We start from the raw sequence: 115,343 nt of genomic DNA, 5'->3' as shown, positions 1-115,343 counted from the left end.
GTTCAGGAACAGGTCGGGCCAGCCATCGGCCGCGCGCTCACCCATGGCGCCGCCCTGCAGGGCTTCGGGGCCATCGGAGGAGGACGCCGCCAGCGCAGCGAAGTCCTCGCCGCCACGCACGCGGGCGAGGAGGTCATCGGCCTTCTTGCGCAGGGCTGCCACCTGGTCGGGCGTGGAGCCTTCAGGCACACGCACGAGAATCTGGGCCAGGGCCAGCGACGTGGGCGCGCCGCCCACTGCCGTGGGAGCGGCGCCGCGCGGCGATCCCGCGCTGCCGCGGCGGGCTTCCTGTTCCTTCAGGAAGGCATCGATTTCGTTGTCGGTGATGACGATGGCGCCATCGACGGTGCGCTGGCGCACGCGGTCCAGCATGACGTCGCGGCGCAGCACGACACGGTAGTCGTCCCACGACGTGCCTTGCGACTCGATCTGCTTGCGCATGTCCTGCGGCGTGATGCGGTTGCGCTGGGCAATGGTGGCAATGGCCTGGTCGACCTGCTCATCCGTTACCCGGATGCCAAGGCGCGATGCCTCCTGGTCTTCCAGGCGTTCGCGGATCAGACGCTGCAGCACCTGGCGCTGCAGCACCACGGGATCGGGGCGCTGGATGTTCTGCTGTGCCAGCTCACGCTCGGCCTGGCGGGTGGCGGCCTGCAGTTCACTCCAGGTAATGACGCTCTTGTCCACCACGGCGGCGATGCCATCCACCACGGGCGAAGGAGCGGAAGCAGCGGGGGCAGGTTGCGCCACGGCGCCAGCGGACAACGCCAGCGCGGCCGACGCCAGCGCGAGACGGGACAGATGAAGCGCACTACGCATTATTCATACCTTTCAAATGATGTACTGGAACGAACCGGATCCGTGACCTCTTCATAGCCAGTAACGCTTCTGGACAGCAGATTCATGGGATTCGTTCCCAAGGAACCCAGGCCGCTCAGCTCCAGCTGGAAGAAAATACCGGTGTTGGCCTCGTTGACCGACACGGCATAGCGCTGGAACACGACGCGGGCAGCCCAGCAGCAATCGCTCTTGTATTCGAGGCCGGCGATGGACTGGGTGGAGCGGCTTTCCTGCAGGGAGTAATCCACGCGGCCCACGCCGAACCAATGGCGGCTGAACGGCCACTGCGCGGACACGCTGATCTGCTCACGCCCGGGCGGCACATAAGGCGTGTTCTCGGGCGGGATGCGTTGGTAACGATAGGAGGCGGCAATCGTCGCCAGGCGTTGCGGGCGCCAACGCGCCGAGATGACCGAACGCTCCCAGTTATCGGTATGGGGGTTGTACTGGGCCGTGACCTGGGTGCTCAGTGTATCCGTGATCGCGGCCTCGGCGCCCACGAGGAAGTCCGAGCGTACCCCAGTTCGAGGCACTTCACCCGGCAGGGTCACGCGCTGGTCCGTGAAGTAGAGTCGCTGGGCGCCAGACAGGCTCAAGCGTTCGAAACCGGTGTTGGCATCGAGCCACCGGGATGTCAGGCCCAACGTCACCTGGTTGGCGTTTGCGATGCGGTCCCAGCCCCCGGAATAGATATTCTCGTCAAAAGCCTGCGCGAAACTGAAGTTCGACAGCGCGGTATCGTAGATGGGCAGCGTCTCCTGGTCGCGATACGGCACATGCAGGTAGTACAGGCGCGGCTCGAGCGTCTGGATGGACGACTTGCCGAACAGCGTCGTGTCGCGCTCGAAGGTCATGCCGCTGTCCAGAGACAGGATCGGCAGCGTGCGGCTCTGCACGCGCGGATTGCCGCGCAGCGCACCGGGCCAGTCGGTGTGGTACTGGGTCATGTGCACGCCAGCCTTGGGCGTGATGTACCAGCCGGGCCGGACGATCGGGAAGGAGATCGTCGGATAGGACATCAGACGATCGCCGTTGGCCCAGCTCCGATCCGTGACATTCAGGTACAGCGGCCGGCTGAATCGCGTGGCCGTGGTCTCCCACTCGGCGTCCAGGCCGTTCCAGTTGTATCGCGCGCCCCTCAGGTAGAACGACGGCAAGCGGTCGTACTGGGGGGTCAACGGCGCGTCCGGATCCTGGAGCGTCTGGTACGAGGTTGCCTCGACATAGGCCTGCCAGTACGTGCTGCCCCAGCCAAACCGCCCCGAGCGAGTCAGGTAAGTGGTGTACGCCTCATTGAGACCGACGGTGGAAATGTCCCGGAAGTAATCGTCATCCGACACCCCGTTCAAGTCCCAGTCGAAATAAAACCCGCCACCCAGGGTCTGGCGATGCCTGGCCGAATACAACCAGCGTTTCTCGCCCGTGACGTTGTCACTGCCCAGGTAGGTTCCGGCGATTTCGCCCGAATATGTCGCCCCCAGATAACGGAACTCGCCACCCAGCATCGTCCCGCGCTTGCTCAGGAAGCGCGGGGTCAACGTCATGTCGTACTGGGGATGCAGGTTGAAGTAATACGGCAGCGAAAAATCGAAACCGCCACGGCTGGTCGTGCCGTACGTGGGCAGCAGGAAACCCGACTTTCGCTCCTGCTTGATCGGGAACGTGAGATAGGGCGAGGCCAGGATGGGCACGCCCTTGAAATACAGGACGGCGTTGCGCGCGACACCTTCGTTCTCGTCGAAATCGAGATCGACCTTGGAGGAGTCGATGTACCAGGCCGGCTTCTCGCAGGCGCAGCCCGTATAGACCACGTCGGTCAGGCGCATGCGCGAGCGGCTGAAGATGTCACCGTACTCGGCCCGGCCGCTGGCGCCGTTGGCGCCCAGCCAGAAATTCGGCTTCTCGACGTAGCCCGTCTGGTTATCGGCGTTATAGAGCAGGTTCGGCCCGGTCACCAGGCTGCCGTCGCGCATCAGGCGGGCATTGCCCTCGCTGACCATGTCGCCCGTGGCCTGGTTGTAGTTGATCCGGTCGCCCTTCAACACGGTGTCGATACGCCGCAACTGCGCATTGCCCGTGATCGTGATTTCCCCGGCAGGGTCGCCGTCGATACTGTCGCCATCCATGAACGCCGGGATATCGTCGTCGGCCATGTTCCGGTGCTGGCGCAGGCCGGGGGAGACCTTCAGGCCATTGAGCCGCACTTCGGAAGGTTTCCCACCGGACGCCTCTGGGCTGGCGGATTGCACCACGGCCCGGACGGGCGCGGGGGTTTCCTGGGCATAGGCTGCCGTGGCGCCAAGCGCGGCAAAGAGGATCAGGCTGCGGGCCATGCGCACGAGTCTCGGTCGATAGGTCGGGATAGCGGTGGACAGGAAACGGAGCCGGCTGGAAAGCCCGCGCCAGCCGTCCGGACGGGACAGGGCTGGGGGCGGCTTGCCGGCGCTGGCCGGTTGGCGACCCGGTATTATAGAGAAGCCGGGCGCATCGGTACGGGCGGGCTTTCCAGCCCCTGCCCGCCTGCCTCCGGCCCCGGTCCGGGCCGCCGCTGGCGGCCCTTTCCCGCCGCCTGCCTACGGAACCATCTTGACGCCCTCCCACCCCGATACCCGCCTTGCGCTCCTGCAGGACTGGCTGCGCGCGCAGCCCGCCGCCCTGGCCCTGGACATCGACTCCCTGCGCCCGGCCTCGGCCGACGCGAGCTTCCGCCGCTACTTCCGCCTGGACACCGGCGCGGGCACGGCCATCGTCATGGATGCCCCGCCGCCCAATGAAGACTGCCGGCCCTTCCTGCACGTGGCGGACCTGCTGCGCCAGGCAGGCGTGAACGTGCCGGAGATCCTGGCGCAGGACGTCGATGCCGGCCTGCTGCTGCTGTCCGACCTGGGCGACGCCACGTATTACCAGTGCATCCGCGCGGGCCTGACGGATACCGTCCTGCAGGCGATCTACCGCGACGCGCTGGCCGAGCTGGTCCGCCTGCAGGGCGCGGCCACCACCGGCCTGCCCGCCTATGACGCGCCGCGCCTGGCCGACGAACTCGCGCTTTTCCCCGAGTGGTATGCCGGGCGCCACTGCGGCGCCACGCTGGACGCCTCGGCGCGCGACACCCTGGGGGCGGCCTTCGAGACGCTGGTCGCCCACAACAGCGCCCAGCCCGTCGTCCTCGTGCACCGCGACTTCCACTCGCCCAACCTGATGCGCTGCACCGAGTCCCGCCACGGTCGCAATCCCGGCGTGCTGGACTTCCAGGACGCCGTGGCCGGCCCCATTTCCTATGACATCGCCTCGCTGGTGACCGACGCCCGTACCACCTGGGACGAGGCGCAGCAACTGGACTGGGCCATCCGTTACTGGGACATGGCCCGCCGGGCCGGCCTGCCCGTGCCCGCGGATTTCGCCGATTTCCACCGCGACTACGAGTGGATGGCCTTGCAACGCAACCTGCGCATCCTGGGCGTCTTCGCGCGGCTGTATTACCGCGATGGCAAGCCCGGCTACATCCGCGACCACATGCCGCGCGTGAACACCTACGTCCGCCAGGTCGCCTCGCGCTACCGTCCTTTCCTGCCGCTCATGCGCCTGCTGGACAAGCTGGACGCCCAAGGTCCCGCTCCCGGCGCCGTGCCTGGCGCCGCCGCGGCATGAAAGCCATGATCCTGGCCGCCGGCCGCGGCGAGCGCATGCGCCCGCTGACCGACAGCACACCCAAGCCCCTGCTGCCCGCGGGCGGCAAGCCGCTCATCGCCTGGCACCTCGAGCGCCTGGCCCGGGCCGGCATCCGCGACATCGTCGTGAACAATGCCTGGCTGGGCGCCCGGATCGAGGCCGCGCTGGGCGATGGCGCGCGCTGGGGCGTCAGCATTTCCCACTCGCCCGAGGGCGAGGCCCTGGAGACCGCGGGCGGCATCCGCCAGGCGCTGCCCTTGCTGGGCGACGCCCCTTTCCTGGTGATCAACGGCGACATCTGGTGCGACTGGGATCCCGCGCAAGCCCTGGCCGCCCTGCCGCAGGTGTCCACGGGCGCACGCCAGGCCTGGCTCGTGCTGGTGGACAACCCGGCCCACCATCCCCGAGGCGATTTCCGCCTGCTGGGCGACGGCGAAGTGCGCGACCGCGACTCAACCGGGGCGGGCGAGGCCCCCACGCTCACGTTCGCGGGCATCGGCGTCTACCACCCCTCGCTGTTTTCAGACCTGGCGGCGGGCGTGGCCGCCCCGCTCGCGCCGCGCCTGCGCGAGGCCATGGGCCGCGGCCGCGTCGCCGGCATGCGCCACGCCGGTCGCTGGATCGACGTGGGCACGCCGCAGCGTCTCGCCGATCTCGACGCAAGCCTGCGCCAGGCCCGATCTGTATAAGAGTGTGTCCCGATATCGCCGAGAGCAACCAAGCTTGTCGTCGCGCAAGGCTGGGCGGCATAACGCGGTATCCTTCCGGGTTTTGACCCGCCGCCATCCCGGCCGGGGGTCTCCGTACTGCAAGGAAGTGTTCGCTGATGTTTGGTTCGCAGAAAAGGCAAGTGTTCAAGCCTTCGGTCTATGAGACCAGCAAGCGCCGCGGTCGCATGCCGCGCTGGCTGGTGCTGCTCCTCCTGGGCGTCGTCCTGGGTGCGGGCGGCCTGCTGTTCCTGCAGACCAGCTATGGCCCGCAACGCCTGACCGTGCTGGAATCGCAGCAACTGACCAACGAGGTCAACAGCGGCAACATCGAACGCCAGCGCCTGCAGGTCCAGCTGGAGGAAAGCCAGCGCACGGTCGAGACACTCAAGACCGAGAACGAGAAGCTGGCCGTCACCGCCGCCCAGGCGGAAAAATCGGTGGCGCCGCTCAAGGAAGAACTGGCGCTCTTCGCCGACGCCATGCCCGAAGATCCGCGCGGCGGTCCGCTCGGCGTCAGCGCCGCCACGTTCCGCCGCGATGCCGGACAGCTGCGCTATCACGTGCTGCTGCTGCGCAATGCCGGCCAGGGCGCGCCGTTCAAGGGCCAACTGGCCATGGCCATCGAGGGCCGCTACCCGAACGGCCGCACCGCCACCGTCGAACTGGACCCGGTGGCCGTCAACCTGGACCGCTACGAACATCTGGCAGGCGTCGCCCCGCTGCCCGAGGGGTTCTCGGCTCGCCGCGCCACCGTGCGCGTGCTGGACGCGCAGACCCAGCGCCAGCACGCCATGCGCATCCTGATCGTGCGCGACTGAGTCCGTCCCGCGGGTTCGCCGCCGTCCTGGCGGCGAACCCTTTCCCCGCACAAGGGGGGAACTCCCGCCCCCGCGCGGCGTCCCATCACCTTCCCCTTGCTGCGAGGCCCTGCATGTTCCTCCCCCGTAAGAAAACCCTCATGGGCGTGGCGCTGTCCGCCGCCTTCATGGGACTGGCGCACGCCCAGCCCGCGCCGCTGCTGCCGCTGGAAGACTTCTTCGCCAACCCGCAGCGCGGCTACTTCAACATCTCGGACGACGGCAACATGCTGGGCTTCATGGAGCCCACCAGCCTCGACGGCCAGCCCGCCCGGATGAACATCCATGTCCAGTCCATCCAGGATGGCAAGCCCAGCGGCGAGCCGCGCCGGCTGACCAGCGAAACCGCGCGCGACATCGGCGGCTATTTCTGGAAAGGCAGCGGCACGGTGCTGTACGCCAAGGACTTCGGTGGTGACGAGAACTTCCACGTGCTGGCCGTGGACGTGAAGAGCCGCAAGGTCACCGACCTCACGCCCTTCGATGGCGCCCGCGCCATGATCACGGACGACCTCGAGGACGACCCCGACCACGTCCTCATCAGCCACAACCAACGCAACCCGCAGGCCTTCGACGTCTATCGCGTGAACGTCCACACGGGTGAGTCGACGCGCGTCGCCGAGAACCCCGGCAACATCATCGGCTGGCAGACCGACCATGCCGGCCGCGTGCGCGCCGCGCTGGCCTCCGACGGCCTGAACACCGTGCTGCTGTATCGCGACAGCGAAGACGAGGCCTTCCGCCCGCTCATCACCACCGACTACAAGACCCAGGTCACGCCGGCCCTCTTCACCTTCGACGACAAGCGGCTCTATGCCCTGAGCAACCGCGGCCGCGACCGCCTGGCGCTGGTCGAGATCGACCCGGCGAAACCCGACGCCGAGACCGTGCTCTTCGAGCCCGAGGAGGTCGACCTGGACGGCGTGGGCTATTCGCGCCTGCGCAAGGTGCTGACCGTGGCGGCCTACCAGACCGACCTGCCGCGCCGGAAGTTCTTCGACACGCAGACGGAAGCGCTGTACGCGGCCATCGCCAAGCAGTTGCCCGACTACGCGTTCACGCTGCAAAGCGGCACGCGCGCCGAGGACCGCTACATCGTGGCGGCCTATAACGATCGCACGCCGGGCGCCCGCTATCTGTACGACGTGAAGGCCAACACGCTGAGCAAGCTGGCCGATATCAACCCCAAGCTGCCCGAAGCCCGGATGGCGCGCATCCAGCCCGTGACGTACCAGAGCCGTGACGGCCTGACGCTGCACGGCTACCTGACGCTGCCCCCGGGCCGCGAAGCGAAGGACCTGGCGTGCGTCGTCAATCCGCATGGCGGCCCCTGGGCGCGTGACAGCTGGGGCTTCAACGCCGAGACGCAATTCCTGGCCAACCGCGGCTTCTGCGTGCTGCAGATCAACTTCCGCGGTTCCACCGGCTATGGCCGCAAGTTCTGGGAGGCCGGCTTCGGCCAATGGGGACTGGCCATGCAGGACGACATCACCGATGGCGTGCACTGGCTGGTCAAGCAGGGCATCGCCGATCCGAAGCGCATCGGCATCTATGGCGGCAGCTATGGCGGATATGCCACGCTGGCCGGCGTCACCTTCACGCCGGACCTCTATGCCGCGGCGGTGGACTACGTCGGCGTGTCGAACCTCTTCACGTTCATGAACACCATCCCGCCCTACTGGGCGCCCTTGATGCCCAAGTTCCACGAGATGGTGGGCCATCCCGAACGCGACAAGGAGCGCCTGGCCGCCACCTCCCCCGCCCTGCACGTCGACAAGATCAAGACCCCGCTCTTCATCGCCCAGGGCGCGCGCGACCCGCGCGTGAACAAGGCCGAGAGCGACCAGGTGGTCGAGGCCCTGAAGAAGCGCGGCGTCGAGGTGGAATACATGGTCAAGGACAACGAAGGCCACGGCTTTCACAACGACGAAAACAAGTTCGCGTTCTATCGCGCCATGGAAGCGTTCCTGAAGGAACACCTCAAGCCCTGAAGCGCCGCGCCCGGGCGTTGAACTCAGCTCGGCCATGAGGGTCCAATCCCCATGACCGAGACATCGACCTCCTCGCCGTCACCTGCCGCGGCCTTCGCCTTGCGCTGGCTGCGGCGCCTCGTCGTCCTTGGCCTTCTGGCCGCCAGCGCCTGGTGGGCGTGGCCGCGCCTGCCCGACCCATGGCGCGCGCCCTTCCACGCCGCGCGGCTGGCGATGCAACCCGTGCCCACCTCGCTGCCCGTGCCGGTGGCCGGCGTCGCGGCCAACCGCATCGCGGACACCTGGGGCGCGGCACGCGCCAATGGCCGCAGCCACCAAGGGGTGGATATCTTCGCGCGGCGTGGCACCGCGGTCATCGCCAGCACCGAAGGCGTCGTCACCCGCAAGGGCACGAACAACCTGGGCGGCCTGGTGGTGTGGGTCATGGGGCCGGGACGCCAGATGCACTATTACGCCCACCTGGACGGCCATGCGCCCGACATCGGGCCGGGCAGCCATGTCATGCCGGGCGATACGCTGGGCTATGTGGGCGACACCGGCAATGCGCGCGGCACGCCGCCGCACCTGCACTACGGCATCTACCAGTCCGGCGGCGCCATCAATCCGCATCCCTTGCTGCGGGCGGGCATGGGCACGGCGGCGAAAGCGGGCCCCTGAACACGCGCCTGGCATCCGGCTAGTGTGCTGTCCCGTAAAGTTGCCCAGCGAATCCGCAGTGCGCGTTCGGGACAGCACACTAGACGCACACCGGCAGCACCAGGATGGGCACGCCGGTCCAGAACATCGCAAGCGCCGCGGCGCCATGCAGCAACACCGTCAGGCGTTCCAGGAAGCGCTGGTCGCGACCGGCGCGACGCGCGCGCCGCCAGCGCCGGCCGGCGCGCCAGACCAATGCGCCCAGCGCGCCAAGCAATGCCAGCCACAGCCCGGCGAGCCACCAGGACAGTACGCCCACGCCCAGCCAGCCTGGCCGCGTGGCCCATGCCGATTCGCAACCCAGTGACAACAGCGCGTACAGGGCCGCGAACCCCGCGGCCCAGAGACCGAGCCCCGCCTGCGCCCTCAACAGGCGCCACGACCCGGTCTCCCGCGTAACGGGCGGCGTCCCGCGCCGCGTTTTGCGCGCCCTCATGCCGCGATGCCCCACACCGGCAGATACCACGCCAGCAGCACCACCAACCCGGCGCCAGCGCAATAGCCCTGCCACAGCGCGGCCACGCGCGGCTCCAGCCGCCGCGCGGCGGACACGAAACCCTTGCGTGCGCGCAGCGCGACGAAACCGGCGATGAGCGCGCCGGTCGACGCATGGATGACCACATAAAGCCCCAGCGCCGCGCACGCCGCGCCATAGGCATGGACGGTCGGGTCCGGCAGCCCCGTGCGGACATAGCCGAACAGCAGCGCGGCCGCCGCCAGTGACAGCAACGCCGACACGCACAGGCGCCACGAGGCCTGCAGTGGCGAGCCCGCGCAGGACGGCCGCGCCGCGCGCCATGCCAGCCAGGCAGACGCCACCAGGCAGGCCATCGCCAGCCAGGGCAAGGGATTGCCCACCGCGAGGAACTCGGGCGGGGGCCAGCCGGGGGCCACCGTCCACAGGAAGGCGTAGCCGAACAGGAGCGCCGCCAGCAGGGTCGCGTCGGCCACCAGTGCGAACACCGTGCCTCGCCAGCCCGGCGCCTGCAGGCTGGCATGGTGCGACACCAGCGACACGCCGCCGCCCACATCGCGGGGCTCGGGATCGCTGCGCGTTCCGCCCTGCCAGGCCCAGACGAGGAAGAGAACCAGCGCTGCCGCCACCCCCGCCGGCACCAGCCAGTACAGCTTGAACAGCACCGCCAGGAACGCCGCGCCGGTTGCCAGGGCGGCACAGAACGGCAACAGGCTGGGCCCGGGCAAATGCACCACGTGCGTGGGCTCGCCGCTCATCAGGCTCACTGCCAGCGTCTCGCGCAGGCGCCCGCGCGGCTCGGCCAGGTAGCCCCGGCCGCCTGCCAGGTCGGCCGGCAAGCCGGGCGCGTCCCACAGCGGTTCGCGGCCCTGCACGCGCGGCTGGCTGGCGATGTTGTAGGTGGGCGGCGGCGTGGCCATGGCCCACTCCAGCGTGCCCGCGCCCCAGGGGTTGCGTGGCGCCAGGCGGCCGGCGCGCGCATGCACGAAGAGATCGAGCAGCAGCAGCGCCACGCCCACCGCCATCACGAAGCTGCCGATGGAAGACAACAGGTTCAGGCCATTCCAGCCCACGTCGCCGGGATAGGTCTCGATGCGGCGCGGCATGCCCAGCAGGCCGGTCAGGTGCATCATCCAGAACGCCATGTTGAAGCCGATGAAGATCATCCAGAACGCCCACTTGCCCAACTGCTCGGAAGGCATGCGTCCCGTGGCATGCGGCATCCAGTAGTACACGGCGGCCAGCAAGGGGAAGACCATGCCGCCCACCAGCACATAGTGCAGGTGGGCCACCACGAAGTGCGTGTCGTGCGCCTGCCAGTTGAACGGGGCGAAGGCCAGCATCACGCCCGTCAGCCCGCCCGCCACGAAGACAAACAGGAAGCCGCCCAGGTACAGCATCGGCAGCCGCCACACAGGCCGCCCCGCCCACAGCGTGCCCAGCCAGGCGAAGAGTTGCACCGCCGTCGGCAAGGTCACCAGCATGCTGGCGGCCGAGAAGAAGGCCTGGGCCAGGTGCGGGATGCCGACCGTGAACATGTGGTGCACCCACAGTCCGAAGCTGAGAAAGCCCATGACCACGATGCTGCCCACGATCCACTCGTGCCCCACCAGCGGCCGCCTGGCCATCGTGGGCATCATCGTGGAGATCATGCCCGCGGCCGGCAGGAAGATGATGTAGACCTCGGGGTGGCCGAACATCCAGAACAGGTGCTGCCACAGCAGCGGATCGCCGCCGCGCGCCACGTCGAAGAAAGGCCAGTCGAAGGCGCGCTCGACCTCGAGCAGGATGCTGCCCAGGATCAGCGGCGGAAAGCCGATCAGGATCATGCTCGCCGTCACCAGCACATACCAGGCGAACAACGGCATGCGCGCCAGGCTCATGCCGGGCGTGCGCTGAGACAGGATGGTGGCCACCAGCTCCACGGCGCCGCAGATGGCGGAGATCTCGGCGAAGGTCACGCCGATCAGCCAGACATCGGCATTGATGCCGGGGCTGTAGGTGCTGCTGGCCAGCGGGGTGTACATGAACCAGCCGCCCGCCGGCGCCGCCCCCATGAACAGCGCGCCCAGCAGGATCAGCCCGCCGAACAGGTAGCACCAGTAGGCATACGCCCCCAGCCGCGGATACGCCAGGTCGCGCGCGCCCAGCATCTTCGGCAGCAGGTACAGCGCGAAGCCCTCCAGCATGGGAATGGCGAAGAGGAACATCATCACCGTGCCATGCATGGTGAAGACCTGCTGGTACTGCTCGGCGTCCAGGAATGCCGCGTCGGGCGAAGCCAGCTGCGCGCGGATCAGCATGGCCAGCACGCCGCCCACCAGGAAGAACACGAGCGAGGTGGCGATGAAGCGCAGGCCGATGGTGCTGTGGTTGACGGCGCCCAGCGCGCGCCAGCCGGGCGGATCGGCCCAGATGCGGGCAAAGCGGCGGTGACGGGCCAGGGGGGTCATGGCGCCTCCTGCGCGATGGCCAAGGTGCGCAGCCTGGCGGCCAGGGCCGCGTCATCGTGCGCGACCACCCGCATGCGCATGCCCGCGTGCCCCAGGCCGCAGAACTCGGCGCACAAGCCTTCGTACACACCCGGCGCGTCGGCGCGCAGGCGCACCGTGTTCTCGCGTCCCGGGATGGCGTCGATCTTGCCGCCCAGGCGCGGCACCCAGAAACTGTGGATCACATCGGCCGCGCTGACGTGGACGTCGATGGCGCGCCCCACCGGCACGTGGATCTCGTTCGAGGACTGCCGCGCGCCCCCGGGCGCATCGGGATAGCGCACCTCCCACTGCCACTGGCGCCCGGTGACCTCGACGCGATAGACGTCGTGTCCCGCGGCTTGCGGCAGCAAGGCGTCGCCCAGGCCCAGGCCGTAGGCGAGCAGGAGCGTCAGCACGGCCAGGGGAAACGCCACGCCCGCGCCCCACACCAAGCGGCGCGCGCCGCGCTCGGACAGGCGCGCGCGCCCGCGCCGCAACACCCAGGCAGCCAGGGCCAGCACGCCCAGCAGGATCAGCGCCGCGCCGCCCGCCATCCACCACCAGGCGGTGGCAATCGCCGCGGCGGCGGGTCCGGCGGGATGCAGCGCCGACAGCGGCGCATCGCCGCAGCCCGCCAGCACGGCCAGCACGGCCAGCAGCGGCAGGCCCGCGGCCGCTTGCATCCGGACACGCCTGGCGGGCGGGTCCGCGTGATAAGTTTGATCGCACCGCTCATGGTCAGGCATCCGTCCGCCCCAACCGACATGGAACACTTCCGCAAGCCCCAGCCCGTCGGCACGACCACCCAGGTCGCCATTGCCCGGCACCCCCTGCACCCGATGCTGGTGACCTTCCCCATCGCGTTCCTGACAGGCGCCTTGGCCACCGACATCGCCTTCCTGCTGCTGGCCGACCCCTTCTGGGCGCGGGTGTCGCTGTGGCTGCTGGGCATGGGCGCGCTCATGGGCATCGCCGCCGGCATCGCGGGCACCGTGGAATTGCTCTCCATCGCGGGCATCCGCCGCCGCGCCGTCGGCTGGAGCCACTTCGTCGCGGCGGTCATGCTGCTGTCGGTGGGCGGCATCAACTGGTATCTGCGCGCCGTGCCGGGCGGCGCCGAACACACGGTGCCGCTGATGGGCCTGTACCTGTCGGCGCTGGGCGCGGCGCTGGTCGGTATCGCCGGCTGGCTGGGCGGCAAGCTCGTCTTCGAACACCAGGTCGGCATCCACGACGAAGAGGAAGCGCCGCTGGAGCAGCCCTGAGGATGCCAGGTGCACCGGCCTCATGCCGCCAGCCCCAGCGTGGGCTTGGCCAGCACCAGCCAGAAGACCAGCGTCACCAGTACGCCCGGCACCACCAGCAGCAACAGCCGCAGGCGCAGCCCGCGCAGGCTGGGCGAGGTGTCGAGCCGCTCGACGATATGGCCGCAATACAGGTGGAAGAACACCATGCCAGCCACGGCGGTCAGCTTCAGGGGCAGCCAGGGCCCGGTGGGCGCATCGGTCATCGCCACCAGTCCCGTGCCCGTCACGATGGCCAGCACCGCCGCGGGCGAGGCGACCCACACGAAGACCATGCGCGCCATCACGTTCAGCCGCAGCATCGCGCTGCGGTCACGTGCGTGCCGGTGACAGGCGAACACCCCTGGCAGATAGAAAAGTCCGGCGCACCACGTCAGCAGGAACGCGATGTGCAGCGATTTGAGCCAAGCCACGGCGCTCCCCGGCTGTCGGGGCGCATGGCATCCAGCCCCCCACAGGCCGGTGCGTCGCCCTCGTTCATCATCGTCCGGTCACTATAAAAGCAGGGAGCGGCGTATGTGGCCGAGGCAGCCGCTCATTGTGTAACCTGACTTGTCCCGCGCTGGCGATGCCGCCCTGGCGCCTGTCACGCCAACACCTTCGACGGCGGCTTCGTGTGCGACGCATCGCGATACACATGCACGCGGCCTCGGCAAGAAAACCGGGGCATCCCTGCCCCGGCCCGCCTTCCTGGCGGCGACGCGCCTCAGCGCCGTGCCACGGACTCCCCTTGCGGGGCAGGCAGGGCATCCGGCCAGCCGCCGGCCAGCGTCTTGTAGACGGCCACCAGCGCCGTGGCGCGCCGCGTCGCGCTCTGTGCCAGCAGGTCCTCGGCTTCCAGGCGCGAACGTTCGGCGTCCAGCACGTCCAGCACGTTGATGGCCCCGCCCTCGAATTGCAGGCGTGCCGTGTTGGCCGCCCGCCGGCTGGCTTCGGCGGCCTGCGTCAGCGTGCCGTTCTCGGCCTGGGCCCGCGACAGGCGCACCAGCGCGTTCTCGGTTTCCTCCATCGCGCGCAGCACCGCACGCTCGTACAGGGCCACGTTCTCGGCCGCCGCCGAGTTGGCCGCGGCAATGCGCGCGCGCACCCGGCCGATGTCGAGGAAGTTGCCGCCCACGCCCAGCGAGATCACGCGGGTTTCACTGTCGCGTTCGAACAGCGAGCCGAAGCCCAGCGCCTGCGTGCCGATGAGCCCGCCCAGCGTGAAACGGGGAAACAGGTCGGCCGTGGCCACGCCGATGCGCGCCGTCGCGGCCGCCAGCCGGCGCTCCGCCGCCGCGACGTCGGGACGGCGGCGCAGCAGCTCGCCCGGGGCGCCTGCGTTGACCTGCGTGGGCAACACCGGCAAGGACACGGGTGCATCCAGCACGGCGGCCATTTCCGCCGGCGTGCGGCCGGTCAGCACCGCGATGCGGTGCGCGGCCACGGCGGCCTCGGCCTCCAGCGGCGGGATGCGGGCACGGGTCAGCGCCAGTTGCGTGCGGGAACGGTCCGCATCGAACGAGGTGCCGCGTCCGTTGTCCAGCAGCGCCTCGATGAGCCGCAAGGTGTCGCCCTGGTTGGTCTCGTTGTCGCGCGCCACCTGGATCTGCACCTGCAGGCCACGCAGGCGGAAATAGGCATCGGCCAGTTCCGCCACGATGGCGACCTGCACGCCGCCCAGGTCGGCAGCCGTGGCATCGGTCTCGGCCTGCTGGGCCTCGACGGCACGGCGCACGCGGCCAAAGAAATCCAGCTCCCAGACGGCGGAAAGGCTGGCGCCGTGCTGCTCGCCATCGCGTTCGGCGCGCGACATGCCGGGCGCCTGCGACGCGCTGGCGCGCCGGTCGCTGATCTCGCCCGACGCGCTCAGCGTCGGGAAGCGATCCTGGCGGCGCTCGCGCGACACGGCGGCCGCCTGTTCATAGCGGGCCAGCGCGATGCGGATGTCGTGGTTGGCGCGCAGCGCGTCTTCCACCAGCGACTGCAGCAGCGGATCACCCAGGCCCTGCCAGAACGGCGCGTCGGCCTCGGGCACCGGCAGCGTGGCGGCAGCGGCATCCTGGCGGGCGTATTGCTCGGCCACGGGCGCCTGCGGCGCCTGGTAGTCAGGGCCGACCGCGCAGGCGGCCAGCGTCAGCGCCACCAGGGGCGCCAGCAGGAAGCGCAGCGGCGGGAAGAAAGGCCCCCACGCCGCGCCTTCGGCTTGCTGCTCCCCGAGGGGGCTGCCTTTTGCCTTGGGGCGGCCCGGCGGCAAAAGGGAACGGGCGGAAGATTGCGTATGCGACATCATGGAATCAGACATGTGAGGTCTCCAGGGGCGCGGCGGCCTTGTCGCCGCGCGACTTGCGCATCGCCAGCTTGCGCAGCGCCACGTAGAAGACCGGGGTAAGGAAGAGACCGAAGAGCGTCACGCCCAGCATGCCGGCGAACACCGTCACGCCCATCACCTGGCGCACTTCGGCGCCGGCGCCCGTGCCCAGCATCAGCGGCACGACACCGGCAATGAAGGCGATCGAGGTCATGATGATGGGACGCAGGCGCAGACGGCAGGCTTCCAGCGCGGCGTCGATGGTGCTGCGGCCCTTGTCCTCCAGCTCGCGGGCGAACTCGACGATCAGGATGGCGTTCTTGCACGCCAGGCCGATCAGCACCACCAGCCCGATCTGCACGAAGATGTTGCTGTCGCCGCCCGAGAGCCACACGCCCGTCATGGCGGAGAGCAGGCACATCGGCACGATCAGGATCACGGCCAGCGGCAGGGTCCAGCTTTCATACAGCGCGGCCAGCACCAGGAAGACCAGCAGCACCGCCAGCGGGAACACGACCAGCGCGGCATTGCCCTGGGTGACCTGCTGGTAGCTCAGGTCAGTCCACTCCAGCTGCATGCCTTGCGGCAGCACCTTGTCGGCCGTGGCCTGCACCACCTGCAGCGCCTGCGAGGACGACACCAGGCGCGGATCGGACTCCCCGATCAGGTCGGCCGAGGGATAGCCGTTGAAGCGGATGACGGGGTCCGGGCCGAAGGTCTCGCGCACGTCGACCATGCTGCCGATGGGCACCATGTCGCCATTGGCGTTGCGGGTGCGCAGGTTCGCCACGTCCTCGACCGTGCTGCGGAACGGCGCGTCGGCCTGGGCCATCACGCGGAAGGTGCGGCCGAAACGCGTGAAGTCGTTCACATAGGACGAGCCCAGGTAGACCTGCAGCGTCTCGAACAGGTCGGTGACCGCCACGCCTTGCGCCTTGGCCTTGGTGCGGTCCACCTCGGCGTCCAGCTGCGGCACGTTGGCCTGGTAGGAACTGATCGGGTACTGGAAGCCCGGCACCTGCGAGATCGCGCCCGCCAGCGTGTTCGTGGCGGTCTGCAGTTCGCCATAGCCCGCGCGGTTGCGGTCCTGCACGTACAGTGAATAACCCGAACCCGTGCCCAGGCCCATGATGGGCGGCGGCATGATGGCGAAGACCAGCCCTTCCTGTTCCTGCGAGAACCTGGCGTTCAACTGCGCGGCGATCTCGGCGGCGGTGTGCTTGCGGTCAGCCGCGGGCGCCAGGCCGAAGAACACCACCCCGCTGTTGGGCGTGTTGGTCAGTTGCAGGGCGTTCAGGCCCGGGAAGGCGACCGCGTTCTTCACGCCATCGGTCTTCAGCGCGATATCGCTCACGCGGCGCACCAGGGCTTCCGTGCGTTCCAGCGACGCGCCTTCCGGCAGCTTCATGGCGCCGATCAGGTACAGCTTGTCCTGCGTGGGAATGAAGCCGCCCGGCACGGCCTTGAAGACCACGCCCGTCACCACCAGCAGCACGACATAGACCAGGAACACCGCGCCGCGGCGGCCCAGGATGCGCGACACGCTGTTGCCGTAGCCGTCGGCGCTGCGCTGGAAAAAGCGGTTGAACGGACGGAACAGCCAGCCCATGCCGCGGTCCAGGATGCGCGTGGGCAGGTCGGGCGGCGCGCCATGCGGACGCAGCAGGCGTGCGGCCAGCGCGGGCGACAAGGTCAGCGAATTGATGGCCGAGATCACGGTGGAAATGGCGATGGTCACCGCGAACTGCTTGTAGAACTGGCCCGTGACGCCCGACAGGAAGGCCATGGGCACGAACACCGAGCACAGCACCAGCGCGATGGCGATGATGGGTCCGCTGACCTCCTTCATGGCCTGATGGGCGGCAGCCAGGGGCGCCAGCCCCTCGGCGATGTTGCGCTCGACGTTCTCCACCACCACGATGGCGTCGTCCACCACGATCCCGATGGCCAGCACCAGCCCGAACAGGGTCAGCGTGTTGACGGAGAACCCGAGCATCAGCAGCACGGCGAAGGTGCCCACCACCGACACCGGCACGGCCAGCAGCGGGATGATGGACGCGCGCCAGGTCTGCAGGAAGAGGATCACCACCAGCACGACCAGCAGCACGGCCTCCAGCAGCGTGGTAATGACCGATTTGATCGATTCGCGCACGAACACGGTCGGGTCGTATTCCACCGACCACTCCACGCCGTCCGGGAAGCGCTGCGACAGTTCGGCCATCTTGGCGCGCACCTTGTCCGACACGTCGATGGCGTTGGCGCCCGGCGCCTCGAACACCGGGATGGCCACGGCCTGTTCATTGTTCAGCAATGCCATCAGCGAATAGTCGGACGCGCCCAGTTCCACGCGCGCCACGTCGCGCAAGCGCGTGACCTGGCCCTGCGCGCCGGTCTTGATGATGACGTCGCCGAATTCCTCTTCCGTCACCAGGCGGCCCTGCGCATTGATGGACAGCAGGAAATCGCTGCCGGCGGGGTTGGGCGGCGCGCCCAGCTGGCCGGCGGACACCTGCACGTTCTGCTCGCGCACGGCGGCGACCACGTCGCCCGCCGTCATGCCCAGCGCGGCGATCTTGTCCGGATCCAGCCACAGGCGCATGGAGTAGTCGCCCGAGCCGAACAGCTGGGCATCGCCCACGCCTTCGATGCGGGCCAGTTCGTCCCGCACGTGCAGCACCGCATAGTTGCGCAGGTACAGCGCGTCATAGCGGCCATCGGGCGAACGCAGCTGCACCACCAGCGTGATGTTGGGCGACTGCTTGGCCGTCACCACGCCCTGGCGGCGCACCGCCTCGGGCAGGCGCGCCTCGGCCTGGGCCACGCGATTCTGCACCTTCACCTGCGCGTCATCGGGATCGGTGCCCGGACGGAAGGTGACGGTCAGCACCAGCACGCCATCGCTGCCGGCGATGGACTTCATGTAGAGCATGTCCTCGACGCCGGTGATGGCCTCTTCCAGCGGCGCGGCCACGGTGTCGGCGATCTCGCGCGGGTTGGCGCCCGGATAGGTGGCGCGCACCTGCACGCTGGGCGGCACCACTTCGGGATACTCGCTGACCGGCAGGAGGGGAATCGCGATCAGGCCGACCACGAAGATGATGATGGACAACACGGCCGCGAAGATCGGCCGGTCCACGAAGAAACGTGCAAAGTTCATGGCGATTGCTCTGTGGCGTGGCTCACTGGGTGGAGGTCGGTGAGCGGGGCATTACTGCGCGGCCGGCGTGGCGGCGGTTTGGGCAAGACGCGCGGCCTGGCCGCCCGCGGGCGACATCTCGACGGCCTGGGCGGTGACGGGCATGCCGGGGAAGAAGACTTTCTGGATGCCGTTGACGATCACGCGATCACCCGGCTTCAGGCCCTCCTCCACGATGCGCAGGCCTTCGGCCTTGCGGCCCAGCTTCACGTCGCGGCGCTGGGCGGTGCTGTTCTCGTCGACCACGTAAACGTATTTGCGGCTCTGGTCGGTCAGGATGGCCTTCTCGTCGATCAGCATGGCGTCGAAGCTGCCGCTGCCCTGCAGGCGCACGCGGGCATAGAGCCCCGGCGTCAGCAGGCCATCGGGATTGGCCAGCGTGGCCCGGGCGCGGATCGTGCCGGTGGCGGGATCGACGCGGTTGTCGACGAAGTCCACGCGGCCGGCGTGCGGATAGCCGTCTTCTCCCACCAGGCCCACGTTCACCGGCACGCCTTCGCGGCGCTCGTCGGGGCGCTCGCCCTTGCGGGCCATGTGCGCGTAGCGCAGGTAGGTGCGCTCGTCGCTGTCGAAGTGCACGTGCACCGGGTCCAGCGACACCAGCGTGGTCAGGATGCTGGCCTGGCCGTCGGCCGTCACCAGGTTGCCGGTCGTCACCAGCGCGCGGCCGGCGCGGCCCGTGATGGGCGAACGCACCTGCGTGAAGGACAGGTCCAGCTTGGCGGTGTCGACCGCGGCCTGGGCGAACTGCACATTGGCCTGGGCCTGGTCGGCGGCGGCGCGGCGCTGCTCCAGCTCTTCGGTGGACACGGCCTGCAGCGAGGCGAGCTTCTGCGCGCGGGCCGCTTCGCTGCGCGCCAGCGCCGCCTGGGTGCGGGCGCGGGCCAGGTCGGCCTGGGCGCGCGCCAGCGCGGCGCGGTAGCTGCGGGCGTCGATCTCGAAGAGCACCTCGCCGCGCTTCACGGTCTGCCCTTCCTCGTAGTTCACCTTTTCGATGTAGCCGCTCACGCGTGGCCGCAGCGCAACACTTTCGACGGCTTCGACGCGGCCATTGAAGTCATCCCACTGGATGATCGGGCGGGCCGACACGGCGGCCACGCTGACGGTGGGCGGCGGCGGCGCGGCGGCGCTGTCGGCGGCCTCGCTCTTGCAGCCGGCGAGGGCCAGCGCCAGGAGGCCGGCCGCGGCCAGCGGGAGGGCACGGCGCAGCGGGGCCGGGACGGAGGAATGGAACAGTGTGCTCATGCTTGCAAACTCGGGCGCGGGTGGGAACAAGCCCTCCGGACGGCGCGCCCGCGCGGCGTGGGCCGGCTGCGGGGGACCTGGGGAGGCGCGTAGATGCTTCTGACTTAATTTCATAACGAACGCTATGAATTAGGTCGCACTCTAAACGCCATTGCAAGCACTGGTCAAGGAATTTAATATTGTCCATTATGAAAACAACGGAAGGCAAGCCCCCGCGTCCCCGCGGACGTCCGCTGTCATTCGACCGGGAGACGGTCCTGGAGCGCGCCATGCTGGTTTTCTGGCGCCAGGGCTACGAAACGACGACCGTTCATGACCTGACCGAGGCCATGGGCATCACCGCGCCCAGTCTCTACAGCGCGTTCGGCGACAAGGAGTCGCTCTACCTCGAAGCCGTCGGCCATTACCGCAAGCGCTACGGCGCGGGCGAGCACTCGCGCGCGTTGCTGGCGGGCGCCCCCACCGCGCGCGAAGGCGTGCGCAACCTGCTGTTCGAGGCCGTCCACGTCATGGGCGATCCGGAAACGCCGGCAGGCTGCATGGTGGTGAACTCGGCCATCAACTGCTCCTCGTCCTCGTCGCGCGTCCAGGCCATCGTGGCCGACTGCCGCGCCGAGGCCGAGGCCGATCTGCGCGCGCGCATCGAGCGCGGCGTGCGCGACGGCGACGTGCCGGCCACGGTCGATGCCGCCGCGCTGGCCAAGTTCTATGCCACCATCATCGTCGGCATGTCCATCCAGGCCCGCGACGGCATGACCTGCGCCAGCCTGCAGGCCATCATCGACGCAGCCATGCTGGCCTGGCCCCAGGCCTGAGCGCCGGACGGCAGTAACGCGGCGCCCGCCCGGGCGCCCCGCGTCACTGCCCCCCTCCCCGTCCGCTCAGTCCAGACCCAGCTTGCCGCGCAGTTGCGACAGGTCCTCGGCCAGGGTGTTGACCGGCCCCACCAGTGCGCGGCGGTCGGCCTCGCTTACCTTGTCATAGGTCTGGTAGCCATCGCCCTGGCGGTATTTCGCCAGGATGTCCTCGACCGTCTTGAAGTTGTCGTCCACCTTGGCGATGAAGGCAGGGTCCTCCTTGGCCACCAGCGGGCCGAACAGCGCGACGATCTTGCGCGCGCCGTCCACGTTGCCCTTGAAGTCCCACAGGTCGGTGTGGCTGTAGCGGTCTTCCTCGCCGGACACCTTGGTGGCGGCCACTTCTTCCATCAGCACCGCCGCGCCGCCCACGACCTTCTCGGGCGAGAAGGTCAGGTCCGCCACGCGCTTCTGCAGGGCCAGCACATCCGCCATCAGCTTGTCGGCCACCGGCGCCAGGCCCTCGGTGCTGTTCTGCGCGAACAGGCCGTACTCCAGGCGATGGAAGCCCGTGAAGTTGGGGTCCTTTTCCGCCAGCTCGTGGTCGTCGGCGCGCGCGTCGATGGCGCTGTCCAGGTCGCTGAACAACTCGGCCACCGGTTCGGAGGTTTCATACGGCACGCGGGTCGGCGCATAGAGCGCGCGGGCACGGGCCAGGTCGCCGGCCTTGATGGCGTCCGTGAAGGCGCGCGTGCCGTCCACCAGTTGCTGCAGCTCGCCCGACACATAGAGCTTGTAGTCGGTCAACGGGCCGACCAGCGCCAGCGGCGTGACGGCGGCATGGGCGGGCGCGGCCAGCCAGGCGCCCAGCAGGGCGGCGATCAAGGATTTGCGCAAGGTCATTGGGGTCCTCTCTCCAGAAAAAACAGTCTCGTCAGGGGGGGCGGGCGCTTGCCTGTCAGGCCTGCGCCGACGCTTCGAGCAGCGTGCGGCCCAGGTAATCCCCCGCGACGCGCACGCCCGGCAGCACGAAGAAATAGCCGCCGCCGATGGGCTTGATGTATTCCTCCAGCGGCTCGCCATCCAGGCGGCGCTGCACGGCAATGAAGCCTTGCTCCAGGTCCGCCTGGTAGCAGATGAAGAGCAGGCCCATCTCCAGTTGGCCCGACTTGGTCACGCCGTTCGAGTAGTTGAAGGGACGGCGCAGGATCAGGTTGCGCTGCGACGCGTGGTCGCGGGCATTCGCCAGCCGGATGTGCGAATCCAGCCGCGTCGTCTTGCCCTCGGGATCGCGGCCGTAGTCCGGCACGTCGGCCTCGTGCCTGCCATCCATCGGCGCGCCGGTGTCCTTGCGGCGGCCGAAGATGGCCTCCTGCTCGCGCAGCGGGGTGCGGTCCCAGCGTTCGACGAAATTGCGGATGAGGCGCACCGCCTGGTATGACCCGCCTGCGGCCCAGGCCGGCTCGTCGCCGCCGGCCTGCACCCACACCACGCGATCCATCAGGGCGGCGTCTTCGGCGTCCGGATTGGCCGAGCCGTCGCGAAACCCCAGCAGGTTGCGCGCGCTCTCGGGCGGGCCGGGCCGCAACGGCACGGCAGGCACCGTGCCCTCCTGCTTCCAGCGCAAGACCAGCAGGTCCGGCAGGGTCTTGATGATGTCGCGCAAGGCGTGGATGTTGGTGTCCTGCGCGTGCGCGCAGCATTGCAGCAGCAGGTCGCCATGGCATAGCGTGGCGTCCAGCGCGTCATTCGGGAAACGCGTCATGCGCGACAGGCGTTTGGGCTTCACGCTCGCCAGGCCGTAACGCGCATCGAACAGCGAGTCGCCCACCGAGATCGTCATCGTCAGCCCGCCAGGCGCGATGTCAGGCCCCAGGATCCCGGAATCCGGCGGCGGAAAGCGCGGGTCCGCGGTCGGCGCGGGGCCGCCCTGCGTCAGGAAGGCGATGCGTTCGGTCAGCGTGCGAAAGAGCCGCTCCAACCCGGCGCGGTCACGCGCCAGCACGTCGAAGGACGCCACCAGGCCTGCCTCGGGACGCGGCGTCAGGATGCCCTGCTGGTGCAGGCCCAGATAAGGATGGCGATCCTGCCGGCGGTCGTCGGCCCGTGGCGCCTCGGCCACCTGGTGTCCTTTCGCCTTGGCGCTCGGCTGGCCCTGCGCCAGGCCGGCGGCCAGCAAGCCACCCACGGCGCCCGCCCCCGCCAGCAGCCGCCGCCGTCCCGTGTCGGCGGGCGTATCGGAACAGGTCTGGGGGGCAAGCGGCGAGGTGTCTTTCATGGCGAATCCAGCAAGGCGCGGAAGGATGGGAATCGATGCGGCGGAACAGGCGCCACGCAACGCCTGCCCTGCCGATGGCCTGCGTCAATCCGCGCCGATCAGCCCCAGCGACTGGCCCGCGCTGGCAAGGTCCGTCGCCAGCATCGCGAAGCGTTCCGCCAGGACGCGCCGCGCGGGCGCATCCAGCGAGTCGAAACCGGCATGGCCGTCGCCGCCTTGCGCGCGATGCGCCTCCAGCGCGGCCTGGGCGGCGGCGACATCGCCATCCAGTGTCTCGGCCAACGCGGCATTGCCGCGGGCCACGAACGGCCGCAGCAGGTCCACGATCTTGCGCAGGCCATCCAGGTTGCCCTGCAGGCCCGACAGGTCGGTGTGCGCGTAGCGGTCTTCCTCGCCGGTGACCTTCAGCGTGGCCATGTCCTGCGCCAGGCGGGCAGCGCCGCCGGCCATGCGTTCCGGCGTGACGGGCAGTTCGCGCAGGCGCTGCTGCAGGGCGGCGATGTCCGTCATCAGTGCCTGCGCGGCACCGGGCAGGCCCGCCAGCGATTGCCGCGCATACAGGCCGTGCTCGATGCGATGGAAGCCCATGAAGTCCGGATCTTCCTCGCGCCGCGCGAAATAGTCGGCGCGTGCGTCCAGCCGCGTATCCAGGTCGGCGAACATGTCGGCCACGGGTTCGATGCGCTTGTAGGCCAGGCGCGCGGCGGGGTACAGCCCGCGGGCCCGGGCCAGGTCGTTGGCCTCGATGGCATCGGCAAGCGCCTGGGCGTCGCGCTGCAAGGTTGCGGCCTGCATCACCAGATAAACCCGGTATTCGGCCAAGGCGCCGATGAAGGCTGTCAAGGAAGGACGGGCTGCCCGCGCGGCGTCCGACGCCGCGGTCGGCGTCACGTGCAGCTTGCCGCGCGGATTGCTCAAGAGGCCGCAGGTGATATCGTAGTCGCCGGGCTCCAGCCTGGCATTCAAGGTCTGCGTGAAACCCGGCGCGATGTTCTCGCGCTCTTCCACCACCATGACGCCGTCCAGGATTTCCCACTCCACCGCCCGCTCCGAACGGTTGACGATGCGGAAGGTGACGCGCCCTGCCGGCACGCTCAGGCTGTCGGGCTCGCAGCGCCCGGCATGGATTTCCACCTGGACCACGTCATCGGTGGGCGCCGCGTCCTGGCTCGCCAGGCGGGAGGCGTAATGGAAAGCGGCCAGCGCGGCCAGGGCCAGCAGGATGGAAACCGCCAATGCGATGCGCATCAGCGCACGGGAAGGCGCGGCGCCACGCGGCGCCGGAGAGGGAGCAGTCATCGCACAGGTTGCGCGGCCGGGGCCGGACGCAGGAACAGGTAAAGGGAAATGACCAGGAAGCCGGCATAGGCCACGACCTCGCTGACCGTGGGCGTGTCCTGGTAGCCGAGGATGCCGCCGAAGACCGTGCCGAGGGGACTGTCGGCGGGCAGGACGCCGCTCAGGTCCACCACCACCGTCTGCCACAGGTTCCAGACGCCGGCCTCATGCAAGGCCCGGACGGAGCCTGCCAGGATGCCGGCGGCCACGACCAGGATGAAGACGCCGGTCCAACGGAAGAAGCGCCGCAGGTCCAGCCGCACGCCGCCCACATAGATGCCGTAGCCCAGCAAGGCGGCCACCGCCACGCCCGACAAGGCGCCCAGCGGCGCCGCCGCGCCTTGCGACTGCTGGAACGCGGCCAGCAGGAAGAACACCGACTCCAGGCCTTCGCGTGCCACGGCGAAAAAGACCATGCCCACCAGCGCCAGCCCCTGGCGCTGCGACCCGGCCAGCGCCGCATCCACCGACGCGCGCAGACCGGCGCCAATGGAGCGCGCCACCTTGCGCATCCAGAACACCATCGAGGCCAGCACCGCCACGGCGGCCAGGCCCACCAGCGCCTCGAAAAGCTCCTGCGCCTTCTGCGGGAACTCCGCGCGCAAGAGCTGCAGGCCCGCCCCCGCGAAGAGGGAGACGGCGACAGCGAGGAAGATTCCCACCCACACCGCCGGCATCCATGCGCCACGGCCGGTCTGCTTGAGGTACGAGGCGATGATGCCCACGATCAGGGCCGCTTCCAGGCCCTCGCGCAGCATGATCAGGAAAGGGATCAGCATGAAGAAAACAGCGCCGGCGCGTCCTTCGGGGGAAGGTACGCGCCGGGCCAGTCAAAAGAGATTGGTTCTTATTATTCTTTCACGGCCCCGCTTACAGGCCGCTGTCTGACAAGAACCTGTCAGTGACGGCGATCAAGCCGCCGCGCATTGCACGCGGCGGCATCCTTCGATCAACGGTACAGCACGGTCGGCAGCCACATGCCGATGCCGGGGAACATATAGAGCAGGAAGATCGCCACGATCTGGATGCCCATGAACGGCAGCATGCCCAGGAAGATCTGGTTCAGCGTGACGTGTGGCGGCGACACCCCCTTCAGGTAGAAGGCCGACATGGCCACGGGCGGCGACAGGAAGGCCGTCTGCAGGTTCAGCGCGACCAGCAGGCCGAAGAACAGCGGGTCGATGCCGAAGTTGGCGAGCAGCGGGATGAAGATGGGCATGAAGATCACGATGATCTCGGTCCACTCCAGCGGCCAGCCCAGCAGGAAGATGATGATCTGCGCCAGCAGCATGAACTCCACGGGCGTGAGGCCCATGCCCAGCACCCAGGCCTCGATGATCTGCTGTCCGCCCAGCAGCGCGAAGGCCGCGGAGAAAATCGACGACCCGACGAACAGCCAGCACACCATGGCGCTGGTCTTGGCCGCCAGGAACACCGACTCCTTCAGCACCGGCATGTTCAAGCGCCGATATGCCGCGGCCAGCAGAGCGCCCCCCAGTGCGCCCATTGCCGCGGCCTCGCTGGGCGTGGCAAGTCCGAACACGATGGACCCCAGCACCGCCAGGATCATCACCGACAGCGGGAAGAACGAGGCCATGAGCATCTTGAAGATTTCAAGGCGCTGCCAGGTAAGGAAAACGTAGAACGCCAACAATCCCGCGCCGATCACCCCGAACACGATCCAGAAGTTCATGGGTGCGGAGAGGCCGGCGCCAGCATCGCCATCCGCGGCCAATGCCGCCGCGACCGCCGCGGCAGGCTCGGTGACGCCGGGCTCCGCCGCGGGCGTCGGCGTGCCGGGCGGTTCCGCGACGCCTCCCGCGCCAGGAGGCTCGGACAATCCGCCCTCGAGCGGCGGTTCGCTGAGACCGCCCTCCATCGGGGGCTCGGCCAAGCCGCCACTGCCCGACGGCGCGACATATCCCAGGCGCAGCTCGTCCGGGATGTCGTACTCGACGGCAGGTGTGGTCAGGATACGGTGCGTCGTTCCCATGAGCAGCAGGAAGATGGCCAGCGGCACCAACACCACGGCCATGTTGCGCACCAGGAAGCTCATCGGCACGTCACGGTTGCGGCGCCCTTTGAACATCGCGCCGACGAGCCCCACCATGGCGCGCGTCTGGCCGCCGCTGGCCAATGACTGCGCTGGCGCGGGCAGGGGCAGATGGCGCTCCGACTCGGGCAGGGGCGGCGCGAGATGGGGCCAGAACTTGCCCACGAGGATCACGTAGAGAATGTACAGGCCCGCCAGCATCAATCCGGGAAACAGCGCGCCCGCATAGAGCTGCACCACCGAGACGCCAGCCGTCGCGCCATATACGATCAGCATCACCGAAGGCGGCAGCAGGATGCCCAGGCAACCGCCCGCCGTGATCGCGCCCGCCGTCAGCTTCACGCCGTAGCCCGACTTCAGCATGGTCGGCATGGCGAGCAGGCCCATCAGCGTCACCACCGCGCCCACGATACCCGTGGCCGTGGCGAAGATGGCGCAGGTGGCCAGCGTGGCCACGGCCAGCGAGCCCGGCACGCGCGCCAGCGCCAGGTGCATGGCCTTGAAGAGCTTCTCGATCAGGTTGGCGCGCTCGACCAGGTAGCCCATGAACACGAAGAGCGGAATCGAGATCAGCGCGTCGTTGGTCATGGTGGCGTAGGTCCGCTGCACCATCAGGCTCAGCGTCTGCTCGATGGCCCGCATCGACTCGCCGGACTGCATGTAATACGCAAGGAAGGAAAAGATCACCCCCATGCCCATGAGCGTGAAGGCAGTGGGGAAGCCGAGCATGATGGTCACGACCACCAGCGCCAGCATGATGAGCCCGATGTGCGGGGTGGTGAGCGCCGTCCAGGGCGTCAGCACGATCACCGCGATGACCACCATCGCCATGATCGAGAGCCCGAACCAGATGGCTTTGTTCTGCTTCATCAGTGCTTCTCCGGGGCAACGTAGCGGTCCAGTTTCTCGATGTCCTCGTCCTTGACGTGGACCATCTCCTTCAGCTTCTCGACGTCGACTTCCTCCACGTCGTCCTCGCGACGCGGCCAGGCGCCGTCGCGCAGGCACAGGATGCTGCGGCCGATCTCGGCGATGCCTTGCAACAGCAGGAAGGCGCCCGCCACCGGAATGATCGCCTTGAAGGGATAGATGGGTGGCCCGTTCGCCATGAGGGAAGAGTGCTCGCGGATGGCGATGGACTCGGCTGCGTAATACCAGCCCGCCCACACCAGCGCGACCACGCCGGGGATGAAGAACAGGATGTAGAGAATCAAATCCAGGCAGGCCTGCGTACGCGGGCTGAAGAACCCGTACAGGATGTCGCCGCGCACGTGGCCGCTCTTGGCCAGTGTGTAGGCGCCGGCCATCATGAACAGCGTGCCGTAGAGCATCAACTGCATGTCGAAGGCCCAGGCGCTGGGATTGCTGAAGAAATAGCGGGCAAACACTTCCCAGACGATCATCAGCGTCAGGATGACGATGAGCCAGGCGAAGGCCTTGCCCACCCATGTGGAGAGCCGATCAACGGCGAACAGGAATTTCAGCATGGAACCACCCGATGGAACGCGCGACGGCATGCGCCAACCCGCGTCGATGGAACAGCCAGGAGCGCGCCTGGCGCCGCGTCGTGCGCGGGCCCGCAACCACTCTTGACGGGGAAGACGGCCCCCAGGCAAGCCCCGCGCGGCGCACGGGGCCCCTCCCCGGTCACCGTGCCCGCGCGGGGCCTTCCGGCGGCCAGCCGGCGCGCGTCGTCACGCGACACGCAACCGGCGCCGCACGGGAATCAAGCCTTGGGCTTGCTCTGCGCGAAGTAGTGGTTGTAGGCCATCCGGTAGTCGATGGTCGTGTCGTTCTGCCACCGGCCACTGCGTTGCGCGAAGGCCTTCTGCGAGTCCAGCACCTTCTTGAAGAGCGGATTCTCGGCCGAACGCTTGGCGATCATCTCGTCCCAGATCTTCAGCTGGTCGCGCAGGATGGCGTCAGGCGTCTTGTAGAACTTGACGCCAGCCTTCTGCTGCTCGATGTAGTCCTTGGAATAACGGTCGATCGCCTTCCACGACATGTCGGCACTGGCTGCCTGGGTGGCATAGCGGATGACGGCCTTCAGGTCGTTCGGCAGGGCTTCGTACTTGCCCGTGTTGAACATGACCTCGAACTGCTCGGCGCTCTGGTGGAAGCTCTGCAGCATGCAGATCTTGGACACGTCCTGGAAGCCCAGCGAACGGTCGGACGAGGCGTTGTTGAACTCGGCGCCATCCAGCAGGCCGCGGTCCAGCGCGGGGACGATTTCACCGCCCGGCAGCGCGTTCACCGCCGCCCCCATCGCCGAGAACATGTCGATGGCCAGGCCCACGGTGCGGAACTTCAGGCCCTTGAAGTCCTCGGCGCGCGTGACCGGCTTCTTGAACCAGCCCAGCGGCTGGGTGGGCATGGGTCCGTACATGAACGAGGTCACGTTCACGCCCATGGCTTTCTGGATTTCCTTCAGCAGCTCCTTGCCGCCGCCGTATTCGTGCCAGGCGAGCAGCATGTTCGGGTCCATGCCGAACGAGGGGCCCGATCCCCACAGGGCGACCGCGGTGTTCTTGCCGTACCAGTAGGCCACCACGCCGTGGCCGCCGTCCAGCGTGCCCGACGACACGGCGTCCAGCAGGTCGAAGGCGCGCACGACGGCGCCGGCGGGCAGCACCTCGATGCGCAGCCGGCCTTCGGACATCTCGTTGACCTTCTTCGCGAAGTCCTGCGCGTACTCGTGGAAGATATCGTTGGCGGGCCAGGTGCTCTGGAAGCGCAGGGACGTGACCTGCTGTGCCTTGACGACGGCGGGCGCCGCGAGCGCGGCACTGGCGGCCGCGCCGGCCATGAATGTACGGCGAGTGGGTTTCATCGCGTGTGTCTCCTCAGACAGGGAAAGTCTCGTTCTGTTTTGTGTTCGAACTTGTTCTACTTCCACAGCCCCGCATGCTGCCAGTCCTACCCTTTCCGGTGACTGCGGCATGGGTAACATAGCGCCCGCCCTACGCCCGCAACATCGGCGTAAACCCGTAAAAAGATGTATACAAAGCGGGCACAAGACCCAAAGCAAGGGTATGTCCGCACCCCGGAAGCCACGATCCCGGCAACAAAACGCCCCCCCACGCCGCCCCTTCGGCTTGCTGCCCCCCAAGGGGGCCGTCTTTTGCCTTGGGACGGCCCGGCAACAAAAGGGTCCCTATCGCTTAATGCGGGATTAATGGAGGGCTTTCTAGAATTCGCCAACCGCGCCGTCCGGCGCCGGTCCCCTCCCCCGCATCCAGGACAATCATGCTGCCTCGCCTCCTTCCCGCGCAGTCCCTTCTTGCGTTCGCCCTGCTCTCTTGCGTGGGCGCCGCCTCCGCCCAGAACGTCATCGGCGCAGGTGTCGGCATCGTTCCCGAATATGACGGCGCGCGCGACTACAAGGCGCGCGCCATGCCCCTCATCCAGTACAACCACGACATGTTCTTCATCGCCCCGCGCGCCGGCGCGCCCGCCGCCGGCATCCGTGCCACGCTGGCGCCCGACTGGGCCGCCGGCCTGTACGTGGGCCTGGGCTTCAAGCGCAAGGCCGAGGACGACCTGGCCGGACTGGACGAGATCAAGACGCACGGTTTGGCCGGCGCCTTCCTGGAATGGTCGCCCGGCCGGTACACCGTGTCGGCGGACCTCCAGCAGGCCATGAAGTCCGGCTACGGCGCCACGCTGCAGCTGGGCGCGTCGTACGCCCTGCTGCAGACCCAGAAGAACCAGGTCCGCCTGGGCGCGAACACGGTCTGGGGCAACGACGACAACATGGACACCTGGTTCGGCATCAGCCGCGCCGAAGCCGCGCGCAGCACCCGCTATGACAGCTACTCGGCCTCGGCCGGCTTCCGCTCGGCCGGCCTGTCGCTGACCTGGACGCACAGCCTGAACGACAGCTGGTCGGTCATGACCGGCGTGGGCGTGAAGACGCTGCTGGGCGACGCCAAGGACTCGCCGATTTCCGAGCGCGACACCAGCGTGAACGGCAGCGTGGGCGTGCTCTACCGCTTCTGATTCCTGCCCGCCGTCACGCGAAGGGGCGTCGCGTCACGCGGATCGCCTACACTGGCGGGCTTTGCCCTTAGCCGCCTTTTTCCGCGCCCAAGCGCCGCTCCGCGGCGCGCGCCCCTTCCCATGATCCGTTTCCAGAACGTCTCGCTCGCTCGCGGGGTCAAGCCCCTGCTCGAGCGTGTCGACCTCCTCCTCAATCCCGGCGACAAGATCGGCCTGATCGGCGCCAACGGCGCCGGCAAGTCCAGCCTGTTCGCCATGTTGCGCGGCGAGCTGCATCCCGACCAGGGCGACCTGAGCTATCCGCCCAACTGGCGCCTGGCCCACGTGGCCCAGGAAACGCCGCCGCTCGCGCGCTCGGCGATCGACTACGCCATCGACGGCGACACGACGCTGCGCGCGCTGGAGGCGCACCTGGCGGAACTGGAAAGCCAGCCAGAATCGCTGGAGAACGGCCTGGCCATCGGCGAGGCCTATGCGGCGCTGGCCGACGCCGACGCCTACACCGTGGAATCACGCGCCGAGCAGCTGCTTGCCGGCCTGGGCTTCTCGTCCGAACAGATGCGCATGCCGCTGACCAGTTTCTCGGGCGGCTGGCGCATGCGCCTGAACCTGGCGCAGGCGCTGATGTGCCCGTCCGACCTGCTGCTGCTCGACGAGCCCACCAACCACCTGGATCTCGACGCCATCATCTGGCTGGAAGACTGGCTCAAGCGCTATCCGGGCACGCTACTCATCATCTCGCACGACCGCGACTTCCTGGACGAAGTGGTCAACGTGATCGTGCACATCGACGCGCGCAAGCTGAAGCGCTATTCGGGGCATTACTCCTCGTTCGAGCGCCAGCGCGCCGCGCAGCTGGAACTGGCCGCCGGCCAGCAGGAAAAGCAGATGCGCCAGCGCGCGCACCTGGAATCGTTCATCAACCGCTTCAAGGCGCAGGCCAGCAAGGCCCGCCAGGCCCAGAGCCGCATCAAGGCCCTGGCCCGCATGGAGGAAGTGGCGCCGCTGCGCGCCGCGGCCGAGTTCTCCTTCCAGTTCCGCGAGCCCGCGCGCGCGCCCGATCCGCTGCTGGTGCTGGACGGCGTGGACGCCGGCTACCGCGGCGAGGACGGCCGCGCCGACAAGCGCATCATCCAGGGCATCAACTTCTCCTTGCAGGGCGGCCAGCGCATCGGCCTGCTGGGCGTGAACGGCGCGGGCAAGTCCACCTTCATCAAGACCATCGCCGACGAGATCGGCGCGCTGTCGGGCACGGTCACCCTCGGCAAAGGGCTGTCGGTCGGCTATTTCGCGCAGCACCAGGTGGAAATGCTGCGCCATGACGAGTCGCCGCTGTGGCACATGAGCAAGCTCGCCCCCACGGTGCGCGAACAGGAGCTGCGCAACTTCCTGGGCGGCTTCAACTTCGCCGGCGAAATGGCGATGTCCTCGATCGCCCCCTTCTCGGGCGGCGAGAAGGCGCGGCTCGCGCTGGCGCTGATCGTGTGGCAGCGGCCCAACCTGCTGCTGCTCGACGAGCCCACCAACCACCTGGACCTGGAAACCCGCGAGGCGCTGACCGATGCGCTGGCCCAGTTCGAAGGCAGCCTCATTCTCGTCTCGCACGACCGGCACCTGCTGCGCGCCACCACCGACCAGTTCATCATCGTCGCCGACGGCAAGATGCTGCCCTACGACGGCGACCTGGACGACTACAAGACCTGGCTCATTGCCACCAAGCAGCAAGCGCGCAAAGCCTAAGCTGCAAACCCTTGCATATATATGTCGGGTCAGACATCTAAAACTTTGGTCTAAGTTCAGGGCCCGACACTGATCCCTCTCCAAGCACCCCGCGCGAATCTTCGATACACTCCGCCCGCGCGGCGGACGATCATCGTCCGCCGCAATCTTTTATATGTTCCTGTGTGCTTATAGGAGTGGGTGATGCAAGTCGGCAGAAGGCGGTTTTTCAAGCTCTGTAGCGCGGGGCTGGCCGGAGCCAGTGCCATTACCCTGGGCTTTGCCCCCTCGGTCGCCGAAGCCACCCAGCCGCGCCGCTACAAGCTGCTGCGCGCCAAGGAGACGCGCAACAATTGCACCTATTGCTCGGTGGGTTGCGGCATCCTCATGTACAGCCTGGGCGACGGCGCGAAGAACGCCAAGTCGCGCATCTTCCACATCGAAGGCGACCCCGACCACCCGGTCAGCCGCGGCTCGCTCTGTCCCAAGGGCGCCGGCCTGCTGGACTACATCCACAGCGAACAGCGCCTGCACTTTCCCGAATACCGCGCGCCGGGCTCCGACACCTGGCAGCGCATCAGCTGGGACGACGCCATCTCGCGCATCGCGCGCCTGATGAAGGACGACCGCGACGCCAACTTCATCGAGAAGAACGCCGCCGGCGTGACCGTCAACCGCTGGCTCTCCACCGGCATGCTGACCTCTTCGGCCGCCAGCAACGAAACCGGTGCGCTCGACCAGCGCTTCACCCGCGCGCTGGGCATCCTGGGCACCGACAGCCAGGCCCGCGTCTGCCACGCGCCCACCGTTGCCGCGCTGGCGCCCACCTTCGGGCGCGGCGCCATGACCAACAACTGGGTCGACATCAAGAACGCCAACGTCATCCTCATCATGGGCGGCAACCCCGCCGAGGCCCACCCCGTTGGCTTCAAGTGGGTGATCGAGGCCAAGGTGAAGAACGGCGCCAAGGTCATCGTGGTGGATCCGCGCTTCAACCGCAGCGCGGCCGTGGCCGACCTGTACTCGCCCATCCGCGCCGGCTCCGACGTGACCTTCCTGATGGGCGTGGTGAACTGGCTCATCACGCACGACAAGGTGCATCACGACTATGTGCGCGCCTACACCAACGCCAGCCTGATCGTGCGCGAAGACTACACCTTCGAGGACGGCATCTTCAGCGGCTTCGACGAGTCATCGGGCCAGTACGACCGCCGCTCGTGGACCTACGAGCTGGACGAGAACGGCCACGCGCGCCGCGACATGACCCTGTCGCACCCGCGTTGCGTCTGGAACCTGCTGAAGCAGCACGTCAGCCGCTACACGCCGGACATGGTCACGCGCGTCTGCGGCACGCCCCAGGACGATTTCCTGGAGATCTGCCGCCTGCTGGGCGAGACCTGTGTGTCGGACAAGACCGCCACCTTCCTGTACGCGCTGGGCTGGACCCACCACACCAACGGCGCCCAGATGATCCGCGGCTCGGGCATGATCCAGCTGCTGCTGGGCAACATCGGCATGGCCGGCGGCGGCGTGAACGCGCTGCGCGGCCATTCGAACATCCAGGGCTACACCGACCTGGGCCTGCTGTCGCTGCGCCTGCCGGGCTACATGAACCTGCCCTCGGACACGCAGACCACCCTGAAGGACTACCTGGCGCAGACCACGCCGCGCGCGCTGCTGCCCGGCCAGGTCAACTATTACCGCCACACGCCCAAGTTCTTCGTGAGCCTCATGAAGAGCCTGTGGGGCGACAAGGCCACGGCCGAGAACGACTGGGGCTTCGACTGGCTGCCCAAGTGGGACAAGAGCTACGACGTGCTGGCCTACTCGGAGATGATGGCCGAGGGCAAGGTCAACGGTTATATCGCCCAGGGCTTCAACCCCATCGCGGCCTTCCCCGACCGCAACAAGGTCGCCGTGGCGCTGGCCAAGCTGAAGTTCCTGGTCATCATCGACCCGCTGGTCACCGAGACCTCGAACTTCTGGCAGAACCATGGCGAGTTCAACGACGTCGACCCCGCCACCATCCAGACCGAGGTCTTCCGCCTGCCGTCCTCGTGCTTCGCCGAGGAGAACGGCTCCATCGTCAACTCCGGCCGCTGGCTGCAATGGCACTGGGCCGGCGCCGAGCCGCCCATGGAGGCCTGGCACGACGGCAAGATCCTGGGCCACCTCTTCATGAAGCTGCGCGAGCTCTATGAAAAGGAAGGCGGCGCCAACCCCGCGCCCATCCTCAACATGGCCTGGAACTACCAGAACCCGATGGACCCGGCGCCGGAGGAAGTGGCGCGCGAGGCCAACGGCCATGCGCTGGCGGACCTGACCGACGACCAGGGCCGCATCGTCGCGCGCAAGGGCGAACTGCTCAGCGACTTCTCGCAGCTGCGCGACGACGGCAGCACCGCGTCCTTCAACTGGATCTTCGCGGGTTCGTGGACCGAGCAGGGCAACCAGATGGCCCGCCGCGACAACACGCCCGACCCGCGCGGCCTGGGCTGTACGCCCGGCTGGGCCTGGGCCTGGCCGCAGAACCGCCGCATCCTCTACAACCGCGCCTCCGCCGATCCACAAGGCAAGCCCTGGGATCCCAAGCGCAAGATCATCGAGTGGAACGGCACGCGCTGGACTGGCATCGACAACCCGGATTTCGCCGCCACCGTGCCGCCCGGCAGCAAGGCCAACCCCTTCATCATGCTGCCCGAGGGCCTGGGCCGGCTCTTCAGCGTGGACGCGATGGTGGACGGCCCCTTCCCCGAGCACTACGAGCCGCTGGAGTCGCCGCTGGCGGAAAACCCGCTGCACCCGCGCGTGACCTACGCCCCCACGGCGCGGCTGTATGCCAGCGACCGCGCCCGCCTGGGCAAGCGCGAGGACTTCCCCTACGTGGCCACCACCTACTCCATCACGGAGCTGTTCCGCCACTGGACCAAGCACTCGCGCCTGAACGCGATCATCCAGCCCGAGCAGTTCATCGAGGTGGGCGAGAAGCTGGCGGCGCGCAAGGGCATCGTGCAGGGCGACCTGGTCAAGGTATCCAGCCAGCGCGGCTACATCAAGGCGCGCGCCGTGGTCACCAAGCGCATCCGCACGCTGAAGATCGATGGCCAGGACATCGACTCCATCGGCATTCCCTGCCACTGGGGCTATGAAGGCGCCACCCGCAAGGGCTTCCTGACCAACACGCTGACCCCGCACGTGGGCGACGCCAACACGCAGACGCCGGAATACAAGGCGTTCCTCGTGAATATCGAAAAAGCTTGAGGGAAACATGTCCATGCAATCCCAGGATATCGTCCGCCGTTCCGGCACCAACACGCTGACCCCCGCGCCGCACGTGCGCGACCACCAGGCCAAGGTCGCCAAGCTGATCGACGTCACCACCTGTATCGGCTGCAAGGCCTGCCAGGTGGCGTGCAACGAGTGGAACGACCTGCGCGACGAGGTCGGCCACAACGTCGGCGTCTACGACAACCCCGCCGACCTCGGCGCCAAGACCTGGACGCTGATGCGCTTCGACGAGATCGAGCACGAGGAAACCGGCAAGCTGGAGTGGCTGATCCGCAAGGACGGCTGCATGCACTGCGAAGACCCCGGCTGCCTGAAGGCCTGTCCGGTGCCCGGCGCCATCATCCAGTACGCCAACGGCATCGTCGACTTCCAGTCCGAGCACTGCATCGGCTGCGGCTACTGCATCGCCGGCTGCCCCTTCGACGTGCCGCGCATCGACAAGTCCGACAACAAGGCCTACAAGTGCACGCTGTGCTCGGACCGCGTGGGCGTGGGCCAGGAGCCCGCCTGCGTGAAGACCTGTCCGACCGGCGCCATCACCTTCGGCAGCAAGGACGACATGAAGCAGCTGGCGCACGAGCGCGTCGAGGAACTGAAGACGCGCGGCTACGACGAGGCCGGCCTGTATGACCCGCAAGGCGTGGGCGGCACCCACGTCATGTACGTGCTGCATCACGCCGACCGCCCCGAGCTTTATCACAAGCTGCCGTCAGAACCCACCATCAGCCCGGTGGTGGAAAGCTGGAAGGGCGCGCTGAAACCCGTGGCCAGCGTGGCCTTCGCCGCCGCGCTGGTGGGCGCCGCCGCGCACTACATCGCGGCCGGTCCCAACGAGGTGCCGGACGATGACGAGACCGGCGACGCCGGCGCTGCCCGCTCGGATGCCAGGCAGGACGAGGAGCCCCGCGCATGAAACGCGACAGCACGCTGCACCGCATCGGCTACGCCGAGCGCCTGTGCCACTGGATGATGGTGGCCTGCTTCTTCCTTGTCGCGCTGTCCGGCCTGTCCTGGCTCTTCCCCTCGCTCAGCTGGCTGAATGCCGTGCTGGGTACGCCCCAGCTGGCGCGCATCCTGCACCCCTTCCTGGGCGTGGTGGTGTTCCTGGCCCTGATGTTCCTGTTCTTGCGGCTGGTGAAATACAACCTGCCGGAACGCGAGGACAGGATCTGGTTCGCCAACGTCAAGGACGTGGTGCGCGGCGCCCACGACAAGCCCCTGCGCATCGGCAAGTACAACGCCGGCCAGAAGGTCCTCTTCTGGAGCATCATGGTCCTCATCACCGCGCTGCTGGTCAGCGGCGTCATCATCTGGCGCCCCTGGTTCGCGCACTACTTCCCCATCCCCGTCATCCGCCTCAGTCTCATCGCGCACTCGCTGGCGGGCATCGGCCTGATGCTGCTCATCATCGGCCACATCTACCTGGCCTTCTGGGTCAAGGGGTCCATTCGCGGCATGATCACCGGCCGCGTCACGCGCGCCTGGGCGCGGGCGCACCACGACCGCTGGCATGAACAGATGCTGGCCAAGGAAGCCACGCAAGCCGCTGCCGCCAAGGAGCCGCGCGCATGACGTCCCCGGCAGGCGGCATCGGCCTGGACACGCAGGGCATCGGCGTGCCCACCGGCGGCATCGGCGACGCACCGCCCGTGCTGGCGCCCAGGCTGGACAAGCACTACGCCCGCCGCGCGGCGCGGCTGGCGCAACTGGCCGACGGCCATCCCATGGCGGACTACCTGCGCATGGCCGCCGCCCTGGTGCAAGCCCAGCAGGCCACGCTGGACTCGCTGCCCTTGGCGGAAGACGCATCCGCGGCACACGCCGATGTCACGCCGCTCACGCCGGGCGCGCTGCTGCAGGCGCCCTACTGGCGCGCCGCACTGCCTGCCTTCCTGGCGGCGTTCTCGCGCCTGGGTGCCGCGCAGCTGGACGCATCCCTGCCGCTGCGCCAGACGCTGGCCGCCCTGCGCGACGCCTCGTCCGACGCCCTGGCCCACGACGCGGCCGCCCTGCTGGCGGGCGACTTCGAGCAGGTGGACAGCGCCCGCGCGCTCTTCCTGTGGGCTGCGCTGTCGCTGCACGCCGTGCAGTTCGCCGCGCGGCTGCCGGCATCGGCCTGGCGCGCGCAAGGCGACTCACGCCAGTTCTGTCCCGCCTGCGGCGGCGCGCCGGTGGCCAGCGTCGTGCTGGGCGGGGCGCAGGCAGGCCTGCGCTACCTGCATTGCGGCCTGTGCGAAACCCGCTGGCACCTGGTGCGCAGCAAGTGCAGCAATTGCGAACAGGGCGGCAAGCTGGATTATTGGTCGCTGGACAGCAAAACCGCGCCCATCACGGCCGAGAGCTGCGGCGACTGCCACAGCTACCTGAAGGTGCTGTACATGGACCGCGACCGCAACCAGGACCCCATGGCGGACGACCTGGCCACGTTGGCGCTGGATGCCGAAGTCGAGCGCGAAGGCTACGCCCGCAGCAGCGTCAATCCGCTGCTGCTGCCGGGCCGCCAGCCAGACCCGCGCTGATGTCCAGCGCCTGCTGCTCGTACAGGCGGCGATAGCGCCCGTCCGGCCTCGCCAGCAGCGCCTCGTGCGTGCCCTCTTCCACGATGCGGCCCGTGTCGAACACCAGCAGCCGGTCCAGCGCGCGCACCGTCGACAGGCGGTGTGCGATCACCAGCGTCGTGCGGCCCACCATCAGGCGGGCCATGGCGGCCTGGATCAGCGCCTCGCTTTCGGAGTCCAGGCTGGAGGTCGCCTCGTCGAAGATCAGGATGGGCGCATTGGCCAGGAAGGCGCGCGCGATGGCGATGCGCTGGCGCTCACCGCCCGAGAGCTTCACGCCACGCTCGCCCACCAGGGTGTCATAGCCGCGCGGCAGCCGCTGGATGAATTCATGCGCGCTGGCCTGGCGCGCCGCCTCCTCGATTTCCCGGGCGGTGGCGCCAGGCCGGGCGTAGGCGATGTTTTCCGACAGGCTGCGATGGAACAGGATGGGCTCCTGCTGCACGATGGCGATCTGCGCGCGCAGCGACGCCTGCCGCAACGCCATGACGTCCTGACCGTCGATGCGCACGGCGCCGCCCGACACGTCGTACAGGCGCTGGATCAGCTTGATGAAGGTGGTCTTGCCCGACCCGGAATGCCCCACCAGCCCGACCCGCTCACCCGGCCGGATGGCCACCGTGAAGTCCTGGAACAAGGGCGTGAGGTGCGCGCCATAGCGGAAGGTGACGCGGTCGAACACGATGCCGCCCTGCGTGATGCGCGCAGGCACGGCGTCCGGACGGTCTTCGATGCCCAGCGGCTGGTCCTGCAGGGCCACCAGCTCTTCCATGTCGTTCACCGAACGCTGCAGGTTGCGGATGTGCATGCCCACGTCGCGGAGATGGCCTTGCAGCATGAAGAACATCGTCAGCACGAAGGCCACGTCGCCCGCGCCCACTTCGCCCCGGTCCCACATCAACAGCGTCGTGGCCAGGATGGCCACCTGCATGCCCACCATCAGGAAGCCCTGCACCGTGCCGTTCAGGTTGCCGCGATTCCACGAACGGCGCGTGCGCTCGCGCCACTTGGCAATGATCCAGGCCAGCCTGCGCTCTTCGCGCGTTTCGGCGCCGAAGGCCTTGACCACGGCATTGCAGCCCACGGAATCGGCCAGCGCGCCGCCCAGCCTGGTATCCCAACGGTTGGCCAGCGAGGCCATGGGAGCCACGAATCCCACCGACAGCAGCACCGACGCCGCGATGAACAGCAGCGACCCCACGCCCACCACCACGCCCATCATGGGCCAGTGCGCCCCCAGCAGCACCGTCGCGCCCGCCAGCATCACCACCGACGGCAGGATGGCGATGAGCAGGGTGTCGTTCAGCAGGTCCAGCGCCCAGATGCCGCGCGTGATGCGGCGCACCGTGGAGCCGGCGAAGCTGTTGGCATGCCAGTCGCTGGAGAAGCGCTGCACGCGGTGGAAGGCCTCGTTGGCCATGCCTGCCATCATGCGCGTGGTCAGCACGATGAGCCCCCGGAAGCACAACTGCCGGAACACCACGCCGGCCACGCCCAGCGAGACCAGCACGCCGAAAGCCGACCAGGCGGCATCGTGCGCCCCCTGCCCGCCCGCGGCGATGGCATCCACCAGCCGGCCGGCATACAAAGGTGTCAGCACTTCGGCCAGGGTGGCGAGCGAAATCGCCGCCATGATGGCGGCGATGCGCCAGGGCTGGCGGCCCCAGTGCTGAAAGGAAAAGCCGAGCACCTTGGAGAAGGTCTCGGCGCGAAGGTCGAAGCGTTTGCGCGGCATGGAAGGGAAAAGGAATGCGTTGCGTCCCATGGTACACGGCGCCTGCAGTGTGCACGATGACGGGGCCGACCGGCGGGATCCCGCATAGGCAAGCCCGCGCCGCGCATAGGCGCGGCGGGCGGCAAGCGCGTCCTACTTGCCGTCCCGCAAGGCGTAGTAGTCCTTCTCCCACGCGGCATGCTTGGCCTTGCCGCGGCGCAGCTCGTCGGTGAAGGGCGCCACGGCCAGCAGCAGCCGGTTGAGCCAGCGGATGGGCGCGCGGCAGGGCCGTTCGAAATCCACGAACAGCACCACCCGTACGCCATCGGTGTCGTTATGCACCTGGTGCGGGTACAGATCGTCGAACACGACGGCGCGGCCTTCCTGCCAGACGTAGCGCTGCCCGTCGACCTCGATCCAGCATTGCTCGCGCGGCTCAGGCACGATCAGCGCCAGGTGCAGGCGCAGCACGCCGTTATAGGGTCCCCGATGCAGGGGAATGCGCTTGCCGGGCTCGAGAATGGAGAAGAATGCGGTGCGCAGGCCGGGAATGCCGGCCAGGGCCCGCGCCGTATTCGGGCAACGCGCAAGGTTGCGCTCGGACCGCAGGCCATAGGCCAGGAACATGAAGGTCTTCCACTGGTCGTCGGCCGTGATCATCTCGACCTCCGGCGACAACTCGTGGAAGGAAGGCATGCGCTTGCGGTCATCCAGCAGGCTGGCCATCTCTTCCCGGATGCCCGATGCCTGCGCCTCCACCGCCGCCAGCCACGGGAACTGGGCGTTGTCGAAAATGGGCCGGTCGCCGACCAGCGAGGCCCGCGCGATCCGGTCCTGGATCCACTCGACGAAGCGGAACAGGAGCCTGGACATGAGGCGGGGCGGGCGTGTCGGCGGAGAAGAGGTTGTTTGCACAGCCGTAAGCGTACGAAGGGATGAGCGGCTTGGCAAGCCGGCCGTTGTCAATGCGTGTCGCCGTCCAGGTCTGGGCCGGGCGTCGTCTCGGCAACGAAGCCCGCGCGGCGCAATGCCGCGACTCGCCAGCGGTTTCCCAGCCATCCCGCGGCAATGGCCATGACGAATCCCGCCACGCCGGCGGCCAGCCTCGCCAGCGGCGCCAGCCACAGGCTGGCACTCGCCAGGCAGGCTTCGATGGCCAGCCCCATGCCGAACAGGAGGCACAGGTAGACCACGAAAGGCCGCCAGACACCCTTGACCGCCATCCAGGCCAAACCAAAGCACAAGGCCGGCCAGGAGAATCCTTGCTTCACATCCTCGTACCGCTGCGTGCCCGGCAAGCGATAGCGCACCCGTCCGGCGGCGGGAGCAGCCTGCCGCGGCAAGGCAGCCACCGGTGCATTCGAAGGCCGGCTCATGGCGTCACCCTGGGCGGATGGCGGGCGGGATCGGGGGGCTGCAGCCAGGCCAGCAAGGCCCGGCATTGATGAAGCCGCGACTCGGGCATGCGGTACAGCGCGGGCGTCGGCGCGTCTCCATACTGAGACAACCCCAGGGTGGACACCGGCTCCCGCAAGGCCTGCGCCAGGACCTGCGGCAACGTGGGGTCCGGCCTCAGGCCGCGCGCATGCAGAAAGCGGGCATAACCCAGGTTGCACATCCGGACCGCATAGGCGTAGTCCTCGGCTCGCCAACCGCCTGCCCACCCCGGCTGGAAAGGCACCGACAAGGCACGTCCCGCGGCATCCACCCATGACGGGTGCGCCGCCGATGGCGCAGCCAAGGGCGCATCACCGCTCTCGGCCACAGGTCTCGGCGGCGGAATCGTCTCGTCCGCGCCCACGACGCCGGACGCCGGCGGCGCGGGACGGTGCGCGCTCGCGCGGGCCGACACGGGCAGCACATCGGCTGCCGCCTCTCCCACGCTGGCATACAGCAGGTAACGGCCATAGGCGGTGTACCGCTGAGGCGCCCAGGGCTCGGTCAGTATCTGCCCCACCTTGCCTTGCGCCGCAGCCAGTTCGAACCACTGCACGGTGATGCTGCTGGCGGCGGCAGGCAGTACCTTCGCGCCGAATACCGTCATGCGCTCCTCGTCACCGGCCTCGGGCAGGAACCAGGGCGGCGGCTGCAAACCGGCAAGACAGCGTTCCGCCGCGGCGCGCAGGCGGTCCAACAAGTCCTTGCCCCGGCGCGGGTCGCCGTAATGCGCATGGAACACACTGCGCCGCAGGAACAGCCACTGGCTGCTTTCACGGCCCGGGCACGTCAACTGCGCGGGAAACGCCGACAGGGCCACGCTCCCCTCCAGATAGCGTTGCCCCGCGTAGATCTGCTCTTGCGGAAAGAGCGCATACGACTCGGTGCCGGGCAGGCCCGTCCATTCATCCAGCAGGCCGCGCCACGCAGGCAAGGCGATGCCCAGCACGTCGATGACCGGCCCCGTTCCCACGACCTGCCGGGCGGGGCCGAAAGGTGTATCGGCGGCCTGTGGCATGGGCAACCGCAACCGCACCTCGAAGGGCCATACCAACAACAAGGCCAGCACGCTGGCGCCCAGCACCCCGAGCGCGCGGCCGCGCGACACCGGTGCGCGATGGCGGCGGTCGCGCACGTAGAAGGCCGTGAAGCAGCAGGCCACGGCAAGCAGCCAGAACCAGGGCAGAACGTCGCGCAACTCGAGGTAGAAGTCCCCGCCCGTCGGAATTTCCAGGTCGCGGTCGACGAGCACGGCCGCGAAGGGAAGCAGGGCCAGGAGGGCGGCGGCCCAGCCATAGCGCGATGGCCGGGCTGGACGCCAGGAAGCTGCGTGGGAGGCAATCGGACGGGACGGCAACGGACCAGGACTCATGAAGACATCATAGGAGGAACGCCAAGGCATGCCGGGCGCTCGCCCGGGCGCCCCAAGTGTATTCCAGCAGCAGGGAGACCAGGACAGTCTTTGGCTCAGGAGCAGGCCGGCCCGGTGCGCGCCTTCGGCAGCGGCACGTCGCCGCTGGTGTTCCCCGCCAGCTTGCGGATCTTCTCCGCCACTGCCGGCGTCGGTGTCTCGTAGCCATAGCAATAAGGCGGAGTCGGGGCCGACTCGGGCTGGTAATCCTGCAGCACCGCCTTGGCCTCGCCCAGGTACAGGTTGTCCTTCACGCGCAGGAAGGCCTTGTAGCCCCGCTCGTAGCCATACTGGGCCTTGGTCTTTTCATAATTGCGCCGGTCCGACGCGCCGTTCTCCAGCGCGGTCCGGTTGGGCGAATCCGGCAGCTTGTCGCAGTAGTTCACGTCGATGCCGTGCACCGTCGGCGTGCGCTCGGGCTCCAGGCACGTGCGCCTGGACCGGTTGCTGAAGATATTCCCTTCCACCAGCGCCCGCGCCTCCAGGCTGAAACTCATGCCGTACAGGTTCCAGTCCTCCAGGAGATTGTTGTAGAGGTGGAAAGTGCCGAACTGCCCTCGCGGGTTGCGCTGCACGGTGTTCAGGAAATAATTGTGGTGCAGCGTCACGCGCGCGATCTTGTCGCGCTCGTAGTTCTTGTACATGTCCTTCGAGGTGATGTTGTTCAGCAGCATCACCTTGTTGGAGTCATGGAACTTGTTCCACGACACCGTCACGTCGGTCGAGCCGTTCTTCACGTTCAGCAGGCGGTCCGAGAAGCGCGCCAGGTCCATGTGGTTCACCCACACGTCCCGGCTGTCGTTGGCCACGTTCACGGCCTGCGTGAAGCGGGTCAGGCGCCCGTCGATGCTCAGGTGCGTCAGGATCACGTTCCGGCTGCGGTACACGCCCAGGCCGTCATCGATCAGGGTCACTCGCCTGCCCCGTCCGTCGACCGTGACGTTCGACGGCACGCGCAGCTGCGTCTTCAGCACGATCGTCATGTCGGAGGCGAAGCGGATCCAGGTGGGCGTCTTCGATTTCCTGGCGCCATCCAGCGCGGCCCGCAAGGTACCGGGCCCCGCATCCTGGTCGGAGGTGACCTCGACGAATCGGCCGTCCAGCCCGCCCGTGGCCTTCTGCCCATAACCTTCCCGGTATTGCAGCAGCGAGGACACGATCGGGCATTGGGCATCCGGCACGGCGCAGGTCTCGCTCGCCGCGGCCGTGCCGCCCAGGAACACCGCCATGGCAAGCAGCCAGCGCCTCATGCCTCTTCCTCCTTCACCGGCGCCGCGGAACGGTCCGCCGGCGTCACGTGGCGCCAGATGCCGCCACTCATGCGCAGGTTCTCCGCGGGCCCTGCCAGGTGCTGTCTCAGCAGCGCGAAATAGGCGTCCTGCCAACGCAGCGCATAGGCATCGGCATCCTCGCCCGGCGCGACCGCGGGCAGCATTTCCAGCGTGAACGTCACCAGGCCGTTCTCCCAGCGCGGGGCATAGAAGACCGAGGGCACGCCCAGGCGGTGCGCCATGCGGGAGGCGAAGCTCGAATACGTCACTTCCTGGCCTTCGAAGGTCGTGCGCGGCGCGGCGGGATTCGCGGCGCCATCCACGGCCAGGCCCAGCACGTAACCCGAACTGATCGCGCGGATGCAGGCCTTGGCGACCTGCGCCTCCGACTGGTCGGCGGTGGAAATCAGGGCCTTGGAATAGCTGCTCTGCTCGACGTTCGGCGCGGTGGCCAGCCAGCGCGAGGGAATGCCCAGCAGTTCCAGGGCCATCAGCGCGGCGTACATGGGGCCCACGTGCGCGGTGGCCACCACGACGCCCCTGCCCGAGGCCAGCAGCGGCGCGAAGAAACGCTCGCCGGCCTCCAGGTCGCCCAGCAGCTGCATGGCCTCCTCCGCGCGATCCTCGCGGCACTCCAGCCAGTCGAACAAGAGCTGGTCCATCAGGTGGCCCCAGCGCGCCGCACGCTCCCACTTCGCGCGATCGACGGTGGCGTCGCCGCGCATCGACCACGCCCAATCGAAGCGCGCCTGCGGGATCGGAGCGGTATCCAGCCGCTGCTCCACCTGGGCCACCGCCTCCTGGAACGAGTCCGGCAGCAGCTTGCTGCGGCTCGCCACGTATTGCGCATACAGGGCTTCGGCTGCTTCCTTGCGGCCCGCCTGCGACAACGCGCCGATGGCGGAACGCTGCCGCAGCAGGCTGTCGGGCGCCTTTTCCAGCAGGATCATCAACTGGTCCGCCGCCTCGTCGTGCTGCGCCGAATAGCGCAGGGCGCGCGCGTAGAGCATCCGCGTCTGCTCCATGTCCGGCGACAGCGCAAGCGCCTGCTTCAGGAAGGGCACCGCATCCCGGTAACGCCCGGCACGCAGCAGCGTTTCGCCTTGCAGGGACAGCAACCTGACGTCCGCCGGCGCTGCCTTCAGGCCCGCCCCGAAATGCGCCAGGGCGTGCACCTTGCGGTCTTCTTCCGTGGCACGCCGCAGGTGCGACAGCCCCAGCGAGGTGCGTAGCGCCGCGCTGTCGTGCCCCGCGCCCAGCGCCGCGTCGCCGAAACGGATCGCGGCGTCCGCCCGGTTGTCTTCCAGCAGCGCACGCACCGCCATCGCCGCCACCCGCTCGTTGGGCAGGGTCTCCGGGTCCAGGGCCGCGGCCATGCGCGCGGCATCGGGCGTATCGCCATGGCGGATGAACGCCATCATCCACAGGCTTGCATCGCCGGCCTGGCTGGCCGCCATGCCGGCAGTGTCCCGCGCCACCGCGGCCGCCTCGCCAACCCGGCCGGCCTGCAGGCGCAGCTGGATCCGCGCGGCATGCAGCGCCGCGTCATCCGGTTCGATGCCGGCCGCGGCATCTGCCGCCTCAATGGCGCGGTCCCATTGCTTCGTGCGCCCCAGCAGGCTGGCCAGCATGCGCCGCTCTTCCGCGCGGCGCGGATAGGCGGCGATCAGCACCTCGAGCGCGGCAATCGCCAGCGCGAACTCGCCTTCCTTCACATAGGGGGACACCAGCAGGCGCCTGGCATCGCGCCAGCCATCCGCCGCCAGCACCAGCGCGACGTCGAACTCGGCCATCTCGCGGGCCGGGTCCGCCGCGCCGCGGATGCGCTGGATGACGGCCAGCAGCCGGGCGGCTGCCTCGGCCTGCGTGCCTGCCGTCGCGGTGGCCACGTCACCCATGCCGCAACCCCTTCAGCAAGGACATCGACACGCGCACGACGAAGAGCAGCGCGAAGCCCAGCGCCAGCGCCTCCAGCAGCAGCGTCAGCATGCGCGGGCTGCTGGGCCTGTCGGTCGCGACCGGCTGCACGATGATCGACAGGTAGCGCTGCAGCCGCAGCGTGTCGACCAGCGCCTGCTGGTGCGACTGCTGCGCCAGGGTCAGGTTCGAGTCCGCGAAGCCCTGGGCGTTCCTCAGGCCTTCATACGACTTGAGCAGCGTCGCCTCCGTATTGCCCTGGCCGCTCAGGCGCTCGCGCACGCCATCGATGCGCTTCTGCAGGGCGGCGATCTGCATCTGCGCGGGCCGCAGCATGGGGTGGTCGTTGTTGCCCAGCGCCCGGATCTTGTCCAGGTTGATCTTCGCGTTGTTCAGTTCGCTTTCGAGCTGGCTGGAATGGTTGAGCAACATCTGCACGGTGGCGGTGGGATCGATGTTGCCGTGCTCGGTCCGCCACGCGGTCAGCGCCTCGCGCGCCTCCAGCGCTTTCTTCTCCGCGTGCCGCAGCGAGGCCTCGCTGACCTTCAGCTTGTCCGACACGCCCTTGGCATTCAGGCGGCTGACGAAGTCCTCCGCCAGGCCGATCAGCTCGCGCGACAGCAGCATGGCATGTTCCGGCGAATAGGCGCTGACGCGCAGCACGTCGATCTGCTCGAGCGCATTGAACGAGACGTGGACCGACGCCTGGTAGGCGCGATACAGCGCGTCCTCGCTGGCGTCCTCCGCCAGGCGGTTGGCCGGGTCCAGGCCGTCCTGGACCAGGTACTGGCGCAGGCCGATCTTCTGGTCGAGCTGGCGCATGCTGTCGCGCGACAGCAGGAAGTCCCGCACCGCCCAGCCGTCCACGAACCCGCCCATCATGCCGCCCGCGTTGCCCGTGGTGATCAGGCTGGCCGCGCCCGGGGCCGCGGCGGCTTGCTGGCCGGATGCCGACTGCACGAAGAAACGCGACTCGGCCTCGTAGCGCGGCGTGGCGATGCTGAACATGTAGATCAGCGCGCAGACCACGGGCGCCACGACGATGCCCGCGCTGATCCAGCGCCGGCGCAGGCGGCCGCGCAACGCCGCCTCGCGGTCGCGGCGGCGGCGCTCGATCTCCGAGCCGTTGTCAGAAGCCGACGTCATCGAAACCGCTTCCGAAGGACTCTTCTCCCGACCCTGAGTCGTCTCTGGACCGTCTTGGCGGGTACTTGATGATGCACTGGTCGAGGTCGTCTTCGATTCTGAGAGCGCTTCGCTCATAAACTAGGCCTTTGAAACAGTAATCCGCCAGCTGGTTCTGGCGATAACTGGAAAAAACGAGCGTCCGCCCGACCAGGCGCTCCTCGAACAGCGCCAGCCAGAGGCGGGTGAAGCGGCAGGGTTCGAAGGGAATCGTCCCTTCGATCACATAGATGTCGAAAGCAGGCGCAAGCGCCAGCGCGAACGTGAACTCCTGCCGGATATACAGTGGCCAGTGCTCCATGGGCTTGGCCAGCCACTGCGGTTCGGTGATGAGGTCGGCGACCAGATCCGCCGTCTCGTTGGCATCCAGTTCGTAGCGGTCGGCAAGCAGCTGGATGATGTTCAAGCCGTTCGCCTTGCCGCGCACGAAACCCTGCCGCCCGATTGCCCAGGAAATGTTGCCTTCGTGCCGGACGAAGCCGCTGCGCGGCGGACGCAGGCCGCACAGCACGTCGATCACCTGGCGATGCCGCTCCGGCGTGGGCGACAGCAGCGCGTAGCGCCCGACCGGAATGTCGAGATCGGCATCGGTCAGCAGCGGCTGCCTGCTGCCGAATGCAAAGGGTTCGTCGGTGACACCGTATAAATGGATCATCGCTGTCGCTCACATCGGCTGGACGTCGCTGCGGACCAGCCGCTGGGCGGCCCAGGCCACGACGATCATGAACACCAGCGCAATCAGGAAGTAGCCCAGGTCGGCATCCTGCGAGGTGTAGTTGGTGAAATAGGCCGAGCGCAGCAGCTGCATGCCATGCGCCAGCGGCGACCACAGGACCCAGGGGCGGTACTGCTCGGGCAACTGTTCCGAAACCAGGAAGACGCTGGAGAACAGCTGCAGGAAGCGCTCGATGATGGGCGCCACCCGCAGGAAGAAACGCCAGACGGTCGAGATCGCGCCGAACAGCACGCCCAGCGCCCCGCCAAAGACCCCCATCAACACCACGAAGGCGATGAAGCCGGCCACGTTGTCCGGCAGCGTGACCAGGTTCAGCGCATGGCCCGCGCTGATCAGCACGCCGAGCACGACCACGTACACCGTGGTGTAGAGGAAGGCATGCACGACCGCGCACATCAGCGGCGTGACCCCCGGCAGGTTCAGCAGGCCCCGCGCCGACACATAGGCCGTGCTGGTTCTCAGGGTGACCTGGCGAAACATGATCCATGTGGTTGCCCCCACCATCGAAAACGTGAGCACGTCCATGCCCATGATGTAGTGCGTGCCCAGGATGATGTACATCGACGTGATGAGCGTCAGCAGCACCACCGGGCCGATCAGGGCCCAGACCAGGGCGAACCGGCTTTCGCCGTGCATCACCTGCAACTGGTAGATGAAGAGCGCGAACAGCGTGCGCAGCCCGCCGCCGCCGTCATCGTCATGGCGCGGGGCATGCCCGGCGTGCAGGCCGCGCATGCGGCCACGCAGGATCTCCAGGTCGCCGGCCTCGGCCGGGGACAGCGGGATTTCCAGCGCGATGTCGTTGCGCGACGCATGGCGGCGCGCCTCCTGCGCCTCTTCCTGCCTGCGCCGCTGCACGCGCCGCTCATGCGCCGCGTTCAGCCTGAGGTCTTCCTCGACCAGCTTGGCCGGCATGTAGCCGGGCTCGAATACCGCGACATCGGTGCGGATGTCGTGCTCCAGCAGGCGCACGATGAGACGCAGGCGCCGACGGGAAAAATCGGCAACCATCTCGTCGGCGCCATGGCGCACGACGGCCTCGTCCAGTTCGGACTGAATCGCGTCATACACCGCCCGCCGGGCCGCCACCGAATCGTGCGGCTCGCCTTGCAGGCGCGCCAGCAAGGGCTTGAACAGCACGGCCGGCGACGAATTGCTGTCGAACAGCGCCGCCGGATCCAGCCGCCACTCGGCGACGCCCGCGCCTACGGTGTAGTTGCCACCCTGTCGGCGCGAACGCCAGCCGCGGATGCGGTCCTCATTGCTCGTCGCCACGCTATTCGGGTATCACCGAATTGGTCGGTCCCGAGCCGCCATCGATCTGGCGCGTCGCGCTGAAGCCGGCGCTCATCGAGAACCTGAAGGCGGACAGCACCTTCTGGACCTGGGCGAACGGCGCATCGGAGATATAGATCGCCTCTCCTTCCCGCACCGAGAACTGACGCGCCATCGCCACCTGCTCGGGCTTGGTGAGATCGAACTGGTACACGACGGGAATGGTGTCCGGCTTGCCGTCCACGCCGGCTTCCGCGGGCGTGAACAGGAAGACCGAGCGCGGGTCCGCGGTCGCGCCATCCAGGCCCCGGGCATCGGCCAGCGCGTCCAGCACCGTGTAGTTGCGTTTGCTGATGGCCACGCGGCCCTGGTTGCCGGCCGCGCCCAGCACCGTCAGGTGCTCGCGCGCGTCATGCGCCGTGATCACGTCGCCCGCGCGCAGCAGGATGTCGTTGTCCTGGTTGCGGTAGATATCCGCCAGGCGCACCGACGCCAGCTGATTGTCGCGGCGCAGCGTGATGACCATCTGCTCCGGGTTTTCCTGCACCGGCGCGGCGAACGCCAAGGCGCTGCTCAGGCGCTGGGACGTCTGCGTGATGGGATACATGCCGGGCTTGGTCAGGTTGCCCTGCACGGTCACCATCTGGCCACGGTCGCCGACGCGGTTGACCGCGACGTCGGACGCGACCACGAGCTTGCTCAGGCGGGCCACGATCGCTTCGCGCAATTCGGACAGCGTCATGCCCTCCGCCTTGAAGCTGCCCAATATCGGCACGTACAGCGCGCCCTTCGAGTCGATCTGGTGGTTGCCCAGGTTGCTGGCGCCCGTGGCATCGGCGGCGAACACGCCCAGGCCATCCCGCTCCCAGACCGTGATGTTGATCCCGTCGCCGGGAACGAGGCGGTCGAAACCCGCATGGGTCAGGTCACGGTAGTGCTGGGGAAAGTCCTCGACAGCGGGCATGCGGCTGGCGCGCACGTGTTCGGGCGTCACCGTCACGACCACGACATCCTTGTCGTCATTCGCCGAGGTCATCTCGTGCAGCATCGGACCCGTGCGCGGCAACTGACAGCCGGTCACGACGAGCGTGGCGAGCACTGCCATGAGCAGTGCCGCCTTGCGTTGCAGGCCCGAGGCCGGCAGGTTCTTGTGGATGGCTTCCATGGTTTCCAGGGTCAGGCTTCCTTTCAGGCGCGCAGGGCGTCCAGGCCGATGTCGTCTTCGTCATGGCGGGACGCGCCAAGCACGGAGACGCACAGGCCCAGGAACTTGCTCAACATCGCATTGAGCGAAAACAGCTCCCGTGCCCGCTGGCGGCTGTGCTGCTTCAGCACGTCGTTGCCGTGCATCATGTCCACGATCGACTCGATCTTGTCGCAGGCCTCGTTCAGGTCCGGATGGTCCAGGTCGTCGATCAGGTGGCCCGTCACGTTCTGCACGAAGCACTCGCCCGCCCCGCCTGCCGGCGTCGACACGACCGGCACGCCGAGCAGTTGTGCCTCGATGAGCACGTTGGGCAGACCCTCGAAGCGGGACAGCAGCACCTTGGCATCCATCTGCGAATACCAATAGCCCACGTGGTTCGAGAGGCCGACGAACAGGAAACGGTCCATCAGGCCCAGTTCCTCGGCCAGCGCGGTCATGCTTTCGCTCATCCGGCCGTCGCCCACGATGAAGAACCGCGCCTGGGGCCGCCGTTTCAGGTATTGCGCGGCGAGCTTGAGCCAGAGTTGCGGCCGTTTGTCGGGCTCGAGGCGAAAGACCCCGCCGATCGTCTCGGTCGCGTCGGGCGTCGCAGCCTGGAATTCATTCCATTTCCGCTCATCCTCGGGAGAGGGATCGGTCGCAAGCTCGGGCACGCCGTTGTACAGGATGTGGAAACGCTCGATCGGCATGTCGAGCCACTTCGCGTATTCCTTGGCGGCCGTCAGGCTGTTGCTGCAGAAATGCACGCCCGGCACTTGCGCAAGCGCGCGGAACAGCACCGGATACTCTTCGCGGAACCGGTCCTTGCGGATGTTCGGGGGCAGTCCGCGGAACACCAGGTGGATGGTCGGCACGCCGGCCAGCAGCGCGGCCAGGGCGCCGAACAGGCACGTGCCGTCCTGCCACAGGCTCACCACGTCGAAATCATGTTCGCGCAGCATGGGGGTCAGGCGCGTGACGCCGTAGTGCACGGGCGGCGGCAACTGCTCCAGCAGGCGCGTCAGGCCATCGTCGTCCACGGGCTGGTTGGCGGTCGAGATCGCCGGCAAGGCATTGATTTCCGTGACCGGAATATTCGCCTTGGTCAGGATGGGCAGGAAGAAATCCTGGCCGCCTTTCTTCTGCGAACCGGCAGGCTCGGTGTGCTGCTTCACCAGCACCTCGACCTTCTCGGGCCGCACCGCCATGAAGGACGGCCGTTGGTCGGCCGACGACGCCATGCGGTGCAGCTCTCCTGCCAGCCGCGTCAGCTGGCGCTCGGCCCCGCCCGGCCCGAGGCTGCCCGTGACCAGGGCGATCGAGACGGGATTCTCGGGCGGCTGCTCCGCCACGTCGCGGTTCCGGAAATGCAGGATCGCATGCTTCATCGACACGATCTTGATGTCCTTGCCAGCCAACGCCTCTTCCGACTCGAAGCGCTGGTAGAACGCGACGTCCTCGGCCAGCCCGCTGGCCAGCTCGGCCGCCTTGCTGCCGGCTGCCAGCTGGTCGGCCACCGGGCGGATCACGGCGAACGCATCCAGCAGGAGGCCGCGCTTGCGCAGGCGCTTGGCGAACTCGATGCGGACGTTGCGGTCGTCGTACTTGGCGATCAGGCGGCGAAACAAGGCATCGGACTGCTCGTGCGCGCGGATGTCGCCCAGCAGCTTGGCCTTGGCGAACAGCTTCTCCGGCTTGCGGGTCAGCTTGGGGAAGTGGCGGTCGATCAGCGCCAGGGCTTCGTCGACATTCCGGTCCTTCACCAGGCGGGTCGCGCAATAGCGGATGATCTGGAAATCACCCGGGTAGTCCTGCAGCAGCGCCGACCATTGCTCGGCCATGCCTTCGTTCAGGCCGGCCGTTTCCTTCAGGCGCAGGAGCAGGAAACGCACCTTCGGATCGTTGGGGAAATCGTTGGCCAGCGCCTGGGCGCGCGGCAGGTTTTCCTGCGCAAGCAGCACCCGGCCCGACGCGGCGACGATCTCTTCCAGCTGGCCTTGCACCCACTCGAGCGTGGATGCCTCCACTGCTCCTTGTTCGGTATCGGATAGGCCCGTCATGCCGCTCTCCTGCGATTCGCCTTGTCGATCCAGACCTGGCACCGATGAATGTAGTTGTCGAACTGCTCCGGATTCTCCGAACGGGCCTTGAGCAGTTGCCAATACGGCAGGGCCTTCTCGAACATGTGCAGACGCATCGCGCCGACGGCGGCCGTGCGCAGGCCGATGACGTCATCGTGGACCAGCGCCAGGATCTTCTCGCCCACAGCCAGGCGGTCATGGGTGCTCGACGGCGCCAGCGCGCGCACTTCGGCATACAGCACGCCCAGGATGCGGCGCTTCTCATACGCGACTTCCGGCATCTGCGGCCACGATTGCTCGACGCGATCCAGCAGGCTCCACGCGGCCTGGGGGTCGCCTTCGGCCAGCATCTGGCGCGCGGCACGGATGGAACGCGGTCCCAGGCGGCCCAGCTGGCGCTCGGCCTCGTCCTTCGCGTTCTGGTCCGCCGACGCATGGTTCAGCACGGCCTTGTAGGCATCGATGGCCTCGCCGAACCAGCCGCCGTTGAAGGCCACGCGGGCGTAGTACAGCTTGGTGCTGAACTGGGCCGCCTCGCCCGCCACCGCGCGCTCCAGATGGCGCATCGCGGTCTTGGTGTCGCCCAGCGCGTCCGCGGCGCGGCCGCGCATCGCATCCAGCTCGGGGAAATCGACATGCGCATCCAGCGCGATGTCCGTGAGCTCGATCACTTCCTTGTGGTTGCCCGCCAGCAGCGCGGCCCGCACGGCCAGGCGCGTCGCGCGCTCGAAGGCCCGCAGGGCGCGCGTGCTGGCCAGCGTGTCGGGGTCCAGCATGCGATGCGCGCAGATCCGCTCGGCGGCATCGCGCAGGCGGCCCTCTTCCAGGGCCTGCGCGCCTTCCGTGGCCCACGAGGCCGATTGCGCCTGCAGCCAGGCACGGATGTCCTCCTGCTCGCTCTTGGCCATGCCGCTTGAAACAGTCAGCGCGGCGGCGGCCACCAGGCAACCGCGCCAGGTGGCTTCCTGGACCAGCTCGAACGCCTCGGCGTCGGTCAGCACCGGCGACTCGGAGGCCAGATCACGCAGGCTCGCGCGGTCGCCCGCAATCAAGCGGTCGCGCCACAGCACGGCGAAGCTGCGGCCATTCGACGGCTGCTTTTCACGCACTTCGCTTACCCAGCGCAGGACGGCTTCCATGTCGCCGCTGGCCTGCAGGATCGACAGCACGGTGTCGGCCGCTTCCGTCGCCCACGCATCGCTTGCCGACGACGTGCGGAACGCCAGCTTCCAGTTGCTCAGCGCCTCGTCCAGGTAACCCAGCTGGGCCGCGGACGCCGCCGCCACGCGCAGGATCTCCGGCGTTTCCTTCTCGTCGCCGATCAGGCCCGCCGACAGCGAGTACGCCAGATCGTAGCGACCGAGCTTGAAATGGCTGCGCATCAGGATCTGCTCTGCCTTGCTGCCCGTGGCGACCACGGCGCCGGCGTTCTCCAGCAGGCTGATCGCTTCTTCATAGGCGCCCAGTTCCGACTGCATGCGGGCCAGCAGCACGGTATGGTCCGGCAGGCCGGGATGGCGGCGCAACACGTCGCGCACGCGGCGCGAGGCTTCGCGCACGTCGCCCGACTCCCACACCTTCTCGATGCGCTCGACGCTTTCCTCGGCGCCCAGCTTGGCCGCGGCCGGCGTGGGCAGCGACGCGCTCATCTTCGGGCGCATGTAGGTCTTGAACCACTCGGCACCCAGCCGATCCGAGAAGCGCTCGGTGTAGTGGGTCAGGTCCAGGCCGCCGTTTTCCATCGCATCGGCCTGCCCGAACTTGTTCATCACGGCGGTCGGGTCGTAGCTCGGCACGCCCAGGCGTTCAGCCGCCTGCGTCACGACGCGTATCAGTTCCTGGCGCGACTCGATGGGCGTGTTGTCGGCAGCCAGCGCATTGACGTGGGTGACGAACACCACCTTGTCCTTGCCCAGCAGCGTCACGATCTGGCCCATCTCGGCCTCGATCTCGTCATCCGACAGGTCGCGCTTCACGATGCGGGCCAGCAGTTCGCGGTCCTCGGCGGGCAGGCTCTTGAACACCGGATCCTGGTCGAGGAGGGCACGGCGCTCGGCCAGCGATTCCGTGGAGGCCAGCGACCAATAGGTCCGGGCGCGCGCGCGATCGGCGAAGAATTCGGTGAAGTGGCGGGTCAGGTAGTTGGACTGGATGGGATGGCCATCCAGGGTCAGCAGCTTGCGCGACGACAGTTCCACCAGGTACAGGTCTGCCGGCGTGTGGGTGGCGCTGCGCGCCTTGCCCATCACCGAGGGACGGAAGATCAGGCGCTGGACGTCGGCGGGAATGTCGCACTCGCCGAACATGAAGCGCGCCTGCTGGAGCGCTTCCGTGCTGGTGTGCACGAAACCGTAGTTGCGTCCGAGCTGCAGCTTGAAGGGATAGCGCGTCACGGCATTGCGCAACGGCGTGTGGATTCGGCAGGTGCCAATGGGAGCGATCGTGAAATCAGCCATTCATAGTCCTTGGGAGGTTTATTGACGGGCTGAACTTGAGAGTCCAGACAAGGGATCGAAAGGAGTCCGAGGGGCGTCGGATGCCTGCATCAGAGGCACGAGCCTGGGTCGGATTGCGGAGATCGGGCTCGAAATGGCCCGTCCATTCGTCGCCTTTCTCAGGCGTGCGGCACGTCGTTGGCCGACGTGGAAGCCGATAGCGTCAAAGCGCCTGGACGGCGCTGCTGCAACCGGCAGGCCCTCCTGCTTCGGGCCCAAAACTGCGGATGTCTCTACCACTGGTACCTCTGCTACGTGTCCTCGTGCCATGGCACGAACGGGCAGGCAGCGCACACAAGCTGAAACAACTTACCGTGCGACGCCCGACCGGAGCCCCGAAGCGTCGTCAAAAAAACTCTCGGCTGGCGGAAAGCCAACAGATTTTTGGCGCTTCAGGGAGCTTGGCGGACGAATCCTAGGCGTAAAACACCGCAATAATCTTTCCAAATATTTTTATTGCAGTGCAGATGAGACTGGATTGATGCAATTACGGGCAGAGGGGGGATAAAAAATTACACTCATTACAGATCATTCAAAAAAAGAAAGGACATAAGCTTATTTATGGAAGCGTTAAATGGTTACCGATTGTTCCGTTTAACCCAGGTGCAATAGGGCCCACGGCGGCGCAAAAAAAAAGACCGCCGGCAGCCTGCCAGCGGTCTTCACTATTTGGGGACGAAAGAGATGCGTGGCGCCCGGCGGCGCCGCTTCAGCCTTGCCTGCCGAAACCCCCGCTCGCCCATTCCGACGCGCGTTGCACGGTCAACTTATACGTGGGCGCGACGCGGATCTCTGCCAGCACTTCGCCAGCCGCGTCGTGCGCGCTCAGCATGGCATAGGGCTCGTCCTCGTCCGGCACGATGTCCAGCTTGACCGTCAGGCGGCCGGCATCCGTATCGATCCTCACGCTTTTGTGCAGCGTGGCGTGCAGCTGTTGCTCGTGACGGCGCAGGACTTCGTTGGCCGTCTTGACCAGTGTGATGAAGGCGGCGGAGTCCAGCGGCTTGGGATTCTTCTTGTCGCGCCCCATGGTCCAGGGCCCCACCAGCGCCGGTTCGGCCTGGCCGTCCAGGGTCATCGCGACCGCCCAGCCGTCGTCATCCTCGTTCTTGATGACTCGCGCCGTCCAGCCATCGTCGCGCCAAAGCGTCGGGCTGTGTTCCTTGCGGGCTTCGTCCATCTCGGTATCCGACATCCGGGTCTCGCTCTTTCCATCGCCATGGCGGACCATGCCGCCAGAAAACAAAAACCCACCGACACCGGTGGGCGCATTGATGGGCAGCAGGTGCTGCCGGTCCCTATAGTACTAGCTCCAAGCGCTACGATGGCGTCCACACGTGGGCAACGATGTCCACGGCACGCAGCCAAAAAGGGGAAAGAGAGATGTTCGGAATTCTGTCGGCGCTTGGCCAGGAACAGGGAGACCTGCTCGCTCGCCTGGTGCCAAGCGCCCCGCCCCGCAGGATTGCGCAACGAGACTTTCACGTCGGCATCCTGGACGGCATGCCCTGCACCCTCGTGCAGTCACGGATCGGCAAGGTCGCGGCGGCAACCACGGCTACCCTGCTCATCCGTGAGTTTGGCGTCACGCACATCCTGTTCGTCGGCCTGGCCGGCGGGCTGGCGCCCGCATTGAAGGTGGGCGACGTCGTGGTCGCCACGGCACTCATCCAGCACGACCTGAATGCGCACCCCCTATTCCCCAAGCATGAGGTGCCGCTGCTGGGGCGCGCCCGCTTTCCCACCGACACCGGCTTGAGCGCGCTGCTGGCGGCGCATGCCCGGCAATTCCTGCAGGACGCCGCCGCGAACCTGGCCGCCAGGCTTTCCTGCACGCCATCCGTCCACCAGGGACTGGTCGCCACCGGCGACCAGTTCATCCAAAGCCAGGCCACCGCCCAGGCCTTGCAGGCCGAGCTGCCTGATGCGCTGTGCGTCGAGATGGAAGGCGCCGCCGTCGCCCAGGTCTGCCATGAAATGGACATCCCGCTGGCGGTGCTTCGCGTGATCTCGGACACGGCGCAGGACAGCGCCGGCATGGATTTTCCAGCGTTCCTGAATGGCGTGGCGGGCGTTTATGCCAATGAGATCCCGACGCGGGTGCTTCGAGCGTTGGCGGCCAAGGACATGGCGAACGCTGGCGAAGGGAAGGCGTAAAGATTCCGTCCAGTGTCATTCGCTGGACGCACGGGATTGGCCGGTTGCCCGCACGAAGGGCCGCAACGCAAAAAGCCCACCGCTAGCGGTGGGCTTTCCATATATATGTACTGCCTGAGAATTCTGGTGGGCTGTGAGTGGCTCGAACACTCGACCTACGGATTAAGAGTCCGCTGCTCTACCAACTGAGCTAACAGCCCGTGTGAGTGGCAAAAACACCAACGGCGCAACGGCAATTTGCCCTGGGTTTTTCCCTGCACGGTGCGTTGCAAACAAAGCAACGCGAATGGCATGACTATACACCATTTTTTTGCCTTGTGCGAGTACACTGCCAGTCACGCTCCTGGTTGTTGCAATTTCATGGTGCTGTCCCCCGGCGCGTCGTTCTTTATCGCCGCCGTACCGCCAAGACCCGCCAACCCGCCCGCCCAGCCTATGCTTAGCCGCTTGTTCCAGATAGATCTTCAGCGCCTGATCCTGTGGTTGTGCCTGCTCTCGGTGGTGGTTGCGCTGGGCAATGCCCTCTATGCCAGCTACCTGGTTCAGCGCGAAGTGCTGTTGCGCAACACGCTGGAGGCAAACCGGATGTACGCCTCCAAGCTGGCCCAGGTCACCAACAACCTGCTGCTGGACGCCCAGCACCTGCTTTCCTACAGCACCGAGTCCCTGGATGGCCAGCTGGTTGCCGGCCCTCGCCTGGAGGCCGAAGCCGACCGCCTGCAACAGCAAAGCCAGCATTTCGACTCGGTCGTGTTCATGCGCTTCGACGGCATGGTGCTGGCCACCTCGCCATCCTCCATCGGCCTGGCGGGCAAGCTGCTGGAGTCCGATGTGTCCAGGTACATCCGCAAACTCCAGCTGCCCTATATCAGCGAGCCCTTCAAGGGCTCCACCGGCAGGTGGCTCATCAGCCTGTCCTACCCCATCTTCGATGACGACGACCGGTATCTGGGCGCCGTCATCGGCAGCATCTACCTGCACGAACGCAACGTGCTTTCTCGCCTGCTGGGCCAGCACTATTACCGCGACGGCTCGCACCTCTTCGTGGTCGATGGCAAGGGCATCGTGCTGTACCACCCCGACCGCCGCCGCATCGGCCTGCCTGCCGGCAACGACACCATCATCCGTTCAGCCATGAGCGGCCAGGAAGGCGACGGCCAGTTGCGCGGCGCCGATGGCGTGGACATGCTGGCGGGCTACGCCTGGGTGAACACGGCGAACTGGGGCGTGGTGGCGCAACGCCCCACGGCCACCACGCTGGCACGGCTGGATGAACTCCTCTGGGTCACGGTGCGCAATGCGCTGCCGCTGCTGCTCCTGCTGCTGCCGGGAATCTGGTGGATGTCCAAGCTGATCGCGCAGCCGCTCAGGCGGCTGGCCAGCATTGCTCGCAAAATGGACGACGGCACGTCGGCGGAAGAAATCAAGCAGGTGCCGTCGTGGTACTTCGAAGCGCATCAACTGAAGCGCGCACTGCAGGCGGGCCTGGATTCCGTGCATCGCATCATGCAGGGCCTGCGCCGGGAAAATGCCACCGATCCGCTCACGGGCCTGACCAATCGGCGCGGCCTGACCACCGTGCTGCGCGAATACCTGCACAACGACAGCCGCTACGCCGTGCTGGCGCTGGACATCGATCACTTCAAGCAGGTGAACGACACCCATGGCCACGACGTTGGAGACACGCTGCTGGTGCACCTGGCGGGGATCCTGCAGCAGAACTCCCGCGAGGCCGACCTAGCCTGCCGCAGCGGCGGCGAGGAGTTCGTGATGGTGCTGCTGCATGCCACGCTGGCCGAAGCCCAGGTGGCCGCGCAACGCCTGCATGATCAATTGAGATTGCAGCCCAATCCCATCGGGCAGCCCATCACCATTTCCATCGGCATCGCGCATTACCCCGAGACGACCTCGCGCCCCGAGGACCTGCTCAAGCAGGCGGACCTGGCGCTTTACGCGGCCAAGCGCGGCGGACGGAACCGGACCTGCCTGGCTGAGCCGGACAACAAGGACTTGCCGGCGGACCGGCCCGAAGCCTGATCGGCGCCGCCCGGCTGGCTGACCGCCGGGCGAGCGCGGGAACGCGCATCGTTGTAACGGACGCGCTCGTCCCACAGGGACATGTAGCGCGCATAGTCTTCCGGCGTGGCTTGCCCGGCGGCGATCTTCGTGAAGACAGCCGTGACCGAGCCAAACAGGTCATTGGCCGGCAGGCCGGGATTGCGCAGGGCGATGTCGCCCATCGAAAGCGTGGAGTCCATGTTCTTGTTCGCGGCAGGTAGCTTGGAATGCGATGGACTGTACCCGCGGGGCACCGTCAAATGTGCTACCCATAGGTAACAATAGCGCGCCATTGGCAATCCAGCGTGTCATTTCAGGCACAATGCAAGACGCGCCAAGCCGGGCGCCTACCCGCTCGCCGTTCGCCGCGAGCCTCGACCACCGGCAAATACATACCTCCAATCATGAGCGAGACAACCCCCCTGCGCGTCCTGCTGGTCGACGACAACGACCTTGCAGCAGAACTGCTGGCCGAGTTCGTCGGCATCGTGGGGCACCAGGTCCATGTGGCCGGCACCGCCACCGAAGGCCTCGCGCTTGCCACCGAACATGCGCCGCAAGTCGCCATCGTCGACATCATCCTGCCCGATATGGACGGTTACCAACTGGCCAAACGGTTGCGTGCGCAATTCGGCGCCAACCTGCTCATCCTGGCGCTGAGCGGCCTGCCGCGCAACGCCGACCACGCCGACGATGCCGTCTTCGATGGCTGGCTGGAAAAACCCGTCGATCTGGCGGCCCTGGAATCTCGCCTGCAACAGGCAGCCGCGGAGCGCGCATCATGACGCAGACCCAAGCTTCGATCTCCGATGACGTTCGTCGGCAAGCCATCCAGTTCGACCTGCTGGCCCAGGTGTTCCCCGTGCTGCGGCACGACACCGTCAAGCCGGTCGCCAATGCCAAGCTGGCCGTCGCCATGCTGGCACGCGCGGTCGAGCTGCCGCCCCAACCCGACCGCAACGACAAGCTGACCGACGACGTCGAACAGATGCTGGACGACGGCGTGGACGCCATCCGCGGCCTGGGCGGCTGGTTCTCGGACACCGGCGACTTCGAGGACCTGCACAACGTGCTGGTGGAGTGCCGCAAGCTGCTCTTCACGCAGTTGCTGCTGTCGGGCAAGAAGATCGACCTGCCCGAGGAAACCGATGCGCGCCGAATCGTGCGCGTGTTCAGCTCGCGCTACGTGCTGCTGGCCTGCCTGCTGGCCACGCTGCAAGCCATGCCCGAGGGCGCGACGCTGACGCTGGCCTATGCCTCGAACTCACGTCTGACCGCACAGATCAGCGGTGGCGCCGCCAATACGCCAGCCCCCGGCCTGGCCGACGCGCAAGTGCTGGCCAAGGCTCACGGCTGGGAACTGGAAGGCGATACCGCCCGCTGGTCCGTGGAAGTGCCGCTCATCGGCTAAGCGCCTCTGCGGCAGCCCGCAAAAGAAAAAGCCTTCGGGAGTGATCCCGAAGGCTTTTTCTTTTGGCAGCGGTGCCCTGCGATGCCTGGGCACCGCAAGGCACGTCTCAAGCGGGCAGTGATCAGTTGCCGCGCTTGTTCTGGTCGCCGCGCGCCAGGTTGCGGTGCGTCGCAACGTTGTCCAACGCCTGGGCGGTCTGGGCGTGGCTGTCTTGCACGGCGGCGCGGGCAGCGGCGTCGGCGGCCGACTGGGCGTCGCTGGCGTTGTCAGCCTGGACCGACTGGTTGGCCGAGCCGAAAGGCACGCCAGTGTGGGCGGTCACGGCAGCGGTCTGTTCGCGCGCTTGCTTGACGGCTTCGGCGGCTTGGCGAACGGCTTCGGCGACCGGCAGGCGATGCGTCTCGGTGTCGACGGCGGGCTTGCCCTTGGGCGCGGGCGGCAGGCTGGCCTTCTTGCGGGCCGGCGCAGCCTTCTTGGCAGCGGGCGCTTTCACGGCAGCGGGCGCTTTCACGGCAGCCGGCGCTTTCTTGGCGGCGGGCGCCTTCTTCGCGACAGCCTTCTTGGCGGGCGCGACGGGCTTGGCGGCAGCCTTCTTCACCGCAGCGGCGGGCTTGGCGGCGGTGGACTTCTTGGCGACAGCCTTCTTGGCGGCGGGCGCCTTCTTGGCAGCCGTCTTGCTCGACAGCGTCTTCTTGACGGCAGCAGGCGCCTTCACGGCAGCCTTCTTGGCAACGGCTTTCTTGGCCGGGGCCTTGGCGACGACCTTCTTGGCGGCGGCGGGCTTCTTGGCGGCAGCCTTTTTCGCAGCGGGCTTCTTGGCGGCAGCCTTTTTCGCAGCAGGCTTCGCAGCCGGCTTGGCCACCTTCTTCGCGGCGGGCTTCACCGCTGCCTTCCTGGCAACCGGCTTCTTCGCCACAGCCTTGGTGGCAGCGGGTTTCTTGGCGGCGGCAGCCTTCTTCACCACCTGCTTCTTGGTGGCGACAGCCTTTTTCGCGCCAGCCTTCTTGGCGGCGGGCTTGGCGGCAACGGCCTTCTTCGCGACAGCCTTCTTGGCGGCCGGCTTGGCGGCAACGGCCTTCTTCACGACGGGCTTGGCGGCAGCCTTCTTGGCGACGGCTTTCTTGGGCGCTGCCGCTTTCTTGGCGGCAACCTTCTTCACCACGGCCTTCTTTGCGGCGGGCTTGGCGGCGACAGCCTTCTTGGCCGGCGCCTTCACGGCAGCCTTCTTCACCACAGCCTTCTTCGCCGTTGCCTTCTTGGCGGCCACGGGCTTGGTGGCGGGGGCCTTCACGGCTTTCTTGGCGGGGGCCTTGGCGGCCACCGGCTTCTTGGCGGCCGCGGGCGCGGTCGTCTTCTTCACTGCTTTCTTTGCGGTCGTGGCCATCTTCGAGCCTCCTATGCCTTGCATCATCGATTGAGTTGAACGCCTTGCCTTGGTCGCATCGCATCGTGTCTTTCAACACGGCACGCGCGCGCGCACGCAGCGTCATGCCTCGCATTGTAGAGAGCAATGCGCGCAAGCGAAAAGCAAAACGTGAAGATCGACGCGATCAGTTGCTCATGGCATCACATTCTCGCGCCAGCCAGGCGCGCGCGCCGGCGACGGATTGGAACTCGTCGAGCGATCGCGCGGCCACATCGGCGTGACGTTCACGCAGCATGCGCGACAGGCCGCTACCCGGCCCAAGCTCAATGAATACGCGGCATCCACGCTCATGGAGGGCATCCATGCAGCTTGCCCATTCAATGGTTTGCGCCACTTGGCGCGACAGCGATTCGATGCCTTGCGCGGTCGTCGTGACGCGGCTCGCATCGATGCCCGCGATGACAGGAACTTGCGGCGCGCTTACGACACTCTTGCTCAACAGATCGCGCAAACCCGCCACGGCATCGTGCAAATAGGACGTGTGCGACGCCAGTCCGACCTTCAAACACGTGACCTGCACGCCCATCGCTTGCGCCTCTTCAGCCACGTTCGCCAGGCCTGCCTGTGGCCCGCCCATCACGCAGGCATCCTCGCCTGTCGCAATCGCCAGCATCACGCCAGATGGCGCACCCAGCGCGACCGCCTGCTCCCGCCCGATGCCGCGCAAGGCCAGCAGGCCCGTGCCGGCAGGCGCCACGTCGTCCATGAGACGCGCCCTGCCCGCCGCGACGCGCGCCAGCCCGGCGGCATCGAAGACGCCCGCGCAGGCATGCGCCGACACCTCGCCCGCGCTGTAGCCGGCGAACGCCGTCACGCGCGGCAGCTCACCTTCGTTCAAGGCGCGCCACGCCGCCAACTGCGACAGGCAGATGAGTGGCTGCGCATCCCGGTTCAGGAAGAGGCGTGACGGATCCGTCGCCGCATCCCGCCAACCGGCGCCCAGCGCCACGTCGGCGGCATCGAAGACCGCGCGGGCCGCCGCGCTGTCCATCAGGCGGGCCAGCATCTCGGGGTGCTGCGCACCCTGCCCCGGACACAGGACGGCGAACGTCATGCCGCCTCCATGTGGGCCTGCCAGCCGAATACGAAACAGGCCGCCGCCAGCATATCGGCGCTGCCGCCAGGCGACAGGCGGCGCGCGCACGCCTGCCGGTGCACGGCCTGGGCGCGCGCGAACCAGCCAGGCGAGAACACGCTGCCGTCGGCCAGGAACGCCCGGGCCTCGCCACGCATCCATTCCAGGCCTGCCTGCCCGCCACGATAAAGAAGGTTGGTGTCCTCCACCTCGGCCAGCAAGGTGAAGAACGCATGCAGGCGCGTGGCCTGCCAGTCGGCGCCACCGGACCGGGCCTGCCGCAGCGCGGGCAGGGCCAGGTCGAAAACGGCGGGAAAACCCGCCAGCGCTTCGCCGCGCGCGCCGCTGGCGCGATAACGCATGGCCACCTGCATGCCGTGCGACGGCGTGCCCGCGGCGGCACCGGCCAACCGCAAGCCGCGCCCCCAGCGCCGGGGCACTTCCGCGCGCCAGGCCGCATCGTCCGGCGGCACGCCGCGGCGCCACAGGCTGGCCCCCGCCGCAGCCAGCAAGCCCAGCGCGAAGATGGCGCCGCGATGCGTGTTCACACCGCCCGTGGCCCGCAACATGCGCGTTTCGGCGGCAATGCCCAGGTCCCGCAGGACCGGAAAGTCGGCGTCATGCCAACCGGCAGCCGCAATCCGCGCGTAATAGTGGCGCAGCGCGAACAGGCTGCGCAGGAAGGTGCCGGCATCCATGTCTTCATGACTGCCGGCATCGCGCGGGCTGACCAGCCCGGGCTTGGGATACAGCGACAGTTCGTCGTGCAAGGCGCGCAAGGCCAGCCGGGCTGCCAGGCGCGCCAGGTCGGCCGCGTCGGGAGCCGTCACCGCCGCCGGTGACGCCAAGCACCGGAAAGCCTGCTGCGTCATGCCGTCACCTGTTCCATCAAGGCTGCGCGGGAAACCAGCCGGGCGCTGCGCAGCGACTTCACCAGCACCTGGCCATCGCTCCCGGACGCCGCGCGCTGCCATTCGCGCCACGACACCGCGTCGTCCTCGCCGAACAGCATCTCGCCATCCACGGGCCAGCCCTCTTCCTCCTGCCAGCGCAGCAGGACTTCCGTCACGGCCAGGCATTGCGCGGCATCCACGGGACGCCACAGCAGGTCCAGGTCGGAATCGGGACGCAGGTAGGCCATGCCGGTCAGCGCCTGCATGGCCGCGGATCCGAACACGCGAGGTGTCACCGACAGGGTTTCCAGCGCGCGCGCCAGGCGGTCCAGTGCCACGCTGCGCCCCGGCGGCAGCAATGGCGACTCGGCCAGTTCATACAGGGAGAGCGGCGCGCGATGCGCCCTCACGTCTGCCCAGGACAGGCGCGCACCCAGGCGGCGCCTGCCTTCGGCGGGGGGCAAGGGAACGCCCGCAGCCAACCAATCCGACGACGGCCCCACGGCATCGACGCCACCGCGCCAGCCGTCGGGCTGGCGGCTGACGACGAACGGCCGCCCATGGATCAGCCAGGTTGCCAGGGCGTCGGCATCGCCCTCATTGCCCACGGCGCGCAAAGGCGTCGTCAACGCCTCGCGCGCGCCGGCATCCAGCCAGACCAGGTCATGGCGCGCCACGACCAGCGGACCGGACGCCGCCGGCATCATGCCCCGTCCGCCACGCGCCGGATCACCGGTTCGGCCAGCTTGCGCCCGCCACGCACCAGGCCTGCCGCCGCGCGCGGGTCCTTGGCTTGTGCGCGTGCGGTGGCGTCATCCAGCGCCGCGCCCAGGTCGCCGTCCCACAGCGCGTCCACCGCCCCCATGCTCACGAAGTTCATGGCGCCGGGCGCGAAGACGGGCGAGGTCTGGCTGAGCTCGCGCAGGCGGCTTTCGGCGATGCGCGTGACGCGCGCCATGGCCGGCAGGTTCATGACGCGGATCTCTGCCTCGGGCAGCGCCGCGCACAGGTCCGCCATCATGGCGTTGGGAATGAAGCCCCCCGACAGCGCCTGGTCATAGACCAGGCCCACCACGCGATGTCCGCGCTGGCGGGCGATTTCCACGCACTTGCCCAGGTGCGACATATAGCGGTTCAAGCCCAGCATCTCATCACGATGGCGCAGGCGCTGCCCCTGGGTGTCGATCAGGAACAGGATCGGCCGGCCCGGATGCCGGGCAACCGTGTCCAGCACCGCGGCCGCCATGGCCAGCGCCAGGTCCGCGCCCACTTCGGCGTGCCCGGTGGTGCCCACCACCGCGAACACCTGGCCGGGCCGCTGGCCGCTGCCGGCCAGCAGGTCGCCCTGCTGGACGATGTCGTGGCCTTGCGGGAACAGCCGATCCGCGACGTTCTTCCATTCCATGTCAGTTCTCCTGCGGGGGCAGCGCGCGGCGGGTGCGCGCCTGCGCGACGAAATCGGCGGTCTCGGTCATCGGCACGGCTTGCGGGTCGTCCCAGCCCAGCGCGGCCCAGATCTCCAGCGAATCGCCGGCCTTGCCGAAACGGGCCAGGCGGTCGGCCAGCAAGGCGTGTTCGCGCTGCACGGCCTCCAGCGTGAAAGGCGTGTCCTCGGCCAGCAGGTCGGCCAGGGCCTCGCGAAAGCGCAGCACGTCATCCTCGACCAGGCGGTCGCAGTCGCCCAGCAGATAGCGATGCTTGCCGCCCACCGTGCGCCAGACGCGCGCCCGGTCGCGCGCGTCGAACTCCTCGACGCCACGCGCGGTCTCGATGACCTCGGGACCGGACAGGCCAAGACGGGCCTCTTCGCTCATCACGATGGCGTCCACGCCGCTGACCGCGATGCCCATGCCGCCGAAGCAGCCGTATTGGCCGCCGATGGCGGCCACGACCTTCACCCCGTCGGCGCGCGCCGACAGGATGGCGCGCATGATCTCCGACACGGCGATGAGGCCGGCATTGGCCTCCTGCAACCGCACGCCGCCGGTCTCCAGCAGCAGCACCACGGCTTGCGGCTCGCCCGCCTGTTGCCGGGCCTGGGCACGCTGCAACAGGCCGACGATCTTGGCGCCATGCACCTCGCCCACCGCCCCGCCCATGAAGTCGCCTTCTTGGGCGACCACCAGCACCGGCTTGCCGTGCAGCCGTCCCTGGCCCACCACCACGCCGTCATCGAAGGCTTGCGGCTGGTCCAGCACGCCCAGGTGCGGACTGACCACGCGCTCGGCGGGCGGCAGGATCTCGGTGAAGCTGCCGGCATCCAGCACCGCGGCAATGCGCGCCCGGGCCGAGGACTCGTAATAGCTGGCGCCCCTCATGGCTTGGCTCCGGTGGCGGCGCGATAGGCCTCGACGGCCTGGTCCAGCCGCAGGCTGACGATGGCCGGCGTCGCGCCGTTGTCGTTGATCGATACGCGCACGTCGCCGAGCGGGTGACGCGTGAAGAAATCCTGGATGACGGCCTCCCAGATACGGCCGAAACCGGTGGCGGCGGTCGTGATGTCGACCTCGCAGGCACCGGCCAGTTGCGCCGATTCCACCAGCACTTCCAGGTTGCCGGAGGCCACCACGCCCACCAGTTGGGCGCCCGCGGCGGCCAAGGGCTTGCCGCCTTCATGGCGGTAATGCAGTTGTTCCATGGCGATGCTCCCTTACCAATTGCGAAAGCGGCGCGGCGGCTGGTAGCGCCCGCCCGACGCGCGAACCAGATCCTTGACCGTGCGCGCGGCCAGCAGGTCCCGCGTGGCCAGGCGCGGATCGATGCCCAGGTCGGCCGGGCGACGGATGACGCCGCGGTCGCGCAGGTTTTCGACCATGCGCCTGTCGCGCGCCAGGCCCACCGGCGTGTAGCCCGCCACGCCACGGATGGCCTGCTCACGCTCTTCGGCCGTGCGGCACAGCAGCAGGTTGGCAATGCCCTCCTCGGTCAGGATGTGCGTGACGTCGTCGCCGTAGATCATGACCGGCGGCAATTCCATGCCCATGTCCTCGGCCAGTCCCCAGGCATCCAGCGTCTCGACGAAAGCCGGGGCCATGTGCTCGCGGAAGGTTTCCACCATCTGCACGACCAGCTTGCGTCCGCGCGGCATGGCGCCCGCGCCGCCCGCCTGCGCTTCCTGGCCGGCGCGAAGCCAGGCCGGGCTGGCATGGCGGCGGCCACGGGCGTCGGCGCCCATGTTCGACGCACCGCCGAAACCGGCGATGCGCCCGCGCGTGGCGGTGGAGCTGTTGCCCTGCAGGTCGATCTGCAGGGTCGAGCCGATGAAGAGGTCGCAGGCGTAGTGGCCGGCCGCCTGGCAGAAGGCGCGGTTGCTGCGCATGCTGCCGTCGGCACCGGTGAAGAAGACGTCCGACCGGGCGGCGACATAGGACTCCATGCCCAGTTCCGAGCCGAAGGAATGCACCGATTCGACGAAGCCCGCCTCGATGGCCGGGATCAGCGCGGGATGCGGATTCAGCGCCCAGTGGCGGCAGATCTTGCCTTTCAGGCCCAGCGAAGCGGCGTAGGTCGGCAACAGCAGTTCGATGGCGGCCGTATCGAAACCGATGCCGTGGTTCAGGCGCTGCACGCCATATTCGGCGTAGATGCCCTTGATGGCCATCATGGCCATCAGCACCTGGATCTCCGAGATCAGGGCGGGATCGCGCGTGAACAGCGGCTCGATGAAATGCGGACGCGGGCTCTGGACGACGAAATCGACCCAGTCGGCGGGAATGTCCACGCGCGGCACGGTGTCCACGATTTCGTTGACCTGGGCGATCACGATGCCGCGCCGGAAGGCCGTGGCCTCGACGATGGCAGGCGTGTCCTCGGTATTGGGGCCGGTATAGAGATTGCCCTGGGCGTCCGCCGCCTGCGCGCACACCAGGCTCACGCGCGGCGTGAGATCCACGAAATAGCGCGAGAACAGTTCCAGGTAGGTATGGATGGCGCCGATCTGGATGCGCCGCGCGTCCACCAGCTTGGCCAGGCGCTGCGCCTGCGGGCCGGAGAACGAGAAGTCCAGCCGCGCGGCGATGCCACGCTCGAAGATGTCCAGGTGCTCGGGCAGCGCCAGCACCGATTGCACCATGTGCAGGTCATGCACCTGGGCCGGGTCCAGCGCCGCCAGCGCGGCGGCCAGGAAATCGGCCTGCTTCTGGTTGTTGCCCTCCAGGCACACACGGTCGCCTGGTTCGATCACCGCCGACAACAGCGCGCCGATGTCCTCGGGCTGCACCTGCTTGTCCCGCAGGCGCGCGCCCACGGCTTGCCGCGCGCGCGCCAACCGGGCCTGCCGGCTGCGTGTCGACGTATCCCATTGCTTGGCCGCATCGGGCGTCATGTCCTGGCTCCTGTCTGGGCCGGGCCTGCGCCCAGCTTTGTCCACTTGAAATGAATTCTTGTATACACGATAGCAATTCAAGAATACAAATAGCAAGCGACTTTCCGGTTTTCCACTACACTGCGGGCCAGGACGCCGACGACGACAAGAAAGGATCCCCGTGACGAAACGCCGCTCCGAATCGCTGCGCGATACCCTGGAAGAATGCATCGCCGTCGGCGAGTTCGTCCCAGGCCATCACCTGGACGAGACCGAGCTGGCCACGCGCTTCGGCGTCTCGCGCACCCCCATTCGTGAAGCACTGATCCAGTTGGCGTCGGAAGGTCTGGTGGAAATCCGTCCGCGCCGTGGCGCCGTCGTGGCGGAAATCGGTCCGGCACGCCTGGTGGAGATGTTCGAGGTCATGGCCGAGCTGGAAGCCATGTGCGCGCGCCTGGCGGCCCGCCGCATGAGCGACACCGAGCACGCGGCGCTGACCGCCGCGCACCTGGCCTGCGAAGACTCCTGCCAGGCGCGCGATCCCGATGCCTATTACCTGCGCAACGAGCACTTCCACAGCCTGATCTACGCCGGCAGCCACAACCAGTTCCTGGCAGAAGAGGCGCAACGCCTGCACCGGCGGCTGCGCCCCTACCGCCGCCTGCAGTTGCGCGTGCGCGACCGCGTCGCCACGTCGTTCGGCGAGCACGAGGCCATCGTGGCCGCGCTGCGCGCGGGCGAGGCCGACCGCAGCGCCCGGTTGGCCCGCGACCACGTGCTGGTCCAGGGCCAGCGTTTCGCCGACCTGATCGCCTCGCTGTCGCTGCTGCAGGAAACCGCCTGAGCCGCGGCGCCGGCGCGACACCGGCCTTGCCTGGCGCCTTGTCGCGAGCGCGCGACACGGGAAAACCCGCAAGCGGCTAAAATGGCGGGTTGCCCGGACCTGTGTGCGTTGCAGCCTGGTTGTAAGGCCATTGGCAACTGAGCATTGGCAACTGAGCACTGGCAACCGCGCACTGGCAACCGCGCTCTTGCAACCCCGAGCCGGCAGCCAGGCCGGATCCGCGTCCCGGCGCCGCCGCCCTGGTGCCCGGCGGTGCTGGGAGCAGCCTTTCGGCCCCGTCTTCGCGGCCCCTGGCCTGCCCGGCCCGTCACGCATTCAATTCGCACCCTGTCTGTTTTTTCTCGTTTCCAGCAAGCGCCGCCATGGCCTATTCCGTCAAAGAACTGTTCAAGACCCTGCAGGGCGAAGGTGCCCATGCGGGCCGCGCCTCGGTATTCTGCCGCTTCGCCGGCTGCAACCTGTGGACCGGCCGCGAAGCCGATCGCGTGAGTGCGGCCTGCCGGTTCTGCGACACGGATTTCGTCGGCACCGATGGCGACGGCGGCGGCAAGTTCGCCGATGCCCAGGCGCTGGCCGACGCCCTGGCCGCCTGTTGGGGGCCAGGCACCGAGCACCGCTACGTGGTTTTCACGGGTGGCGAGCCGCTGCTGCAACTGGACCCCGCGCTGATCGAGGCCGCGCACGCCCAAGGCTTCACCATCGCCATCGAGACCAACGGCACCCTGCCCGTCCCGCCCGGCGTGGACTGGATCTGCGTCAGCCCCAAGGGATCGGCGCCGCTGGCGCAAACCCGTGGCGATGAACTCAAGCTGGTCTATCCTCAACCCGAACACACGCCAGCCCGGTTCGCCGGCCTGGACTTCACGCATTTCTGGCTGCAACCCATGGATGGCCCCGCGCGCGTGGCCAACACGGCGCTGGCGGTCGAATACTGCACCGCGCATCCGCCCTGGCGGCTGAGCCTGCAGACGCATAAATACATAGGCATTCCATGAACACCTCCGCCGATGGCCGCGCCGCCATCTCCGTCACCCGCCGCCTGGAGTTCGACGCGGGCCACCGCATCCCGGATCACCGCAGCCAATGCCGCAACCTGCATGGGCATCGCTATGTGCTGGAGATCACGCTGTCGGGCGAGGTGCTGGATGCGCCGGGCGAATCCGACAACGGCATGGTCATGGACTTCTCCGAGATCAAGTCCATCGCGAAGGCCCACATCGTCGACGTCTGGGACCACGCCTTCCTGGTCTTCCAGGGCGACACCGCCGTGCGCGGCTTCCTGGAGACCCTGCCGGACCACAAGACCGTCGTGCTGGATTGCATTCCCACGGCCGAGAACCTGGCGCGCATCGTCTTTCGCACGCTGGCGCCGCACTACCAGGGCCACTACGGCCAGGCCTTGCGCCTGACGCGCGTGCGCCTGTTTGAGACGCCCAATTGCTGGGCCGACTGCCACGGCTGAAGCACCGGCGCGAACACCGGACGCACCGGGCGGCGGCCACGCCGCGCGCCCAGCCTGGACATCCTAGCCGAAACGATCCGACGGCTGCTGCACCACCACGCCATACCAGCCCATGCCGGTATAGGTTTCATAGCCCGGCGTCAGTGCATAGCCCACCAGCGCCTGTTCGGCATTCTGGTAATGCCCGCGCCGCGCCTCGGCCTGCAGGTAATGGCGATCCGCCAGCACGCCCTTGCCGTCCGAGGCGGCGATGACGCGATAGTTCGCGTCCACCAGCAGGCAGCGCGTGCGCCCCCACTCTTCTTCGCTCAGTCCCACCGAACGAACGACCGTGCCGGCCTGGTGCGCCCAGTCGAAGAAGATGCCCAGCACGCCCAGGGGCTTGCCGTCGCGCTGGCCACCCGCGCGGATGGCCGTGGCATAGGCCGCCACCTGCGCGCCGCCCAGCCGCGGCTCCACGTCGATGTCCTGCGCCACGTAATCGCTGCCGCTCGCGGTTGCCATGCCGCGCCGGAACCACTGGGCGTGCGACACGTCGCTGCCCACCACGCCCGGATAACGCGCGGGACGCCCGCAAGCCACCACCCGCCCGCTGGCATCCGCCACCCACAGGTCCAGGTAGACGGTGTAGCTGTCCAGGATCACGCCCAGGCGCTGGCTGGCGTGATGCCGCGCCGCGGCCGAACCGGCCTCCAGCACGTCCACGACGGCCGCGTCGGTGGCCCACCAGCGCACGTCGCAGGAGCGTTCGTACAGGTTGCGGTCCATGGTCTCGATCATGTTCAAGGCCAGGTCGGCCAGGCGGCGGCCCTCATGGGCGCGGATCTCGCCGAGCGTGCTCTCGCCCAGCGCGATCAGGTCGGCGATGGAGCCGGCCAGTTCCTGGCGCAGCGAATCCGCGATGTCCGTGATCTGTTCGGAGACGTGCTGGACCTGGTTGGCCACCACGGCAAAGCCCCGGCCCGCCTCGCCCGAGCGGGCGGCTTCGATCCGGGCGTTGAGCGAGAGGTAACGCGCCTGCTGGTTGATGTCCACGATGCTGGCAATCTTGTCGTGCGAAATACGCTCGACCTGGCGCGACAATTCGACGATGCGTTCCGGTTGGTTCGCCATGGTGAAACCTCCTGCTGTCATCGGCATGACCCGGCACACGGCGGGCACACCCTTGCCTAAGCAGAAATCGGGCCAACCCGGCCGTGGCTCCGCCCATCGCTACGAAGACCCGCGAAATCAAGACCTTGCCGTCGACATGCCGACGCGCGGCACGGCGCTGGGCACCATCGGCTCACGTCGTCGCACCAGGACGGTGCGCCCTCGCCCCAAGGCCTCGGACCGGCACGGCGTGACGATGTCCGCCGCGCGCAACGTCACCATCGAGAGACGCTCGCCAGCCATCGGCGGCCTTGCTACGATGCGCGCAAGCGGGTTGCCGCGCGATGGCGACGCACGCGCCGCGCGCCCGGACATCGCCCGCCCGCAACAACAAGAAAAGCTCCCGCCCCTGCCCTGGCGTATCGCCACCATGTCCAACGACGCGTACTTTCCCATCCTCGCCGTGACCCTCACGGGCGAGCCTGCCGGCGACGACGCCAACCCCTGCTTGAGCTGCGGCGCCTGTTGCGCCCACTTCCGCGTCTCCTTCTATTTCGGCGAAGCCGATCCGCTGCATGGCGGCGTCGTTCCGCCCGCACTCGTCACCCCGATCAGCCCGTCGCGCGTCTGCATGCAAGGCACGGAGCAGGGCTCGGGCCGCTGCGTGGCCTTGCGCGGCACGCTGGGCCAGCCCGGCATCCACTGCGACATCTACGAACAGCGCCCCACGCCCTGCCGCGAGTTCGACATGTGGAAAGCCGACGGCTCGCCCAACCCCGACTGCCAGCGCCTGCGCTTGGCGCTGAACCTGCCCGCGCTGCTGCCCCGCCCCGACGCCGAGAACGATCCCCAAGGACCGGCCACGCCGAACCAGCCGCGTGCTGCGTGAAGCACGCCAACACCTTGCGCTGGCTGCCCCGAAAAAAAACGCCACCCCCTCGGGGGTGGCGCCAGCGGCACGGTAAAACCTGTTGTCTGCTGCCTGGGCGGGCGCCTTGCGGCGCCCGCCCGCCTTCAGCGTGCGCCCGCCGGGCGCAGCGTCAAGGTGTCGCTGCGTTCGCGCTCGACCTTCTCGCGGCTGAAGGCCATGGGCACGTACTTGCCCGTTGCCCAGCCTTCGAGCAGGTCCTTGTAGTGCGGGCTGCGCGGGTCGGCCGACTGGCCCGGCACGTTCTGCACCACGGAGTTGTCCCAGTTCGACACGTCGATGACCTGGCGATAGGACGCGCCGCTGATCTGGCGGAAGTCCGACTGGCGGTAGGTGGCGCGCAGCACGGTCTCGTTGTCGCCGCCCACCGGGTAGCGCGGCGTGGCCCAGGCCTGGGCACGGTCCGGCGTCAGCAGGGGCGCCAGCGCATGCTCGAACTGGATGTGATGCAGCTTGCCCCATTCCCAGTTCGCCATGTCCGTGCCCTGGCGCTGCACCAGCTTGGCCATGCCGTCGCCCAGCGCGGCCAGCAGCAGGCCATCGCGGGCTTGCAGGCGTTGCGGGCCGAAGGCCGCGTCGGGATTCGCCAGTTTCTCCATCACCTTCACGGTCGACAGCTTGCCGAAGATCTTGCCGGCATTGGGCGGCACATACAGCGCGGTCACGCGATCGACCACCTCGGCCAGCCAGAACTGGTACACCGTGGCGGCACGCGAATCCACGGTGTTGCGGCCGTCCCATTCCTTCAGCAACTGCAGGCCGGACTGCACGCGTGAATCCGCCGAATTCAGCGATTTCGTATAGGCCAGCAGTTGGCGGGCCAACATCGAAGCCGTGTCGTACTGCAACTGGCGCGAGCTTTCCACCGTCACCTTCTGCGGCTGGCTCAGCACTTCCTGGATGCGCTGCGCGCGATAGGGCTCGGCCCACATGCGGGCAGACATTTCCTTGTAGGGGAAGTCGGCCGGCAGGTTGTACTCATTGGCCGTCGCGATGAAGCCTTCCGCCGGATTGAACTGGCGCGGCAAGGCCTTGGGATCGAGATAGCCCTGCCACTCGAACCCGCCATCACCCGGCACGGGCAGCATGCCCGACCAGTCGGCACGCTGGCGGATGGGCGCGATGCTGCCGCCGAACCAGCCGATATTGCCGTCCACGTCGGCATAGACCATGTTCTCGCTGGGCGTGTAGTGACGCTCCATGCCCGCGACGAACTCCTGCCAGTTCTGCGCCTGGTTCAACCGCAGGCTGGCCAGGTAGGCGGCCGTGCCCGGGAATTCCAGATAGGCCGCGCGAACCGCGAACGCCTTTCGCGTGACCGGATCCTCGAAGATCACCGGGCCGTGGCGCGTAAACTTCACCGCCCGTTGCACCGGCCCCTGGCCGCGCACATCGATGGTCTCGTTCACCGTGCGCATCTCTTCCCAGCCGGCACCGTAACGGTATTGATCGGGGTTGGCGGGATTGGTGTCATAGACGTACAGGTCTTCCTCGTCGCCGAAGGCGAAGATCGTCAGGCCAAAGGCGATGCGGTCGTTATGCCCCATCGACACGCCCGGCAGGGCCGGTTCGCCCGCGCCGATCACGTTCCAGCCCGGCGCGTTCAGGTGCACCATGTAGCGCAGCGAGGGCATGGTGATCGCGCGATGCGGGTCGCCCGCCAGGATGGGCTTGCCCGTCGCGGTGCGGCCGCCCGAGACCACCCAGTTGTTGCTCTCGTAGCGCACGGCCAGCGGGTCGGCCTGCGGGTCCAGCGCGGCCACGCGCGTGGCCGACAACTGTTCGGCCAGCGTCTCGCGCTCCTGCAAGGTCAGCGGGCTGCGCGGGAAATCGGCGGCCGTGAACTTCTGCCCTTCGCGCGCCAACTGGTAGTTGGCCAGCACGTTGGTGGGAATCTGGCGCACATCCAGCCCCGCCGGCACCTGCAGCGCCAGCGGCGGCTCGAACACGTTCAGGTCCTGCGTGGCATTCAAGCCCACCGCCGCGACCTGCTGGGCGAGCTTGACCTCGGTGCTCAGGTTGCGCGTCAGGCCATACAGGCGGATCAGCGAGGTCTGCGGGCTCCAATGCCCCGGCAGCGTGCCGGTCAGCTTGAATTCCTCGGGCAACTGGTCGGGGTTCGCGCGCACCCAGTCCACATAGGCATTGATGCCCTGCGAGAACGAGGTCAGGATGGCCTTGCCACGCGGGTGATAGCTGGCGAACTCGCTTTCCAGGTCACCGCGGTACAGGAACATGCGCGCCGCGCGGTCCTGTTCGACGAAGCGAGGGCCGAACTGCTCGGCCATCTTGCCTTCGCCCTGGCGGCGCCACAGATCCAGCTGCCACATGCGGTCGCGCGCGGCGGCGAAACCCTGGGCATAGAACAGGTCGTGTTCGTTCTGGGCATAGATGTGTGAAACGCCGTGCTTGTCGCGCACGATCTCCACGGGCTGCTGCAACCCCGGCATGTCCAGGGCGGCGTCCTGGCTGCGCGTGGCGCAACCGCCCAGGAAGCCGAGAAAGCCCGCGGCCAGGCAGAGCCCTGCCAGTCGCTTGGATACTTGCATGTCTTGTCTCCCTCCAGAGGGGCGCCGCGCCACGAACGTGGCGTGCCATCCAGCCTGGGCCCTGGTGTTATTCATTAAGGGGGCCGGCCTGCGCCGCAAGACATGACGTTACGAGGGTTTGAGGGACGGCGCTGTTTCCCGCGAGGTAACAGATGTGTGCAAGCGATTCCCGGCAAACGGGGTTGCCTGACAACCATGGGCGCCTGACAACAAAAACGCCACCTCGGGTGGCCCTTTCGGGGCTCCTGTGGGTGGCGTCAATGCTTTTGAAGGGCTCAGGCCTTCAAAAAAATCATGGTGGGTCGAGCGAGACTCGAACTCGCGACCAACGGATTAAAAGTCCGCTGCTCTACCGACTGAGCTATCGACCCTTTCAGTCAAGCCCGCGATTATGGCGGAATAGCCCTACTGCGTCAAGGACTTGGCGTGGGTCCCACAGCACCGAAGCCGGACGCGCCCTGGGCCAGCCGGCCCATGAACTGCTCGCAGGCCGCTATCTGGGACAGCGCGATCCACTCGTCCGGTTTGTGCGCCTGGGCGATGTGGCCCGGCCCACATAACACCGTGGCCATGCCGGCGCGCTGGAACAGGCCCGCCTCGGTGCCGAAGGCGACGTAGCGGCCACGGCCCTCGTCCTCGGCGGCGGCACGGCTGTCGGCCAGGGCCTGTGCGAATCGCGTCATGGGCGCGGCGGCATCGCTGTCGAACGCCGGCAGGTCGGCGATCTGCTCGAAGGCGATGGCGGCCTCGGGCGCGACGGCCCGCATTTCCGGCAGCAGCTCGCGTTCGGCATAGGCACGGATTTCATCCAGGACGGCCCGCGGATCGGTGCTGGGCAGGTAGCGGCATTCGAAGATGACTTCGCAGTCTCGCGGCACCACGTTGATGGCGATGCCGCCCTGCACCAGGCCGGTGTTCAGCGTGGAATGCGGCACGTCGTAGCCATAGTGGCGGCTTTCCAGCTGGCGCAGCCGGTCGGCGATCAGGCGGATATAGACGATCAGGCGCGCGGCGTACTCCACCGCGTTCACGCCCTGGGGCGTCAGCGCCGAATGGGCCTCGCGTCCGCGGATGCGGCAGCGATAGCCCGCCAGGCCCTTGTGTCCGACGACGGCATGCATGCCTGTCGGTTCGCCCACGATGCAGCCCGCGGGCTGGAGCCCCTGCTCGCGCAAATCGCGCAAGAGGCCGCGCACGCCGATGCAGCCGACCTCTTCGTCGTAGGACAGCGCAAGATGGATGGGGTGGTCCAGGCCGGCAGCCAGGAAATCGTCGGTCCACGACAGGGCCGTGCCGATGAAGCTTTTCATGTCGGCCGCGCCACGGCCATACAGGCGCCCGTCACGCTCTTCGGGTGCGAAGGGGTCCAGCGTCCAGTCCTGGCCATCGACCGGCACGACATCGGTGTGGCCGGACAGCACCAGGCCCGGCCGCGGGCCCTCGCCCAGGGTGGCGAAGAGATTGGCCTTGCCGCCCTCGGCGTCGTAGGTCAGCCGCAACGGCACGCCGCGGCGCGCCAGGAAGTCGCGCGTCCACTCGATGAGCCCCAGGTTCGAGTCACGGCTGACGGTGGGAAACGCCACCAGTTGCCGGATGATGTCCAGGGTGCGGGCGCTGGGCCGGCTGTCGGAGGGCGCGCTCATGCGGGCCTATCGCCACACCGCCCCGGCGTCGTGGCCGGGGCGGTGTGCGGCGATGTCCTTACCAGGCAGTCAGGACCGAGTCCTGGAACGTCTTCGCGATGAAGTCCTTCACGATCTGCGTGTGATACGCCGCGACGAACTTGGCCACTTCGGGGCGGCCCTTGTCCTGCTCGCGCACGACCAGCACGTTCGCATAGGGCGACTCCGGCGCCTCGATGGCGATGCTGTCCTTCTTCGGGTTCAGGCCGGCTTCCAGCGCGAAGTTGGTGTTGATGACGGCAATCGTCACGTCGTCCAGCGAGCGCGGCAGCTGGGCGGCGTCCAGCTCGACGAAGCGCAGCTTCTTGGGGTTCTCGACCACGTCGATGGGCGTGGCCTTCAGGCCGGATTCCGGGCGCAGCTTGATGATGCCCTCGGACTGCAGCAGCAACAGGGCACGGCCGCCGTTGGTGGGATCGTTGGGCAGCGACACGCGGCCGCCGTCGGGCAGGTCCTTCAGCGACTTGACCTTCTTGCTGTAGATGCCCATGGGATAGATCACGGTCTTGCCCACGCTGACCAGCTTGTAGCCACGGTCGGCGTTGGCGGCATCCAGGTAGGGCTGGTGCTGGTAGCTGTTGGCGTCGAGGTCGCCGGCTGCCAGGGCGGCATTGGGCTGCACGTAATCCGTGAACTCGATGATCTGGATGTTCAGGCCATCCTTGGCGGCCTGCTCCTTCACCACTTCCATGATCTGGGCGTGCGGGCCGGCGGTGACCCCCACCTTGAAGGGCTTCGATTGCGCCAGGGCGGGTTGCGTGGCGACGACGGCCAGCGCCAAGGCGCCCAGCGACTTGAGGATTGCGGTCTTCATCAGGGAAGGTCTCCAGCAGGGAAATGCGAACAAAAAGACGATCAGGCTTTTAGCGATGCGACAGGCGGCGGGCCAGGCGGTCACCCAGGCTTTGGACCAGTTGCACCAATACGATCAGGACGGCGACGACGGCCAGCATCACTTCGGGCAGGAAGCGCTGGTAGCCATAACGGATGCCCAGGTCGCCCAGGCCGCCACCGCCAATGGCACCCGCCATCGCGGAATAGCCGATCAGGCTCACCAGCGTGACGGTGGAGGCGGCGATGAGGCCCGGCAGCGCTTCGGGCAACAGGACCTTGCGGATGATCTGCCAGGGCGTGCCACCCATGGCGCGGGCAGCCACGATGAGGCCCGGGTCCACCTCGCGCATGGCGTTCTCCGCGATGCGGGCCATGAAGGGGATGGCGGCGATGGCCAGCGGCACGATGGCCGCCTGGGTGCCGATGGAGGTGCCCGCGATCAGGCGCGTGAGCGGAATGATCGCGACCATCAGGATCACGAAGGGCACGGAACGCGCGGCGTTGACCAGCGTGCCCACCACCCGGTTGATGGCGAGGTTCTGCAGCATGCCGTCGCGGTCGGTGACGATGAGCGCCACGCCCAGCGGAATGCCGAACACCACCGCGGACAGGCCGGCCACGCCGACCATCAGCAGGGTTTCAAGCAGCGAGGTGATGAGCAGGTCGACCAGTTGCGGGCTCATGGAGCACTTCCTCAAGGGTTACGTGACGGGCTTGCGCGGCATCGCGCGCGGCCTCGATGGTGGCGGGCGTGCCTTGCACCAGCACGAACAGCGTGCCGACGGCGATGCCCTGGATGTCCTCGACGCGAGCCTGCACCAGCGACAGGCTGATGCCGTGCGCGGTGGACAGGTCGGACAGCAGCGCGCCCGAATCACCGCCCGCCAGCGACAGGCGCCAGACCCGCGCGGCAATGCCGGGCTGGGCGGCGGCGGCCGCCTCGATGCGTGTGCGCAGCGCGGCCAGCGTCTCCTCGGTCAGGTCCGAGGCCGTGACGGCGCTCACCATCGCGCGGGTGACCTCGTGCTTGGGCGCGGCGAACACATCCAGCGTGCGGCCCTGCTCGACGATGGCGCCCTTGTCCAGCACGGCGACCCGGTCGCAGATCTGCCGCACCACTTCCATCTGGTGCGTGATGAGCACGACCGTCACGCCCGTCTTGCGGTTGATGTCGCGCAGCAGGGCCAGGATGGTGCGGGTGGTTTCCGGATCGAGCGCCGAGGTGGCCTCGTCGCTCAGGAGCACGTCGGGATCGTTGGCCAGGGCGCGGGCAATGCCCACGCGCTGCTTCTGGCCGCCGCTGATCTGGCTGGGATAGCGGTCGCGCAGATGCGACAGGCCCACCAGGTCCAGCAGGCGCTCCACGCGGGGTCCGATCTCCTGGCGCGGCACGCCGGCGATTTCCAGCGGCAGGGCGACGTTGCCATGGACGGTGCGGCGATTCAGCAGGTTGAAGTGCTGGAACACCATGCCGATGCGGCGGCGCTGGGCGCGCACGCTGGCCTCGTCCAGGCCGGTCAGGGTCTGGCCACCGATGACGATGTCGCCTTCATCCGGCCGCTCGAGCAGGTTGATGCATTTGACGAGCGTGCTCTTGCCGGCCCCGCTGGGACCGATGATGCCGAACACCTCGCCGCGTTCGATCTGCAGATCGATACCGCGCAAGGCCTCGTAGCGGCCGTGCGGCGTCGCGTAGGTTTTGTGCAGACTGCGTAGGGAAATCATGGGCGCTATTCTGTCGCGGCGCGGTATGCGCAGGAACGATGTATTTTTCCGGATTAAATAACCGAAAGTTATTAAAAGCCTCGAAGGCGGCGCCCGAGGACCGCTGTCGCGGTCCCCGGGCAGGCCGCCCCTGGCAGGCTGTATCGGTACGCGGCGCTCAGCGCGCGCGCGAAATGCGCACCTCGGCGCCGCGGCGCTTGACCTCCAGGCCTTCGGAGGGAAGGATGCGCAGGCCCTCGAGGCCCTTGATGTAGCTGGAGCCCTGCATCTGCATGACGCGGATCTTGTTGCGCATGACGACGGGGTTGTGCACGGGCATGCCGAACATCCAGACTTCGTCCAGGATGCGCGCCGAGTTGAACTCGCCCGTGTGCTGCGCGGCGGGTCCCAGGCACAGCATGTGGCCTTCCCGGCCGAACACCGGATAACGGTCGGGACCGCATTCGACGGTCAGCGTCGTGCCGCCCTCGTAGCGCCAGCCGGTGTTCAGGTCCCACCAGGCCTCGCCCTTGGGCAGGTACACGCCCGTGGACTTGCCCGGCGCCAGGATCGGCGCCACCAGCAGGGCCGGGCCCAGCAGGTATTGGGTGTCGAAGGCGTGCGCGTCGGTGTCGCCGGGGAAGGACAGCGCCATCGAGCGCTGCACCGGCAGGCCGGTGCGCACCGCGTCTTCGATCGCGCCCAGCACATAGGGGATCAGGCGATAACGCCATTGCAGCCAGGTGCGCGCGTGCTCCTGGGTTTCCTCGTCGAACGCCCAGGGCATCAGCTGCGGCACGCCCTGGAAGCTGAAGTTGCCCGAGAACACGGCGGCGGCCAGCCAGCGCAGGTAGAGCTCGGGCGTCATGCCATCGAGCGGCGCGGCGGCATTGCCCAGCGCGTGCATCTGCACGGGGACGGCGCTGGCGCCCAGCGACAGCGCCGTGCGCAGCGTCTGGCCCAGGCCTTCCCACGAGTTGGGCACGCGCGGACCGGCCTGCCACGGCAGGCGCTGGGCTGCGGGGAAGAGATCGGCGCCGTAGACCACGCCTTCGGGCGGCGTCTTGTGGCCGGCCACGGCGTCGAACAGCGCGCGGCGCGCCAGCAGCGGATAGAGCGTGCGCAGGGCGGCGCCGGACTCGCCGCCCCGGGCGGTGATGTCGTCGGGCAGGTCGACCGGCACGCTGCAGGCGGGCGCAGCCACGCCGTCGTCCAGCAGGTGATGGTTGCGCTCGCTCCACTGCGTGGCGACGTCGCGATGGGTCAGGTCGAGCAGGCCGAAAGGCTTGCCGCCGGTGGCCGGCACGCCAGGAAAGCGGCGCGCATCGCCGTCATCGCTGGCCAGCAGCCAGCCGCGGTCTTCCAGCTCGGCGAAGGCCGTGGTGTCGGCGGGCACGCCCGGGAAGACCGGGGCGCAGACATGCGCGTCATGGCGGCGGAACAGCGCCATGGCCTGCCTGGCGTCGGGGTAGCGGCTGGCGTCCCAATCCAGCGTGAGCTTGGCGTCCTGGGGCTGACAGACCGCGGGCGGGGCCAGCAGCACGACGTCCAGCGGCACGCGCGATTCGCGGGCGCGGGCCACCAGTTCCGCCGTCTCGGTGGCCGACTGGCCGGGCGCCTGCTCCAGCCACGCGCCCATGGCCCACAGCACCGGCTGGCCGGCGCGGCCGGTCAGCGCGCTGTACTGGTTCAGGATTTCGCCGGGCTCGCCCGCGAACAGGAAGATGTCCAGCAGCGGGTCGTCGATGTTCAGCAGATAGGACGACGGCGCGGCCTCGGCGCCCAGCGCGTGCTCGACGCGCTGCACGGTGTTGGCGTAGACGCCCCAGCCGCGCGGGCTCCAGGCCAGCGGCAGGGCACGGTGCGCCGGATCATCGGACAGCACGGTCTCGTCGCGGCGGTTGAGGTTGCCCTGGGTCTCGCCCAGGCCATAGATGGGCTCGGTCTTGTCCAGCGCGAAGCCGACCGTCCAGAACTGGGGCGGCTCGCCGCCCCAGGCGAAAGCAGGCACATCGCGCGAGATGTCGGAAGACAGCACGCAGGTGCCGGCGCGATAAAGCGCGACGCAGACCGGATCGACGCTGACTTCGAGCACGGTGTCGCCCTGCACGACGCGCCAGCCGCGCTGGGCGCCGCCGGCCAGCGGTTCGACCACGGCCTCGCCCACGGCTTCGTGGCGGGCAATGAGCAGATCGGCGACGGCGCGGGCGCGATTGCCTGCCGGACGGTCTTCCGCCACTTGGGCGGGCGTCCCGCAACGCAGGCGGAACACGCCCGGCGCGTGAGGCTCGACCACGAGGTGCAGGCCATTGCCCGCATCGAAATCCAGCCGCGTCGAACGCGACTGTTTGAGGTCGAGGTTTTCTAGGTGGTTCGCGCGATCAGAATCGGACGTGGACAGCACTGGGAATCCCCCGGCTCGTGCGCGATCGTCGACCAACCTGCCGCGATCCGCAACGTCGACGAAGACGGTGCCGACGGCAGGCCAGGACGCGCGCCCCAAGCCAAATAGCATCAAAAGACAGTATTTTGACGGATTTGCCGCGCGAAATAAACTCGCCCCCTCGGAGGGGGCATCACGCAGACGGCAAAACCCGCCCGCAAGCCCCGTTCAGCGGCCCGTCAGCGTGGGCCCAGCGCCGCCTGCAGGTCCCGTTCCAGGGGGATGGGTTCCCCCATCAAGCGGGCGCCGACCAGGTCGCCCGCCAGCGCCGACCAGCAGAATCCCCGCGAGGCGTAACCCGTCGCCAGCCAGAGCCCCGCCGCGCCCGGCACCTCGCCGATGGCGGGCAGGCGTCCGGGCAGCACCGCGCGCCAGCCGGCCCAGCCGCCCGCGCCCGGATCCCCGGCAAGAGGCAGGTCCACCAGTCCCAGCGCCTTGCCGATGGCCGTGTCCCGCCCCTCGGGCGAGCGCTCGGCGCGCTCGGCGCCGTGTACGTAGGTACTGCCCGCCACGCACAGGCCGTCGACCCCGGGCAGCAGATAACCTTCGCCTCCCACCACGCAACGCGGCCCGCCTGCCAGCGCGTCGGCCGGCACGTGCGCCACCTCGCCTGCCAGGCGGTGCATGCCGGCAAGACTGGGCCAGGCGGCCTCATTGCCCGTGACGGTACGCAGCAAGGCGGGCGCTGCCGCGGCGTTGGCCAGCACCAGCACGGGCGCCTCGGCCAGGACCTGGCCGGTTTCGTCACTGACCCGCCACTGCGGCCCGGATCGCGTCACCCGCGCCACGCGCGCGGCCAGGCGGCGCACCCCCGGCGTGGCCAGCAGCCCCGCCACCAGCCCCTGAGGACGCACCAGCATGCCTTCGGCGAAGAAAATGCCCCCGCGGCGCACCGGCACGCCCGCCAACGCGCCGGCCTCCTCCTGGGACACGGCCCGCACCCAGGATGACGGGAAGGCCAGCACCGCCAAGGTGCCCGCCAGGTCCGCGGCCCGGCCCGCATCGCGCGCCAGCTGCACGGTGCCGCACACCCGCGGCGCCCCGGTTTCGGGCAGGTCCTGCCAGCGTGCCAATGCGCGCCGGCTGCCGGCGCGCGACAGGCGGGCGCGCAGGTTGTCGTCGCGCGCGATCAGCGGCGTGCATGCCGCGGCCAGGTGGCCCGCATGCGTCATTCCCGCCGCCGCGGCGGCTTCGTCCACCACGGTCACGCGCCAGCCGCGCAGGGCCAGCGACTGCGCCACGCCCGCGCCGGCGGGGCCGCCCCCCACGATGATGGCCTCGTGCGCCCCCGCGAACACGGCCTGCGCCCGCGCGCCGGCACCCGCCTCGGGCTTGCGCACGCCAACCGTCACGTGGCGCTTGCCTGCCTCGCCTTCCCGGCGCGTGACGGCAAACCCGACCTCGTCCAGGGCTCGCCGTACCGCCCCCACGGAACACCAGGTGGCCAGCGTGGCGTCCGGCGCGGACAGGTCGGACAGCGCCCGCAGCAAGGCGGGCGTCCACATCTGCGGATTGCCTGCCGGGGCGAATCCATCCAGGAAGTAAGCGTCCGCCCGCGCGTCCCATTGCGGCACGACGCTTTCCGCCAGGCCCAGGCCCAGGGTCAAGGTCACATTGCCGCCCTCGAACTCGAGGCGGTGCAGGCCGGGCAGCAAAGGCGGCCATTGCGCCAGCAGCGCCTGCGCGCAGGACTGCAGGTCGTCGGGCACGCACTCGCGCAGCAACGTGGCCAGGTCGTCGCGGCTGAAGGGATGCGCCTCGACCGACAGCATGTGCAGCCGGCGCGGCCGCGCCGGATCGTCGCGCCACGCCTGCCACAGCGCCAGGAAATTCAGCCCCAGCCCGAAGCCGGTTTCGCAGACGGTGAAGGTCTCGCGCCCCGCCCAGCGGCCAGGCAGCCCGTTGCCCGCCAGGAAGACTCGGCGCGACTGCGCGATGCCATCGCCCGGGGCGGGATGATAGACATCGTCATAGCGCGGACTGCACGGCAGGCCCTGCGCGTTGCGCACCAGTATCGCGGGCTGCAGGGGTTGATAGGTGGAAGACATGTGGAATGAGGGAACCGCGGGAAGCTGAAGATCGAAAGAATGGCCGGACATCGCCGTGGACGAATCCGCCACGGCGAGGCATGCGACTGTAACGCGATGGGCTTACACTGGCCGGATGGATACGCACAGCCCCTCCCCCTCCAAGACCGCTGGTTCCGACCTGGGCAAGGCGCTTGACGCCGCTGTCTCGGCCGCGCATGCCGGCGCCGCCATCCTGCAATCCTACGCGCACCATCGCGCCGACCTCGTGATCGATCGCAAGGCCCGCAACGACCTGGTGTCGCAGGCCGACCGCGAAGCCGAGGCCGCGGTGCTGGAGGTGCTGCGCGACCGCACGCCCGCCTATGGCATCGTGGCCGAAGAAACCGGCGGCCAGCCCGAAGGCCCTGCCACCTGGTACATCGACCCGCTCGACGGCACCACCAATTTCCTGCACGGCATCCCGCATTACGCCGTCTCCATCGCGCTGGTCGCGCACGCCGGCTCGCAATTCGGCCCCGGCCCCAAGCTTGCTGAAGACACCCCGGTCATCGGCGTGGTCTACGACCCCTGCCGCGAAGAACTCTTCACCGCCGTCCAGGGCGTGGGCGCGTGGCTCAACGGCCGCCGCATCGCCTGCTCGCGCACGCAGGGCCTGGAAGACGCCGTGCTCGCCACGGGCTTCCCCTTCCGCGACTTCTCCTTCGCCGACCAGTACATGCCCATGCTGGATCGCGCCATCCACACCACGCGCGGCGTGCGCCGCCATGGCGCGGCCGCGCTGGACCTCGCCTGGACCGCTTGCGGCCGCTTCGACGGCTATTGGGAAATGGGCCTGGCTCCCTGGGACGTGGCCGCGGGCACCCTGCTCGTGCGCGAAGCGGGCGGCGTCGCCATGGACATGCGCCAGGGCGAACCCTGGCCCAGGCAGGGCAACGTGGTCGCGGGCAATGCCCAGATCGCGATCGACCTGCTGAACATGATCAAGCCGAATCTGAAAGGGTAAGCCCCCCCGAAGCGCTTGCGCGCTTCCCCCCAGGGGGCGCATCTGCGGACCGGCGGAGCCGGCTCCGCGATGCCTGGCTTATCGAGGCCTACCGGGACGACCCGGACTATTCCTCGCGCAGTTCGCGGCGCAGGATCTTGCCTACGTTGCTCTTGGGCAGTTCGTCGCGGAACTCGATCGTCTTGGGGCGTTTGTAGCCGGTCAAGCGGTCGCGGCACCAGTCCATCAGGGCCTGCTCGGTCAGCGACGCGTCCTTGCGCACCACGAAGAGCTTCACCGCCTCGGACGAGTGCTCGTCGGGGATGCCGACCGCCGCGCACTCCAGCACGCCGGGGTGCTCGGCCACCACCTCCTCGATCTCGGAGGGGTACACATTGAAGCCCGACACCAGGATCATGTCCTTCTTGCGGTCGACGATGCGGGTGTAGCCCAGTTCATCCATGACGCCGATGTCGCCCGTCAGGAAGTAGCCCTCGGCCGTCATCGACTTCCGGGTTTCCTCTTCCTTGCGCCAATAGCCCAGCATGACCTGCGGGCCGCGAATGCCGATCTCGCCACGCTCGCCGAGCGCCACTTCCTTGCCCGACTCATCCAGGATGGCCACGTCGGTGGACGGCAACGGCAGGCCGATGCTGCCCGAATACTCCGTCGCGGTGGTCGGATTGACCGTTGCCACGGGCGAGGTTTCCGACAGGCCATAGCCTTCGATCAGCGGCTTGCCGGTCAGCTTCAGCCAGCGCTCGGCCACGGGCCGCTGCACGGCCATGCCGCCGCCCAGCGTCAGGCGCAGCGCCGAGAAATCCAGCGCCTTGAAGCCATCGTGATGCACGAGCGCATTGAAGAGCGTGTTCACGCCGGGGAAGATGTTGATGGGCCGCTTGCGCCAGGCCGCCACGACCGACTTCAGGTCGCGCGGGTTCATGACCATCACCTGGCACATGCCGGCGTGGAAGGCATAGAAGCCGCAGATGGTCAGCGCGAAGATGTGATAAAGCGGCAGGGCGCCCAGGATGGCGAGTTGCTGGTTGGCCAGAGGCTTGAGCACGGGCGTGGCAACGGCCTCCACCTGCAGCACGTTGGCGACCAGGTTGCGATGCGACAGCATGGCACCCTTGGGCGTGCCCGTCGTGCCGCCGGTGTACTGCAGCACGGCAAGGTCGTCCAGGCCGGGGCGCGCCGGCGTGCACGGCAAGGGCTTGCCGCGCGCCAGCACCTGCGTGAACGTGAGGGAATCCGGCAGGCGCCAGGCCGGCACCATGCGCTTCACATGGCGCACCACGATGTTCACGATGGCGCCCTTCAGCGTGCCCAGCAGGTCGCCGGGCGACACCACCACCACATGCTTCACCCCGCCCAGGTCGGGCACGGCCTGCAGCGTGTGGGCGAAATTCTCCAGCAGGATGATGACGCTGGCTTCGCTGTCGCGCAGTTGCTGCGCGAGCTCGCGCGGCTTGTAGAGCGGATTGATGTTGACGATGACCAGCCCGGCCCGCAGAGCCCCCACGATGCTGACCAGGTAGGCCGGCACATTGGGCATCATCAGCGCGATGCGCGCGCCATCGGGCAGGTTCAGTGATTGCAGCCAGGCGGCCAGCGCCTGCGCTTTCTCGCCAATCTCGCGATAGGTCAGCGTGCTTCCCATGGCCTCGCACGCGACGCGGCTGGCGTGCGTCTTGCAGGCGTTGTCCATGAGTTCGACCAGCGAGCCGTATCGGGTCGGATCGACGTCCGCGGGTACGCCGTCCGGGTATTGAGAAAGCCAAGGACGTTCTGTGCGTTCCATGCTTGTCTCCCTGATATCAATTTTGTTTGATGATACCCTGTGTACCAGCAGGCGGCGCTCGGTGCCAACCCTTGCCCTGATCCGGAACAACGCGCGGAGACGCGCAAGGAAAGCCGCGGGAACAGCCGTTCCGCGCCCTCCCGGACAGGGCTCCCGAGCCCGCGCCCACCGGAAGGCCTCATCATGAATCTCATCGAACCCATCGTCGCCTGGCAAGCTGAAATGACCTTGCTGCGCCGCGACATCCACGCGCATCCCGAGCTCGGCTACGAGGAACACCGCACCTCCGAACTCATCGCCACCAAGCTGCAGGAATGGGGCATCCCCATCGTGCGCGGCCTGGGCGTGACCGGCGTGGTCGGCACGATCCGCGGCAAGGCGGGCAACAGCACGCGCGCCATCGGCCTGCGTGCCGACATGGACGCCCTGCCCATGGAGGAGGTCAACACCTTCGGCCATGCCAGCACCATTCCCGGCCGCATGCACGGCTGTGGCCACGATGGCCACACCACCATGCTGCTGAGCGCGGCGCGCCACCTGGCGCAGTACCCCGACTTCGACGGCACCGTCCACGTGATCTTCCAGCCCGCCGAGGAAGGCGGCGCGGGCGCCCAGCGCATGATCGACGACGGCCTGTTCGAGCAGTTCCCCATGGAGGCCGTCTACGGCATGCACAACTGGCCCGGCATGCCCGTGGGCACCTTCGGCCTCACGCCCGGCCCCATCATGGGATCGAGCAACGAGTTCGACATCACCCTGACCGGCAAGGGCGCGCACGCGGCCATGCCGAACCTGGGCGTGGACCCCGTCATGGCCGCCGTGCAGATCGCGCAATCGCTGCAGACCATCATCTCGCGCAACCGCAACCCCATGGAAGCGGCCGTGCTGAGCGTCACGCAGATCCACACCGGCAGCGCGTACAACGTCGTGCCCAACGACGCGCGCCTGTGCGGCACCGTGCGCACCTTCACCGACGAAACCCTCGACCTCATCGAACAGCGCATGGGCGAGATCGTGCGGCACACGGCCGCCGCCCTGGCCTGCCAGGCCGAGTTCTCGTTCAAGCGCAACTATCCCGCCACCGTCAACGACGCCAAGGAGTCCGCGTTCTGCGCCGACGTCGCGCGCGAACTGGTGGGCGACGCCAACGTGAACGCCAACGTGGTGCCCACGATGGGTGCGGAAGACTTCGCCTTCATGCTGCGCGCGGTGCCCGGCTGTTATGTGTGGGTCGGCAACGGCGACGGCGGCCATCGCGAAAGCGGCCACGGCCTGGGCCCGTGCATGCTGCACAACGGCAGCTACGACTTCAACGACGACATCCTGCCCCTGGGCGCCAGCTATTGGGTCAACCTGGCCCGCAAGCGCCTGGCCGCCTGATCCCGCTCGCGGCATCAACGCCCTGGCCGCGCGCCAGGGCGTTTTCGTTTGGGCGCGCGCCGGGCTATCCCTCTTGCGGGGCCAAGCCTGCGCGCACCACTTCCTCCACCACCGCCCGCACGGCCTGCACCGCCGGGTCGGAACGCCGCTGCACGCCGGTCAGCAAGTCGATGGACCGCGACACACCGGGCCGTGCGATGGGCAGGGCCGCCAGCTCCCCCCGCCCCACCTCCTCGGCCACGCTGTGGCGCGACAGGATGCTGCAACCCACGCCGGCCGCCACCAGTTGCTTCATGCCCAGCGTGGAGTCCACTTCGGCCGTCACGTTCAGGCGCAGGCCGCGCTGCGCGAAGCTGCGGTCCAGCAGGATGCGCAGGCTGTGCGGGAAGCCGGGCAGCACCATGGGGATCCGCGCCAGGTCTGCCAGCCCGAGCCGCCGCTTGACCGGGGCGCGCCAATCCGGCGCGGCAATCAGGAACAGGGACTCGCGCCCCAGCCGCTGCGCGTCCAGCCCCGGCGCCGACGCGGCCTCATAGGCCAGCGCCAGGTCCACGCGTCCCTGCTCGGCCCACTCCATCAGGAAACCGCTCATGCTTTCCACCAGCCGCAGCGTAATGCCGGGATGGCGCTGGCGCACCGCCAGGCAGATGGGCAGCAGGAAGGCCGTGTTCACGGCGGTCGCCATGCCCAGCGTGACCTGGCCTACCGGCTCGGCGCGCGTGGAGATGAACTCGTCGCGCAGGGCGTCCACCTGCCGCAGGATGCCGAAGGCCCGCTCCTGGAAACGCAGGCCCGCGTCCGTCAGGCGGATGCCGCGCGCGTGGCGGCGGAACAGCGCCTGACCCAGTTCGCCTTCCAACTGGCGGATCTGCTGGGACAACGCCGGCTGGGCGACGTGCACCAGCTCGGCGGCGGCGGACATGCTGCCGGCGCGCACGATGGCAAGGAAATAACGCAACTGGGCAAGGGTCATGGACGGGCTTCCCGGCCTGGTCCAGGAGACGCCAGGCCATAAGTTTTTATTGGCAATAGACCCAGCCATAAGTAAATCATCTGGCTAGCAGAAGCAATCCGTATTGGCCTGGAGGACGGCGGACATGGAAACATCCCGTTCAGCGACGCCCCAAGAAGCGGCCGCGATCACAACGAGACGGAGACCTCCATGAAGACGCTTTTCCCCACGCACGCCTTGCGGCGGCTGCTGGGCGCCGCGGGCCTGGCCTGCGCCGCACTCGCCACGCCCGCGGCGCTGGCGCAGCAACCGGCCTACCCCGCTCAGCCCATCACGATGGTCGTGCCACATGCGCCCGGCGGCACCAACGACATCGTCGCGCGCCTCATGGCCGCGGAACTGGCGCCACGCCTGGGCCAGACGGTGGTGGTCAACAACCGCCCCGGCGCGGGCGGCAACATCGGCACCGAGCAGGTCTCGCGCGCCACGCCCGATGGCTACACCGTGCTGATGACGGTCAGCAGCACCCAGGTCATCAACCCCGCGCTCTACAGCAAGCCCGGTTTCGACGCGGTCAAGGACTTCGCCCCCGTGCACACCGTGGGCGTGGTGCCCAATGTGCTGCTGGTGCACCCCGACTTCCCGGCGCGCAACCTTGCCGAGTTCATCGAGGTGGTGAAGCGCAACCCCGGCAAGTATCAATACGCCTCGGCCGGCAACGGTTCGCTGAACCACCTGCTGGGCGCCATGCTGAACCAGATGGCCGGCCTGCAGCTGGAGCACGTGCCCTATCGCGGCGTGGCCCCCGCCATGACCGACGTGCTGGGCAACCAGCTGCCCATCGTCTTCGCCAGCCTGCCTTCTTCCCTGGCCTACATCCAGGCCGGCAAGCTGCGCGCGCTGGGCGTCAGCACCGCCACGCGCTCGCCCGCGCTGCCCGACGTGCCCGCCATCGGCGAGCAGATCCCGGGCTACAGCGGCGACCTGTGGATCGCGATGTTCGCCGTGGCCGGCACGCCGCCCGCCGTGATCGAGCGCCTGGCCAAGGCCAGCCACGACGCCATGGCCGACCCGGGGGTCCAGAAGAAGCTGGCCGAGATCGGCGTGGAACGCCTGGACGACACGCCCCAGCGGCTCGCCAAGCGCCAGGACGAGGACCTCGTGCGCTGGAAGCGCATCGTCGATGCCTCCGGCGCGCGCGTCGACTGAACCCTGCCCTGCCGCCGGGCTGCCACGCGCAGCCCGGCCTCTCCTTCTTTTCATCCGAAGACGCTCACCATGCAACATTTCGATCCCACCCAGGCCGGCCCGCTGCGCGACGTGCGCGTGCTGGATCTCTCCAGGCTGGTGGCCGGCAACATGCTGTCGCTGCAACTGGCCGATTTCGGCGCCGACGTCATCAAGATCGAGCGCGAAGGCCGCGGCGACGACCTGCGCAGCTGGCGCGAGGCCGGCCAGCCCATCTATTGGAAGATCTACGGCCGCAACAAGCGGTCGCTGGTGCTGGACCTGAAATCCGGGGAAGGCCTTGCCACGCTGCGCCGGCTGGTGCGCCACGCCCACGTGCTGATCGAGAACTTCGTGCCCGGCGGACTCGAGAAGATGGGCCTGGCGCCCGAGGCCCTGCACCAGATCAATCCGCGCCTGGTCATCGCGCGGGTCTCGGGCTGGGGCCAGACGGGGCCGTACAGCCACAAGCCCGGCTTCGGCACCCTGGTCGAAGCCATGTCCGGCTTTGCCCACCTGAACGGCTTCGCCGACCGCCCGCCCGTGCTGCCGCCGCTGGCGCTGGCCGACATGATCGCCGGCGTCTACGGCGCGGCAGGCGTGCTGACGGCGCTGCGCGTGGCCGAACGCGATGGCGTGGGACAGATCGTGGATCTCTCGCTCTTCGAACCCATCTTCTCGGTCATCGCCTCGGAGGCCGCCAAGCACCAGCTGACCGGCCGCCCCACCGAAAGATCGGGCAACCAGTCCAGCCACACCGCCCCGCGCAACGTCTACGCCTGCGGCGACGGGCAATTCATCGCGCTGTCGGGCTCGATGCAGTCCATGGCCATGCGCATCCTGGACACCATCGGCCGGCCCGAACTGAAGGAGGACCCGCGCTTCATCGACAACGACGCACGTGTGCGGCACCGCGACGAACTCGACGCCATCATCGGCGGCTTCCTGGCCGCGCGCAGCCGCGACGAGAGTCTCGCGCTCTTCGAGGCGGCGGGCGTCACGGCAGGCCCGGTCTGCACGGCCGGCGAGCTCCTGACCCATCCCTATGCCCTGGGCCGCGAGGCCATCGTGCAGATGGAAGACGCCGACATGGGCAGCGTGCCCATGCACAATGTGGTGCCGCGCCTGTCCGCCAGCCCCGGCGGCCTGCGCCGTCCCGCCCCCGCGGTGGGCGAGCACACCGCCGAAATCCTTGCCGAACTCGATCACCTGGATGCCCAGCATGACTGACACCTGCCTTGCCCCCGATCCCGCCACCTGGCGCTCGCTGCTGTTCGTGCCCGCCATGCAGGACCGCTACGTGGAAAGCGCCCTGCGCCGCGACGCTGACGCGCTCATGATCGACCTGGAGGACAGCGTCGCCCCCGACCAGAAGGAAGCTGCGCGTGCCCGCGTGGCCGGCATCGCCGACCGTTACGCGGCCGCGGGCTACGGCGTGGCCGTGCGCGTCAACCGGCCGTGGCGGATGCTGGTGCGCGACATCGAGCATTGCGTGCGCGCGTCGGTCCACGCGCTGACGCTGCCCAAGGTCTCCGAGCCCGGCCTGGTCCGCGCCGTGGCCGAGATCCTGGACGAATGCGAGCGCGAGCAGGGATTGCGCCCGGGCCATACCCGCCTCATCGTGATGGTGGAAGACGCCCAGGGCCTGGAGAACCTGTCCGCCATCGCCCGCGCGCACCCGCGCATCAGCGGCCTGACCGTCGGCGCCGAGGACCTGGCCGTGTCGCTGCGCATGGCGGTGGAGCCCGACACGCTGTATGTGCCCAACGTGCTGGCCCTGACCGCCTGCCGCGCGGCAGGCATCACCCCCATCGGTTTCGTGGGGTCGGTGGCGGACTTCGCCGACCGCGACGCCTATGCCGCCATGCTGGCCCGCGCGGCGCGCCTGGGCTTCGAATCGGCCTTCTGCATCCATCCCGCCCAGGTCGACATCGTCAACACGGCCTTCAGCCCCGCGCCCCAGGCCGTCACCCGCGCGCGCGCCCTGCTCGCCGAATTCGAGGCCCAGTGCGCGGCCGGGCGGGCGGCCTGCACGTTCGAAGGACGCATGGTCGACGCCCCGGTCGCGGAACAGGCGCGCCAGCTCATCGCGCGGGACGCCGCCGTGTCCGCCCATGCGGCCCGGCGGGCGGCAGCGGCAGGGCGCTCCTGACCGGCCAAGGCGGAGCTTTCCCCGCGACGATGCGGCGGTGCCACAAAACTCGGGGCGCCGCCGCCCCTGCCCCTGGTTTTCCTGCATAATCGGCCCGTCTTTCTGTTGCAGGAGCCCGCCATGTCCGTCCAGCCCCCCTTGACCGCCACGCTCGCGGAGCTCACCCAGAACAGGCAGCCCGTCCTGCGCGTCATGCCGATGCCCACCGACGCCAATATCCATGGCGACGTCTTCGGCGGCTGGATCATGGCCCAGATCGACATCGCCGGCGCCGTCCCTGCCGCGCGCCGCGCCGCCGGCCGCGTGACCACGGTGGCGGTCAACGCCATCCAGTTCAAGCAGCCCGTGTTCGTGGGCGACCTGCTCAGCTTCTACGCCGACGTCGTCAAGACCGGCACCACCTCCATCACCGTGTTCGTCGAGGTCTACGCCCAGCGCCAGCGCCTGGATGCGGAAGTCGTCCGCGTGACCGAGGCCACCCTCACCTTCGTGGCCACCGACCAGGCGCGCAAGCGCCGTCCGCTGCCGCCTGCCTGACGCGCAAAGAGGGTTACCCATGCCGACACCCGCCGTCCCGCGCAAGGAGCCGCCGCCCATGCCGGCGCCTCGCCGGCTTGACCCGGAAGACGCGCAGCTTGCCCTGGGCAAGGTGCAGGATCTGCTGCGCCGCCAGCACCTGGTCGAGAGCCTGGCCCACCGCCAGACCGAAGGCGACCAGCGCGCCGACCTGGTCGAGAACCTGCTGCACCGCCAGCACGAGAGCGAACTCAAGACGCTCGTCGACGACCTGCACCCGTCAGACATCGCCTTCATCCTGGAGTCGCTGCCCAAGGACGAGCGCCAGACGGTCTGGCACCTGGTGTCGGCCAAGCATGACGCCGACGTGCTGCTGGAAGTCGATGACTGGGTCCGCGAGTCCCTCATCGAGACCATGGACCACCAGGACCTGGTCGCCGCCACCGGCAACATGGATGCCGACGAGCTGGCCGACCTGGCGCCCGACCTGCCGCCCGACGTGGTGGCAGAGGTCCAGAAAGGCCTGACCGAGGAAGAGCGCGCCCGCCTCATCGAGGCCATGGGCTATCCCGAGGACAGCGTCGGCGCCATCATGGACTTCGACATGGTGCGCGTGCGCGAGGACGTCACCCTGGAGGTCGTGCTGCGCTACCTGCGCCGCCTGAACGAACTGCCTGACCACACCGACCAGATCTTCGTGGTCGACCGCGAGGACAAGCTGCTGGGCGTGCTGTCGCTGTCGCGCCTGCTGCTGTCTCAACTCGAGACCGAGGTGCGGGCCGTCATGGACACCGACATCCTCACGCTCAACCCGCTGGACTCCGACGCCGACGCGGCCGGCGCCTTCGAGCGTTACGACCTCGTGTCCGCGCCCGTCATCGACGACCACGGACGCCTCATCGGCCGCGTGACCATCGCCGAGGTCGTGGACGTGATCCGCGAAGACTCCGAAGAACAGGCCCTGTCCCGCGCGGGTATGCAGGAAGAGGACATCTTCGCGCCGGTGCGCAGCGCGCTGCGCAACCGCGCGCCCTGGCTGCTGCTGAACCTGTGCACGGCAGGCATCGCCTCGCTGGTCGCCTCGCACTTCGAGGACACGGTCAGCCACATCGTCATCCTGGCCTTCCTGATGTCCATCGTCGCCGGCATCGGCGGCAACTCGGGCAACCAGACCATGACGCTGATCATCCGCGCGCTGGCGGTCGGCCGCGTCACCACGCGCAACGTCTGGCAGCTCATCAAGCGCGAGATGCTGGTCACCCTGCTGGTGGGCCTGTGCGGCAGCGCCGCCGCGGCGGTCTTCGCCTGGGTGCTGTCGGGCTCCCCTTCCATCGCGCTCGTCATGATGGCCGCCATGGTGCTCAACATGCTGGTCGGCGCCTCGGTGGGCGTGATCGTGCCGATGGTGCGTTCACGCTTCGGCAAGGACCCGGCCATCGGCTCGTCGGTGCTGCTCACCTTCGCCACCGATTCGCTGGGCTTCTTCATCTTCCTGGGCCTGGCAACGCTCTTCCTGATCTAGCCGGCGTCATTCCAGCAAGAAAAAACGCGCCGTGATGGCGCGTTCCTTCTTGCTGGCGGACGCAGGGCCTCATTCGCTCCAGCCGCCCTCGGCCTCGTAGCGCAGCGCCAGCTTCGACAGCGCATTGCGGTCGATCTTGTGCGTGCCTGCCCAGGGCAGCTCGGCCACGAACGCCACGCGGCGCGGGTGCTGATAGGCCGGGCCATTGGCCAGGGCATACTCCTTCACCTCGCGCACGCCGAGACTCGCGCCCGCCTTCGGCACGATGAACGCCACCGGCACCTGGCTGCGCTCCTCGTCGGGCACGGGCAGCACGCAGGCCTGCTGGATGAGCGGATGCTTTTCCAGCAGCAGCTCGACCTCGCCGGGATAGATGTTCTCGCCCGAGCACACGAACATGTCGTCGGCACGACCCACGAAGTAGTGGAAACCCTGCGCGTCACGGCGCATCAGGTCGCCGCTGTTGTACCAGCCGTCCTGCAGCACCTGCGCGTTCTTGGCGGGCAGGTTGCGGTAACCCGCCATGACGGCGGGATTGCGCATCCACAGCACGCCTTCGTCATCGTTCGCGCCGCCCACCAGCTTGACCTCGCCCTCCGGCAATGGATAACCCAGCGCCAGCGGCGGCGTGGGAATGCCATCCGGGTGCGGCCCGAACACCGCCGGGCCGGCCTCGGTCGTGCCATAGGTGTGGATCAGCACGGTCTGGGGAAACGCCTGCTGGATGCGGTCCCACAATGCGCGTGTCATGGGCGCCGAGCCCAGCACGCAGGTCGTCATCGCCGAGAAGTCGCGCCCGGCCAGCAGGGCCGGATCCTTGATGATGCGGGCGAACATCGTCGGCACCGCGGTCAGCGTGTTGATGCGGTAGTCGGCCAGCGCGGCCACATAGCGGTTGATGTCGAAAGCCGGCAGGATGACCAGCGTGGCGTGGGTCGACAGGGCCCGCTTGGCCATGAACAGGCCATTCATGTGGAAGAGCGGCTGCGCCACCAGATAGCGGTCGTCGGCAAAATGCCCGGCGCGCACCACCACCGCCAGCGCCCAGGCCTGGCCCGCGTGCGACAGCTGCACACCCTTGGGCAGGCCGGTCGAGCCCGAGGTATAGAGCATCTGCGCCAGCGCGCCGGGCGCGGGGGTCACGGTCTCGAAGGCCTGCGGGCGGATCACCGAGGCAAAGCCCGCCGGGCCGGCCTCGTCGAAATCCAGCACCGGCAGCTTGCCCTCGAAGCCCGCGCGGCGGGGGCCATCGACGAAGGCGTAGCGGATGTCGCCGTCGGCCACCAGCGCGTCCAGCGTCGCCTGCGGCAGCTTGATGTTCATGTGCACGGCCACGTAGCCCGCGCGCATGATGCCGAAATAGGCAAAGAGGTACTCCGCGCGATTCAGCGAGGCGATGGCAACGTTGTCGCCCGGCTTCAGGCCTTGCGCCGCCAGGTACGCCGCCACCCCGCCCGTCCAGGCATCCAGCTCGTCATAGCGCCACGCGCGCGGCGCCTGCGGGTCGCGCAGGTCGACGAGCGCGGTCTTGGACGGGTCGGCCTTGGGGTCGATCAGGTCGCCCAGGTTCTTCCAGGGGACGTTCATGCTGCAGGTTCTCCAGGTTTCGGATGCGCCGCACGCGGGCGGCGCTGGCATGGCGGGCCAAGGGTCCTGCATGCCGGACGCGCGGACAGGCCGCGCGCCGGGTCTCGATCAGGTCAGCGTGGAATAGCTGGCCCGGCCAATGGCCAGCAGGACGCCCTGCTGATTGTAGACATCCACGTCCGCCACGCCCACGCTGCGGCCATTGCGGCGCACCTGGGCGGTCACCACCAGGTCGGTCTGGATGGCGGGGCGCAGGTAATCCACGCGGAAGTTGATGGTGGGCAGGCCCCGGCCCACCATCATGCCCACGGCGAAATCGCCGACGGTATCGATGATGGAGGCCAGCGGGCCGCCGTGCCATTGGCCGGTGCCGGCGATGCGCTCGAACTCCGGCTTCATGGGCACGCGCACGCGCAAGGTTTCGCGCTCGTAATCCACCTCGGTGATCTCCAGGCCCAGCGAGGCGATGAAGGGCGAACCCGCGAACATCTCGGCAATGGCTTCCTGGCTCAGGCGCTCGGTCATGATGGTCTTCCTTCTCTGATAACAAACAGGGCGGATGCGGCGTTCAGCCGCCCACCAGCACCTTGCCGAAGACCTGGCGGTTCTCGATCACGGCCAGCGCATCGGCGCCCTGCTCCAGGGGCCACACGCGATCGACCAGCGCCTTCAACTTGCCGGCCTGGACCAGCGACAGCAGTTGCTCCAGGTCGCTGCGTTCCCAGCCGTTGGAGCCGCGCACCTGCAGTTCGAACGTCCAGATGTAGCGCATGTCTTCGTCCACGGCATAGCCCGCGGTGGCGCCGCAGGTCAGCGCACGGCCGCCGATCTTCAGGCAGCGCAGGGATTTCGCCCAGGTATCGCCGCCCGTGTAGTTCACGACCACGTCCACGCCGCCGCTCACCGCGCCCACGCGGCGCGTGGCCTTGCCGGCCAGGGCCTGCGTCGCCTTCAGGAAGTCTTCCTGGGTGTACAGGATCACGTGGTCGGCGCCCAGTTCCTTCAGGCGCTGGCCCTTTTCCTCACTGCCCGCGCAGGCAATCACCTCGGCGCCGGCCAGCTTGGCCAGCTGCACGCAGCTCACGCCCACGCCGCCGCTCGCGCCCAGGATCAGCACCTTCTCGCCGGCCTGCACCTGGCCGATCGTCTGCATCATGCGCAGCGCCGTGCCATAGGCCACCGGCAGCGCCGCGGCCTGCTCATAGCTCACGCCTTCGGGAATGCGGATCAACTGGTGCGCGCGCGCCTTGCAGCGCTCGGCCAGGCCGCCCGGCACCGTCTCGCCCATCAGGCCGCCCTCGACGCGGTTGATCGGATCGACCAGCACGCGGTCGCCCACCTTCCAGTCCGTCACGCCCGGGCCGACCTCGATGACCTCGCCGGCCACGTCCAGGCCGATCACGATCGGGAAAGGCAGGTTGATGCCGGGCATGCCGCGGCGGGTGAACACGTCGTGGTAGTTCAGCGACGAGGCCTTCACGGCCAGCACGACATCGCCTTCGCCGGCGATGGGATCGGGAAAATCAAGTTCAAGCTTCAACTTTTCGTTGTCGCCATGTTCACGCAAGACTATCGCTTTCATCGGAGTCCGTCCTGGTTGTCGAAATCTGGGGAAAATTCCCGCGCCGCGCAGGGTGTCGCGGCAGGCGGGTGATGGCGGATGGGGCGTCTGCCCCATCCGGGCACCGGACGTTCCGTCAGGCCATGCCTGCCCGGAGACGTCCAGCCGCGCCGGCCGTCAGACCAGCTTGCCGTGGCACTGCTTGTACTTCTTGCCGCTGCCGCAAGGGCACGGATCGTTGCGGCCCACCTTGGGCACCGCGCCCGCCGGCATCTGCTCGCCGGACGTCGCCGCGGCGGCCAGCGCCTCGTCGTAGTCCGAGTGATGGAACTGCACGTTCTGCACTTGCGGCTGGGCGGCTTGCGCCTCGGCCTCGTCGACCTGCTCGGCCGACTGGATGCGCACCGTCATCAGCACGCGCACCACGTCGTTGCGCACGCGGTCCAGCATGTTCGAGAAAAGCTCGAAGGCTTCGCGCTTGTATTCCTGCTTGGGATTCTTCTGCGCATAGCCGCGCAGGTGGATGCCCTGGCGCAAATGATCCAGCGCGGCCAGGTGCTCACGCCATTGCGTGTCCAGCGACTGCAGCAGGATCGAGCGTTCGAACTGGCTCCACGAGGCCTCGCCCACGCGCTCGACCTTGGCCTGATAGGCCTCGTCCGCCGCCTTGGCGACACGCTCCAGGATCTCGTCGTCGGTCAGGTTCGGCTCCTGCTCCAGCATCGTGGCCAGCGGGAACTCGAGGTGCCAGTCGGCTTCCAGCGCCTTCTGCAACGCGGCGGCGTCCCACTGTTCCTCGACCGAGTTGGCGGGAATGTACAGGCGCACCAGCTCTTCGAAGGTGGCGGCGCGCAGGCCGGCAACCACCTCGCCCACCTGCTCGGCTTCCAGCACTTCATTGCGCTGCGAGTACAGCACCTTGCGCTGGTCGTTGGCGACGTCGTCGTATTCCAGCAATTGCTTGCGGATGTCGAAGTTGCGGCCTTCCACCTTGCGCTGCGCGGTCTCGATGGAGCGCGACACCATGCCGGCCTCGATCGGCTCGCCTTCGGGCAGCTTCAGTCGCTCCATGATGGCGCGCACGCGATCGCCCGCGAAGATGCGCATCAGCGAATCTTCCAGCGACAGGTAGAAGCGCGAGGAACCGGGGTCGCCCTGGCGGCCGGCACGGCCGCGCAGCTGGTTGTCGATGCGGCGCGATTCATGGCGCTCGGTGCCGATGATGCGCAGGCCGCCGGCGGCCTTGACCTGCTCGTTCAGCGGCTTCCAGTCGGCGCGCAGTTGCTCGATGCGCGCATCGCGCTGCGCATCGTCCAGCGAGGCGTCGGCGCGGATCAGCGCGGTCTGCTTTTCCAGGCTGCCGCCCAGCACGATGTCGGTGCCGCGGCCGGCCATGTTGGTGGCGATGGTGATGCGGCCGGGCTTGCCGGCCTCGGCCACGATCTCGGCTTCGCGGGCGTGCTGCTTGGCGTTGAGCACCTCGTGCGGCAGCTTGGCGCCATTCAGCAGGCCCGACAGCAGCTCGGAGTTCTCGATGCTGGTGGTGCCGACCAGCACCGGCTGGCCCCGCTCGTGGCAGTCACGGATGTCGGCCAGGATGGCGTTGTACTTCTCTTCGTTGGTCTTGAAGACCTGGTCGTTCTGGTCCTTGCGAACCATCGGCCGGTTGGTCGGGACGATGACCGTCTCCAGGGTGTAGATCTCCTGGAATTCGTAGGCTTCGGTATCGGCCGTGCCGGTCATGCCGCCCAGCTTCTCGTACATCCGGAAGTAGTTCTGGAACGTGATCGAGGCCAGCGTCTGGTTTTCGTTCTGGATGCGGGCGCCTTCCTTGGCTTCCACGGCCTGGTGCAGGCCATCGGACCAGCGGCGGCCCGACATCAGGCGGCCGGTGAATTCGTCGACGATCACCACCTCGCCGTCCTGCACCACATAGTGCTGGTCGCGATGGAACAGGTTGTGGGCGCGCAGGGCGGCCATCAGGTGATGCATCAGCGTGATGTGGCGCGGGTCGTACAGCGACTCGCCGTCTGGCAGCAGGCCCAGCTTGGACAGCGCCTCTTCGGCGTGCTCGTGGCCGGCTTCCGACAGGTAGACCTGGTGGCTCTTTTCATCCACCCAGAAATCGCCTTCGGGTTCCGGCTCCTGCGGCTTGGGCTCGGTCGCCATGCGCGTGAGCATCTTGGGCACCGCGTTCATGCGCTGGTAGAGCTCGGTGTGGTCTTCCGCCTGGCCCGAGATGATCAGCGGCGTGCGGGCCTCGTCGATCAGGATCGAGTCCACTTCGTCGACGATCGCGTACACCAGCTTGCGCTGGCGGCGGTCCTCGACGCGGTATTCCATGTTGTCGCGCAGGTAGTCGAAGCCGAATTCGTTGTTGGTGCCGTAGGTGATGTCGGCGGCGTAGGCGGCCTTCTTTTCCTCGTTGGGCTGCTGCGGCACGACGACGCCGGTGCTCAGGCCCAGGAAGCCATACAGGCGGCCCATCGACTCGGCGTCGCGGCGCGCCAGGTAATCGTTGACCGTCACCACGTGCACGCCGCGCCCCGCCAGGGCGTTCAGGTACACGGGCAGCGTCGCCATCAGCGTCTTGCCTTCGCCCGTGCGCATTTCGGCGATCCGGCCCGAATGCAGCACGATGCCGCCGATGATCTGCACGTCGAAGTGGCGCATGCCGAAGACCCGCTTGCTGGCCTCGCGCACGACGGCAAAGGCCTCGGGCAGCAGGTCGTCCAGCTTGGCGCCTTCGGCCAGCCGCTTGCGGAACACGTCGGTCTGGGCACGCAGCTCGTCATCGGACAGCGCCTGGAACTTGGGCTCCAGCGCATTGACTTGCGAGACTTGCCGGCGGAACTGCTTGAGCAACCGGTCATTGCGGCTGCCGACGAGTTTTTTGATCAGAGAAAGCATGCGTGTGTCGCCCGCGCTCGGCCATGCTCGCAAGGAGCGGCAGCCAGGCAGATTCGTGTAGGTTGACGGCAATAGGCCGCAGGATAACGAGGCAGTTTAACGCACCTGGGTAGCAGGCGTTGCCCGCCCGCCCTCGGCGCTGGCCAGCGCCGGCGGCGTGGTGCCCTTGCTGTCGAGGAACAGCTTGGGATCCAGCGGCTGCCCGGCCAGGCGCACCTCGAAATGCAGGTGCGGGCCGGTGGAGCGGCCCGACGAACCCACCAGGGCCACATGCTGGCCCCGTTCGACCAGGTCGCCCTGCTTGACCAGCAGGCGCTGGGCATGCGCATAGCGGGTCAGCAAACCGCCGCCATGATCGATCTCGACCATGTTGCCGTAACCGCTCTGGTATTTGGCCTCGATCACGACGCCGCCCGAGGCGGCGACGATGGGCGTGCCGGGCGGCGCGGCGAAATCCAGCCCTTCGTGCATGGAGTACTGCCCGGTGACCGGGTTGCGCCGCCAGCCATAGGAGGAGCTCAGGTAGGGATAGTCGCGCACGGGCATGGCGTTGGGTACGCGGGCCTGGTCGCCGGTGCGGCGCGTCAGCGCCAGGTCCAGCATGGACAGGCTGTCGGTCTGTACCGACAGTTGGGCCTGCAGTTCATCCAGTTGGCGGCCCAGTTCCTCGGCGCTGGCCAGCTGGCGGCCGTCGCCGTGCTCGGTGAACAGCTCGTCCATGGCGCCCACTGCCTGCGGGATGGGGCCCATCTGGCTGTCCGGCGCCAGGACCTCCGGGTCGGTATAGGCCACGCCGGCGGACTTGGCCACCCGCTTGCTCAGGCCCTCGACGCCCACCACGCGCGCCTGCAACGCGCCGACCTTGGCGGCCAGCAGGTTGACGTTCTCACGGACGAAGGACGCTTCACGGGCGGCATGCTCGCCATCGGGGAGGGAAACCTGCAGGGTGGGCGCCGGGACCTGGGGGGCCAGGGCGTAACGCTGCAGCAAGGCGCCGAAAGCGATGGCAGCCAGCAACACGCCCGTTCCCAGCGCGGCCAGGCGCGCGCCTTTGACAGTCGAATATCCGGCCTGCCCCTTGCGGGCATGCATAATGACGATTCTCAACTCAGTGCATCCTATTCGAGCCGGCATGAACCCAGCCGCGAACCGCCGTAAGCGCCCCACCTCGCAACCTCGTGACGTCAGCCCCCTTGGGTGGCTGGGTCAGGACCTGCGTGGCGCGGGCGTGTTGGCCACAGCCCAGAGACACTTGCAGATTAGGCAGATCATCGCGGCCGTCCTGCCGCCGGCGCTGGGCGCCGTGTGCCAGGTAGCCAAGGCCGAGCAACAGTCGTTGCTGCTGGCCGTGCCGAGTGCCGCGCACGCGGCCAAACTGCGTCAACTGGCCCCCAGCCTTACCCGGGCGTTGACGAATCACGGGTGGAACCTTAACGAAATTGGCGTTCGGGTTCAAGCCGGCCTTCCCGGCACCGAGACAAAGGTGTCCCGTCCCAAGGAAGCCCAACCGCTGGAAGCGACGGCATTGCAGGCGTTCGAGGCCCTGCACGCCAACCTGCGGCCCGGCCCCCTGGCCGATGCCGTGGCCCGCCTGCTGGTCCACCACGGCGCAACGCCGAAATGACCCTCGCCCACCGCCCAGTCTGACCGCGAGGCGCGCGCGCGAGTTCCCCACCCGCGCGCGCGCCGCTAGCTGTTCTCTGCCCGGGAGGGACAGGGCGTCGTCGCGCCGGGCTGCAGCGCGATGGTCGCATCGGCATTGAAGTCAGAGCCGGGCTCGGGCAAATTGAGATAGGTCGCGTAGCCCGGCTTGGCGATGCAGAGCCGCCAGACGAAGACTTGCGCGCCATGGATGAAGAGCGTCTCCGCCCGCCATTCGCGCCGCGAGCTGAAGAGGACCTCGCCCGCCGCGTCGGTCACCTGCGTTTCGCGGTGATGCTCCCGGCCATAGGGATAGGTATTGGCCAGCAGCGTCACGCTGGCGCCAGCCAGGGGCGCGCCAGCCGCGTCGACGACGCGCACGCGGCTCTCGGGCTGGAGTTGCTTGTAGACGGGATAGGGGAGGCAGCCCTGCAAGGCCAGGCAACAGGCCAGGAGGAGATATCTCATGTAGCGGCCCCGCCCTGCCGGCGCAGCCCTTGCATGCGACTCAGGCCAGTTGCCACTCGTTGCGCAGGGCCTTGGGCACCGACGCGGCGTCTTCGTACGTGACGATTTCCCAGGCGCTCTGGCGCTCCAGCACGGCACGGGCCAGCTGGTTGTTCAGGGCATGGCCCGACTTGCAGGCCACGTAACGGGCAACCAGGGGCTTGCCGATGAGATACAGGTCGCCGATGGCGTCCAGGATCTTGTGCTTCACGAACTCGTCGTCATAGCGCAGGCCGTCGTTGTTCAGCACGCGGTACTCGTCCATCACGATGGCGTTGTCCAGGCTGCCGCCACGGGCCAGGCCAGCGGAACGCAGCGCTTCCACCTCGTTCACGAAGCCGAAGGTGCGGGCACGGGCGATTTCACGCGTATAGGAGTGCGTCGCGAAATCGATCTCGGCGAAATTGGACGTGGCACTGATGGCCGGATGGTGAAAATCGATGGAGAAGGACAGCGCGAAGCCGTCATGCGGCTCCAGGCGCGCCCACTTGGCGCGGTCGCCCTCGCCTTCACGCACTTCGACGGTTTCCAGGATGCGCAGGAATTTCTTGGGTGCGTTCTGTTCGACGATGCCGGCCGAGCGCAGCAGGTACACGAAGGTCCCGGCACTGCCATCCATGATCGGCACTTCCTCGGCCGTCAGGTCGACGTGGATATTGTCGATGCCCAGGCCGGCCAGCGCCGACATCAGATGCTCGACCGTCGAGACGCGCACCTTGCCCTGGCTCAGGACCGAGGCCAGGCGCGTGTCGCTGACGCCATGGGCGACGGCGGGCAGGTCGACCATCTCGGGCAGGTCCACGCGATGGAACACGATCCCCGTGTCCGGCGCAGCCGGCCGCAGGGTGAGCTCCACCCGGCGGCCCGAGTGCAGGCCCACCCCTGTGGTGCGGACGATGTTCTGGATGCTGCGCTGTCGAAACATGGGAAACCGGAAATTGGGACTAGAAAGACGGCAAAAAGACGACAATCTGCCGAAGTAGTAGCACTATTGTAATGCGGATGGGGTCCCCGGACGATAAAAATACTGAATGATTCCCATAGGCACGTGTCAGGCTGTTTCAGAGACAAGGAATGTCATGCCCTGGCCCTGAACTGCCCCGGGAAACCGGATCACCGCGTTGAAACACTGCACCAAACCCCGCCACGTGAACCGGCGCCTGGCGTGAAGACACGCCAGGCGCCAGGCGACACCCGCCACCGGCAGCCGGGCTGGAACGGCGGCCGGGACGGGGGAGGGAGTCGCCGGAAGCGTCCGTCAAGGACGCCCCCTGGTTCAGTCGGCCTGCTTGCGCAGGAAGGCCGGGATGTCGAAATGATCCATGCCGGCGGTTTCCAGGGCGCGCACCTGGGCCGAAGCTTGGCTGCGCGGGTTGCGGATCACCGAAGGCATGTCCAGATTGCGGTAGTCGCCCTGCTGCATGGCGACCGGTGCGTTGTCCGTGCCGGTGCGCAGCACTTCAACCGTGTTCTGCACCAGTTGCGGACGGCTTTGCGAACGGCCCAGGCCGGTGGCCACGACGGTCACGCGCAGGCTTTCGCCCATGTTCTCGTCGTAGGCGGTGCCGAAGATCACGGTGGCATCGTCCGCGGCATAGCTGCGGATGGTGTCCATGATTTCGCGGGTTTCGCGCATCTTCAGCGAGCGGCTGGCAGTGATGTTGACCAGCACGCCACGCGCGCCGTTCAGATCGATGCCTTCCAGCAGCGGGCAAGCGATGGCCTGCTCGGCCGCCACGCGCGCGCGGTCGGCGCCGCTGGCGATGGCCGTGCCCATCATGGCCTGGCCCTGCTCGCCCATGATCGTCTTGACGTCTTCGAAGTCGACGTTGACGTTGCCTTCCACGTTGATGATTTCGGCGATGCCCGCGCAAGCGTTGTGCAGCACGTCATCGGCGGAACGGAAGCAGTCGTCCTGGGTGGCGTCTTCATCCATCAGGTCGTACAGGTTTTCGTTCAGCACGACGATCAGCGAGTGCACGTGCTTGGCCAGCTCGCCAATGCCGTCTTCCGCCATCTTCAGGCGCTTGTTGCCTTCGAAGGTGAAAGGCTTGGTCACGACGCCCACGGTCAGGATGCCCAGTTCCTTGGCCACTTCGGCCACGACCGGACCCGCGCCCGTGCCCGTGCCGCCGCCCATGCCGGCCGTGATGAAGACCATGTTGGCGCCATTCAGCGCCGAACGGATCTCCTCGCGTGCCGTCTCGGCAGCGGCGCGGCCTTGCTCAGGCTTGGCGCCGGCGCCCAGGCCGGTGCGGCCCAGACGGATCTGCACCGGCGCTTCCGTGGCGGCCAGCGCCTGGGCATCCGTGTTGCAGCAGATGAAATCCACGCCGCTCACGCCGGAGCGGATCATGTGGGCCACGGCGTTGCCGCCCGCGCCACCGACACCGACCACCTTGATCACGGTGCCCTTGGTGTTGTTGTCCAACAGTTCGAAGTTCATGGTGTGACTCCCTCACAAAGTCAGTAGATACGATTCAAAAACACGACAGCCTGTTCTTCAGAAATCGCATCAAAGTCGTTGCCGGCCTTTCGCCCGCCGCGAGTTTGATACGCCTCCTCTCAGCGGAACGTCCCGCGTTCCGCCCTTCCCTGCTCCAGGCCAACCCCGGCCCGTTCTTGCCTTGCCTGCCGCCCCCGCGTCCCGGCTGCTGACGCGACGGCGTTCTTGCTCAATTCATGAACCACTCCCGCATGCGCGCCAGGATCTGCTTGAAGCTGCCCGTCTGCTGCGCCACCTTGCGGCCGCGCAGGCGCTGCATGCGCGCCTCGGTCAGCAGGCCCATCACCGTGGAGAAACGCGGGTTGTGCATCACGTCCGCCAGGCTGCCTTCGTAATCGGGCACGGCCACGCGCACGGGTTTCAGGAACACGTCCTCGGCCAGCTCCACGACGCCCGGCAGCAGCGACGTGCCGCCGGTCAGGACCACGCCCGACGCCAGCAGGTCTTCGTAGCCCGACTCGCGCACCACCTGCTGCACCAGCGAGAACAGTTCTTCGATACGGGGCTCGATCACGGCGCCCAGCGCCTGGCGCTTGACATGGCGCGGACCGCGGTCGCCCAGTCCCGGCACTTCGACGTTCTCGTCGGGGCTGGCCAGCACCTGCTTGGCCACGCCATAGCGCAGCTTGATCTCTTCCGCATCCGGCGTCGGCGTGCGCAGCATGGCGGCGATGTCGTTGGTGATCTGGTCGCCGGCAATCGGAATCACCGCGGTATGGCGGATCGCGCCGCCGGTGAAGATGGCCACGTCGGTCGTGCCGCCGCCGATGTCCACCAGCACCACGCCCAGCTCCTTCTCGTCGGCCGTCAGGCACGCCATGCTGGAGGCCAGCGGCTGCAGGATCAGGTCCTGCACTTCCAGGCCGCAACGGCGCACGCACTTGATGATGTTCTGCGCGGCGCTCACGGCGCCGGTCACGATGTGCACCTTCACTTCCAGGCGCAGGCCGCTCATGCCGATGGGCTCGCGGATGTCCTCCTGGCCGTCGACGATGAACTCCTGCGTCAGCACGTGCAGCACCTGCTGGTCGGTCGGGATGTTCACCGCCTTGGCGGTCTCGATCACGCGGGCCACGTCGGTGGCGGTCACTTCCTTGTCCTTCACGGCCACCATGCCGCTGGAGTTGAAGCTGCGGATGTGGCTGCCGGCGATGCCGGTGTAGACGTCGCGGATCTTGCAGTCGGCCATCAGCTCGGCCTCTTCCAGCGCGCGCTGGATCGAGTTCACCGTGGTCTCGATGTTGACGACGACGCCTTTGCGCATGCCGCGCGACTCGTGCTGGCCCAGGCCGAGCACTTCGAAGCGGCCTTCGGGCAGGATCTCGGCCACCACCGCCACCACCTTGCTGGTGCCGATATCGAGGGCAACGATCAGGTCTTTGATGTCACGGGTCATGGCTTCAGGGCTTTTTCTTGGGTTGTGTTGTTGAAGGCGGCGCGGACAGCGTCAGCGCGAACCCATTCGTGTAGCGCAGGTCGGCGTGCTCCACGGCACGCTCGCCCAGTTGCCGCGTCAGCGCCGGCCAGGCCTGCACGAAGCGCTGGATGCGCGCCGAGAAAGGCAGCGCGCCGGGCAGCCCGTGCGGGTCCGGCGCCTCGGCGCCAGGGTCGCGCCCCAGGTCCAGCCGCATGCCGTCCGACAGCAGCACCTGCCAGGCATAGCGCGGGCTGAGCGCAAGCGTCGTCACCTGCACCTGCAGCGGGGCGAACCAGCGCGCGAGTTCCGCGTAGCGCTGGACCACCAGGCTCTCGGTCCCTTCGGGGCCGGTGAACTGCGGCAGTTCCGCGTCGTCCTCCAGCTCGCCGAGGTTGGCCGTGAATGCCTCGCCCCAGGTGTTGATCATCTGGTTCTCGTTCCAGAGCGCCAGCGGCTGGTGCTCCTCGATCACCACGCGCAGCGTGTCCGGCCAGATCCGGCGCAGCGTGGCGCGGCGAACCCAGGGCACCTGCTCGAACATCTCGCGCGTCTCGTCCAGGTCCACGGTGAAGAAGTTGCCGTGCATCTTGCCCGCGATGGAGGCGCGCATGCTCGCCGGCGACACGTAGTGCAGCGTAGAATCCGGTGCCGCCTGCAGCTCGATCGCCTTCAGGGTGAACACCGGCCGATGCGCGAGCCACGTCACGCCCGCGCCCAGCAGGGCGAGGACGGCCAGCACCATCAAGGTGTTGGCAATGACGTTGATCGAACGGGCGTCGTTCCACACGGATCGTTCCGGTCAGGTGTTGCATTGGGCGCGCTGCACTTTGCAGGACGCGTCGGAAAGAATCTTCACGCACAGGGCGGCATAGCTCATGCCCTCGGCCTTGGCGGCCATGGGCACCAGCGAATGCCCCGTCATGCCCGGAGAGGTATTGATCTCCAGCAGCCATGGACGGTCCTGCGCATCCAGCATGAAATCCACCCGCCCCCAGCCCTCGCAGCCCACGGCGCGGAACGCGCGCTCGCTGAGCGACAGGATGGTGGCGGTCAGCTCGGCCGACAGGGGCGCGGGGCACAGATAGCGCGTGTCGTCCGAGAAATACTTGTGCTCGTAGTCGTAGTTGCCCGAGGGCGCCACGATCTCGATGACCGGCAGCGCGCGCGCGGCGGCGCCGCGGCCCAGCACCGCCACGGTCAGTTCGCGGCCGGTGATGAACTGCTCCGCCAGGATCTGCTCGTCGTAGCGCGCGGCATCTTCATAGGCAGCACGCAATTGCGCAAGGTCGTCCACGCGGGTCACGCCCAGGGTCGAGCCCTCGTGCGGCGGCTTCACGATCAGCGGCACGCCCAGTTCGCGGCCCACCGCATCCAGGTCCACGCCTTCTTCCAGCACCGCATAACCGGGCGTGGGCAGGCCGGCCTGCAGCCAGACCCGCTTGGTCATGATCTTGTCCATGGCCAGGCTCGACGCCATGACGCCGCTGCCCGTATAGGGAATGCCCAGCAATTCCAGCGCGCCCTGCAGGGAGCCGTCTTCGCCGTAGCGGCCGTGCAGCGCGATGAAGACGCGCGCATAGCCCTCGCCAGCCAGCTCGGCCAGGCTGCGCAGCCCGGTGTCGAACAGGTGTGCATCCACGCCGGCCTCGCGCAGCGCGGCGCAGACGCCCTCGCCCGACATCAGCGACACCTCGCGCTCCGCGGACCGGCCGCCGTACAGGACGCCAACCTTGCCGAAATCCACCCCGCTCATGCCAGCTCCTCCACCTGCGCGGGGACCTTGCTGATCGAACCCGCGCCCATCACCACCACGACGTCGCCGTCGCGCACGAAATCCAGGATCGCCTGCGGCAGGTCGGCCACGTCCTCCACGAAGACCGGCTCGACCTTGCCCGCGACGCGCAGGCCACGCGCCAGCGCGCGGCCATCGGCGGCCACCAGCGGCGGCTCGCCCGCCGCGTACACATCCGTCAGCAGCACGCCGTCGGCGCCGCCCAGCACGCGCACGAAGTCCTCGAAGCAATCGCGGGTGCGGGTATAGCGGTGCGGCTGGAAGGCCAGCACCACACGGCGATCGGGCCAGGCGCCACGCGCCGCGGCCAGCGTCGCGGCCATCTCGGCCGGGTGGTGGCCATAATCGTCGATCAGCGTGAACGTGCCGCCGCCATGGCGTGCCGGCACGGCTAGTTCGCCCACCTGGGTGAAGCGGCGGCCCACGCCGTGGAAGGCTTCCAGCGCCTGGGCGATCGCCTCGTCGGCCACGCCCAGCTCGGTGCCCACGGCGATGGCGGCCAGCGCATTCAGCACGTTGTGGCGGCCCGGCAGGTTCAGGCGCACAGCCAGCGGCGGCAGCAGGCCGTCGCGGGTGCGGCGCACCACGTCGAAGCACATGCGCGTGCCTTCCGGACGCACGTTCTGGGCCGACACCAATGCGTCGTCGCTGAAACCGTAGGTCGTGATCGGGCGCGAGACGAAGGGCATGATCTCGCGCACGTGCGCGTCGTCGGCGCACAGCACCGCGCTGCCATAGAAGGGCAGGCGCTGCGTGAATTCGATGAAGGCGCTCTTCAGGCGCGCGATGTCGTGGCCATACGTATCCATATGGTCGGCATCGATGTTGGTGATGACGGCCATCACCGGCAGCAGGTTCAGGAAGGAGGCGTCCGATTCGTCGGCCTCGACCACGATGTACTCACCCTGTCCCAGGCGCGCGTTGGCGCCCGCCGAGTTCAGGCGCCCGCCGATCACGAAGGTCGGATCGAGATCACCCGCGGCCAGCACGCTGGCGGTCAGGCTGGTGGTGGTCGTCTTGCCATGCGTGCCCGCGACGGCGATGCCGCGCTTCAGGCGCATCAGTTCGGCCAGCATGACCGCGCGCGGCACCACGGGGATGCGGGCCGCGCGGGCGGCGATCACTTCGGGGTTGTCGCCCGCGACAGCGGTGGACGTGACGATGGCGTCGGCGCCGCTCACGTTGGCGGCGTCATGGCCGGCGGCATGGATGCGCGCCCCCAGGGACTCCAGCCGGCGCGTGACGGAAGAGGCGTGCAGGTCCGAGCCGCTGACGGCGTAGCCCAGGTTGAGCAGCACTTCGGCGATGCCGCTCATGCCGGCGCCGCCGATGCCGACGAAATGGATGTGTTGGATGCGATGCTTCATGAAGGGTACCTCGCGGCCTGTTCGCAGACGTCGGCGATTCTTGCCGCGGCGTCAGGCAGCGCATGGGCGCGCGCGCGTTCGGCGACCGCCTGCAGCTCGGCGCGTTGGCGGTCGCCCAGCCACGTCGCCAGCCAGTCGGCGGACAATTCCGATTGCTGCCGCACCCAGGCCGCGTCCGACTCGCTCAGGTGCCGCGCATTGGCGGTCTGGTGGTCGTCCACTGCGTGGGGGAAGGGAATGAACAGCGCGGCCACGCCCACCGCGGCCACTTCTGCCACGGTCATGGCGCCCGCGCGGCAGATGAGCAGGTCGGCCTGGCCCAGTTCGGTGGCCATGTCGTCGATGAAAGGCCGGCAATCGGCCTCGACGCCCGCGCTGGCATATGCCTCGCGCAGCGCCTGGATATGTTGTTCGCCAGCCTGGTGCACCACCACCGGGCGCGCGCCCGCGGGCAGCTTGGCCAGCGCTTGCGGCACGGTGGTGTTCAGCGCCTGGGCGCCCAGGCTGCCGCCCACGACCAGCAGGCGCAGCGGACCTTCGCGCCCTGCATAGCGGGTGGCGGGCAGGGGCATGTCGGCCAGGTCATTGCGCACCGGGTTGCCCACGACGTCCGCGCCACGCAGCACACCCGGGAAACCCGACAGGCGGCGGCTGGCGATCATGGCCAGCCCGCGGTTGGTCATGCCGGCCACGGCGTTCTGCTCGTGCAGCACCAGCGGCACGCCGCGCAGCACGCCCATCACGCCGGCGGGGAAAGCCACATAGCCGCCCATGCCCAGGATCACATCGGGACGCACGCCGGCCAGCTGCTTCCAGGCCTGGCCGAACGCGCCCAGCAGCAGGAAAGGCAGCTTCAGCAGCGTGATCGGGCCCTTGCCGCGCACACCGGAGAAGCGCAGCGGCGCCATCTCGATGCCGTGGGCAGGCACCAGGCGCCCTTCCATCTTCTCGGGATGGCCCATCCACTTCACGCGCCAGCCACGCGAGACCAGCACGTCGGCCACGGCCAGGCCGGGCATGATGTGCCCGCCGGTGCCGCCGGCCACGATGAGGGCGGTGCGTTGCGCGCTCATACTCGCCCCCCTCGCATCAAGGTGCGGTTTTCCATGTCCACGCGCGCCAGGATGGCCAGCGCGCACAGGTTCATCACGATGCCCGATCCGCCGTAGCTCACCAGCGGCAAGGTCAGGCCCTTGGTCGGCAACAACCCCAGGCAGACGCCCATGTTGATGAAGCCCTGCACGCCGAACCACAGGGATACGCCCTGCGCGGCCAGGCCGCTGAACGTGCGCTCCATCGCGACGGCCTGGCGGCCGATCTCGAAGCCGCGCTGCACCACCACGAAGAACAGCATGACGATCAGCATCACGCCCACGAAACCCAGCTCTTCGCCGATCACGGCCACGATGAAGTCGGTGTGCGCCTCGGGCAGGTAATGCAGTTTTTCGACGCTGGCGCCCAGGCCCACGCCGAACCACTCGCCACGGCCCAGGGCGATCAGCGAGTGCGACAACTGATAGGCGCTGCCATAGGCGTTGTCGGGATTCCACGGATCCAGGTAGGCGAACAGGCGGGCGCGGCGCCACGGCGAGAGCCAGATCAGCATCATGAAGGTGCCGACCAGCACGCCCACCAGGGAAGAGAAGAGCTTGCCGTTGATGCCGCCCAGGAACAGGATGCCGACGGAGATGGCCACGATCACCATGAAGGCGCCCAGGTCGGGCTCCAGCAGCAACAGCATGCCCACGGCGGCCATGGCGCAGGCCATCGGCAGGAAGCCGCGCGCGAAGTTGTGCATGTGCTCCTGCTTGCGCACCGTGTAGTCGGCCGCGTAGAGCAGCGCCGCCAGCTTCATGAGCTCGGACGGCTGGAAGTTCACCGGGCCCAGCGAGATCCAGCGGTGCGCGCCGTTGACCTCGCGGCCGATGCCGGGAATCAGCACCGCCACCAGCAGCACCAGCGCCACCATGAACATCGGCATGGCCAGGCGCTGCCAGGCACGCAAGGGAATCGCCAGCACCACCGACGCGGCCAGCAGCCCGATCGCCAGGAAGATGCCGTGACGGATCACGAAGTAATAGCGGCCATAACTCGCATAACGCGGGCCGTCGGCCAGCGCGATCGAGGCCGAATACACCATCAGCAGGCCCAGCAGGACGAGCGTGGTCGAAGCCACGACCAGGGGCATGTCGAAGTTGCGCATGCGCGTGCGGCCCGGCCGCACGGCATTCACGCTGTTGGTGAGTTCGGCAAACAGGCTCATGCGATCTCACCCCGGTCCATTGCCAGCTCGCGCGCTTCCTCGGCGAAGACGTCGCCGCGGTGGCCGTAATTGCGGAACATGTCCATGCTGGCGCAGGCCGGCGACAACAGCACGGCGTCGCCCTCCTGGGCCAGCGACATGGCCTGGCGCACGGCATCCTGCATGGACGCGGCCTGCTGGCACGGCACGCCGGACGGCGCCAGCGCCTCGGCCAGACGCTGGGCGTCCTGGCCGATCAGCACGACCGCACGCGCCCGGGCCTTCACGGCCGGCACGAGCGGCGAGAAGTCCTGGCCCTTGCCCAGGCCGCCCGCGATCAGCACCACGGGCTGGTCCAGGCCTTCCAGGCCAGCCACGCTGGCGCCCACGTTGGTGCCCTTGCTGTCGTCGATGAAATCCACGCCCTGAATGCTGCGCACGAAACGCATGCGGTGCGGCTCGCCGTCGTAGTCGCGCACCGCACGCAGCAGCGCGCCCCAAGGCAGTTCCAGGCTGCGCGCCAGCAGCAGCGCCGCCTGCACGTTCAAGGCATTGTGCGTGCCCCGCAGGCGCAAGGCGTCGGCGGGCATCATGCGCACCAGACGGCCCTCGGCGCGCGCGGGCGGCGGCGCATCCTTGCGGCGCCGCGGCGTCGGGGCCACGGGTTCGTCGAAATCGGTGGCTTCGGCCACGGCCAGCCAGGCCACGTCATGGCCGCGGTCCAGGCCCATGTCGCCCACCAGCACGGGCACGTCCCGGCCGAAACTGCGCACGTCCTTGGCCTGCACGCCGTCGACCATCGCCATGACGGCCGCGTCGTCGCGGTTCACCACGCGCACGCGCGCCTGCTGGTAGATCCGGGCCTTCGCCTGCGCATAGGCCTGCATGCTGCCGTGCCAGTCCAGGTGATCCTGGCTCAGGTTCAGCACGACGGCGGCATCCGGCGCCAGGCTCGTGGTGGTCTCCAGCTGGAAGCTCGACAGCTCCAGGACCCACACCTCGGGCAAGGCATCGTCGTCCAGCGCCTGCGCCAGCGCAGCCAGGGCCGCCGGGCCGATATTGCCCGCTGCCAGCACGGGCACGCCCGCGCCATCGATCAGGTGGCGCGCCAACGACGTCACCGTGGTCTTGCCATTGGTGCCCGTCACCGCCAGCACACGCGGCGCGTAACCACGCTCGGCCGACAGGGCGGCCAGCGCGCGCGCGAACAGTTCGATCTCGCCCACGACCTCGATGCCACGCTGCGCCGCCTGCGCGAGCACCGCCGCCACCGGCTGCTCGTGCGGCGCCAGGCCCGGGCTCAGCACGACCTGCGACACGCCATCCAGCAGCCCGGCCTGCATCTGCGAGGCGCCCAGGCAAACGTCGACATCCGCCTCGCCCAGCGCCGCGCGCAGGGCCTCCAGGCCGCCGGGCTGCTCCCGCGTATCCGCGAGCCGCAAGGCCTGGCCCTGGCGGGCGCACCAGCGCGCCGCCGCGGCGCCGGTTTCCCCCAGGCCGAGGATCAGCGTGCGCGGCGTGCCGGCGGACAGGTGAGCGGGTTGGTTCATCGAAGCTTGAGCGAAGAAAGGCCGATGAGCACCAGCATCATGCTGATGATCCAGAAACGCACGACGACCTGGGTTTCCTTCCAGCCGCCGACTTCAAAGTGGTGATGCAGGGGCGCCATGCGCAATATCCGCCGCCCCTCGCCGTATTTCTTCTTGGTGTACTTGAACCAGGTCACCTGGATCATCACCGACAGGGTCTCGGCCACGAACACGCCGCCCATGATGAACAGCACGATTTCCTGGCGCACGATGACGGCGATGGTGCCCAGCGCGCCGCCCAGCGCCAGCGCGCCTACGTCACCCATGAACACCTGCGCCGGATAGGCGTTGAACCACAGGAAGGCCAGGCCCGCCCCCGCCAGCGCGGCGCAGATCACCATCAGTTCGGAGGCGCCGGGGATATAGGGGAAGAGCAGGTACTTGGAGTAGTCCACGCGCCCCACGACGTAGGCGAAGATTCCCAGCGCGCTGCCGACCATCACGGTCGGCATGATCGCCAGGCCGTCCAGGCCGTCGGTCAGGTTCACCGCGTTGCTGGTGCCCACGATCACGGCCCAGGTCAACGCCACGAAGCCGAACACGCCCAGGGGGTAGCTCACGCTTTTGAAGAAGGGCACGATCAGGTCGGCGCGCGTGGGCAGGGGCATCGAGAAGCCGCTGAACACCCAGTCGCGGAACAGCGGCCAGAGCTCGGCGTTGGCCGGCGCCGACACCGCGAACGCCAGGTAGACCGATGCGAAGAGGCCGATCAGCGCCTGCCAGAAGAACTTCTGGCGCGCGGGCATGCCCTCGGGATCGCGGCGCACCACCTTGCGGTAGTCGTCCACCCAGCCGATCCAGCCGAAACCCAGCGTCACCAGCAGCACGACCCACACGAAACGGTTGGTCCAGTCGGCCCACAGCAGCGTGCTGATGCCGATGCCGATCAGGATCAGCGCGCCGCCCATGGTGGGCGTGCCGGTCTTGACCAGGTGGCTTTGCGGACCATAGGAACGCACGGCCTGGCCGATCTTCATGGCGGTCAGCTTGCGGATGACCGCGGGGCCGGCCACCAGGCCGATGATGAGCGCCGTCGCGCAGGCCAGCACGGCGCGCAAGGTGATGTATTCGAAAACGCCAAAGGCGCGGATGTGGTCATCTGAGAGCCAGCGCGCCAGTTCAAGCAGCATGGGAATCTTCCTGGGTATTCTTGTTTTCCAGATAGGCAGAGACGATCCGCTCCATCCGCATGAAACGCGAGCCCTTGACCAAGATGCTGGCCGGGTGCGCTGCCTGCAGCGATCGCACGATGTCCTCCACCGAGTCGCCTGCCATTGCCGCCGGCCCGAAAGCCGCGGCGGCATCACGGCAAGCCGTGCCCAGGGTGTAAAGCAGGTCGATGCCACGCTCGCGCGCATACGCGCCGACTTCGAGATGCATGGCAGGACCGTTGTTGCCCACCTCACCCATGTCCCCCAGCACCAGCGCGCGCGGCGCCGGCAGGCTGGCCAGCACGTCGATGGCGGCGCGCACGGAGTCGGGGTTGGCGTTGTAGGTATCGTCGATCAGCACGCCGCCGTCGGGCAGCGTGCGATGTTGCATGCGGCCCTTCACGGGCTGGAAGCCGCCCAGCGCCTGCACGGCGACCGGCAGCGGCACGCCGGCGGCCAGCGCGCAGCTGACCGCCGCCAACGCATTGCGCAGGTTGTGCTGTCCCGCCACCGCCAGGACCAGCGCGCACGTGCCCGCGGGCGTATGCAGCGTGCACGACACGCCGTCGGCGCGCAGCGCGACCTCGGTGGCGTACACATCCTGGGCGGCATCCAGGCCGAAACGCCGCACGGCATGCCCGGCCGACAGCGCGTCCCAGACATGGGCATGCGCGTCATCACCCGGGTAGACCGCCACGCCGTCGGCGGGCAGCGCGCCCAGCACGGCGCCGTTCTCCCGGGCCACGGCCTCGACCGTATGCATGAACTCCTGGTGCTCGCGCTGGGCGTTGTTCACCAGCGCCACCGTGGGCGCAGCCATGCGGGCCAGGCCTTCGATCTCGCCAGGATGATTCATGCCCAGCTCGACCACGGCGGCGCGATGGTGCGCCCCCAGGCGCAGCAGCGTCAGCGGCACGCCGATGTCGTTGTTCAGGTTGCCGGCCGTGGCCAGCCTGCGGTCCTCGCCCACCCAGGCCGCCAGGATGGCCGAGATCATTTCCTTGGTGGTCGTCTTGCCGTTGCTGCCGGTCACGGCGATCAGCGGCAGGTCCATGCCCGCGCGCCAGGCGGCGGCCAGCTTGCCCATGGCAGCACGCGTCTCGCCCAGCACCAGTTGCGGCAGGGGCGCATCCGGCACGCGGTAGGCCACCATCGCGGCGCA

At 68.2% G+C, this 115,343-nt stretch carries 94 protein-coding genes and 2 tRNA genes (2 of these 96 only partly in view); 29 read left to right on the top strand and 67 right to left on the bottom strand.

Annotated features, from left to right (window positions below):
* Both ODI_RS05125 and ODI_RS05120 read right to left on the bottom strand, forming a co-directional pair.
* Window positions 1-822 carry the 5' portion of a peptidylprolyl isomerase gene (locus tag ODI_RS05125; RefSeq protein ID WP_067749208.1) on the bottom strand. It extends 639 nt beyond the left edge of the window, so the window shows 822 of its 1,461 coding nt (coding positions 1-822); it begins with the start codon at window positions 820-822; the stop codon falls past the left edge of the window.
* Window positions 819-3,179 carry an LPS-assembly protein LptD gene (locus ODI_RS05120; RefSeq protein WP_074046757.1) on the bottom strand — a complete coding sequence of 787 codons (2,361 nt, stop codon included), beginning with the start codon at window positions 3,177-3,179 and terminating at the stop codon, window positions 819-821. The genes ODI_RS05125 and ODI_RS05120 overlap by 4 nt, the downstream gene beginning before the upstream one ends.
* 247 nt (window positions 3,180-3,426) lie before the next feature.
* Here ODI_RS05120 and ODI_RS05115 point away from each other — a divergent pair, with 247 nt between their 5' ends.
* From ODI_RS05115 to ODI_RS05095, 5 genes are all read left to right on the top strand, one after another.
* Window positions 3,427-4,488 (top strand): aminoglycoside phosphotransferase family protein, encoded by a 1,062-nt coding sequence (locus ODI_RS05115; RefSeq protein ID WP_067749204.1) that lies wholly within the window; start codon window positions 3,427-3,429, stop codon window positions 4,486-4,488.
* Window positions 4,485-5,198 (top strand): N-acetylmuramate alpha-1-phosphate uridylyltransferase MurU, encoded by a 714-nt coding sequence (murU, locus tag ODI_RS05110; RefSeq protein WP_067749202.1) that lies wholly within the window; start codon window positions 4,485-4,487, stop codon window positions 5,196-5,198. The genes ODI_RS05115 and murU overlap by 4 nt, the downstream gene beginning before the upstream one ends.
* Before the next feature lie 161 nt (window positions 5,199-5,359).
* On the top strand, window positions 5,360-6,037 hold the full coding sequence (locus ODI_RS05105) for a DUF6776 family protein (protein WP_231968201.1): 678 nt from the start codon (window positions 5,360-5,362) through the stop codon (window positions 6,035-6,037).
* 113 nt (window positions 6,038-6,150) lie between these two features.
* Window positions 6,151-8,067, top strand: coding sequence for a S9 family peptidase (locus ODI_RS05100; protein ID WP_067749195.1), 1,917 nt, complete (start codon window positions 6,151-6,153; stop codon window positions 8,065-8,067).
* Between the two features lie 51 nt (window positions 8,068-8,118).
* Window positions 8,119-8,724 (top strand): M23 family metallopeptidase, encoded by a 606-nt coding sequence (locus ODI_RS05095; protein ID WP_067749193.1) that lies wholly within the window; start codon window positions 8,119-8,121, stop codon window positions 8,722-8,724.
* 79 nt (window positions 8,725-8,803) lie between these two features.
* Here the strand turns inward: ODI_RS05095 and ODI_RS05090 are convergent, their stop codons facing one another.
* Genes ODI_RS05090 through coxB form a run of 3 tightly spaced genes read right to left on the bottom strand, consistent with a single transcriptional unit; the run spans window position 8,804 to window position 12,395 of the window.
* Window positions 8,804-9,199: a hypothetical protein gene (locus tag ODI_RS05090; protein WP_157929718.1), complete on the bottom strand. Its 396-nt coding sequence runs from the start codon at window positions 9,197-9,199 to the stop codon at window positions 8,804-8,806.
* Window positions 9,196-11,691, bottom strand: coding sequence for a cytochrome c oxidase subunit I (gene ctaD, locus ODI_RS05085; protein ID WP_067749187.1), 2,496 nt, complete (start codon window positions 11,689-11,691; stop codon window positions 9,196-9,198). The genes ODI_RS05090 and ctaD overlap by 4 nt, the downstream gene beginning before the upstream one ends.
* Complete coding sequence (gene coxB / locus ODI_RS05080) at window positions 11,688-12,395, bottom strand: cytochrome c oxidase subunit II (RefSeq protein ID WP_067749184.1); 708 nt, start codon at window positions 12,393-12,395, stop codon at window positions 11,688-11,690. Before coxB ends, ctaD begins: the two co-directional genes overlap by 4 nt.
* A gap of 81 nt (window positions 12,396-12,476) precedes the next feature.
* On the opposite strand from coxB, the gene ODI_RS05075 reads away from it, so the two are divergent.
* Window positions 12,477-12,977, top strand: a complete 501-nt coding sequence (locus ODI_RS05075; protein WP_067749180.1) for a DUF2231 domain-containing protein — start codon at window positions 12,477-12,479, stop codon at window positions 12,975-12,977.
* Between the two features lie 20 nt (window positions 12,978-12,997).
* Here the strand turns inward: ODI_RS05075 and ODI_RS05070 are convergent, their stop codons facing one another.
* The 4 genes from ODI_RS05070 to ODI_RS05055 form a co-directional block, all read right to left on the bottom strand.
* Window positions 12,998-13,429 carry a CopD family protein gene (locus ODI_RS05070; RefSeq protein ID WP_067749177.1) on the bottom strand — a complete coding sequence of 144 codons (432 nt, stop codon included), beginning with the start codon at window positions 13,427-13,429 and terminating at the stop codon, window positions 12,998-13,000.
* A 293-nt stretch (window positions 13,430-13,722) separates the two neighbouring features.
* Window positions 13,723-15,300 carry an efflux transporter outer membrane subunit gene (locus ODI_RS05065; RefSeq protein ID WP_231968200.1) on the bottom strand — a complete coding sequence of 526 codons (1,578 nt, stop codon included), beginning with the start codon at window positions 15,298-15,300 and terminating at the stop codon, window positions 13,723-13,725.
* Window positions 15,293-18,463 (bottom strand): efflux RND transporter permease subunit, encoded by a 3,171-nt coding sequence (locus ODI_RS05060; protein WP_067749173.1) that lies wholly within the window; start codon window positions 18,461-18,463, stop codon window positions 15,293-15,295. Before ODI_RS05060 ends, ODI_RS05065 begins: the two co-directional genes overlap by 8 nt.
* A gap of 51 nt (window positions 18,464-18,514) precedes the next feature.
* Window positions 18,515-19,747: an efflux RND transporter periplasmic adaptor subunit gene (locus ODI_RS05055; protein ID WP_067749169.1), complete on the bottom strand. Its 1,233-nt coding sequence runs from the start codon at window positions 19,745-19,747 to the stop codon at window positions 18,515-18,517.
* 269 nt (window positions 19,748-20,016) lie between these two features.
* Here ODI_RS05055 and ODI_RS05050 point away from each other — a divergent pair, with 269 nt between their 5' ends.
* A complete protein-coding gene (locus tag ODI_RS05050; RefSeq protein ID WP_231968199.1) occupies window positions 20,017-20,562 on the top strand; it encodes a TetR/AcrR family transcriptional regulator in 546 nt (181 codons plus the stop codon).
* A gap of 66 nt (window positions 20,563-20,628) precedes the next feature.
* Here the strand turns inward: ODI_RS05050 and efeO (ODI_RS05045) are convergent, their stop codons facing one another.
* The 7 genes from efeO (ODI_RS05045) to ODI_RS05015 form a co-directional block, all read right to left on the bottom strand.
* A complete protein-coding gene (gene efeO, locus ODI_RS05045; RefSeq protein WP_067749163.1) occupies window positions 20,629-21,447 on the bottom strand; it encodes an iron uptake system protein EfeO in 819 nt (272 codons plus the stop codon).
* A gap of 55 nt (window positions 21,448-21,502) precedes the next feature.
* On the bottom strand, window positions 21,503-22,822 hold the full coding sequence (gene efeB / locus ODI_RS05040; protein ID WP_067749161.1) for an iron uptake transporter deferrochelatase/peroxidase subunit: 1,320 nt from the start codon (window positions 22,820-22,822) through the stop codon (window positions 21,503-21,505).
* Window positions 22,823-22,906: 84 nt separating this feature from the next.
* Complete coding sequence (gene efeO / locus ODI_RS05035) at window positions 22,907-24,121, bottom strand: iron uptake system protein EfeO (RefSeq protein ID WP_067749158.1); 1,215 nt, start codon at window positions 24,119-24,121, stop codon at window positions 22,907-22,909.
* Window positions 24,118-24,939 carry an iron uptake transporter permease EfeU gene (gene efeU, locus ODI_RS05030; protein WP_067749155.1) on the bottom strand — a complete coding sequence of 274 codons (822 nt, stop codon included), beginning with the start codon at window positions 24,937-24,939 and terminating at the stop codon, window positions 24,118-24,120. The genes efeO (ODI_RS05035) and efeU overlap by 4 nt, the downstream gene beginning before the upstream one ends.
* A 170-nt stretch (window positions 24,940-25,109) precedes the next feature.
* Window positions 25,110-27,083 (bottom strand): TRAP transporter large permease, encoded by a 1,974-nt coding sequence (locus ODI_RS05025; RefSeq protein ID WP_067749152.1) that lies wholly within the window; start codon window positions 27,081-27,083, stop codon window positions 25,110-25,112.
* A complete protein-coding gene (locus ODI_RS05020; RefSeq protein WP_067749149.1) occupies window positions 27,083-27,700 on the bottom strand; it encodes a TRAP transporter small permease subunit in 618 nt (205 codons plus the stop codon). The genes ODI_RS05025 and ODI_RS05020 overlap by 1 nt, the downstream gene beginning before the upstream one ends.
* A gap of 239 nt (window positions 27,701-27,939) precedes the next feature.
* A complete protein-coding gene (locus ODI_RS05015) occupies window positions 27,940-29,043 on the bottom strand; it encodes a TRAP transporter substrate-binding protein (RefSeq protein ID WP_067749146.1) in 1,104 nt (367 codons plus the stop codon).
* A gap of 416 nt (window positions 29,044-29,459) precedes the next feature.
* Here ODI_RS05015 and ODI_RS05010 point away from each other — a divergent pair, with 416 nt between their 5' ends.
* The 6 genes from ODI_RS05010 (at window position 29,460) to fdhE (ending at window position 37,738) form a co-directional block, all read left to right on the top strand.
* Window positions 29,460-30,212, top strand: a complete 753-nt coding sequence (locus tag ODI_RS05010) for a MipA/OmpV family protein (protein WP_067749143.1) — start codon at window positions 29,460-29,462, stop codon at window positions 30,210-30,212.
* Between the two features lie 120 nt (window positions 30,213-30,332).
* Entirely contained in the window at window positions 30,333-31,952 is a 1,620-nt protein-coding gene (locus ODI_RS05005) for an ABC-F family ATP-binding cassette domain-containing protein (RefSeq protein ID WP_067749141.1), read from the top strand.
* Between the two features lie 183 nt (window positions 31,953-32,135).
* Window positions 32,136-35,192, top strand: coding sequence for a formate dehydrogenase-N subunit alpha (gene fdnG / locus ODI_RS05000; protein ID WP_074046756.1), 3,057 nt, complete (start codon window positions 32,136-32,138; stop codon window positions 35,190-35,192).
* Window positions 35,193-35,199: 7 nt separating this feature from the next.
* Window positions 35,200-36,132 (top strand): formate dehydrogenase subunit beta, encoded by a 933-nt coding sequence (fdxH, locus tag ODI_RS04995; protein ID WP_067749139.1) that lies wholly within the window; start codon window positions 35,200-35,202, stop codon window positions 36,130-36,132.
* A complete protein-coding gene (locus ODI_RS04990) occupies window positions 36,129-36,791 on the top strand; it encodes a formate dehydrogenase subunit gamma (protein ID WP_067749138.1) in 663 nt (220 codons plus the stop codon). The genes fdxH and ODI_RS04990 overlap by 4 nt, the downstream gene beginning before the upstream one ends.
* Window positions 36,788-37,738, top strand: coding sequence for a formate dehydrogenase accessory protein FdhE (fdhE, locus tag ODI_RS04985; protein WP_067749136.1), 951 nt, complete (start codon window positions 36,788-36,790; stop codon window positions 37,736-37,738). The genes ODI_RS04990 and fdhE overlap by 4 nt, the downstream gene beginning before the upstream one ends.
* On the opposite strand, the gene ODI_RS04980 is transcribed toward fdhE, so the two are convergent.
* The 13 genes from ODI_RS04980 to ODI_RS04925 all read right to left on the bottom strand — a co-directional run bounded on the left by ODI_RS04980 (window position 37,695) and on the right by ODI_RS04925 (window position 55,680).
* On the bottom strand, window positions 37,695-39,512 hold the full coding sequence (locus ODI_RS04980; protein WP_067749233.1) for an ABC transporter ATP-binding protein: 1,818 nt from the start codon (window positions 39,510-39,512) through the stop codon (window positions 37,695-37,697). The two genes, fdhE and ODI_RS04980, sit on opposite strands and share 44 nt — an antisense overlap.
* A 132-nt stretch (window positions 39,513-39,644) precedes the next feature.
* On the bottom strand, window positions 39,645-40,364 hold the full coding sequence (locus ODI_RS04975) for an aspartyl/asparaginyl beta-hydroxylase domain-containing protein (protein WP_173719640.1): 720 nt from the start codon (window positions 40,362-40,364) through the stop codon (window positions 39,645-39,647).
* An 89-nt stretch (window positions 40,365-40,453) separates the two neighbouring features.
* The gene (locus ODI_RS22205; protein ID WP_157929717.1) at window positions 40,454-40,867 is read right to left on the bottom strand and encodes a DUF2628 domain-containing protein; all 414 of its coding nucleotides are present in this window, start codon (window positions 40,865-40,867) and stop codon (window positions 40,454-40,456) included.
* A complete protein-coding gene (locus ODI_RS22200) occupies window positions 40,864-42,300 on the bottom strand; it encodes a hypothetical protein (protein ID WP_157929716.1) in 1,437 nt (478 codons plus the stop codon). The genes ODI_RS22205 and ODI_RS22200 overlap by 4 nt, the downstream gene beginning before the upstream one ends.
* A gap of 95 nt (window positions 42,301-42,395) precedes the next feature.
* Window positions 42,396-43,589 (bottom strand): pectate lyase family protein, encoded by a 1,194-nt coding sequence (locus tag ODI_RS04965; protein WP_067749126.1) that lies wholly within the window; start codon window positions 43,587-43,589, stop codon window positions 42,396-42,398.
* Window positions 43,586-45,508, bottom strand: a complete 1,923-nt coding sequence (locus ODI_RS04960) for a tetratricopeptide repeat protein (RefSeq protein WP_067749124.1) — start codon at window positions 45,506-45,508, stop codon at window positions 43,586-43,588. Before ODI_RS04960 ends, ODI_RS04965 begins: the two co-directional genes overlap by 4 nt.
* On the bottom strand, window positions 45,501-46,535 hold the full coding sequence (locus ODI_RS04955) for a sugar ABC transporter (protein ID WP_067749230.1): 1,035 nt from the start codon (window positions 46,533-46,535) through the stop codon (window positions 45,501-45,503). Before ODI_RS04955 ends, ODI_RS04960 begins: the two co-directional genes overlap by 8 nt.
* 121 nt (window positions 46,536-46,656) lie before the next feature.
* The gene (locus tag ODI_RS04950) at window positions 46,657-47,367 is read right to left on the bottom strand and encodes a P-loop NTPase family protein (RefSeq protein WP_067749122.1); all 711 of its coding nucleotides are present in this window, start codon (window positions 47,365-47,367) and stop codon (window positions 46,657-46,659) included.
* Between the two features lie 9 nt (window positions 47,368-47,376).
* The gene (locus ODI_RS04945; protein ID WP_067749119.1) at window positions 47,377-48,723 is read right to left on the bottom strand and encodes an ABC transporter permease; all 1,347 of its coding nucleotides are present in this window, start codon (window positions 48,721-48,723) and stop codon (window positions 47,377-47,379) included.
* Window position 48,724: 1 nt separating this feature from the next.
* Window positions 48,725-49,888, bottom strand: a complete 1,164-nt coding sequence (locus tag ODI_RS04940) for a polysaccharide biosynthesis/export family protein (protein ID WP_067749116.1) — start codon at window positions 49,886-49,888, stop codon at window positions 48,725-48,727.
* Between the two features lie 23 nt (window positions 49,889-49,911).
* Window positions 49,912-51,969: a glycosyltransferase gene (locus ODI_RS04935; RefSeq protein ID WP_067749113.1), complete on the bottom strand. Its 2,058-nt coding sequence runs from the start codon at window positions 51,967-51,969 to the stop codon at window positions 49,912-49,914.
* Window positions 51,966-54,446, bottom strand: a complete 2,481-nt coding sequence (locus tag ODI_RS04930; RefSeq protein ID WP_067749110.1) for a hypothetical protein — start codon at window positions 54,444-54,446, stop codon at window positions 51,966-51,968. The genes ODI_RS04935 and ODI_RS04930 overlap by 4 nt, the downstream gene beginning before the upstream one ends.
* A gap of 748 nt (window positions 54,447-55,194) precedes the next feature.
* Window positions 55,195-55,680 carry a hypothetical protein gene (locus tag ODI_RS04925; protein ID WP_098020840.1) on the bottom strand — a complete coding sequence of 162 codons (486 nt, stop codon included), beginning with the start codon at window positions 55,678-55,680 and terminating at the stop codon, window positions 55,195-55,197.
* A gap of 188 nt (window positions 55,681-55,868) precedes the next feature.
* Here ODI_RS04925 and ODI_RS04920 point away from each other — a divergent pair, with 188 nt between their 5' ends.
* Window positions 55,869-56,642: a 5'-methylthioadenosine/adenosylhomocysteine nucleosidase gene (locus ODI_RS04920; RefSeq protein ID WP_067749104.1), complete on the top strand. Its 774-nt coding sequence runs from the start codon at window positions 55,869-55,871 to the stop codon at window positions 56,640-56,642.
* Window positions 56,643-56,766: 124 nt separating this feature from the next.
* Here the strand turns inward: ODI_RS04920 and ODI_RS04915 are convergent.
* A tRNA-Lys gene (locus ODI_RS04915) sits at window positions 56,767-56,842 on the bottom strand.
* Between the two features lie 247 nt (window positions 56,843-57,089).
* Between ODI_RS04915 and ODI_RS04910 the strand changes: the two genes are divergently transcribed.
* Window positions 57,090-58,679: a sensor domain-containing diguanylate cyclase gene (locus tag ODI_RS04910; RefSeq protein WP_067749101.1), complete on the top strand. Its 1,590-nt coding sequence runs from the start codon at window positions 57,090-57,092 to the stop codon at window positions 58,677-58,679.
* Here the strand turns inward: ODI_RS04910 and ODI_RS04905 are convergent.
* A complete protein-coding gene (locus ODI_RS04905; RefSeq protein ID WP_067749098.1) occupies window positions 58,592-58,900 on the bottom strand; it encodes a hypothetical protein in 309 nt (102 codons plus the stop codon). The genes ODI_RS04910 and ODI_RS04905 overlap by 88 nt on opposite strands.
* A gap of 204 nt (window positions 58,901-59,104) precedes the next feature.
* On the opposite strand from ODI_RS04905, the gene ODI_RS04900 reads away from it, so the two are divergent.
* Both ODI_RS04900 and ODI_RS04895 read left to right on the top strand, forming a co-directional pair.
* Window positions 59,105-59,485 carry a response regulator gene (locus tag ODI_RS04900; RefSeq protein ID WP_067749095.1) on the top strand — a complete coding sequence of 127 codons (381 nt, stop codon included), beginning with the start codon at window positions 59,105-59,107 and terminating at the stop codon, window positions 59,483-59,485.
* Window positions 59,482-60,111 (top strand): hypothetical protein, encoded by a 630-nt coding sequence (locus ODI_RS04895; protein ID WP_067749092.1) that lies wholly within the window; start codon window positions 59,482-59,484, stop codon window positions 60,109-60,111. Before ODI_RS04900 ends, ODI_RS04895 begins: the two co-directional genes overlap by 4 nt.
* A 121-nt stretch (window positions 60,112-60,232) precedes the next feature.
* Here ODI_RS04895 and ODI_RS04890 read toward each other — a convergent pair whose 3' ends face one another.
* From ODI_RS04890 to mdcA, 8 genes are all read right to left on the bottom strand, one after another.
* A complete protein-coding gene (locus tag ODI_RS04890; RefSeq protein ID WP_067749090.1) occupies window positions 60,233-61,495 on the bottom strand; it encodes a histone H1-like repetitive region-containing protein in 1,263 nt (420 codons plus the stop codon).
* 166 nt (window positions 61,496-61,661) lie between these two features.
* Window positions 61,662-62,591, bottom strand: a complete 930-nt coding sequence (locus ODI_RS04885; protein WP_067749086.1) for an acyltransferase domain-containing protein — start codon at window positions 62,589-62,591, stop codon at window positions 61,662-61,664.
* A complete protein-coding gene (mdcB, locus tag ODI_RS04880) occupies window positions 62,588-63,442 on the bottom strand; it encodes a triphosphoribosyl-dephospho-CoA synthase MdcB (protein WP_231968197.1) in 855 nt (284 codons plus the stop codon). Before mdcB ends, ODI_RS04885 begins: the two co-directional genes overlap by 4 nt.
* Window positions 63,443-63,480: 38 nt before the next feature.
* Window positions 63,481-64,212, bottom strand: coding sequence for a malonate decarboxylase holo-[acyl-carrier-protein] synthase (gene mdcG / locus ODI_RS04875; protein WP_067749080.1), 732 nt, complete (start codon window positions 64,210-64,212; stop codon window positions 63,481-63,483).
* On the bottom strand, window positions 64,209-64,910 hold the full coding sequence (locus ODI_RS04870) for a biotin-independent malonate decarboxylase subunit gamma (RefSeq protein WP_067749078.1): 702 nt from the start codon (window positions 64,908-64,910) through the stop codon (window positions 64,209-64,211). The genes mdcG and ODI_RS04870 overlap by 4 nt, the downstream gene beginning before the upstream one ends.
* Before the next feature lies 1 nt (window position 64,911).
* Entirely contained in the window at window positions 64,912-65,823 is a 912-nt protein-coding gene (locus ODI_RS04865; protein WP_067749076.1) for a biotin-independent malonate decarboxylase subunit beta, read from the bottom strand.
* Window positions 65,820-66,143, bottom strand: coding sequence for a malonate decarboxylase acyl carrier protein (gene mdcC / locus ODI_RS04860; protein WP_067749074.1), 324 nt, complete (start codon window positions 66,141-66,143; stop codon window positions 65,820-65,822). Before mdcC ends, ODI_RS04865 begins: the two co-directional genes overlap by 4 nt.
* A gap of 12 nt (window positions 66,144-66,155) precedes the next feature.
* Window positions 66,156-67,829, bottom strand: coding sequence for a malonate decarboxylase subunit alpha (gene mdcA, locus ODI_RS04855; RefSeq protein ID WP_067749072.1), 1,674 nt, complete (start codon window positions 67,827-67,829; stop codon window positions 66,156-66,158).
* Between the two features lie 154 nt (window positions 67,830-67,983).
* Here mdcA and ODI_RS04850 point away from each other — a divergent pair, with 154 nt between their 5' ends.
* From ODI_RS04850 to queD, 3 genes are all read left to right on the top strand, one after another.
* Entirely contained in the window at window positions 67,984-68,652 is a 669-nt protein-coding gene (locus tag ODI_RS04850) for a GntR family transcriptional regulator (RefSeq protein ID WP_067749068.1), read from the top strand.
* A gap of 362 nt (window positions 68,653-69,014) precedes the next feature.
* Window positions 69,015-69,647 carry a 7-carboxy-7-deazaguanine synthase gene (gene queE / locus ODI_RS04845; RefSeq protein WP_067749066.1) on the top strand — a complete coding sequence of 211 codons (633 nt, stop codon included), beginning with the start codon at window positions 69,015-69,017 and terminating at the stop codon, window positions 69,645-69,647.
* A complete protein-coding gene (gene queD, locus ODI_RS04840) occupies window positions 69,644-70,114 on the top strand; it encodes a 6-carboxytetrahydropterin synthase QueD (RefSeq protein WP_067749064.1) in 471 nt (156 codons plus the stop codon). Before queE ends, queD begins: the two co-directional genes overlap by 4 nt.
* A 63-nt stretch (window positions 70,115-70,177) precedes the next feature.
* On the opposite strand, the gene ODI_RS04835 is transcribed toward queD, so the two are convergent.
* On the bottom strand, window positions 70,178-71,227 hold the full coding sequence (locus ODI_RS04835) for a methyl-accepting chemotaxis protein (protein WP_067749062.1): 1,050 nt from the start codon (window positions 71,225-71,227) through the stop codon (window positions 70,178-70,180).
* 409 nt (window positions 71,228-71,636) lie between these two features.
* Between ODI_RS04835 and ODI_RS04830 the strand changes: the two genes are divergently transcribed.
* Window positions 71,637-72,095: a YkgJ family cysteine cluster protein gene (locus ODI_RS04830; protein WP_067749225.1), complete on the top strand. Its 459-nt coding sequence runs from the start codon at window positions 71,637-71,639 to the stop codon at window positions 72,093-72,095.
* 125 nt (window positions 72,096-72,220) lie between these two features.
* Here ODI_RS04830 and ODI_RS04825 read toward each other — a convergent pair whose 3' ends face one another.
* The 8 genes from ODI_RS04825 to mnmD all read right to left on the bottom strand — a co-directional run bounded on the left by ODI_RS04825 (window position 72,221) and on the right by mnmD (window position 83,394).
* Complete coding sequence (locus ODI_RS04825; RefSeq protein ID WP_067749060.1) at window positions 72,221-74,683, bottom strand: penicillin acylase family protein; 2,463 nt, start codon at window positions 74,681-74,683, stop codon at window positions 72,221-72,223.
* 295 nt (window positions 74,684-74,978) lie between these two features.
* Window positions 74,979-75,054, bottom strand: a tRNA-Lys gene (locus ODI_RS04820).
* Between the two features lie 42 nt (window positions 75,055-75,096).
* The gene (argE, locus tag ODI_RS04815) at window positions 75,097-76,326 is read right to left on the bottom strand and encodes an acetylornithine deacetylase (RefSeq protein ID WP_067749058.1); all 1,230 of its coding nucleotides are present in this window, start codon (window positions 76,324-76,326) and stop codon (window positions 75,097-75,099) included.
* Between the two features lie 58 nt (window positions 76,327-76,384).
* Window positions 76,385-77,179, bottom strand: coding sequence for a MetQ/NlpA family ABC transporter substrate-binding protein (locus ODI_RS04810; protein ID WP_067749056.1), 795 nt, complete (start codon window positions 77,177-77,179; stop codon window positions 76,385-76,387).
* 49 nt (window positions 77,180-77,228) lie between these two features.
* Window positions 77,229-77,882 carry a methionine ABC transporter permease gene (locus ODI_RS04805; RefSeq protein ID WP_067749053.1) on the bottom strand — a complete coding sequence of 218 codons (654 nt, stop codon included), beginning with the start codon at window positions 77,880-77,882 and terminating at the stop codon, window positions 77,229-77,231.
* Entirely contained in the window at window positions 77,839-78,924 is a 1,086-nt protein-coding gene (locus ODI_RS04800; protein WP_067749050.1) for a methionine ABC transporter ATP-binding protein, read from the bottom strand. Before ODI_RS04800 ends, ODI_RS04805 begins: the two co-directional genes overlap by 44 nt.
* Before the next feature lie 157 nt (window positions 78,925-79,081).
* Entirely contained in the window at window positions 79,082-81,307 is a 2,226-nt protein-coding gene (locus ODI_RS04795; protein WP_067749047.1) for a glycoside hydrolase family 31 protein, read from the bottom strand.
* A gap of 218 nt (window positions 81,308-81,525) precedes the next feature.
* Window positions 81,526-83,394: a tRNA (5-methylaminomethyl-2-thiouridine)(34)-methyltransferase MnmD gene (gene mnmD / locus ODI_RS04790; RefSeq protein WP_067749044.1), complete on the bottom strand. Its 1,869-nt coding sequence runs from the start codon at window positions 83,392-83,394 to the stop codon at window positions 81,526-81,528.
* Between the two features lie 115 nt (window positions 83,395-83,509).
* On the opposite strand from mnmD, the gene ODI_RS04785 reads away from it, so the two are divergent.
* The gene (locus ODI_RS04785; RefSeq protein WP_067749041.1) at window positions 83,510-84,379 is read left to right on the top strand and encodes an inositol monophosphatase family protein; all 870 of its coding nucleotides are present in this window, start codon (window positions 83,510-83,512) and stop codon (window positions 84,377-84,379) included.
* 106 nt (window positions 84,380-84,485) lie between these two features.
* On the opposite strand, the gene ODI_RS04780 is transcribed toward ODI_RS04785, so the two are convergent.
* On the bottom strand, window positions 84,486-86,162 hold the full coding sequence (locus tag ODI_RS04780; protein WP_067749038.1) for an AMP-binding protein: 1,677 nt from the start codon (window positions 86,160-86,162) through the stop codon (window positions 84,486-84,488).
* 183 nt (window positions 86,163-86,345) lie between these two features.
* Here ODI_RS04780 and ODI_RS04775 point away from each other — a divergent pair, with 183 nt between their 5' ends.
* Window positions 86,346-87,542 (top strand): M20 aminoacylase family protein, encoded by a 1,197-nt coding sequence (locus ODI_RS04775; RefSeq protein WP_067749035.1) that lies wholly within the window; start codon window positions 86,346-86,348, stop codon window positions 87,540-87,542.
* Between the two features lie 64 nt (window positions 87,543-87,606).
* Here the strand turns inward: ODI_RS04775 and ODI_RS04770 are convergent, their stop codons facing one another.
* Window positions 87,607-88,515 (bottom strand): LysR family transcriptional regulator, encoded by a 909-nt coding sequence (locus ODI_RS04770; RefSeq protein WP_067749033.1) that lies wholly within the window; start codon window positions 88,513-88,515, stop codon window positions 87,607-87,609.
* Window positions 88,516-88,704: 189 nt separating this feature from the next.
* Here ODI_RS04770 and ODI_RS04765 point away from each other — a divergent pair, with 189 nt between their 5' ends.
* The 5 genes from ODI_RS04765 to mgtE all read left to right on the top strand — a co-directional run bounded on the left by ODI_RS04765 (window position 88,705) and on the right by mgtE (window position 93,911).
* Entirely contained in the window at window positions 88,705-89,703 is a 999-nt protein-coding gene (locus ODI_RS04765; protein WP_067749030.1) for a Bug family tripartite tricarboxylate transporter substrate binding protein, read from the top strand.
* A gap of 3 nt (window positions 89,704-89,706) precedes the next feature.
* Window positions 89,707-90,951 carry a CaiB/BaiF CoA transferase family protein gene (locus ODI_RS04760; RefSeq protein WP_408635935.1) on the top strand — a complete coding sequence of 415 codons (1,245 nt, stop codon included), beginning with the start codon at window positions 89,707-89,709 and terminating at the stop codon, window positions 90,949-90,951.
* A complete protein-coding gene (locus ODI_RS04755) occupies window positions 90,944-91,873 on the top strand; it encodes an HpcH/HpaI aldolase/citrate lyase family protein (protein WP_067749024.1) in 930 nt (309 codons plus the stop codon). The genes ODI_RS04760 and ODI_RS04755 overlap by 8 nt, the downstream gene beginning before the upstream one ends.
* Before the next feature lie 120 nt (window positions 91,874-91,993).
* Window positions 91,994-92,410, top strand: coding sequence for an acyl-CoA thioesterase (locus ODI_RS04750; RefSeq protein WP_067749021.1), 417 nt, complete (start codon window positions 91,994-91,996; stop codon window positions 92,408-92,410).
* A 58-nt stretch (window positions 92,411-92,468) separates the two neighbouring features.
* Window positions 92,469-93,911, top strand: a complete 1,443-nt coding sequence (gene mgtE / locus ODI_RS04745; protein WP_098020839.1) for a magnesium transporter — start codon at window positions 92,469-92,471, stop codon at window positions 93,909-93,911.
* A 69-nt stretch (window positions 93,912-93,980) separates the two neighbouring features.
* Here the strand turns inward: mgtE and ODI_RS04740 are convergent, their stop codons facing one another.
* From ODI_RS04740 to ODI_RS04720, 5 genes are all read right to left on the bottom strand, one after another.
* Entirely contained in the window at window positions 93,981-95,498 is a 1,518-nt protein-coding gene (locus ODI_RS04740) for a class I adenylate-forming enzyme family protein (protein ID WP_067749015.1), read from the bottom strand.
* 108 nt (window positions 95,499-95,606) lie between these two features.
* Window positions 95,607-96,023: a PaaI family thioesterase gene (locus ODI_RS04735; protein WP_067749012.1), complete on the bottom strand. Its 417-nt coding sequence runs from the start codon at window positions 96,021-96,023 to the stop codon at window positions 95,607-95,609.
* 43 nt (window positions 96,024-96,066) lie between these two features.
* Window positions 96,067-97,080, bottom strand: coding sequence for an SDR family NAD(P)-dependent oxidoreductase (locus tag ODI_RS04730; protein ID WP_067749010.1), 1,014 nt, complete (start codon window positions 97,078-97,080; stop codon window positions 96,067-96,069).
* 156 nt (window positions 97,081-97,236) lie between these two features.
* The gene (gene secA, locus ODI_RS04725) at window positions 97,237-99,969 is read right to left on the bottom strand and encodes a preprotein translocase subunit SecA (RefSeq protein WP_067749008.1); all 2,733 of its coding nucleotides are present in this window, start codon (window positions 99,967-99,969) and stop codon (window positions 97,237-97,239) included.
* Window positions 99,970-100,065: 96 nt separating this feature from the next.
* Window positions 100,066-101,061 carry a M23 family metallopeptidase gene (locus ODI_RS04720; protein ID WP_067749007.1) on the bottom strand — a complete coding sequence of 332 codons (996 nt, stop codon included), beginning with the start codon at window positions 101,059-101,061 and terminating at the stop codon, window positions 100,066-100,068.
* A gap of 121 nt (window positions 101,062-101,182) precedes the next feature.
* Between ODI_RS04720 and ODI_RS04715 the strand changes: the two genes are divergently transcribed.
* Window positions 101,183-101,593 (top strand): DciA family protein, encoded by a 411-nt coding sequence (locus ODI_RS04715; RefSeq protein ID WP_173719713.1) that lies wholly within the window; start codon window positions 101,183-101,185, stop codon window positions 101,591-101,593.
* A 65-nt stretch (window positions 101,594-101,658) separates the two neighbouring features.
* Here the strand turns inward: ODI_RS04715 and ODI_RS04710 are convergent, their stop codons facing one another.
* From ODI_RS04710 to murF, 12 genes are all read right to left on the bottom strand, one after another.
* Window positions 101,659-102,078: a carboxypeptidase-like regulatory domain-containing protein gene (locus ODI_RS04710; RefSeq protein WP_067749005.1), complete on the bottom strand. Its 420-nt coding sequence runs from the start codon at window positions 102,076-102,078 to the stop codon at window positions 101,659-101,661.
* Window positions 102,079-102,118: 40 nt separating this feature from the next.
* A complete protein-coding gene (gene lpxC, locus ODI_RS04705) occupies window positions 102,119-103,042 on the bottom strand; it encodes a UDP-3-O-acyl-N-acetylglucosamine deacetylase (RefSeq protein ID WP_067749002.1) in 924 nt (307 codons plus the stop codon).
* Between the two features lie 351 nt (window positions 103,043-103,393).
* Entirely contained in the window at window positions 103,394-104,563 is a 1,170-nt protein-coding gene (gene ftsZ, locus ODI_RS04700) for a cell division protein FtsZ (protein WP_067748999.1), read from the bottom strand.
* A 229-nt stretch (window positions 104,564-104,792) separates the two neighbouring features.
* On the bottom strand, window positions 104,793-106,019 hold the full coding sequence (ftsA, locus tag ODI_RS04695) for a cell division protein FtsA (RefSeq protein ID WP_067748996.1): 1,227 nt from the start codon (window positions 106,017-106,019) through the stop codon (window positions 104,793-104,795).
* 4 nt (window positions 106,020-106,023) lie between these two features.
* Window positions 106,024-106,827: a cell division protein FtsQ/DivIB gene (locus tag ODI_RS04690; protein ID WP_067748993.1), complete on the bottom strand. Its 804-nt coding sequence runs from the start codon at window positions 106,825-106,827 to the stop codon at window positions 106,024-106,026.
* 12 nt (window positions 106,828-106,839) lie between these two features.
* On the bottom strand, window positions 106,840-107,793 hold the full coding sequence (locus tag ODI_RS04685; RefSeq protein WP_067748990.1) for a D-alanine--D-alanine ligase: 954 nt from the start codon (window positions 107,791-107,793) through the stop codon (window positions 106,840-106,842).
* The gene (gene murC, locus ODI_RS04680; RefSeq protein WP_067748987.1) at window positions 107,790-109,199 is read right to left on the bottom strand and encodes a UDP-N-acetylmuramate--L-alanine ligase; all 1,410 of its coding nucleotides are present in this window, start codon (window positions 109,197-109,199) and stop codon (window positions 107,790-107,792) included. The genes ODI_RS04685 and murC overlap by 4 nt, the downstream gene beginning before the upstream one ends.
* Window positions 109,196-110,272: an undecaprenyldiphospho-muramoylpentapeptide beta-N-acetylglucosaminyltransferase gene (gene murG, locus ODI_RS04675; RefSeq protein ID WP_067748984.1), complete on the bottom strand. Its 1,077-nt coding sequence runs from the start codon at window positions 110,270-110,272 to the stop codon at window positions 109,196-109,198. The genes murC and murG overlap by 4 nt, the downstream gene beginning before the upstream one ends.
* Window positions 110,269-111,462 (bottom strand): putative lipid II flippase FtsW, encoded by a 1,194-nt coding sequence (gene ftsW, locus ODI_RS04670; protein ID WP_067748981.1) that lies wholly within the window; start codon window positions 111,460-111,462, stop codon window positions 110,269-110,271. The genes murG and ftsW overlap by 4 nt, the downstream gene beginning before the upstream one ends.
* Entirely contained in the window at window positions 111,459-112,991 is a 1,533-nt protein-coding gene (murD, locus tag ODI_RS04665) for a UDP-N-acetylmuramoyl-L-alanine--D-glutamate ligase (RefSeq protein WP_067748978.1), read from the bottom strand. The genes ftsW and murD overlap by 4 nt, the downstream gene beginning before the upstream one ends.
* The gene (mraY, locus tag ODI_RS04660) at window positions 112,988-114,160 is read right to left on the bottom strand and encodes a phospho-N-acetylmuramoyl-pentapeptide-transferase (RefSeq protein ID WP_067748976.1); all 1,173 of its coding nucleotides are present in this window, start codon (window positions 114,158-114,160) and stop codon (window positions 112,988-112,990) included. Before mraY ends, murD begins: the two co-directional genes overlap by 4 nt.
* Window positions 114,150-115,343, bottom strand: partial view of a bifunctional UDP-N-acetylmuramoyl-L-alanyl-D-glutamate--2,6-diaminopimelate ligase MurE/UDP-N-acetylmuramoyl-tripeptide--D-alanyl-D-alanine ligase MurF gene (gene murF, locus ODI_RS04655; protein ID WP_067748974.1) — the 3' portion only. It continues 1,635 nt past the right edge of the window; 1,194 of the gene's 2,829 nt are visible here — the last part of the coding sequence; the start codon falls outside the window, past its right edge; its stop codon occupies window positions 114,150-114,152. Before murF ends, mraY begins: the two co-directional genes overlap by 11 nt.

This window comes from Orrella dioscoreae, assembly GCF_900089455.2.
GTDB lineage: Bacteria > Pseudomonadota > Gammaproteobacteria > Burkholderiales > Burkholderiaceae_B > Orrella > Orrella dioscoreae.
Note: the sequence above shows the minus strand (reverse complement) of the source record. Positions and strands in the feature narration are given on the sequence as shown.

Excerpts from the sequence above, each read along its gene's own strand:
- ODI_RS04805 (WP_067749053.1), bottom strand. The coding sequence starts at position 77,882 with ATGAGCCCGCAACTGGTCGACCTGCTCATCACCTCGCTGCTTGAAACC.
- ODI_RS04830 (WP_067749225.1), top strand. The coding sequence starts at position 71,637 with ATGTCCAACGACGCGTACTTTCCCATCCTCGCCGTGACCCTCACGGGC.
- ODI_RS04735 (WP_067749012.1), bottom strand. The coding sequence starts at position 96,023 with ATGACCGAGCGCCTGAGCCAGGAAGCCATTGCCGAGATGTTCGCGGGT.
- efeO (WP_067749158.1), bottom strand. The coding sequence starts at position 24,121 with ATGACTGCTCCCTCTCCGGCGCCGCGTGGCGCCGCGCCTTCCCGTGCG.
- ODI_RS04870 (WP_067749078.1), bottom strand. The coding sequence starts at position 64,910 with ATGGAATGGAAGAACGTCGCGGATCGGCTGTTCCCGCAAGGCCACGAC.
- ODI_RS04900 (WP_067749095.1), top strand. The coding sequence starts at position 59,105 with ATGAGCGAGACAACCCCCCTGCGCGTCCTGCTGGTCGACGACAACGAC.
- mdcG (WP_067749080.1), bottom strand. The coding sequence starts at position 64,212 with ATGATGCCGGCGGCGTCCGGTCCGCTGGTCGTGGCGCGCCATGACCTG.
- ODI_RS04765 (WP_067749030.1), top strand. The coding sequence starts at position 88,705 with ATGAAGACGCTTTTCCCCACGCACGCCTTGCGGCGGCTGCTGGGCGCC.
- ODI_RS04935 (WP_067749113.1), bottom strand. The coding sequence starts at position 51,969 with ATGACGGGCCTATCCGATACCGAACAAGGAGCAGTGGAGGCATCCACG.
- ftsA (WP_067748996.1), bottom strand. The coding sequence starts at position 106,019 with ATGACCCGTGACATCAAAGACCTGATCGTTGCCCTCGATATCGGCACC.
- lpxC (WP_067749002.1), bottom strand. The coding sequence starts at position 103,042 with ATGTTTCGACAGCGCAGCATCCAGAACATCGTCCGCACCACAGGGGTG.
- ftsZ (WP_067748999.1), bottom strand. The coding sequence starts at position 104,563 with ATGAACTTCGAACTGTTGGACAACAACACCAAGGGCACCGTGATCAAG.
- ODI_RS04685 (WP_067748990.1), bottom strand. The coding sequence starts at position 107,793 with ATGAGCGGGGTGGATTTCGGCAAGGTTGGCGTCCTGTACGGCGGCCGG.
- ODI_RS04780 (WP_067749038.1), bottom strand. The coding sequence starts at position 86,162 with ATGGAACGCACAGAACGTCCTTGGCTTTCTCAATACCCGGACGGCGTA.
- ODI_RS05015 (WP_067749146.1), bottom strand. The coding sequence starts at position 29,043 with ATGAAACCCACTCGCCGTACATTCATGGCCGGCGCGGCCGCCAGTGCC.
- murG (WP_067748984.1), bottom strand. The coding sequence starts at position 110,272 with ATGAGCGCGCAACGCACCGCCCTCATCGTGGCCGGCGGCACCGGCGGG.
- ODI_RS22205 (WP_157929717.1), bottom strand. The coding sequence starts at position 40,867 with ATGAGCCGGCCTTCGAATGCACCGGTGGCTGCCTTGCCGCGGCAGGCT.
- murD (WP_067748978.1), bottom strand. The coding sequence starts at position 112,991 with ATGAACCAACCCGCTCACCTGTCCGCCGGCACGCCGCGCACGCTGATC.
- murC (WP_067748987.1), bottom strand. The coding sequence starts at position 109,199 with ATGAAGCATCGCATCCAACACATCCATTTCGTCGGCATCGGCGGCGCC.
- efeB (WP_067749161.1), bottom strand. The coding sequence starts at position 22,822 with ATGAAAGACACCTCGCCGCTTGCCCCCCAGACCTGTTCCGATACGCCC.
- ODI_RS04920 (WP_067749104.1), top strand. The coding sequence starts at position 55,869 with ATGTTCGGAATTCTGTCGGCGCTTGGCCAGGAACAGGGAGACCTGCTC.
- ODI_RS04785 (WP_067749041.1), top strand. The coding sequence starts at position 83,510 with ATGGATACGCACAGCCCCTCCCCCTCCAAGACCGCTGGTTCCGACCTG.
- efeU (WP_067749155.1), bottom strand. The coding sequence starts at position 24,939 with ATGCTGATCCCTTTCCTGATCATGCTGCGCGAGGGCCTGGAAGCGGCC.
- ODI_RS05090 (WP_157929718.1), bottom strand. The coding sequence starts at position 9,199 with ATGAGGGCGCGCAAAACGCGGCGCGGGACGCCGCCCGTTACGCGGGAG.
- ODI_RS04960 (WP_067749124.1), bottom strand. The coding sequence starts at position 45,508 with ATGGGTGACGTGGCCACCGCGACGGCAGGCACGCAGGCCGAGGCAGCC.
- ODI_RS04885 (WP_067749086.1), bottom strand. The coding sequence starts at position 62,591 with ATGACGTTCGCCGTCCTGTGTCCGGGGCAGGGTGCGCAGCACCCCGAG.
- fdhE (WP_067749136.1), top strand. The coding sequence starts at position 36,788 with ATGACGTCCCCGGCAGGCGGCATCGGCCTGGACACGCAGGGCATCGGC.
- ODI_RS04890 (WP_067749090.1), bottom strand. The coding sequence starts at position 61,495 with ATGGCCACGACCGCAAAGAAAGCAGTGAAGAAGACGACCGCGCCCGCG.
- queE (WP_067749066.1), top strand. The coding sequence starts at position 69,015 with ATGGCCTATTCCGTCAAAGAACTGTTCAAGACCCTGCAGGGCGAAGGT.
- ODI_RS04895 (WP_067749092.1), top strand. The coding sequence starts at position 59,482 with ATGACGCAGACCCAAGCTTCGATCTCCGATGACGTTCGTCGGCAAGCC.
- fdnG (WP_074046756.1), top strand. The coding sequence starts at position 32,136 with ATGCAAGTCGGCAGAAGGCGGTTTTTCAAGCTCTGTAGCGCGGGGCTG.
- ODI_RS04965 (WP_067749126.1), bottom strand. The coding sequence starts at position 43,589 with ATGAGGCGCTGGCTGCTTGCCATGGCGGTGTTCCTGGGCGGCACGGCC.
- ODI_RS05065 (WP_231968200.1), bottom strand. The coding sequence starts at position 15,300 with ATGTCTGATTCCATGATGTCGCATACGCAATCTTCCGCCCGTTCCCTT.
- mdcA (WP_067749072.1), bottom strand. The coding sequence starts at position 67,829 with ATGACGCCCGATGCGGCCAAGCAATGGGATACGTCGACACGCAGCCGG.
- ctaD (WP_067749187.1), bottom strand. The coding sequence starts at position 11,691 with ATGACCCCCCTGGCCCGTCACCGCCGCTTTGCCCGCATCTGGGCCGAT.
- secA (WP_067749008.1), bottom strand. The coding sequence starts at position 99,969 with ATGCTTTCTCTGATCAAAAAACTCGTCGGCAGCCGCAATGACCGGTTG.
- ODI_RS05095 (WP_067749193.1), top strand. The coding sequence starts at position 8,119 with ATGACCGAGACATCGACCTCCTCGCCGTCACCTGCCGCGGCCTTCGCC.
- mraY (WP_067748976.1), bottom strand. The coding sequence starts at position 114,160 with ATGCTGCTTGAACTGGCGCGCTGGCTCTCAGATGACCACATCCGCGCC.
- ODI_RS04975 (WP_173719640.1), bottom strand. The coding sequence starts at position 40,364 with ATGTCCAGGCTCCTGTTCCGCTTCGTCGAGTGGATCCAGGACCGGATC.
- ODI_RS04740 (WP_067749015.1), bottom strand. The coding sequence starts at position 95,498 with ATGAACGTCCCCTGGAAGAACCTGGGCGACCTGATCGACCCCAAGGCC.
- ODI_RS05005 (WP_067749141.1), top strand. The coding sequence starts at position 30,333 with ATGATCCGTTTCCAGAACGTCTCGCTCGCTCGCGGGGTCAAGCCCCTG.
- ODI_RS05020 (WP_067749149.1), bottom strand. The coding sequence starts at position 27,700 with ATGCTGAAATTCCTGTTCGCCGTTGATCGGCTCTCCACATGGGTGGGC.
- ODI_RS05050 (WP_231968199.1), top strand. The coding sequence starts at position 20,017 with ATGCTGGTTTTCTGGCGCCAGGGCTACGAAACGACGACCGTTCATGAC.
- ODI_RS05075 (WP_067749180.1), top strand. The coding sequence starts at position 12,477 with ATGGAACACTTCCGCAAGCCCCAGCCCGTCGGCACGACCACCCAGGTC.
- ODI_RS04825 (WP_067749060.1), bottom strand. The coding sequence starts at position 74,683 with ATGCAAGTATCCAAGCGACTGGCAGGGCTCTGCCTGGCCGCGGGCTTT.
- ODI_RS04990 (WP_067749138.1), top strand. The coding sequence starts at position 36,129 with ATGAAACGCGACAGCACGCTGCACCGCATCGGCTACGCCGAGCGCCTG.
- ODI_RS05060 (WP_067749173.1), bottom strand. The coding sequence starts at position 18,463 with ATGAACTTTGCACGTTTCTTCGTGGACCGGCCGATCTTCGCGGCCGTG.
- ODI_RS05055 (WP_067749169.1), bottom strand. The coding sequence starts at position 19,747 with ATGAGCACACTGTTCCATTCCTCCGTCCCGGCCCCGCTGCGCCGTGCC.
- mnmD (WP_067749044.1), bottom strand. The coding sequence starts at position 83,394 with ATGTCTTCCACCTATCAACCCCTGCAGCCCGCGATACTGGTGCGCAAC.
- ODI_RS04925 (WP_098020840.1), bottom strand. The coding sequence starts at position 55,680 with ATGTCGGATACCGAGATGGACGAAGCCCGCAAGGAACACAGCCCGACG.
- ODI_RS04775 (WP_067749035.1), top strand. The coding sequence starts at position 86,346 with ATGAATCTCATCGAACCCATCGTCGCCTGGCAAGCTGAAATGACCTTG.
- queD (WP_067749064.1), top strand. The coding sequence starts at position 69,644 with ATGAACACCTCCGCCGATGGCCGCGCCGCCATCTCCGTCACCCGCCGC.
- ODI_RS04950 (WP_067749122.1), bottom strand. The coding sequence starts at position 47,367 with ATGATCCATTTATACGGTGTCACCGACGAACCCTTTGCATTCGGCAGC.
- ODI_RS04835 (WP_067749062.1), bottom strand. The coding sequence starts at position 71,227 with ATGGCGAACCAACCGGAACGCATCGTCGAATTGTCGCGCCAGGTCGAG.
- ODI_RS05100 (WP_067749195.1), top strand. The coding sequence starts at position 6,151 with ATGTTCCTCCCCCGTAAGAAAACCCTCATGGGCGTGGCGCTGTCCGCC.
- fdxH (WP_067749139.1), top strand. The coding sequence starts at position 35,200 with ATGTCCATGCAATCCCAGGATATCGTCCGCCGTTCCGGCACCAACACG.
- efeO (WP_067749163.1), bottom strand. The coding sequence starts at position 21,447 with ATGACCTTGCGCAAATCCTTGATCGCCGCCCTGCTGGGCGCCTGGCTG.
- ODI_RS22200 (WP_157929716.1), bottom strand. The coding sequence starts at position 42,300 with ATGAGTCCTGGTCCGTTGCCGTCCCGTCCGATTGCCTCCCACGCAGCT.
- coxB (WP_067749184.1), bottom strand. The coding sequence starts at position 12,395 with ATGCAAGCGGCCGCGGGCCTGCCGCTGCTGGCCGTGCTGGCCGTGCTG.
- mgtE (WP_098020839.1), top strand. The coding sequence starts at position 92,469 with ATGCCGGCGCCTCGCCGGCTTGACCCGGAAGACGCGCAGCTTGCCCTG.
- ODI_RS04940 (WP_067749116.1), bottom strand. The coding sequence starts at position 49,888 with ATGGAAGCCATCCACAAGAACCTGCCGGCCTCGGGCCTGCAACGCAAG.
- mdcC (WP_067749074.1), bottom strand. The coding sequence starts at position 66,143 with ATGGAACAACTGCATTACCGCCATGAAGGCGGCAAGCCCTTGGCCGCC.
- ODI_RS05025 (WP_067749152.1), bottom strand. The coding sequence starts at position 27,083 with ATGAAGCAGAACAAAGCCATCTGGTTCGGGCTCTCGATCATGGCGATG.
- ODI_RS04750 (WP_067749021.1), top strand. The coding sequence starts at position 91,994 with ATGTCCGTCCAGCCCCCCTTGACCGCCACGCTCGCGGAGCTCACCCAG.
- ftsW (WP_067748981.1), bottom strand. The coding sequence starts at position 111,462 with ATGAGCCTGTTTGCCGAACTCACCAACAGCGTGAATGCCGTGCGGCCG.
- murU (WP_067749202.1), top strand. The coding sequence starts at position 4,485 with ATGAAAGCCATGATCCTGGCCGCCGGCCGCGGCGAGCGCATGCGCCCG.
- ODI_RS04800 (WP_067749050.1), bottom strand. The coding sequence starts at position 78,924 with ATGATTTCCCTACGCAGTCTGCACAAAACCTACGCGACGCCGCACGGC.
- ODI_RS04955 (WP_067749230.1), bottom strand. The coding sequence starts at position 46,535 with ATGTTCAGCATCGCCACGCCGCGCTACGAGGCCGAGTCGCGTTTCTTC.
- ODI_RS04755 (WP_067749024.1), top strand. The coding sequence starts at position 90,944 with ATGACTGACACCTGCCTTGCCCCCGATCCCGCCACCTGGCGCTCGCTG.
- ODI_RS05010 (WP_067749143.1), top strand. The coding sequence starts at position 29,460 with ATGCTGCCTCGCCTCCTTCCCGCGCAGTCCCTTCTTGCGTTCGCCCTG.
- ODI_RS04865 (WP_067749076.1), bottom strand. The coding sequence starts at position 65,823 with ATGAGGGGCGCCAGCTATTACGAGTCCTCGGCCCGGGCGCGCATTGCC.
- argE (WP_067749058.1), bottom strand. The coding sequence starts at position 76,326 with ATGAGCGCGCCCTCCGACAGCCGGCCCAGCGCCCGCACCCTGGACATC.
- ODI_RS04710 (WP_067749005.1), bottom strand. The coding sequence starts at position 102,078 with ATGAGATATCTCCTCCTGGCCTGTTGCCTGGCCTTGCAGGGCTGCCTC.
- ODI_RS04905 (WP_067749098.1), bottom strand. The coding sequence starts at position 58,900 with ATGGACTCCACGCTTTCGATGGGCGACATCGCCCTGCGCAATCCCGGC.
- ODI_RS04930 (WP_067749110.1), bottom strand. The coding sequence starts at position 54,446 with ATGGCTGATTTCACGATCGCTCCCATTGGCACCTGCCGAATCCACACG.
- ODI_RS04770 (WP_067749033.1), bottom strand. The coding sequence starts at position 88,515 with ATGACCCTTGCCCAGTTGCGTTATTTCCTTGCCATCGTGCGCGCCGGC.
- ODI_RS04810 (WP_067749056.1), bottom strand. The coding sequence starts at position 77,179 with ATGAAGACCGCAATCCTCAAGTCGCTGGGCGCCTTGGCGCTGGCCGTC.
- ODI_RS04730 (WP_067749010.1), bottom strand. The coding sequence starts at position 97,080 with ATGAAAGCGATAGTCTTGCGTGAACATGGCGACAACGAAAAGTTGAAG.
- ODI_RS04980 (WP_067749233.1), bottom strand. The coding sequence starts at position 39,512 with ATGCCGCGCAAACGCTTCGACCTTCGCGCCGAGACCTTCTCCAAGGTG.
- ODI_RS04720 (WP_067749007.1), bottom strand. The coding sequence starts at position 101,061 with ATGCATGCCCGCAAGGGGCAGGCCGGATATTCGACTGTCAAAGGCGCG.